Origin of the sequence: Corynebacterium sp. MSK044 (assembly GCF_030232825.1) — a bacterium.
Lineage (GTDB): Bacteria > Actinomycetota > Actinomycetes > Mycobacteriales > Mycobacteriaceae > Corynebacterium.
Genome location: NZ_JASPJJ010000001.1, coordinates 201796 through 316352, shown reverse-complemented (window position 1 = coordinate 316352; position 114557 = coordinate 201796). Strand labels below are relative to the sequence as shown.

General features: G+C 60.4%; 108 protein-coding genes, 4 tRNA genes and 2 pseudogenes (1 of these 114 running past the window's edge). 78 read left to right on the top strand and 36 right to left on the bottom strand.

What is annotated here, in order from left to right; translation table 11 throughout:
* Window positions 1-547, bottom strand: the 5' portion of a protein-coding gene (gene pepN, locus QP994_RS01490; RefSeq protein ID WP_284865107.1) for an aminopeptidase N. It extends 1865 nt beyond the left edge of the window; the window shows 547 of its 2412 coding nt (coding positions 1-547); the start codon lies at window positions 545-547; its stop codon lies off the left edge, out of view.
* A 24-nt stretch (window positions 548-571) separates the two neighbouring features.
* Here pepN and QP994_RS01485 point away from each other — a divergent pair, with 24 nt between their 5' ends.
* The 3 genes from QP994_RS01485 to QP994_RS01475 all read left to right on the top strand — a co-directional run bounded on the left by QP994_RS01485 (window position 572) and on the right by QP994_RS01475 (window position 3089).
* Window positions 572-1186, top strand: a complete 615-nt coding sequence (locus QP994_RS01485; RefSeq protein ID WP_284865106.1) for a mycothiol-dependent nitroreductase Rv2466c family protein — start codon at window positions 572-574, stop codon at window positions 1184-1186.
* A 52-nt stretch (window positions 1187-1238) separates the two neighbouring features.
* Complete coding sequence (locus QP994_RS01480) at window positions 1239-1727, top strand: ribose-5-phosphate isomerase (protein ID WP_076599626.1); 489 nt, start codon at window positions 1239-1241, stop codon at window positions 1725-1727.
* 552 nt (window positions 1728-2279) lie between these two features.
* Window positions 2280-3089 carry a hypothetical protein gene (locus QP994_RS01475; RefSeq protein ID WP_284865105.1) on the top strand — a complete coding sequence of 270 codons (810 nt, stop codon included), beginning with the start codon at window positions 2280-2282 and terminating at the stop codon, window positions 3087-3089.
* Here the strand turns inward: QP994_RS01475 and QP994_RS01470 are convergent, their stop codons facing one another.
* The 4 genes from QP994_RS01470 to QP994_RS01455 all read right to left on the bottom strand — a co-directional run bounded on the left by QP994_RS01470 (window position 3090) and on the right by QP994_RS01455 (window position 6768).
* Window positions 3090-4109: a dienelactone hydrolase family protein gene (locus QP994_RS01470; protein WP_284865104.1), complete on the bottom strand. Its 1020-nt coding sequence runs from the start codon at window positions 4107-4109 to the stop codon at window positions 3090-3092.
* A gap of 40 nt (window positions 4110-4149) precedes the next feature.
* Window positions 4150-4923: an enoyl-CoA hydratase/isomerase family protein gene (locus QP994_RS01465; protein ID WP_284865103.1), complete on the bottom strand. Its 774-nt coding sequence runs from the start codon at window positions 4921-4923 to the stop codon at window positions 4150-4152.
* Window positions 4924-4934: 11 nt separating this feature from the next.
* Window positions 4935-5918, bottom strand: a complete 984-nt coding sequence (locus tag QP994_RS01460) for an NAD(P)H-dependent flavin oxidoreductase (protein WP_284865102.1) — start codon at window positions 5916-5918, stop codon at window positions 4935-4937.
* 73 nt (window positions 5919-5991) lie between these two features.
* Window positions 5992-6768 (bottom strand): DUF1542 domain-containing protein, encoded by a 777-nt coding sequence (locus QP994_RS01455; RefSeq protein WP_284865101.1) that lies wholly within the window; start codon window positions 6766-6768, stop codon window positions 5992-5994.
* A 117-nt stretch (window positions 6769-6885) separates the two neighbouring features.
* Here QP994_RS01455 and QP994_RS01450 point away from each other — a divergent pair.
* From QP994_RS01450 to QP994_RS01430, 5 genes are all read left to right on the top strand, one after another.
* Window positions 6886-6960, top strand: a tRNA-Gly gene (locus QP994_RS01450).
* 172 nt (window positions 6961-7132) lie between these two features.
* A tRNA-Pro gene (locus tag QP994_RS01445) sits at window positions 7133-7206 on the top strand.
* Window positions 7207-7276: 70 nt separating this feature from the next.
* A complete protein-coding gene (gene tig / locus QP994_RS01440) occupies window positions 7277-8617 on the top strand; it encodes a trigger factor (protein ID WP_284865100.1) in 1341 nt (446 codons plus the stop codon).
* Between the two features lie 228 nt (window positions 8618-8845).
* Complete coding sequence (locus tag QP994_RS01435) at window positions 8846-9427, top strand: ATP-dependent Clp protease proteolytic subunit (protein WP_284856109.1); 582 nt, start codon at window positions 8846-8848, stop codon at window positions 9425-9427.
* Window positions 9428-9457: 30 nt separating this feature from the next.
* A complete protein-coding gene (locus QP994_RS01430) occupies window positions 9458-10078 on the top strand; it encodes an ATP-dependent Clp protease proteolytic subunit (RefSeq protein ID WP_284856108.1) in 621 nt (206 codons plus the stop codon).
* 72 nt (window positions 10079-10150) lie between these two features.
* On the opposite strand, the gene QP994_RS01425 is transcribed toward QP994_RS01430, so the two are convergent.
* Window positions 10151-10606: a hypothetical protein gene (locus QP994_RS01425; RefSeq protein ID WP_284856107.1), complete on the bottom strand. Its 456-nt coding sequence runs from the start codon at window positions 10604-10606 to the stop codon at window positions 10151-10153.
* Between the two features lie 213 nt (window positions 10607-10819).
* Here QP994_RS01425 and clpX point away from each other — a divergent pair, with 213 nt between their 5' ends.
* Window positions 10820-12091, top strand: a complete 1272-nt coding sequence (gene clpX / locus QP994_RS01420) for an ATP-dependent Clp protease ATP-binding subunit ClpX (protein ID WP_284865099.1) — start codon at window positions 10820-10822, stop codon at window positions 12089-12091.
* Between the two features lie 120 nt (window positions 12092-12211).
* Window positions 12212-13168: a hypothetical protein gene (locus QP994_RS01415; RefSeq protein WP_284865098.1), complete on the top strand. Its 957-nt coding sequence runs from the start codon at window positions 12212-12214 to the stop codon at window positions 13166-13168.
* 58 nt (window positions 13169-13226) lie between these two features.
* On the opposite strand, the gene QP994_RS01410 is transcribed toward QP994_RS01415, so the two are convergent.
* Window positions 13227-14081 carry a TetR/AcrR family transcriptional regulator gene (locus QP994_RS01410; RefSeq protein WP_284865097.1) on the bottom strand — a complete coding sequence of 285 codons (855 nt, stop codon included), beginning with the start codon at window positions 14079-14081 and terminating at the stop codon, window positions 13227-13229.
* Between the two features lie 286 nt (window positions 14082-14367).
* On the opposite strand from QP994_RS01410, the gene QP994_RS01405 reads away from it, so the two are divergent.
* From QP994_RS01405 to QP994_RS01365, 9 genes are all read left to right on the top strand, one after another.
* Window positions 14368-15351 carry a malate dehydrogenase gene (locus QP994_RS01405; protein ID WP_284856103.1) on the top strand — a complete coding sequence of 328 codons (984 nt, stop codon included), beginning with the start codon at window positions 14368-14370 and terminating at the stop codon, window positions 15349-15351.
* Window positions 15352-15407: 56 nt separating this feature from the next.
* Window positions 15408-18188, top strand: coding sequence for a valine--tRNA ligase (locus QP994_RS01400; RefSeq protein WP_284865096.1), 2781 nt, complete (start codon window positions 15408-15410; stop codon window positions 18186-18188).
* Entirely contained in the window at window positions 18188-19723 is a 1536-nt protein-coding gene (locus QP994_RS01395; protein ID WP_284865095.1) for a bifunctional folylpolyglutamate synthase/dihydrofolate synthase, read from the top strand. Before QP994_RS01400 ends, QP994_RS01395 begins: the two co-directional genes overlap by 1 nt.
* Window positions 19724-19734: 11 nt before the next feature.
* Window positions 19735-20334 (top strand): hypothetical protein, encoded by a 600-nt coding sequence (locus QP994_RS01390; RefSeq protein ID WP_284856100.1) that lies wholly within the window; start codon window positions 19735-19737, stop codon window positions 20332-20334.
* Entirely contained in the window at window positions 20331-21203 is an 873-nt protein-coding gene (locus QP994_RS01385) for an ATP-grasp domain-containing protein (protein WP_284865094.1), read from the top strand. Before QP994_RS01390 ends, QP994_RS01385 begins: the two co-directional genes overlap by 4 nt.
* The gene (locus tag QP994_RS01380) at window positions 21204-22502 is read left to right on the top strand and encodes a hypothetical protein (RefSeq protein ID WP_284856098.1); all 1299 of its coding nucleotides are present in this window, start codon (window positions 21204-21206) and stop codon (window positions 22500-22502) included.
* Window positions 22503-22534: 32 nt separating this feature from the next.
* Window positions 22535-22975 carry a DUF4233 domain-containing protein gene (locus QP994_RS01375; protein WP_284865093.1) on the top strand — a complete coding sequence of 147 codons (441 nt, stop codon included), beginning with the start codon at window positions 22535-22537 and terminating at the stop codon, window positions 22973-22975.
* Between the two features lie 115 nt (window positions 22976-23090).
* The gene (locus QP994_RS01370) at window positions 23091-24242 is read left to right on the top strand and encodes an acetyl-CoA C-acyltransferase (protein WP_284856096.1); all 1152 of its coding nucleotides are present in this window, start codon (window positions 23091-23093) and stop codon (window positions 24240-24242) included.
* A gap of 3 nt (window positions 24243-24245) precedes the next feature.
* The gene (locus tag QP994_RS01365; protein WP_284865092.1) at window positions 24246-26453 is read left to right on the top strand and encodes a 3-hydroxyacyl-CoA dehydrogenase/enoyl-CoA hydratase family protein; all 2208 of its coding nucleotides are present in this window, start codon (window positions 24246-24248) and stop codon (window positions 26451-26453) included.
* Window positions 26454-26659: 206 nt separating this feature from the next.
* On the opposite strand, the gene QP994_RS01360 is transcribed toward QP994_RS01365, so the two are convergent.
* The gene (locus QP994_RS01360; RefSeq protein ID WP_284854284.1) at window positions 26660-27862 is read right to left on the bottom strand and encodes an acyl-CoA dehydrogenase family protein; all 1203 of its coding nucleotides are present in this window, start codon (window positions 27860-27862) and stop codon (window positions 26660-26662) included.
* 5 nt (window positions 27863-27867) lie between these two features.
* Window positions 27868-29061, bottom strand: a complete 1194-nt coding sequence (locus QP994_RS01355; protein WP_284854285.1) for an acyl-CoA dehydrogenase family protein — start codon at window positions 29059-29061, stop codon at window positions 27868-27870.
* 263 nt (window positions 29062-29324) lie between these two features.
* Between QP994_RS01355 and QP994_RS01350 the strand changes: the two genes are divergently transcribed.
* The 21 genes from QP994_RS01350 to QP994_RS01250 all read left to right on the top strand — a co-directional run bounded on the left by QP994_RS01350 (window position 29325) and on the right by QP994_RS01250 (window position 47523).
* Entirely contained in the window at window positions 29325-29630 is a 306-nt protein-coding gene (locus QP994_RS01350) for a hypothetical protein (protein ID WP_284854286.1), read from the top strand.
* Between the two features lie 17 nt (window positions 29631-29647).
* Window positions 29648-30058, top strand: coding sequence for a nucleoside-diphosphate kinase (gene ndk, locus QP994_RS01345; protein WP_284854287.1), 411 nt, complete (start codon window positions 29648-29650; stop codon window positions 30056-30058).
* Between the two features lie 144 nt (window positions 30059-30202).
* On the top strand, window positions 30203-30586 hold the full coding sequence (locus QP994_RS01340) for a PhoD-like phosphatase N-terminal domain-containing protein (RefSeq protein WP_284865091.1): 384 nt from the start codon (window positions 30203-30205) through the stop codon (window positions 30584-30586).
* The gene (locus QP994_RS01335) at window positions 30556-30963 is read left to right on the top strand and encodes an alkaline phosphatase D family protein (RefSeq protein ID WP_284865090.1); all 408 of its coding nucleotides are present in this window, start codon (window positions 30556-30558) and stop codon (window positions 30961-30963) included. Before QP994_RS01340 ends, QP994_RS01335 begins: the two co-directional genes overlap by 31 nt.
* A 192-nt stretch (window positions 30964-31155) precedes the next feature.
* Window positions 31156-33996 (top strand): translation initiation factor IF-2 N-terminal domain-containing protein, encoded by a 2841-nt coding sequence (locus QP994_RS01330; protein ID WP_502869987.1) that lies wholly within the window; start codon window positions 31156-31158, stop codon window positions 33994-33996.
* A 210-nt stretch (window positions 33997-34206) separates the two neighbouring features.
* Window positions 34207-34512 (top strand): 50S ribosomal protein L21, encoded by a 306-nt coding sequence (gene rplU, locus QP994_RS01325; RefSeq protein WP_284854290.1) that lies wholly within the window; start codon window positions 34207-34209, stop codon window positions 34510-34512.
* A gap of 26 nt (window positions 34513-34538) precedes the next feature.
* Entirely contained in the window at window positions 34539-34883 is a 345-nt protein-coding gene (rpmA, locus tag QP994_RS01320) for a 50S ribosomal protein L27 (protein WP_102723117.1), read from the top strand.
* Window positions 34884-35180: 297 nt separating this feature from the next.
* Entirely contained in the window at window positions 35181-36695 is a 1515-nt protein-coding gene (gene obgE, locus QP994_RS01315; protein ID WP_284865089.1) for a GTPase ObgE, read from the top strand.
* 3 nt (window positions 36696-36698) lie between these two features.
* A complete protein-coding gene (gene proB / locus QP994_RS01310; protein WP_284854292.1) occupies window positions 36699-37811 on the top strand; it encodes a glutamate 5-kinase in 1113 nt (370 codons plus the stop codon).
* A 3-nt stretch (window positions 37812-37814) separates the two neighbouring features.
* Complete coding sequence (locus QP994_RS01305) at window positions 37815-38735, top strand: D-isomer specific 2-hydroxyacid dehydrogenase family protein (RefSeq protein ID WP_284865088.1); 921 nt, start codon at window positions 37815-37817, stop codon at window positions 38733-38735.
* Between the two features lie 18 nt (window positions 38736-38753).
* Complete coding sequence (locus QP994_RS01300) at window positions 38754-40046, top strand: glutamate-5-semialdehyde dehydrogenase (protein ID WP_284865087.1); 1293 nt, start codon at window positions 38754-38756, stop codon at window positions 40044-40046.
* 334 nt (window positions 40047-40380) lie between these two features.
* Window positions 40381-40641 (top strand): hypothetical protein, encoded by a 261-nt coding sequence (locus tag QP994_RS01295; protein WP_284865086.1) that lies wholly within the window; start codon window positions 40381-40383, stop codon window positions 40639-40641.
* A gap of 11 nt (window positions 40642-40652) precedes the next feature.
* Window positions 40653-41276: a nicotinate-nucleotide adenylyltransferase gene (nadD, locus tag QP994_RS01290; RefSeq protein WP_284865085.1), complete on the top strand. Its 624-nt coding sequence runs from the start codon at window positions 40653-40655 to the stop codon at window positions 41274-41276.
* A gap of 85 nt (window positions 41277-41361) precedes the next feature.
* Window positions 41362-41838, top strand: a complete 477-nt coding sequence (gene rsfS / locus QP994_RS01285) for a ribosome silencing factor (RefSeq protein ID WP_284854297.1) — start codon at window positions 41362-41364, stop codon at window positions 41836-41838.
* 25 nt (window positions 41839-41863) lie between these two features.
* A complete protein-coding gene (locus tag QP994_RS01280) occupies window positions 41864-42505 on the top strand; it encodes a histidine phosphatase family protein (RefSeq protein ID WP_284865121.1) in 642 nt (213 codons plus the stop codon).
* A complete protein-coding gene (locus QP994_RS01275) occupies window positions 42502-43326 on the top strand; it encodes a DegV family protein (RefSeq protein ID WP_284865084.1) in 825 nt (274 codons plus the stop codon). Before QP994_RS01280 ends, QP994_RS01275 begins: the two co-directional genes overlap by 4 nt.
* A gap of 139 nt (window positions 43327-43465) precedes the next feature.
* Window positions 43466-44137, top strand: a complete 672-nt coding sequence (locus QP994_RS01270; protein ID WP_284854300.1) for a ComEA family DNA-binding protein — start codon at window positions 43466-43468, stop codon at window positions 44135-44137.
* Window positions 44137-45504 carry a ComEC/Rec2 family competence protein gene (locus tag QP994_RS01265; RefSeq protein ID WP_284865083.1) on the top strand — a complete coding sequence of 456 codons (1368 nt, stop codon included), beginning with the start codon at window positions 44137-44139 and terminating at the stop codon, window positions 45502-45504. The genes QP994_RS01270 and QP994_RS01265 overlap by 1 nt, the downstream gene beginning before the upstream one ends.
* Window positions 45505-45509: 5 nt before the next feature.
* A complete protein-coding gene (holA, locus tag QP994_RS01260) occupies window positions 45510-46445 on the top strand; it encodes a DNA polymerase III subunit delta (protein ID WP_502869986.1) in 936 nt (311 codons plus the stop codon).
* A 44-nt stretch (window positions 46446-46489) separates the two neighbouring features.
* Window positions 46490-46879: an ankyrin repeat domain-containing protein gene (locus QP994_RS01255; RefSeq protein ID WP_284865081.1), complete on the top strand. Its 390-nt coding sequence runs from the start codon at window positions 46490-46492 to the stop codon at window positions 46877-46879.
* Window positions 46876-47523, top strand: a complete 648-nt coding sequence (locus QP994_RS01250; protein WP_284865080.1) for a LysE family translocator — start codon at window positions 46876-46878, stop codon at window positions 47521-47523. Before QP994_RS01255 ends, QP994_RS01250 begins: the two co-directional genes overlap by 4 nt.
* Before the next feature lie 121 nt (window positions 47524-47644).
* Here QP994_RS01250 and rpsT read toward each other — a convergent pair whose 3' ends face one another.
* Entirely contained in the window at window positions 47645-47911 is a 267-nt protein-coding gene (gene rpsT / locus QP994_RS01245) for a 30S ribosomal protein S20 (RefSeq protein ID WP_284854306.1), read from the bottom strand.
* A 195-nt stretch (window positions 47912-48106) separates the two neighbouring features.
* Entirely contained in the window at window positions 48107-48625 is a 519-nt protein-coding gene (locus QP994_RS01240) for a type II toxin-antitoxin system PemK/MazF family toxin (RefSeq protein WP_284865079.1), read from the bottom strand.
* A gap of 111 nt (window positions 48626-48736) precedes the next feature.
* Between QP994_RS01240 and lepA the strand changes: the two genes are divergently transcribed.
* From lepA to QP994_RS01225, 3 genes are read left to right on the top strand one after another with little or no spacing between them, the layout of a single operon-like run.
* Window positions 48737-50608, top strand: a complete 1872-nt coding sequence (gene lepA, locus QP994_RS01235) for a translation elongation factor 4 (RefSeq protein ID WP_284854308.1) — start codon at window positions 48737-48739, stop codon at window positions 50606-50608.
* 58 nt (window positions 50609-50666) lie between these two features.
* Window positions 50667-51965 (top strand): alpha/beta fold hydrolase, encoded by a 1299-nt coding sequence (locus QP994_RS01230; RefSeq protein ID WP_284865078.1) that lies wholly within the window; start codon window positions 50667-50669, stop codon window positions 51963-51965.
* 11 nt (window positions 51966-51976) lie between these two features.
* The gene (locus QP994_RS01225) at window positions 51977-52123 is read left to right on the top strand and encodes a hypothetical protein (RefSeq protein ID WP_284854310.1); all 147 of its coding nucleotides are present in this window, start codon (window positions 51977-51979) and stop codon (window positions 52121-52123) included.
* On the opposite strand, the gene QP994_RS01220 is transcribed toward QP994_RS01225, so the two are convergent.
* Complete coding sequence (locus tag QP994_RS01220; RefSeq protein ID WP_284865077.1) at window positions 52120-53010, bottom strand: ribokinase; 891 nt, start codon at window positions 53008-53010, stop codon at window positions 52120-52122. The two genes, QP994_RS01225 and QP994_RS01220, sit on opposite strands and share 4 nt — an antisense overlap.
* 102 nt (window positions 53011-53112) lie before the next feature.
* Between QP994_RS01220 and QP994_RS01215 the strand changes: the two genes are divergently transcribed.
* On the top strand, window positions 53113-54381 hold the full coding sequence (locus tag QP994_RS01215; RefSeq protein WP_284865076.1) for an acid phosphatase: 1269 nt from the start codon (window positions 53113-53115) through the stop codon (window positions 54379-54381).
* 5 nt (window positions 54382-54386) lie between these two features.
* Here QP994_RS01215 and QP994_RS01210 read toward each other — a convergent pair whose 3' ends face one another.
* The 12 genes and pseudogenes from QP994_RS01210 to QP994_RS01155 form a co-directional block, all read right to left on the bottom strand.
* The gene (locus QP994_RS01210; RefSeq protein WP_284865075.1) at window positions 54387-55769 is read right to left on the bottom strand and encodes an ATP-binding cassette domain-containing protein; all 1383 of its coding nucleotides are present in this window, start codon (window positions 55767-55769) and stop codon (window positions 54387-54389) included.
* The gene (locus tag QP994_RS01205; protein ID WP_284865074.1) at window positions 55766-56584 is read right to left on the bottom strand and encodes an ABC transporter permease; all 819 of its coding nucleotides are present in this window, start codon (window positions 56582-56584) and stop codon (window positions 55766-55768) included. The genes QP994_RS01210 and QP994_RS01205 overlap by 4 nt, the downstream gene beginning before the upstream one ends.
* A complete protein-coding gene (locus QP994_RS01200; RefSeq protein WP_284865073.1) occupies window positions 56581-57531 on the bottom strand; it encodes an ABC transporter permease in 951 nt (316 codons plus the stop codon). Before QP994_RS01200 ends, QP994_RS01205 begins: the two co-directional genes overlap by 4 nt.
* On the bottom strand, window positions 57528-59033 hold the full coding sequence (locus tag QP994_RS01195; protein WP_284865072.1) for an ABC transporter substrate-binding protein: 1506 nt from the start codon (window positions 59031-59033) through the stop codon (window positions 57528-57530). Before QP994_RS01195 ends, QP994_RS01200 begins: the two co-directional genes overlap by 4 nt.
* A gap of 47 nt (window positions 59034-59080) precedes the next feature.
* Window positions 59081-59809 (bottom strand): GntR family transcriptional regulator, encoded by a 729-nt coding sequence (locus tag QP994_RS01190; RefSeq protein WP_284854821.1) that lies wholly within the window; start codon window positions 59807-59809, stop codon window positions 59081-59083.
* 131 nt (window positions 59810-59940) lie between these two features.
* Window positions 59941-60936 (bottom strand): LLM class flavin-dependent oxidoreductase, encoded by a 996-nt coding sequence (locus QP994_RS01185; RefSeq protein WP_502869985.1) that lies wholly within the window; start codon window positions 60934-60936, stop codon window positions 59941-59943.
* Between the two features lie 206 nt (window positions 60937-61142).
* Window positions 61143-62237, bottom strand: coding sequence for an HNH endonuclease signature motif containing protein (locus QP994_RS01180; protein ID WP_284865071.1), 1095 nt, complete (start codon window positions 62235-62237; stop codon window positions 61143-61145).
* A gap of 276 nt (window positions 62238-62513) precedes the next feature.
* Window positions 62514-63929 carry a branched-chain amino acid transport system II carrier protein gene (gene brnQ, locus QP994_RS01175; protein ID WP_284865070.1) on the bottom strand — a complete coding sequence of 472 codons (1416 nt, stop codon included), beginning with the start codon at window positions 63927-63929 and terminating at the stop codon, window positions 62514-62516.
* 92 nt (window positions 63930-64021) lie between these two features.
* Window positions 64022-65104 carry a phosphotransferase gene (locus QP994_RS01170; RefSeq protein ID WP_284865069.1) on the bottom strand — a complete coding sequence of 361 codons (1083 nt, stop codon included), beginning with the start codon at window positions 65102-65104 and terminating at the stop codon, window positions 64022-64024.
* Window positions 65105-65113: 9 nt separating this feature from the next.
* On the bottom strand, window positions 65114-66856 hold the full coding sequence (gene treS / locus QP994_RS01165) for a maltose alpha-D-glucosyltransferase (protein WP_284865068.1): 1743 nt from the start codon (window positions 66854-66856) through the stop codon (window positions 65114-65116).
* A gap of 11 nt (window positions 66857-66867) precedes the next feature.
* On the bottom strand, window positions 66868-68013 hold the full coding sequence (locus tag QP994_RS01160) for a MalY/PatB family protein (RefSeq protein ID WP_284865067.1): 1146 nt from the start codon (window positions 68011-68013) through the stop codon (window positions 66868-66870).
* Window positions 68014-68055: 42 nt separating this feature from the next.
* Window positions 68056-69938, bottom strand: a pseudogene (locus QP994_RS01155) (ABC transporter ATP-binding protein).
* A gap of 56 nt (window positions 69939-69994) precedes the next feature.
* Between QP994_RS01155 and QP994_RS01150 the strand changes: the two are divergent.
* Both QP994_RS01150 and idi read left to right on the top strand, forming a co-directional pair.
* Entirely contained in the window at window positions 69995-70537 is a 543-nt protein-coding gene (locus tag QP994_RS01150) for a hypothetical protein (RefSeq protein ID WP_284865066.1), read from the top strand.
* A 20-nt stretch (window positions 70538-70557) separates the two neighbouring features.
* On the top strand, window positions 70558-71118 hold the full coding sequence (gene idi, locus QP994_RS01145; protein ID WP_284865065.1) for an isopentenyl-diphosphate Delta-isomerase: 561 nt from the start codon (window positions 70558-70560) through the stop codon (window positions 71116-71118).
* A gap of 22 nt (window positions 71119-71140) precedes the next feature.
* On the opposite strand, the gene QP994_RS01140 is transcribed toward idi, so the two are convergent.
* A complete protein-coding gene (locus QP994_RS01140) occupies window positions 71141-72415 on the bottom strand; it encodes a carboxylesterase family protein (protein WP_284865064.1) in 1275 nt (424 codons plus the stop codon).
* 33 nt (window positions 72416-72448) lie between these two features.
* Here QP994_RS01140 and QP994_RS01135 point away from each other — a divergent pair, with 33 nt between their 5' ends.
* Both QP994_RS01135 and QP994_RS01130 read left to right on the top strand, forming a co-directional pair.
* Window positions 72449-72616 carry a hypothetical protein gene (locus tag QP994_RS01135; protein ID WP_284854325.1) on the top strand — a complete coding sequence of 56 codons (168 nt, stop codon included), beginning with the start codon at window positions 72449-72451 and terminating at the stop codon, window positions 72614-72616.
* A gap of 6 nt (window positions 72617-72622) precedes the next feature.
* Window positions 72623-72763 carry a hypothetical protein gene (locus QP994_RS01130; protein WP_284854326.1) on the top strand — a complete coding sequence of 47 codons (141 nt, stop codon included), beginning with the start codon at window positions 72623-72625 and terminating at the stop codon, window positions 72761-72763.
* A 68-nt stretch (window positions 72764-72831) separates the two neighbouring features.
* Here QP994_RS01130 and malQ read toward each other — a convergent pair whose 3' ends face one another.
* Entirely contained in the window at window positions 72832-75003 is a 2172-nt protein-coding gene (gene malQ / locus QP994_RS01125; protein ID WP_284865063.1) for a 4-alpha-glucanotransferase, read from the bottom strand.
* Between the two features lie 172 nt (window positions 75004-75175).
* Between malQ and QP994_RS01120 the strand changes: the two genes are divergently transcribed.
* From QP994_RS01120 to QP994_RS01040, 17 genes are all read left to right on the top strand, one after another.
* Window positions 75176-77023 (top strand): AMP-dependent synthetase/ligase, encoded by a 1848-nt coding sequence (locus QP994_RS01120; protein ID WP_284854328.1) that lies wholly within the window; start codon window positions 75176-75178, stop codon window positions 77021-77023.
* Between the two features lie 99 nt (window positions 77024-77122).
* Window positions 77123-78925 carry an AMP-dependent synthetase/ligase gene (locus QP994_RS01115; RefSeq protein ID WP_284865062.1) on the top strand — a complete coding sequence of 601 codons (1803 nt, stop codon included), beginning with the start codon at window positions 77123-77125 and terminating at the stop codon, window positions 78923-78925.
* 172 nt (window positions 78926-79097) lie between these two features.
* On the top strand, window positions 79098-79766 hold the full coding sequence (locus QP994_RS01110) for a hypothetical protein (protein ID WP_284854330.1): 669 nt from the start codon (window positions 79098-79100) through the stop codon (window positions 79764-79766).
* 363 nt (window positions 79767-80129) lie between these two features.
* Window positions 80130-81041 (top strand): putative endonuclease domain-containing protein, encoded by a 912-nt coding sequence (locus QP994_RS01105; protein WP_284865061.1) that lies wholly within the window; start codon window positions 80130-80132, stop codon window positions 81039-81041.
* Between the two features lie 20 nt (window positions 81042-81061).
* Complete coding sequence (gene hemW / locus QP994_RS01100) at window positions 81062-82195, top strand: radical SAM family heme chaperone HemW (protein WP_284865060.1); 1134 nt, start codon at window positions 81062-81064, stop codon at window positions 82193-82195.
* Between the two features lie 68 nt (window positions 82196-82263).
* A complete protein-coding gene (gene hrcA, locus QP994_RS01095; protein ID WP_284854333.1) occupies window positions 82264-83289 on the top strand; it encodes a heat-inducible transcriptional repressor HrcA in 1026 nt (341 codons plus the stop codon).
* A 7-nt stretch (window positions 83290-83296) separates the two neighbouring features.
* Window positions 83297-84427, top strand: a complete 1131-nt coding sequence (gene dnaJ, locus QP994_RS01090) for a molecular chaperone DnaJ (protein WP_284854334.1) — start codon at window positions 83297-83299, stop codon at window positions 84425-84427.
* 4 nt (window positions 84428-84431) lie between these two features.
* Window positions 84432-85139: a 16S rRNA (uracil(1498)-N(3))-methyltransferase gene (locus QP994_RS01085; RefSeq protein WP_284865059.1), complete on the top strand. Its 708-nt coding sequence runs from the start codon at window positions 84432-84434 to the stop codon at window positions 85137-85139.
* Window positions 85140-85149: 10 nt separating this feature from the next.
* Window positions 85150-86184, top strand: a complete 1035-nt coding sequence (locus QP994_RS01080; protein ID WP_284865058.1) for a PhoH family protein — start codon at window positions 85150-85152, stop codon at window positions 86182-86184.
* Window positions 86181-86750: an rRNA maturation RNase YbeY gene (ybeY, locus tag QP994_RS01075; RefSeq protein ID WP_284865057.1), complete on the top strand. Its 570-nt coding sequence runs from the start codon at window positions 86181-86183 to the stop codon at window positions 86748-86750. The genes QP994_RS01080 and ybeY overlap by 4 nt, the downstream gene beginning before the upstream one ends.
* Window positions 86751-86755: 5 nt before the next feature.
* On the top strand, window positions 86756-88159 hold the full coding sequence (locus QP994_RS01070; RefSeq protein ID WP_284865056.1) for a hemolysin family protein: 1404 nt from the start codon (window positions 86756-86758) through the stop codon (window positions 88157-88159).
* Between the two features lie 215 nt (window positions 88160-88374).
* Entirely contained in the window at window positions 88375-89469 is a 1095-nt protein-coding gene (locus QP994_RS01065) for an HNH endonuclease signature motif containing protein (protein WP_284865055.1), read from the top strand.
* Between the two features lie 259 nt (window positions 89470-89728).
* A complete protein-coding gene (gene pdxY, locus QP994_RS01060) occupies window positions 89729-90610 on the top strand; it encodes a pyridoxal kinase PdxY (RefSeq protein ID WP_502869984.1) in 882 nt (293 codons plus the stop codon).
* A gap of 66 nt (window positions 90611-90676) precedes the next feature.
* On the top strand, window positions 90677-91687 hold the full coding sequence (gene era / locus QP994_RS01055) for a GTPase Era (protein WP_284854341.1): 1011 nt from the start codon (window positions 90677-90679) through the stop codon (window positions 91685-91687).
* 4 nt (window positions 91688-91691) lie between these two features.
* The gene (recO, locus tag QP994_RS01050; protein ID WP_284865053.1) at window positions 91692-92432 is read left to right on the top strand and encodes a DNA repair protein RecO; all 741 of its coding nucleotides are present in this window, start codon (window positions 91692-91694) and stop codon (window positions 92430-92432) included.
* 7 nt (window positions 92433-92439) lie between these two features.
* Complete coding sequence (locus QP994_RS01045) at window positions 92440-93174, top strand: isoprenyl transferase (protein ID WP_284854343.1); 735 nt, start codon at window positions 92440-92442, stop codon at window positions 93172-93174.
* Window positions 93171-94283, top strand: coding sequence for a VIT1/CCC1 transporter family protein (locus QP994_RS01040; RefSeq protein ID WP_284854344.1), 1113 nt, complete (start codon window positions 93171-93173; stop codon window positions 94281-94283). Before QP994_RS01045 ends, QP994_RS01040 begins: the two co-directional genes overlap by 4 nt.
* A gap of 46 nt (window positions 94284-94329) precedes the next feature.
* Here QP994_RS01040 and QP994_RS01035 read toward each other — a convergent pair whose 3' ends face one another.
* Window positions 94330-94767: a Fur family transcriptional regulator gene (locus QP994_RS01035; RefSeq protein ID WP_284854345.1), complete on the bottom strand. Its 438-nt coding sequence runs from the start codon at window positions 94765-94767 to the stop codon at window positions 94330-94332.
* A 221-nt stretch (window positions 94768-94988) separates the two neighbouring features.
* On the opposite strand from QP994_RS01035, the gene QP994_RS01030 reads away from it, so the two are divergent.
* The 3 genes from QP994_RS01030 to QP994_RS01020 are packed head-to-tail and all read left to right on the top strand — an operon-like array spanning window position 94989 to window position 97351.
* Window positions 94989-96371 carry a glycine--tRNA ligase gene (locus QP994_RS01030; protein WP_284854346.1) on the top strand — a complete coding sequence of 461 codons (1383 nt, stop codon included), beginning with the start codon at window positions 94989-94991 and terminating at the stop codon, window positions 96369-96371.
* Between the two features lie 15 nt (window positions 96372-96386).
* Entirely contained in the window at window positions 96387-96902 is a 516-nt protein-coding gene (locus QP994_RS01025) for a hypothetical protein (protein ID WP_284865052.1), read from the top strand.
* Window positions 96902-97351 carry a hypothetical protein gene (locus QP994_RS01020; protein WP_284865051.1) on the top strand — a complete coding sequence of 150 codons (450 nt, stop codon included), beginning with the start codon at window positions 96902-96904 and terminating at the stop codon, window positions 97349-97351. The genes QP994_RS01025 and QP994_RS01020 overlap by 1 nt, the downstream gene beginning before the upstream one ends.
* Window positions 97352-97358: 7 nt before the next feature.
* On the opposite strand, the gene QP994_RS01015 is transcribed toward QP994_RS01020, so the two are convergent.
* The gene (locus QP994_RS01015; RefSeq protein WP_284865050.1) at window positions 97359-99365 is read right to left on the bottom strand and encodes a TPM domain-containing protein; all 2007 of its coding nucleotides are present in this window, start codon (window positions 99363-99365) and stop codon (window positions 97359-97361) included.
* A 114-nt stretch (window positions 99366-99479) separates the two neighbouring features.
* On the opposite strand from QP994_RS01015, the gene QP994_RS01010 reads away from it, so the two are divergent.
* Window positions 99480-100745 (top strand): deoxyguanosinetriphosphate triphosphohydrolase, encoded by a 1266-nt coding sequence (locus QP994_RS01010; protein WP_284865049.1) that lies wholly within the window; start codon window positions 99480-99482, stop codon window positions 100743-100745.
* Window positions 100746-100783: 38 nt separating this feature from the next.
* Here the strand turns inward: QP994_RS01010 and QP994_RS01005 are convergent, their stop codons facing one another.
* The 5 genes from QP994_RS01005 to QP994_RS00985 form a co-directional block, all read right to left on the bottom strand.
* Window positions 100784-101044, bottom strand: a complete 261-nt coding sequence (locus QP994_RS01005; RefSeq protein ID WP_284865048.1) for a metal-sensitive transcriptional regulator — start codon at window positions 101042-101044, stop codon at window positions 100784-100786.
* Window positions 101041-102657, bottom strand: coding sequence for an FAD-dependent oxidoreductase (locus QP994_RS01000; protein WP_284865047.1), 1617 nt, complete (start codon window positions 102655-102657; stop codon window positions 101041-101043). Before QP994_RS01000 ends, QP994_RS01005 begins: the two co-directional genes overlap by 4 nt.
* Window positions 102658-102693: 36 nt before the next feature.
* Window positions 102694-102861 (bottom strand): DUF8730 family Cys-rich protein, encoded by a 168-nt coding sequence (locus QP994_RS00995; RefSeq protein WP_284854354.1) that lies wholly within the window; start codon window positions 102859-102861, stop codon window positions 102694-102696.
* 98 nt (window positions 102862-102959) lie between these two features.
* Window positions 102960-103925 (bottom strand): hypothetical protein, encoded by a 966-nt coding sequence (locus tag QP994_RS00990; RefSeq protein WP_284865046.1) that lies wholly within the window; start codon window positions 103923-103925, stop codon window positions 102960-102962.
* A 126-nt stretch (window positions 103926-104051) separates the two neighbouring features.
* On the bottom strand, window positions 104052-104495 hold the full coding sequence (locus QP994_RS00985) for a guanyl-specific ribonuclease (protein WP_284865045.1): 444 nt from the start codon (window positions 104493-104495) through the stop codon (window positions 104052-104054).
* 44 nt (window positions 104496-104539) lie between these two features.
* On the opposite strand from QP994_RS00985, the gene dnaG reads away from it, so the two are divergent.
* Entirely contained in the window at window positions 104540-106441 is a 1902-nt protein-coding gene (gene dnaG, locus QP994_RS00980; RefSeq protein ID WP_284854357.1) for a DNA primase, read from the top strand.
* Window positions 106442-106471: 30 nt separating this feature from the next.
* The gene (locus tag QP994_RS00975; protein WP_284865044.1) at window positions 106472-107086 is read left to right on the top strand and encodes a MazG nucleotide pyrophosphohydrolase domain-containing protein; all 615 of its coding nucleotides are present in this window, start codon (window positions 106472-106474) and stop codon (window positions 107084-107086) included.
* Window positions 107087-107104: 18 nt separating this feature from the next.
* Here the strand turns inward: QP994_RS00975 and QP994_RS00970 are convergent, their stop codons facing one another.
* Window positions 107105-107545 carry a hypothetical protein gene (locus QP994_RS00970; protein ID WP_284865043.1) on the bottom strand — a complete coding sequence of 147 codons (441 nt, stop codon included), beginning with the start codon at window positions 107543-107545 and terminating at the stop codon, window positions 107105-107107.
* Between the two features lie 267 nt (window positions 107546-107812).
* On the opposite strand from QP994_RS00970, the gene QP994_RS00965 reads away from it, so the two are divergent.
* The 5 genes from QP994_RS00965 to QP994_RS00945 all read left to right on the top strand — a co-directional run bounded on the left by QP994_RS00965 (window position 107813) and on the right by QP994_RS00945 (window position 112226).
* Window positions 107813-108556 (top strand): lytic transglycosylase domain-containing protein, encoded by a 744-nt coding sequence (locus QP994_RS00965; protein ID WP_284865119.1) that lies wholly within the window; start codon window positions 107813-107815, stop codon window positions 108554-108556.
* A 93-nt stretch (window positions 108557-108649) separates the two neighbouring features.
* Window positions 108650-109924: a phosphopyruvate hydratase gene (gene eno / locus QP994_RS00960; protein ID WP_284865042.1), complete on the top strand. Its 1275-nt coding sequence runs from the start codon at window positions 108650-108652 to the stop codon at window positions 109922-109924.
* A 153-nt stretch (window positions 109925-110077) separates the two neighbouring features.
* Window positions 110078-110686: an FtsB family cell division protein gene (locus QP994_RS00955; RefSeq protein WP_284865041.1), complete on the top strand. Its 609-nt coding sequence runs from the start codon at window positions 110078-110080 to the stop codon at window positions 110684-110686.
* Window positions 110687-110691: 5 nt separating this feature from the next.
* A complete protein-coding gene (locus QP994_RS00950; protein ID WP_284865040.1) occupies window positions 110692-111261 on the top strand; it encodes a DUF501 domain-containing protein in 570 nt (189 codons plus the stop codon).
* Entirely contained in the window at window positions 111261-112226 is a 966-nt protein-coding gene (locus QP994_RS00945) for a Ppx/GppA phosphatase family protein (RefSeq protein WP_284865039.1), read from the top strand. The genes QP994_RS00950 and QP994_RS00945 overlap by 1 nt, the downstream gene beginning before the upstream one ends.
* Here QP994_RS00945 and QP994_RS00940 read toward each other — a convergent pair.
* Both QP994_RS00940 and QP994_RS00935 read right to left on the bottom strand, forming a co-directional pair.
* Window positions 112223-112492 carry a hypothetical protein gene (locus QP994_RS00940; protein ID WP_284854364.1) on the bottom strand — a complete coding sequence of 90 codons (270 nt, stop codon included), beginning with the start codon at window positions 112490-112492 and terminating at the stop codon, window positions 112223-112225. The genes QP994_RS00945 and QP994_RS00940 overlap by 4 nt on opposite strands.
* Before the next feature lie 88 nt (window positions 112493-112580).
* Window positions 112581-112653: transfer RNA gene (locus QP994_RS00935), tRNA-Asn, on the bottom strand.
* A gap of 196 nt (window positions 112654-112849) precedes the next feature.
* Here QP994_RS00935 and QP994_RS00930 point away from each other — a divergent pair.
* A tRNA-Ile gene (locus QP994_RS00930) sits at window positions 112850-112923 on the top strand.
* A 196-nt stretch (window positions 112924-113119) separates the two neighbouring features.
* A pseudogene (locus QP994_RS00925) lies at window positions 113120-114557 on the top strand (hypothetical protein); the annotation flags it as partial.

Sequence of the window (114557 nt, the reverse complement as noted above, 5' to 3'; positions counted from 1 at the left end):
CACCAGCGCACACGCAAATGAGATAGGTCGACAGCGGGTAATCGAGCCTCGTGCGGGTGGTGGCCGTGCCGTCGCCATTGTCGGTGCGCTCCACCACTTCGTTGAGCACCACCACGTAGCGCTCCGGCGCGGTCACCGCAATCTCATAAGTAGCCTTGAGATCGGGCTGGTCAAAGCACGCGAAAGTACGCATTGCCATCGCCGGCTCGAACTGGGTGTACAGGTAATCCTTGCCGTCAGCCGGGTCTGTGAACTTATGCAGGCCCTCGCCTGTCCGGGAGTACGTGTGGGTCGCCTCCACGACGAGTTCGTGGGGGCCAGGCGAAAGCGCGAGCTTTCGCTCGTCGATAAGCGTGCCATCGAGCGTGGCCTCGAAGCTGTCCGCAATGAGATCAAAGAACGTCTCACCCGCTTTCGATTCAAACGTCACCTTCGTGCGCGACGTGAACGTGTCCGCGCCCGTAATGTCGAGGTCAACGGAATAATGAACATTGCTGATGAGCTCCGCGCGATGCTGCGCGTCGGACCGAAAAAGATTTGCCTTCATGCAAACCAACGTACCCTTGGCACCATGACTCAAAAAGTGACCTTCTGGTTCGACGTATCCTGCCCCTTCTGCTGGCTGACCTCCCGCTGGGTCAAAGAAGTAGAAAAAGTCCGCGACATCAGCGTCGACTGGGTGCCCATGTCGCTCTCCGTGCTTAACGACGGCCGCGACCTCCCCACCGACTACTCCTCCATGATGGAAGCCAACTGGGGCCCCGCCCGCGTCTTCGCCAAAGTGAAAGCCGAGGCGCCCGACAAAATCGACGAGCTCTACACCGCCATGGGCACCCTCATCCACCCCGGCGGCGAAGGTGGCAAAAAGGGCTTTGGTGCCTACGATGCTGTGATTGCCCAGGCCCTTGACCAGGTCGGCCTGGATGCTTCCTTCGCTTCTGTGGCCAACTCGGACTCCTTTGATTCCAAGCTGCGCGAGTACCACCAATCCGCCATGGACGAAGTCGGCGACGACGTAGGAACCCCCGTCATCAAACTCGGTGACAACGCCTTCTTCGGGCCCGTGATCACCCGCGTGCCTGAAGGCGAGGAGGCTGGCGCCATCTTCGACCACGCCGTCGGCCTCGCCTCCTACCCCTACTTCTTCGAGCTCAAGCGCTCCCGCACTGAGGACCCGCAGGTCTAACCAGGTTGGGCTCTGGTGTTTTGGCCGCTGGTTTTCCCGTAGGCTAGGCACCATGCGTATTTACCTTGGAGCAGACCACGCCGGATTCGAGCGGAAAAACCAGATCGCAGAGCACCTCAAGGCCAAGGGCTTCGAGGTCATCGACTGCGGCGCCCACGAGTACGACGCCGCCGACGACTACCCAGCCTTCTGCATCGCTGCAGCTGAGAAGACCGTCGCCGACCCAGAGTCCCTCGGCCTCGTCCTAGGCGGTTCCGGCAACGGTGAGCAGATCGCCGCGAACAAGGTGAAGGGCGCACGCTGCGCTCTCGCCTGGTCCGTTGAGACCGCGCAGCTCGCCCGCGAGCACAACAACGCCCAGCTCATCGGCATCGGTGGCCGCATGCACTCGCTGGAGGAGACCCTCGCTATTGTCGACGCCTTCGTCGGCATCGGCCCCGACCACCAGGTGGAGGAGCGCCACCAGCGCCGCATTGACATCCTCGCCCGCTACGAGGAGACCGGCGAGACCGAGGAAATCCCGGCGCCGAAGACGCTCTAGTTTCCTTCTGGCCTTCGCCTTTAATCCCAGCCCGCTCCTCCGAGCGGGTTTTTGCTTTTCTCGGGACGGGGTTGTCTGCCCGCCACTGCTTTCCCCACCGCCTTTTCGGGGCCTTTTCAGCGCTCTTTCAAGGCTGGGTTAGTCGCGGTTAGTCGCGTCCGGACCCCGTCCAATAGAAACCCAGGTCGACTGTGGCTGGTGTGGTGTGAAACGTCAGCGGGACTAACTTGCTCTGTGGGGAAGCCGCGGGGAGCGGCTTTTCGCTTTTCGACGGGCTCGTCCCCGCAGTCGTTCGGCAGCGGCGCTGCCCTTCAACCCTTGTTCTAAGGCCGGGTTAGTCCCGTCCGAAATCGCCGCGGCAAAAGTCCAGGTCGGCTGTGGCTGGTGTGGTGTGAAGCTGCGACGGGACTAACTCGCCCCGGAGGGTGGCGCGGAGGGGCGCGGGGAGGGGCGCGGTGAAGCGGCAGGGAGGGCGGTGTTTTCCGGCAATGCACACTAGAGTGGACAATTTTCCCTCGCGCAACCGCCGCGGATGAGGAACCATTGGAAGGCATGAGGGGGAACTACAGAAAGCAGCAGGGGTTGAGCTTGGGGGAGATCAGGGAAGTCGCAGCCAGGTTTCCTCGTGCGGCGGTGACGGGGCCAGCGGCCGCGATCGTGATGGGGCTGCCCACCCTGGGGTGGGTGGAGGCGGTGGACCTGCGGTATCTGTCGGGGGCGAAGCCGGGAAAGCAACCGAAGGACCCGCGGGTGGTGTATCGCGGTGGGAGCATGAGGCAGGACCTCGTGCAAGAGCGCAATGGCGTTCGAACTGCGCACCCGATCCAGGTGCTCTTCGACATTTACCGCTATTACGGCCGATTGGATGCACTGGTGCCGATCGAGCATCTGCGTTACCACTGCCAAGTCACTCAGGAGGCGCTGATGGATTCGGCCAAGAGCGTGCTGCCCAGGGCTAATGGGATTCGGGGGTTTGAGGGGTTGGTGGGGTGGAGTGCGGGGACGTCGCAAAGCGCGCTTGAGACGATTGGGCGCGACACGGTGCTGAGGGCGGAGATCCCGGAGGCACACACCTTTGAGTTTCAGGTGGAGGTCGTCTTCGAGGACATTTTTGCGCAGCAGCGTTTTGCGTCCGTGGACATGATGATTAATGGGTGGCTTGCCGTTGAGTTTGATGGGCGGATCAAGTCTGATGGCACTTACGGCGATGGGGTGACGGTGTTGCTTAACCAGCTTGATCGCCAGCATGAGATCCAGGCCCTCGGGTTTAGTGTGGTGCGCGCCGGGTGGCGTGATGTGGTGAGTGGGAAGCTCGTGAGAGATCTTCGCCGTATGCTCCGTGCGCGCCGCGAAGCTGCGTGATTACCCGTGCCATTCCGCGAGGCGCTCGTGCAGGGTTTTCTCTGAAGCCTCGTGGGCGGCGCGGTTTCCTTCCGCGGTTCCGCCGAGCATGATGTGCCAACCGTTCGGTAGCTTTTCGGCATCAGGGAAAAATACGTGCCCAGCGTCGGGGTAGACGTGCGCTTCAATGTTCGAGCCTTGCTCGGCGAGTGCACGCGCGGCAACGTCGGCTTGCCACATCTGGTCGGCGTCGCCAGCGAAGAGCAGGACGTTGCCGCGGTAATCGCTGAGGTCGATCCGCGCACCAGCGTCAGCGTTGGCCGCGGCGCTCTCATAGGTTGCGCGGTAGGAGACCGGGTAGCTCGTGGCCATGTCCCAGAACATCTTTGCCCCAGAACTTATCGACGCCTTCCTAAACGACGCATACTCCACCACCTCACCCTTATCTATGAACGAGGGGAAGTCCTTACCGCCGGTGAAGTCGAGGCCACTGTAGGAATAGTGGCCTGGCGTGAAGGCGACGACATTGTCCACGGGGTAGCCGTGTGCTGCGAGTAGTTCAGCGAATTCCGCGCCTTTGGAGGTGCCGATGACGGTCACGGGGGAGGCGTCTTCAACGTGTTCGTCGATGTAGGTGGTGACCTCGTCGAACTGTTCCAGTGGGACGTTGGCGAGGGTGGGTTTCTGGTTCGGTTGGCCGAAGAAGAAGAGGCTGAGGACTTCGTAGCCGGCGTCGAAAAGCTGCTTGGCGCGACTGTAATCCGGAGAGCCTTCCGAACCCCCGTAGATGACCACGACGCCGCTGTGCTTCTTGTCGGCTGGGCGGAAATGAAAGCCGTTCAAGTAGTCGCCCTCGATGGCGGTGATGTGCTCCGAGGTCTCGTAGGAGGATTTGTCGGAGCTCATTCCTCCGGGCATGGAATGCGTGATTGGGTACTTGTTCCCGTTGTAGGCGCGCAGAGCGATGACCACGAGCGCCAGTACGAGGATGGCTGCTAGTCCCCAGAGGAGGATCTTTCCGATGATCTTGAGGGCTTTCATGGGGGTGCTCCGTGCGGTCCTTAAAAATAGAATACTAGAACTACGGTGGGCGCCGCTCCAAGAATGCGGCCACACCTTCTTTGTGCTCCGCGCTTTGGGTGAGCAGCGTCTGCTCGCGGGCTTCCTCGGCTAGGCTGAGCGGCAGCTGGGGCAAAGCGACCCGGTTGACGGCGCGTTTAGTCTGGGCGACGGCGCCGCGCGGGGACAGTTGGAACTCCTCGGCCCAGTTGAGTGCGAGGTCGAGGGCGGGGCCTTCCGTGACCTCGGTCACGAGGCCCATCTGCGCTGCATCAACGGCAGGGATCCGCTCTTGTCGCAAGACCAGCTGCATGGCCCGGTGACGTCCAACGGATGCGGCCAGGGTGGCCACGACTCCGCCGTCCGGCATGAGGCCGATCCGGCCGAAGGGGAGAGTGATGAACGCGGACTGGCCGGCGACGATGAGGTCGCAGGCGCAGGCTAGTGAGGCGCCGATGCCGGCGATGGCGCCTTCAGCAGCGGCGATGACGGGAACGTCCGCGCGAGTGATGGCGTAGATAACGTGCTCGATACCGCCGAGGGAGTGCGAGGCAGCCTCTGCGGAATTCTCACTCAGGAAGGCCTGCAGGTCCATGCCGGAGCAGAACGCGGACTCGTCGCCGGTGATGATTACACAGCGGATGTCCGGGTTTGCGTTGGCAGCATTGACTGCGTCGCCGATCGCCCAGTAGGAGTCCGGCTCCAGGGCGTTGCGCTTGGCGGGGTTGGAAATGCGAACGATTTCCGTGGTGCCCCGCGTTTCGCTGGTGATATTGCCTTTGAGCTGGCGTGACATGGCAGGTGGCCTTACTTGGACACGAAGCCAGCGAGGCGGCCTTCGATGATTTCCACAGCGTCCGCCACGATCGTGTCGATGAGCTCCTGGCAGGACGGGATGTCGTTGATGATGCCCTGGACCGGACCCGCGGACCAGATACCAGCGTCCAAGTCGCCGGTCTCGTATACCTGCGCGCCACGCTTGCCAGCCACGAGGTCGCGGATCTCGGGGAAGGTTGCGCCAGCATTGAGCTTCTCGACGACCTCGTCACTCACCGCATTCTTCGCCACACGGGCGGTGTTGTTCAGGGTGCGCAGGATGAGGTTGGTGTCCAGCTCGGAGCGATCAACGATGGCCTGCTTGACGTTCTGGTGGACCGGGGCTTCCTGGGTGCAGAGGAAACGAGTGCCCATGTTGATGCCTTCGGCACCGAGGGAGAGGGCGGCGGCCATACCGCGGCCGTCTGCAATACCGCCGGAAGCGACGAACGGGATCTCCAGCTTGTCGGCTGCTGCCGGCAGGAGGATGAGGCCCGGGATGTCGTCCTCGCCGGGGTGGCCGGCGCACTCGAAGCCGTCGATGGAAAGGATGTCAACGCCCTTGCTCTGGGCGCTGATGGCGTGGCGGACAGAGGTGCACTTGTGGATGACAGTGACACCGGCGGCCTTTAGGCCCGGGACGAGCTGAGCCGGGTTCGCACCGGCAGTCTCTACAATCTTGATGCCCTTTTCGATGGCCACGCGGAGGTACTCCTCGTACGGCGGCGGCGTAATCGTCGGCAGAATGGTCAGGTTCACACCGAACGGCTTGTCCGTCATCTCACGGCAGCGATCGATCTCCTTACCCAGATCTTCCGGGGTCGGCTGGGTCAGGGAGGTGATGATACCCAGGCCACCTGCGTTGGATACTGCCGCCGCAAGCTCGGCCTTGCCAACCCACTGCATGCCACCCTGGATGATTGGGTGCTCAATGCCGAGCATCTCATTAATACGGGTATTGATCTTTGCTGCCATGTTGTGCACTCCTTCGATATGGCTTTGTAATGAGAGCTACATTACACATCGCGAGAAAGTGTTGCGTGCGTTACTAGAAAAAGTCGAAGCCATCGCCCCCGCCGAAGTCGCCGAAATCACCGACGCCGCCAAAGTCTTCGCCGCCGAAATCGCCGCCAACGTCACCGTCATCGAAGGCTTCGCCGCCGAAATCGCCGCCACCCGTGTCGCCGAGGTCGCCTGCCGCAAACTGGTCAGCGCTGGGAGTGCCCGCCATACCGGCGAACATGGCGGAGTAGAACATCATGGAACTCGCAGCCCACACGCCGGTCATGGCTGCCGGCGCCCACCAGGCGGTGGAGTACCAGCCGGCGGGAACAGGGCGGTCAGCGACGGCGCCGCCGGGGTAGTAGTGCGGAGTCTGGGCGCTGGCGTAAGGGGAAGCTTGGATGGTCTGGCCGTCGAACTCTGCGGTACGCGGTTCGGTGACGCGGCCGGCTTGGCGCTGGGCTTCAAGCTCGGGAAGCTGCGGGCCAGGGGTGAGGCCGAGAATCTCACGCGCAGCGTTGACGTAATAGAGGCCCTCGAGGGCGGATTCGCGGGCGAGCTGAGCCTGGCGGACAGTAGTCGCCTGAGTCAGGGCGGAATGCGCAGCGTTATAGCGTTCCGACGCATCCGCCATCGCCTGCGTTGACGCAGTATCCGTGCCGGAAATGGTGAGGACTTGGTGGCCGAGGCGGTCGATCCACCGTCGCGCGTCGGCAAGTTCATCGTCGAGGCTTGCGTGATCACCTTTCTTTTGGGCACTTCCGATGGCTTTGACCGCGCCGAATAGAAGGACGCCAACAGCTAGCAAGACTACGAGTTCCACATGCTCCCTTTTCTTTTGGATGTTCAACTACTTTTCCAACGAATCGTGAGTAAAAAGAGTTCCTTTTTGAAGCGCGCGGTGCAGTGAGATATGCTGTTGAGCGCGCTTTGCGCAGCTGGGAATGTCGTATAGTGGCTAATACCTCAGCCTTCCAAGCTGAAGACGCGGGTTCGATTCCCGTCATTCCCTCCAAGGGAGCCGGCCTTCAAATTAGAGAGTGGCCGGCTTTTCCTTGCTCTAGCAGCACCATTGGGAGCTGGTTACATGCAATTGGCCCCCAATGATGTGGCGTGTTTTTGGGGCACGCTAGAATCGTTTCCCGTGAGCGAGCCGGTGCTTCATCGGTAGGCTTGCGGTCACCTTACGGGGCGTGGCGCAGTTTGGTAGCGCACCTGCTTTGGGAGCAGGGGGTCGCAGGTTCAAATCCTGTCGCCCCGACAAAGGGACGCCATCCGCGTCCCTTTTAATTCTTAGAACGATTACGCAATCTAGCCAGGAGAGAATTTCCGTGAAGACTTCTGTGGACAAGCTCAGCGACACTCGCGTGAAGCTGAACGTGACCGTGCCGTTTGAGGAGCTCGGCCCGGAAATTGACCAGGCATACGCGGCAATTGCTCAGCAGGTCAATATTCCAGGTTTCCGTCGCGGCAAGGCTCCTCGCCAGCTTATCGACGCACGGTTTGGCCGCGGCCCCATCCTCGAGCAGGTGGTCAATGACATGCTGCCGATGCGTTATGAGGCTGCCGTGACCGAACATGACCTGAAGGTTATTGGTCAGCCGGAGATTGACATCACCAAGATTGAGGACAATGACGTTGTGGAGTTCACCGCTGAGGTGGATATCCGTCCGGAGATTGAGGTGCCGGACTTCTCCAAGATCTCCGTTACTGTCCCGGCTCTGAAGGTTGACGATGAGGCAGTGGATGCTGAGTTGGATAACCTGCGTGCGCGTTTCGGTGAGCTGAAGGACACTCGTCGTAAGTTGAAGAAGGGTGACTTCGCTGTTCTTGACCTTGAAGCCACGATTGATGGTGAGAAGGTTGAGGAGGCCTCGACTGAGGGCATTTCTTACGAGATTGGTCGCGATGATCTGATCGAGGGTCTGGACAAGGCTGTGAAGGGCCTCAAGACCGGTGAGGAAGCTGAGTTCACCTCTGAGATCCAGTACGGCGAGCACAAGGGCGAAGAGGCCACCATCAAGGTCACTGTCCAGCAGACCAAGGAGCGCAAGCTGCCGGAGCTGGATGAGGAATTCGTTCAGATGGCGTCTGAGTTCGACACTGTCGAGGAGCTGCGCGAGTCCACCAAGACTCAGCTTGAGGAGTCCAAGAAGGCGGAGCAGGCAGCAGCCATCCGTGATGAGGTGCTCAAGGCTGCGTTGGAGAATACCGAGTTCGAGCTGCCACAGGCAGTGGTGGATGAGCAGGTGCACAACCAGCTCCACCAGATCCTGGGCCAGCTGGCGCACGACGAGAACGCTTTCGCCCAGCTGCTTGAGGCGCAGGGCACTACTCGTGAGGAGTTTGAGAAGGAGTCCCGCGAGAACGCTGAGAGCTCCGTGCGCACCCAGCTGTTCCTCGACGCTGTCGCTGACCAGGAGGAGCCAGAGGTTTCCCAGCAGGAGCTGACGGACCACATCCTGTTCACCGCACAGTCTTACGGCATGGACCCGAACCAGTTCATCATGCAGCTGCAGCAGTCCGGCCAGGTTGCAAACCTGTTCGCCGACGTCCGTCGCGGCAAGGCTCTGGCCGCCGCTATTTCCCGTACCTCCGTCAAGGACGATGAGGGTAAGGACATTGACCCGAACGAGTACTTCGGTGAGCTCGATGAGGAAGACAACGCTTAAGGCAGCTGACGGGAGTTAGTCGCGTCAGCGCTTGCAAAATGCAACGACCCCGGATGGCCGGAGGAAACTCCCGCCCCGGGGTCGTATGCGTCAGTACAGGGGCTCGCGGTCTTTCGTGAGCCCCTGCACGCTGTCAGCGAACACGCACCACATGGCGGGAATCCGCGACTAGGGTGGGGCGTTATTAAAAGAACAACGCACATGCATTGAGGATAAGGAGTACACCGCATGACTACGCCAGCAGCCGGTATGAATTTGGGTGACTCGGTTTACGAGCGCCTGCTGCGCGAGCGCATTATCTTCCTGGGCCAGGAAGTGGACGATGAGATTGCTAACAAGCTCTGCGCACAGATCTTGCTGCTTTCCGCGGAGGATCCGACGCGGGATATCTCGCTGTACATTAACTCCCCGGGTGGTTCTGTCACGGCGGGTATGGCTATTTATGACACGATGAAGTACTCCCCGTGCGACATTGCTACCTACGGCATGGGTCTTGCTGCATCGATGGGTCAGTTCCTGCTTTCCGGCGGCACCAAGGGTAAGCGTTTCGCGTTGCCGCATGCGCGGATTATGATGCACCAGCCGTCGGCAGGCGTGGGCGGTACTGCAGCTGACATTGCTATTCAGGCTGAGCAGTTTGCGCAGACAAAGGAAGAAATGGCGCGTCTGATTGCGGAGCACACGGGCCAGACTTTTGAGCAGATCACCAAGGACTCTGACCGTGACCGCTGGTTCACGGCGGAGCAGGCACGTGAGTACGGCATCGTCGACCACGTGATCTCCAGCGCCCAGGGCAGCATCAGCAACTAACCGGCAGACACAGAATTTAAGGAGAAAATAATGTCTTTCCAGATGCCTCACTCCCGTTACGTGCTGCCGAGCTTCATTGAGCAGTCCTCGTACGGCACGAAGGAAACGAACCCGTACTCGAAGCTGTTTGAGGAGCGCATTATCTTCCTGGGTACCCAGGTGGATGACACGTCGGCAAATGACATCATGGCGCAGCTGCTTGTCCTCGAGTCCCAGGACCCGGACCGTGATATCACCATGTACATCAACTCCCCGGGTGGTTCCTTCACCTCGTTGATGGCTATCTACGACACGATGCAGTACGTCCGCCCAGATGTGCAGACGGTGTGCCTTGGTCAGGCGGCGTCTGCTGCCGCGGTGATTCTGGCTGCTGGTGCGCCCGGCAAGCGCGCTGCTCTGCCGAACTCTCGTGTGCTCATTCACCAGCCGGCAACGGAGGGTACCCGCGGCCAGGTCTCTGATCTGGAGATCCAGGCGAAAGAGATTGAGCGTATGCGTCGTCTCATGGAGGAGACTCTCGCCCGCCACTCCGGCCGTACCCCTGAGCAGGTGCGTATTGACACGGACCGTGACAAGATTCTCACCGCCGAAGAGGCCGTTGAGTACGGCATCATTGACCAGGTGTTTGATTACCGCAAGCTCAACGCATAAACGCTCGAGCTTTCACAAGAGAAAAGGCCAAGCTGGTTGTAGCTTGGCCTTCTTGCTATCCGGCTGTGCGCGCTAGTCGCACTCAATCATGCGTTCAATGATCTGCGCGGGGAATCCTTGGCGTTTGGCTTCGTCGGTGTCGTAGCAGGCGAAGCCGGTGTAGGTGGTGCCTGATTTTTCGAAGGGCACCCAGTCGGTGCCGTCCCAGGAGAGGTATTGGACGTGGTCAGAGGCGTAGGTGCCGATGGATGCGTGTGTACCGTCGCAGTACATGGACACGAGTTCGCCTGGTTGACCTTGTTCGGATGGTTTCCAGTCACATGGGCCGGTGGCGGGGGTTTCTGGTTCGGAGGATTCTTCCTCTGACACCGTTTCAACAATGGTGCTCACCGTGGTGGAGGATTGTTCAGAGGTGCTGGGGGCTTGTGCAGTCAGTTCCGGTTCGGCGATGGAATCGGGCTCAGAGCACGCCGCTAGTGCTAGGGGGAGGGCAGTGGCGAGTGCAGCGGCGCGTAAGGTGCGGTGCATGGTCAAGGTTGCTCCCTAAAACTCGTGGGCTTCGTTCGCGCCCACCTTAGTGGATGTGGGGTCGTGGGAGCGGATACAGTTCGGAGTGAGCATTTTTGCTTATCGACGAGCCCCGTTTGCCCCGCCCACCCGCCACTTAGCGGGAATCTCGCGTGGGTGGGGTAGCGTTTATACAGTTAGAAATCCAGCAAGCGAGGGTTGAAGAGACACATAATGGCGGTTACGCAAGATAGCTCCGATCTGCTCAAGTGCTCCTTTTGTGGCAAGAGCCAAAAACAGGTGCGCAAGCTCATCGCCGGTGGCGGGGTGTACATCTGTGATGAGTGCATTGAGCTGTGTAACGAGATTATCGAGGAAGAACTCGCTGGCAGCCAGGCGCAGGAGCAGCATGATGATGCGAAGCTGCCGCGTCCGTCGGAGATCACGGCGTTCTTGGACCAGTATGTGATTGGCCAGGATCAGGCTAAGCGCACGCTTGCTGTTGCTGTGTACAACCACTACAAACGTGTCCGTACGGAGCTGGACGGCATTCGGAAGAACGACGAGGACGTGGAGATTGCTAAGTCCAACATCCTCCTGCTGGGTCCGACGGGTTCCGGTAAGACTTACTTGGCGCAGACCTTGGCGCGCATGCTGAATGTGCCTTTTGCCATTGCGGATGCGACCTCGTTGACGGAGGCCGGCTACGTGGGTGAGGATGTGGAGAATATCCTGCTCAAGCTGCTCCAGGCGGCTGATTTTGATGTGAATCGTGCGCAGAACGGGATCATCTATGTCGACGAGGTGGACAAGATTTCCCGGAAGTCGGAGAACCCGTCGATCACGCGTGATGTCTCTGGTGAGGGTGTGCAGCAGGCGCTGCTGAAGATCCTGGAAGGGACCGTGGCTTCTGTTCCACCGCAGGGCGGGCGCAAACACCCGAACCAGGAATTCATTCAGCTAGACACCACCAACATCCTGTTTGTGGTTGCTGGCGCTTTTGATGGTCTGGATAAGGTCATTGCGGAGCGCGTGGGCAAGAAGGGCATTGGCTTCGGAGCGGAGATTGATTCAGCTTCGGAGCGTGATGCGGCGAACATGCTGTCGAAGGTGCAGCCGGAGGATCTGGTCAAGTTTGGTTTGATCCCAGAGTTCATTGGTCGTCTGCCGATTTTGGCGGCGGTGGAGAACCTGGATGAGGATTCCATGGTGAAGGTGCTCACGGAGCCGAAGAACTCTTTGGTGAAGCAGTACCAACGCCTGTTTGAGATGGATGGTGCGGAGCTCCGTTTCACGGATGCTGCGTTGCATGCGGTGGCGAAGAAGGCTGCTGAACGTGGAACTGGTGCCCGTGGTCTGCGGGCGATCATGGAAGAGACGCTCGTGCCCATCATGTATGACCTGCCGGACCGTGATGATGTCCGTGAAGTAGTCATTGGCAAGGCGGTTATTGATTCAGGGGCGAGCCCAGAATACGTTTTGCACGATACGAAGAAGTCGGCCTAGATCCTCTGGTGAGAGGCTCTCCCAGATTTTGTAGAAGCGCAGTTTGAGTCTGCGCTTCTTTTTTTAATTTTGGTGTGTTAACTTTCCGTTGAATGTTTTCCTGTGTCTGAAAGGACTCTCATGCCAACTATCAACACTCCTGGTGTCGGTGAGATCAGGCTCGAGCAGATTGCTGGTGCAGCCGTAGGCCTTCTTTCCATCCTTGCTCTCGTCCTCGGCCTCACCTTTGGGATGAAGGGCGGAAATGGTTCTTCGAACCTCGGCACCGAAGAGACCACGGAGCCCTCTACCTCCGAGACAGCCACCCCGGAGGCTCCGGAGCCGACTCCGACGAAGGACACCCCGACTTCCGCCCCTACCACTACGACGCCGAAGCCGACACCGAAGCCGACGCCAACGAAGGATCCGGAGCCGACCGAGATGCCCACGTTGCCGTCTGGTCCGGTGGAGACTGAGACGACCACGCCGACGACCACCATGGCGCCACGCCCGACTCTGACGGAGCCGACCACTCCGCCGGAGGGCCCGTCCCGCCAGGAGCAGCTTGGTCTGACGAAGGTTCGGATTGGTATCAAGGAGCAGCGCTTCAACACGGAGCTGGTGGGGCGCAGCATTCAGAACCATTCGGTTCGTTTCGCCGGTGGTGGCCTGCCGGCTATTGCAAAGCAGGAGCTTGAGGCGCGGGACACCCTGGACTTCAGCCAGGCAGTGAAGCCGAACAAGGACCTCGCAGGCGTGGATATGCTCGCATACCAGGCTGATGAGAAGACGGTGGTGTACTTCTACCGCGTTGACCTTGGTGTTGGTACGGAGCACAAGGGCAACATCTTCAACCCGGAGACCGGTATGGGCGGTGACTGGTTGAATAACGTCCGCTGGGATATGCGCACGGCTCATGATGAGAACTACTACTACGTTGCCATCGCAACTCAGCTGCGCCCAGCGCCGAACCCAGAGGCAGGAAAGACCGCTGCAGAGTTCTCCAAGGCGCTTGCTGCTGACGTGTTACGCAAACTGGGGCTGACCTCCCTGGCTGGCTTCATTGACAAGATCCCTGTCAAGGAGATTGAGGGCTAAACAGCTCGTTTAACTCACCGCCGTGGCACGCACCTTTGGGTGCACACCGCGGCGGTTTTTATTCGCCGGAGGGTTCGAGGTCGTCGTCGTAAATGTCGTCGATAAGCGGCTCGGCGATGGAGGTGCCTGAGAGGTAGTCCTTCGTGTGGCCATCATCATCGGAGTGAATGGCACGCGGGGTGCCAGTGGTGTGGGTGAGGTAGGACTCGTAGCCCGAGTCGGGGATGTTGGATGTGAGGAATGTCAGCACGGCATCAATGGTGAGGCGCCGCATGCCTTCGGTGTTGGCGGGGCTGAGCAAGTTGATGGAGCTGAACTCGTCCATCGTGATGTGATTGCTCGTGCGGAAGAAGGACAGGGAGGCGATGAGCACCACAACATCCGCAGCGCTGATGCCTGGGCGGAAGGCGCCAACGTCCTGCCCCATGAGCAGAAGGCGTTCCAGTTGAAGGATCACCTCGGACTCACTGCGTAGTGAGGTGGCTTCACCGGGAGTGAGCACCGGATCGAGGTTCTCCCGCAACAGCAGACGAATGGCTTCTGGGTTTTGCACCATGCCGTGATGAAGCGCATCGACGAAACGGCGGATGCCTTCCACGGGTGCGGCGTAGGAGCGCTCTAAGAAATCCTGTGGTGGGGAGAAGCTCCACGCGGCGTGGACGAGGCAACGGCGATAGAGCTCCTTCTTGTCCCCGAAGTGGTAGTGGAGCATGCGTTTAGACATGCCCACTTCCTTGGCTATCGCATCCAGCCTGGTGGCTGCATAGCCTTCCTGGGCAAAGTGAGACATGGCAACGGTGATAGCGCGATCGAGGTCAGCTTTGTTTGCGCCCTCGGCCGCGTCAGTGGGGGAGACTGGGCCCGTGGGTTCAATCCCGTCGGGGTGGCTGCCGCCTACACCAAGTTCCGTCACGTTCATGTCCTTTGTCCGTGCAATGTCCGGTGGCTTTTCGTTCCGTGGTTTTTTCTGTGGTCTTGTGCTCAACCAATTCCACTTCTGTTCATCGTGCCTAACAGTGGGCCTATTTGTCGCTTGTACCGCGCAAGGTGGGGCACTGGATGGGGAAAAGCCCTAGAGTTTCGGGGGTAGCATGGAGCATGCAGATGGTCCGGATGCGCCTATTCGGGGGTATGCGGCTACGCACGGTCTCCGAAACGGCACACCATCACCCAACATTGCCCAACCTCTAGGAGGAGATATGACCACCACACCCAACAAGGTCAAAGTAACTGTCACCGGTGCTGCCGGCAACATCGCTTATTCGTTGCTGTGGCGCATCGGCGCAGGCGAAGTCTTCGGCCCTAACACCATTGTTGACTTGGCGTTGCTGGAGGTGCCAGCCCATGTGGCTAGCACCGAAGGTGTTGCCATGGAGTTGTCTGATTCCGCGCTGGAGCGCGTGGGCAACATCACGGTGACAGATGATGCGGCGAAGGCTTTTGATGGCGCGAACGCAGCGTTTCTCGTAGGTGCGAAGCCACGCGGTAAGGGTGAGTCCCGCGCTGACATGTTGCAGGCCAACGGCAAGATCTTCATTGGTCAGGGCCGCGCAATCAATGACCATGCGGCGGATGATGTGCGTGTTCTCGTGGTGGGTAATCCGGCGAATACGAATGCGTACATTGCTAACAAAGCGGCACCGGATGTGGCGGCGGAGCACTTCAACGCGCTGATGCGTCTGGACCACAATCGTGCGATTTCGATGCTGTCGCAGAAGCTGGGCAAGCACTCTAGCGAGTTTGAGAACATCGCGGTGTGGGGGAATCACTCGGACACCCAGTTCCCGGATATCGCGTATGCCACGGTGGATGGCCAGCCGGTGAAGGATCTGGTGGATGAGGCGTGGTACGTCGATGAGTTCATCCCGCGTGTGGCTAAGCGTGGTGCGGAGATCATTGAGGTCCGTGGGCGTTCTTCCGCTGCATCCGCGGCGTCCGCAGCTGTTGATCACATGCGTGATTGGGTTGCTGGAACGGAAGGTAAGTGGGCGACGACGGCGGTGCCGTCGACAGGCAGCTACGGCGTCGACGAGGGCCTGGTCTTCGGCTTCCCGGCTATCGCCCGCGATGGTCGCTGGTCCGTTGTGGAAGGCCTGGAGCTGACTGATTTCCAGCGTGCACGCATCAACGCGAATGTGGAGGCCCTGCGCGAGGAGGCAGCGATCGCGGACCGCCTGTTCTAGGGCTTTTTGCTTATCGACGAGTCCCGGAAAACCAGCCCGCGTTAAACTATCTAACCGTGACTGACACTTCCGGGACTTTTAGCGCATTCAATGAGAGCCTCATCGGCGTCAACCGGGCAGATAGCCTGCCCAAGAGTTGGGAGCCGCAGGAGCTTGAACAGGGCATTTATGATGATTGGGTAGTCCGCGGTTACTTCACGGCGGACCCGTCGTCGGATAAGCCCGCGTACTCGATCGTGCTGCCGCCACCGAATGTGACCGGTCAGCTGCACATGGGCCATGCGCTGGACCACACCCTCATGGATTCGCTTGTGCGCCGTAAGCGCATGCAGGGCTATGAGGTCCTGTGGCTGCCGGGCATGGACCACGCCGGCATTGCCACGCAGACCAAGGTCGAGGCCATGCTCAAGGAGACTGAGGGCAAAGACCGTTACGACTACGGCCGTGAGGAATTCATTTCGCGCGTGTGGGAGTGGAAAGAAAAATACGGGGGCACGATCACGTCGCAGATGCGCGCGATTGGTGATTCCGTTGATTGGTCGCGGGAGCGTTTCACGCTCGATGATGGTCTGAACCGCGCTGTCGTGACCATCTTCAAGCAGCTTTTCGACGCGGGAATGATCTACCGCGATTACCGCCTGGTCAACTGGTCGCCAGTGTTGGAGACCGCGGTCTCCGACATCGAGGTCATGTACAAGGATGTGGAAGGCGAATTCGTCTCCATCCGCTACGGCTCGCTGAATGACGATGAGCCGCACCTGATCGTTGCCACCACCCGTGTGGAGACGATGCTTGGGGATGTGGCTATTGCCGTCCACCCGGATGATGAGCGCTACCAGCACCTCATCGGCGAGAAGTTCCCGCACCCCTTCCGTGATGATCTGATGCTTGAAGTCATCGCTGATGATTACGTGGATATGGAGCTGGGTACCGGCGCGGTGAAGATCACCCCAGCGCACGATCCGAATGACTATGAGATGGGCCTGCGCCACAACTTGGACATGCCGATCATCATGGACAAGACCGGCCACATTGCTAATACCGGTACCCAGTTTGATGGTCTGGATCGCTTCGAGGCCCGCGTGCGAGTTCGTGAGGCACTGGCGGAGCAAGGGCGCATTGTCAAGGAAGTGCGCCCGTACGTCCACTCCGTTGGCCACTCTGAGCGCACCGGCGAGCCGATCGAGCCGCGCTTGAGCCTGCAGTGGTTTGTCAAGGTGGATGAGCTTGCCCGCATGTCCGGTGACGCTGTCCGCAAGGGCGATACCGTTATCCACCCACAGTCCCTGGAAAAGCGCTACTTCGACTGGGTGGATAACATGCACGACTGGACCATTTCGCGCCAGCTGTGGTGGGGCCACCGGATTCCTATTTGGTACGGCCCGGAAGATGAAAACGGAGAGCGCGACATCATCTGTCTCGGCCCGGACGAGGAAGCACCGGCGGGCTACGAGCAGGACCCGGACGTTTTGGATACCTGGTTCTCCTCGGCCCTGTGGCCGTTCTCCACGATGGGCTGGCCAGACAAGACACCGGAGCTGGAGAAGTTCTACCCAACGACGGTGCTGGTCACCGCCTACGACATTCTCTTCTTCTGGGTTGCCCGCATGATGATGTTTGGCACCTTCGCCGGCACCCAGACGCCCGATGTCCTTGGTGCTGGCACAGATGGTGCGGACGGCCAGGGCCGTCCGCAGGTACCGTTTAAGAACATCTTCCTCCACGGCCTTGTCCGTGATGAGAAGGGGCGGAAGATGTCCAAGTCTTTGGGCAACGGCATCGACCCGATGGATTGGGTGCGTGACTATGGTGCGGACGCTTTGCGCTTCGCCCTGGCACGCGGTGCTAATCCTGGCATTGACCTGCCGATCGGCGATGACAACGCCGCATCTGCTCGTAACTTCGCCACCAAGCTGTACAACGCCACCAAGTTCGCGCTCATGAATGGTGCGGCGGTTGGGGCGTTGCCTGAGCGCAGCGCATTGACGGACGCGGACCGGTGGATTCTGGACAGGCTGGAGACGGTGCGGGGGCACGTCGATAAGCTTCTCGATGACTACCAGTTCTCCAAGGCCAACGAAGAGCTCTACCACTTCGCGTGGGATGAGCTGTGCGACTGGTACCTGGAGATTGCCAAGACCCAGATTCCGCGCGATGCCGCTGAAGCGACACCCGAGGAGCAGGAGCGTGGCCGTACCACCCAGATCGTGCTTGGACGCGTGCTTGATGTGGTCCTGCGCCTGCTCCACCCGACCATGCCGTTTGTCACCGAGGTGCTGTGGAAGGCGCTGACGGAGAAGGACTCCCTGTGCCTGGCGCCGTGGCCGACTGCTGAGGACACCAATGGTGGGGCAGATGTGGATGAGACAGCGCAGCGCCGCATCGAGGATGCCGTGAAGCTCATCACCGAGCTGCGTCGCTTCCGCTCTGACCAGGGTGTGAAGCCCTCCCAGAAGGTTCCGGCCCAGATTGATTTCGCTGCGGCTGATCTGGCTGGCCAGGAGGACATGGTTCGCTCCATCGCGAAGGTGGAGGCGCCGGGTGCTGACTTCACGGCGTTGGCAAGCGTCGAGATGCGTCTAAGTACCGTCACCCTGGACGTGGCGCTGGATACCTCCGGCACCGTAGACATTGCGGCGGAACGCAAGCGCCTGGAGAAGGAACTCGCGGCAGCCCAGAAGGAACTGGACACCACTGGCAAGCAGCTCGGCAACGAGAACTTCCTGGCCAATGCTCCTGCTGAAGTTGTGGAGAAGATCAAGGCCCGCCAGCAGATTGCGCAGGAGGAAGCGGAACGCCTCACCGCCCGCCTTGAAGGGCTGCCGGAGGCGAAGTAGTGGGTAACCTGCCTAATGAAGGCGAAGATCAGAGCCTCACCGAGTTCGGTCCTTTGGAGATGACCTCCTCCGGATTCACGTTGCATCTCGACGGAAGCGGCACGCCCACCAACGCTGAGGAGGATGGGGGCGAGGAACCCGCCGTAGCACCCGAGGAGGGGGCGCACCCAGACTTCGCCGATGTGGTCGCGTTGTTTGATGCGCGGGCTGGTGCCCGCGACCCCAACCCGAGCCTCGATCGGGTGGAAATGTTGCTTGATTACCTCGGTTCCCCTGAGGAATCATTCGCAGCCATCCACGTTGCAGGATCCAACGGTAAAACGTCCGTGGCACGCATGACGGAGTCCCTGCTTCGTTCCTTCAACCGGCGCACCGGCCTTTTCACTTCGCCGGAGCTTGAGCGGATCACGGAATGTATCGAGATCGATGGTGAGGAGATCTCCGAAACCCGCTTCGTAGAAACGTGGCGCGACATCGAACCGTATGTGGACATGGTGGACGCACATTTCGTGTCGCAGGGACAGGCCCCGATGAGCCGGTTCGAGCTGCTCGTGGGCATGGCATGCGCCGCGTTTGCCGACGCGCCGGTGGAGGTTGCCGTCTTCGAAGTGGGCATGGGTGGCACGTGGGATGCCACGAATGTGGTTGATGCTGAGGTGGCGGTGATCACCCCAATTGGTTTTGATCACACGGACTTCCTCGGGGACACGCTGCCGGAGATCGCTGGGCACAAAGCCGGCATCATCAAACCACGTGACCCGATGGGCTCTGGGCCCGCAGAGAATATTGCAATTGTGGCTGAGCAAGACCCAGAGGCGCTGCACGTCATTCTGGAACGCACGGTGGAAACAAACTCCGCTGTTGCCCGCCAAGGTACGGAATTCAACGTCGCTGAATCGCTTTTGGCAGTTGGTGGCCAACAGCTGCGATTGAAAGGGCTCAGCGGGGAGTACAGCGACATCTTCTTGCCGGTGTCCGGCCCCCACCAAGCAGCCAATGCGTCACTCGCGCTTGCTGCTGTCGAGGCGTTCTTCGGCGCAACGGCGGATTCCCAGTTGGATCACGCTGCTGTGCGCGCCGGGTTTGAGCAAGTGAGGATTCCAGGGCGCGTTGAGCGCGTGCATTCGGAGCCCACAGTGCTTATCGACGCCGCCCATAACCCCCATGGCGCCCGCAGCCTCGCCCACACCCTGAAGCGCGATTTCAACTTCGCCTCGGTTATCGCGGTGATCTCCGTGTTCGCCGACAAGGACATCCGGGCTTTCCTCACGGAATTAGAACCGGTGGTCAGCGAGGTCGTGCTCACTCGCAACAGCTCCTCGCGGGCAGCCGATCCGTTTGATGTTGTGGACATTGCCTATGAGATTTTTGGTGATGATCGGGTCAGGGTGGAAGAGCATTTCGGGGCCGCGATTGAGCTGGGTATGGAACTGGCAGAAGAACACAGTGAGGACGGCGCCGGAGTGGTTGTGACTGGTTCGGTGGCAACAGCTGGGCAAGCCCGCGCGTACTTCGCCACACACCACAAGAAGTAGGGGGATAAAGCATGGGTTCTCATCAGCTCATTGAGGGGCAGTTTCCGGTTCTCGTGACTGCACCGCACGCGGTTGCGCATGAACGTGACGGGAAGATGAGATTTGCTGAGCCAGCCACAGCATGGTTAGCGCAGCAGCTTGCCGAACGATGTGGTGCGACTGCTCTGATCAAGACGGATGAAGACACGGTGGATCCGAATGCTGATGAATCCAGTCCTTTCCGGGATCAGGCTGTTGCGCTGGTCGCTGAAACTGGCATTCGCGCCGGGATAGACCTGCACCAAATGAGCTCGGAGCGGGAAGATCAGATCATTCTGGGCACAGGTAGGGGGAGGAATATTCATCGCTTGTGGGGGTTCCGCGATATCGTCGTCACCGAATTCAATGCGGTGGGCATCCCCGTGCTTGTCGACGAAATCTTCCCCGCCATGGGCGAATACCGCGTCTCCTCGGACGTGTCTCGGCGGACTGGCATTCCATACGTGCAAATTGAGATCAACAGCGCTCTGGTGGGGGACTCCCAGCGCGAGGTCGTGTGCCAGGCCCTTGAAAAGATCGTGTCCCGCCTGCCCGCCGAGCTCCCACGCGAAGCGAACGAGGAGGAGCGGTGAAGCGGGGATGGCTGATCACCAACGAGTGGTTGGAGTGGGACAAGTTTGAGCTCCAGTTCGACGATCTCCTCGCCGCTGCGGAGGGGGTCCTCGATCTTTCCCGCGTTTCTACCGACTGGGTTGTGTCCCACCTTGACGGTGACGTCCCGGACGTCGCATTGGTGATGGACAAGGACGTCGCAGCCGTCGCACAACTGGAAGCGCTTGGTGTCCGGACTGTGAACACTGCGAAGGCGATTGCATTGTGCGATAACAAGGCGTACACCCATGCGGCCTTGACCCGCGCGGGTATCGCGCATCCGGCCACTATCACTGCGCCTTTGGCATACCGGGCGCTTTCGGCCCAAGAGTGGGAAAACAGTGACTTCGTTGCTGCTGTCGAGTCGCAGCTGGGGTATCCGGCAGTGGCGAAACACGCGGTTGGATCGTGGGGGAGTGGCGTTTTTGTGGTGCACAACCGCTCTGATCTCGTGCGCGTGGTGATGGAGGCGTATCCGGCACCGGTGATCGTCGAAAAGTTTATTGCGGAATCCGCGGGGCGCGACATGCGACTGTACATGGTGGAGCACGAGGCTGTCGCTGGGATGCGTCGCTTTGGTTCGGACGGGGACTTCCGTGCGAACATCACGGGAGGCGGGAAGGCGGAGCCGTGGGACCCTCCCGCCGAGCACGTGGATGTTGCCCGCCGAGCAATGGATGCACTGGGCCTGGATATCGCGGCTGTTGATTTCCTGGAGCCTGCGTCCGGGCAACCCCTCGTTGGGGAGGTCAATTCAAACGCGCAGTTTGTCACATTGGCTAAAGCGACGGGGGTTGATGTGGCAAGCCATGTCATCGACTACCTTGTGCGCGTGGCCGAGGAGAAGTAAATGTACCTGCCTGAACGCCACCTTCAACTCAGCTCCAAGAAATTAGAATTTGGGCGCTATCCACTTGATGCCATCGTCATTGAAGCGGACTGGGAAGGGTGGGAAGGTCTCAGGGACTATCACCCAGCGCTGTTGAACGATACGCAGGTAGTACGGCTGGTGAAGGGGCCAGTAGGCAGTGGTGCGCAGGCCGGAAAACGCGTGCGGGATGTGTCCCGTAGCTTGACTTCGGGGGAACTGGAGAAACTCACTCCACTACAAGCAGAGGTGTTCACGCGCTACGGGGTCCAGGGTGCAGACATTGTTCGTGGACGTACGGTGCAGATCGCACCGGAAGCGTTCGCCCGCCTCCCCAAAGCTGATCACTACCGGGTCACATGTCCCGCAACGAAATGCTCGTTCATTGTGTCGCGGAAGGAGATTTCAACCTATCCGGAAGGCAGTGAGCCTGAAGGGACCATCAAACTCTCCCGGTACCAGCGCATTCTTCTGCGGTTGTACCCGCCACTTGATTTTGAGGAGCTCCTTCATGGCACTCTGACGCCTGAGGCTGTAAAGGTCATCGACGGTTACTACACCGCTGAAGATGGTGGGTGGCCGCGCGTGCGGTCGGACGGTTTGCTCTACCCAGAGATGCAGACGATTATGCGGGCGTTGAAACAGGCTCATTTCTTCACCATTTGCATCACTCCACTTGTCCAGGAACCAGAGTCTTCGCTTTTTGCGGGAGCAAAGACTCGTGGCAAACGCTTTGCCAGGCTTCGTCGCATTTGGTACTGGGTGGCGCAAAAGTATGTGGGTTCACGGGACCACATGCTGCGGGTTGTTCGTCCGTATGACATCGATGAATCCCGCGCAGCGGTACGTCTGTCACCTGATTCGATGACATCGTTGGGGATTGAGGAGACGGACTTGGTGCGAATCCGCTACGGCAAACATTCAATCATTGCGCGGGCGATGGCGATTACGGACGAAGACAGATTTCGTATGAATTCCTATATCAGCCAGGCAGAAACCCTTGACGCAGTGATTGGCATACCGGTCGGATTACGCACAAAACTCGGGGTTCCCGGCATCAACGAGTCCGTGAGAGTGGACCGCGATGTGAATTACCTCCTGCAGAAGACTCTCAACATCTATGTCCTCTCAGCTTTAGCTTGGTTGCTCACGCTTTTGCAGGTGGTCCCGTCCATGGGGATCAGTATGTGGTGGACTGCGGTTGCCTTCATTCTTGCCCTCCCCCTGATCGTTTTTGCAGCGGCCGCCCCGAAACGGGCTCAGGTGAGAGATGCGGAGTGAACTTCAGCACCAACCCCGGATACGATGGCCCCATGTCAAGGGAAAAAAAGAAGCCTGGAGTTGAAATGGGCCCGCTGGGCCCCGGTGCCGCCCCCGTCAAAGATCCGATTAAGGGACTCAGTGGTGTCTTGGCGGGCACGTTGGTGATGGAATCCATCACCATCCTGCTGTGCCTCACCGTGATCTTGAAGATTAACGACGGCGAATTGTGGACCACCTTCAACTGGGTCTTCATCACCGTGATGGGGCTCGTGCACTTCTTCGTGGCTTTCATCCAGCGTCGCCCGTGGGCGCTATGGCTTGATCTTGCGCTGCAAGTCCCACTCATCATTCCGGGGTTCTTCATCCACTGGTCTGTCGGTGCAGTGGGCGTGATGTTCGGCATCGTGTGGTTCCTCATCGTGAAAATGCGCGCAGACATTTTGGAACGCCAGCGCCGTGGCCTGCTGGTCACGCAGCACTTGGGTGCGTAACTCGGAGCTGGGCAGGCACCTAGCTGAAGAAAAGTGATTGAGGTTCGATACTCCAGTGTGATCTTCCCTATAATTGTGGCGATGTGTAATCCAGCACAATTTATAAAGGAGATCCATGTCTGAGCCGATTTACATTACCCAGGCCAAGCGCACCCCGATTGGCACGTTCGGCGGTTCGCTGTCCCGCATGGCCACCATTGACCTTGGCACCCACCTTGCCAAGGCTGTCATCGAATCTTCCGGCGTTTCCGCCGACCAGTTTGATTCTGCTGTGTGGGCCAACGTTGTCACCACCATCCCGCGCGACAACTACACCTCCCGCGCTGTGTCGCTCGAGGCCGGTATGCCGCAGAGCTCCCACGCATACGGCGTGAACCGCCTGTGTGGCTCCGGTGTTCAGGCCATCATTTCCGCTGCACAGCAGCTGATCACGGGTGATGCGAAGCTCTCCATCGCTGGTGGCGTGGAGGTCATGTCTCAGGCGCCGTACTCCGTCGATGGCATGCGTCAGGGCCGCAAGATGGGAGACGGTCGTCTGATTGACTGGCTGACCGGTGCACTGACGGACCCAATGGGCAACGGCGGCATGGGCATCACCGCAGAGAACATCGCTGAGAAGTTCGGCATTTCCCGCGAGCGCCAGGACGAGTATGCGCTGCAGTCCCAGGAGCGTGCTGCTGCCGCGATTGCTAACGGCGAGTTCGCCGACCAGATTGTTCCGGTTGGCGAGTTCACCACCGATGAGCACCCGCGCCAGACCACGCTGGAGAAGCTCGCCGGCCTGCGCCCGACCTTTAAGAAGGACGGCACCGTCACCGCTGGTAACGCGTCCGGTATTAATGACGCGGCGGCGGCCACCGTCATGACCACTGAGTCCGGCTTGAAGGAGTTCGGCCTGGAGCCACTGGCCAAAGTTGTCTCTTGGGGCCTCGCTGGCTGCGACCCAGCAACGATGGGCCTTGGCCCGGTTGCCGCTGTGCCGAAGGCACTGGCAAAGGCTGGCCTGGACCTGAAGGACATCAAGCTGATTGAGTCCAATGAGGCGTTCGCTGCGCAGTGCATCGCTGTTGCTGACCAGCTCGGCTTCGATAATGAGAAGACCAACATCCAGGGTGGCGCTATCGCACTCGGCCATCCAATCGGCGCCACCGGCGTCATTTTGACCACCAAGCTCATCCACCAGCTGAAGAACGCTGGTGGTGGCTACGGCCTGGTCACCGCTTGCATCGGTGGCGGCCAGGGCATCGCACTCGTTCTGGAGGTTTAAAACATGGCAGTAAATGACATCAAGACCGCAGCTGTTCTCGGTGCTGGCTCCATGGGTGCTGGCATCGCCGCGCACATGGCCAACGCTGGCATCAAGGTTCACCTCCTTGACCTGCCGGTGGAGGGTGCTGAAGGCGATGAGCGTAATGCTCGCGCCCAGAACGGCATTGACACCCAGATCAAGCGCTACGGTTTCCAGCGCCCCGAGTACGCCAAGCTGGTCACCCCGGGTAACACCGAGGACCACCTGGATCGTCTCGGCGAGGTGGACTGGATCGTTGAAGCTGTCTTCGAGGACATCAACGTCAAGCGCGACACCTTTGCCAAGGTTGACGCACACCGCAAGCCGGGCACCCCAGTGTCGTCGAACACCTCCACCATCCCGCTCGAGGTTCTGCTCGGCGAGGCATCGGATGAGTTCAAGCGCGACTTCTCCATCACCCACTTCTTCAACCCGCCGCGCGTGATGCGCTTGGTGGAGTACGTTGAGGGCCCAGACACCTCCGCTGAGGTCAACGAGAAGATGCACCACGTGCTGGAGCGTCAGATGGGCAAGGTGGTGGTGGATTGCCGCGATACCCCGGGCTTCATTGCTAACCGCATTGGTAACTTCTGGATGGCCGCTGGTGCCAAGACCGCCTTTGATCAGGGCATCAAGCCAGAGCAGGCAGACGTCGCCTTCGGCCGCCCGTTCGGCGTTCCGCGCACCGGTATCTTCGGCCTCTTCGACTACGTGGGCATCCAGCTCGTCCCGGGCATTTGGGGCTCCCTGTTGAAGGCCCTGCCCCAGTCGGATGCGTACCACGACTACAACATCGTGGAGCGCGATGAGTTCAAGACCCTGCTGGACAAGGGCTTCACCGGCCGTACCGCCGAGTCCGGCTTCTACCGTGGTCGCGATGAGGTCTACGACTTTGCTGCAGGTGATTACCGCCCGAAGGAGTCCTTCACTGTGCCGAAGGACGCCAAGGAGCTCATGGAGTCCGGCACGCCTGAGGGCGACTACGCGAAGGAAGTCTTCAAGGTCTTCATCAAGTACTGCTGCGATACCGCACCGGAAATCGCAGACTCCGTCGACCAGATCGACATCGCCATGCAGCTCGGCTACGGCTGGAAGCAGGGCCCATTCCAGCTCGCGGATTCCATCGGGCTGGACTATGTTGCATCGCTTTTCGACGATGTCCCGGCCCTCCTCGCCTCCGCCCAGACCGCCGGTGGCTTCTATGCCGACGGCAAGGTGCTGGGTACCGACGGTAAACTGACTGACCTGCCGGCCCGCGAAGGCGTCATTCGCGTCGCTGACCTGGTCGCTGGTGCTGAGGAGATCGCTGGCAACGCTGACGTTTCGGTATACAAGCTCACCGATGGTGATTACGCCGGCTTCGGTGTCTTCGTGTACAAGACCCCGATGAACTCCAATTCCAACAATGTCACTGAGCTGCTCACTCACGCTGGTGAGTGGGACATCAAGGGCCTTGTCATTGCCAACGATGAGGAGCGTGCCTTCTCCGCCGGCGCTGACCTGGGCACCCTGGCCAAGCTCTCCGGCCCGGAGGGTGACAACGAGGAGCTGGCCCGCACCATCAAGCAGGGCATCGACGGTTTCCGCGCACTGCGCGGCGCCCCGTACCCAGTCGTTGGCGCTGTCCGTGGCGTTGCCCTCGGTGGCGGCATGGAGATCCTCCTGCACACCGACGCTTCCGTCATCCACGCGGAAACCCGCGTTGGCTTCCCGGAGCGCAACGTTGGCCTGTTCCCGGCATGGTCCGGCCCGGTGCGCCTGCTGGAGCGCCTGGTGGACCTGGGTGTGCCGAACCCGCACAAGGTTGCTTTCGACGCACTGCTGGGCACCGTGAAGCCGGTCCCGGCCATCAACATCGACTTCTGGCGCAAGGATGACCAGCTCATCCAGTCTCCGGACCACGTTGTTGAAGGCGCACTGGACCTGGTGAAGAAGCTCGCCGAGGGCTACTCCGCCCCCGCTGAGGCACAGCTGCCGCTGACCACTGAGACCCTCGAGTACACCGACGGCTCCGACACCGACAAGGCGATCGGCGAGGCTCTCGCCTCCGTCTACGCCGGTGAAGGCACTGCGGACGAGGACGAGCTTGGCCGCCGTCAGGTTGAGGCTGCAGCCAAGGTCCTGGCGCGTCAGGAAAACCACGACCGTGCAGTGGCCATGGCCACCACGCGTCGCCCGCTGAACAACTAACGTTCAACGCCTCAGGCCGGCCTCGAGTTTTCTTCGGGAGCCGGCCTTTTTACTTCCTCTGGTTCGAGAAATCTCGCATTGCAGGAATGGCGAGCTGGGGGAATCGAGGGTGAAAAATTCCAATTCGTCAGAAATATCGAACGGGACCCTACGGAAATGCCCCTGGCCTATTCAAAGTCCAGGGGCATTGTGCGCCGTAGGAACCGTTATGAGCGGTACGCGCTCACGCCGGTGATCGATTTGCCCACGATGAGGGACTGCATGGTGTCCGTGCCCTCGTAGGTGTGCAGGGATTCGATGTCGGCGTGGTGGCGTGCCACGTCGTTCTCCAGCAGGATGCCTACGCCGCCGAACATGTCGCGTGCGTCGGCGGACACCTTGCGGGCGCCGCGGGTGTTGTGCACCTTGGCTAGGGCTGCCTGCTTCTCGTTGAGTTCGCCGGCTTCCTCAAGTTCGAGAAGGCGACGGCAGTACAGCGCCATGGAGGTGACTTCCTGCAACATGTCAGCTAGGCGCTGCTGGATGATCTGGTTCTTCACCAGCGGGCGGCCGAACTGGACGCGGCGCTGGGCGTAGTCAAGCGCCTTCTCGTAGCAGTCAATCGCCATGCCGAGTGCCACCCACGCCACTGCGATGCGGGTGCCAGTGAGCACCTTCGCGGTGTCGCGGAAGGAGTGGGAGTTGGGAAGGCGGCGGTCGTCGGACACGCGGACGTCGTTAAGCTTGATGTGCGCTTGCGGGATGCCGCGCAGGGATGCCTTACCGACGATCGTTTCCGCCGAGTACCCCTCCTGGTCTTGGTCAACGATGAAGCCCTTGACTTCACCGTCTTCCTCATCACGTGCCCAGACGATGGTGATGTGGCCGACGGAACCGTGGCCGATCCACTTCTTCTCACCGTTGATGACCCACTCATCGCCTTCGCGGCGAGCCGAGGTTTCCAGGCCGATGGAATCGGAACCGTGATCTGGCTCGGTCAGCGCGAACGCACCGCGGATCTCCATGCGGGACATCGGGCCCAGGTACTTGGCCTTCTGCTCCTCAGAGCCGCACATGTCGATCGAGCGCATGGCCAGGCCAGACTGCACGATGTGTGCGGTGGCCGTCGACGCGTCCGTACGTGCGAACTCCATCTGGATCAGGCGGTTTGCACGAATGGAAATACCGGGCTGGCCATCGATGGAAATGCCGTCGGTGACAAGGCCACGGCGTGCTGCTTCCTCAACACCAGGGATGTTGTACTCGGCCTTCTCCCACGCCTCGTTGATAGAGGGGCGGGCGAATTCCATGAACTCGCGGGCCTTCTTCCACCACTCCAGGTCCTCACCGTCAACATCGGCGAAGACCTGGTAGTAGTCCGTCTTCGGGTTCAGCAGAGCTGCAACCCCATCTACATTCTGATCTGCCATGGCGACTAACCTGCGAATGCGCCGACGCCGGTGATGGACTTGCCCACGATGAGTGACTGCATGGTGTCCGTGCCTTCGTAGGTGTGCAGTGCCTCGATGTCGGCGTGGTGGCGTGCCACGTCGTTCTCCAGGAGGATGCCCACACCGCCGAACATGTCGCGTGCGTCAGCGGAGATCTTGCGTGCTGCACGGGTGCAGTGAACCTTCGCCAGGGCTGCCTGCTGCTCGGTGAGCTGGCCGGACTCCTCGAGCTCGAGGAGGCGACGGCAGTACAGGAAGATGGAGGTCAGGTCCTGCAGCATGTCAGCGAGACGCTGCTGGATGATCTGGTTCTTCACCAGCGGGCGACCGAACTGGACGCGGCGCTGTGCGTAGTCGAGCGCCTTCTCGTAGCAGTCGGTTGCAAGACCGAGGGATGCCCATGCGACGGACACGCGGGTGCCGGCCAGCACCTTTGCGCAGTCGCGGAAGGAGTTTGCGCCGGGCAGACGGCGGTCATCGGAAACGCGCACGTTGTTCAGCTTGATGTGTGCCTGCGGGATGCCACGCAGGGATGCCTTGCCGACGATCGTCTCCGCCTCATAGCCCTCCTGGTCCTGGTCCACGATGAAGCCCTTGACCTGACCGTCAGCGGTGTCGCGTGCCCAGACGATGGCGATGTGGCCGACGGAGCCGTGGCCGATCCACTTCTTCTCACCGTTGATGACCCATTCGTCGCCGTCCTTCTCAGCGGTGGTCTCCAGGGCGATGGAGTCAGAGCCGTGGTCCGGCTCGGTCAGCGCGAATGCGCCACGGATTTCCAGGTGACACATCGGCTTGAGGTACTTTGCCTTCTGCTCCTCGGAGCCACACATGGCAATGGATTGCATAGCCAGGCCAGCCTGAACGCCGAATGCGGTGCCCATGGAGGCATCCGTACGTGCGTACTCGAAAGCCATCAGGCGGGCAGCGCGCACGGACATGTGCGGCTCCCCCTCGATGTCGATGCCATCACGGAACAGGCCACGCTTACCCGCTTCTGCGACGACCGGGATCTGGTACTCGGCAGTCTCCCAACCCTTGTTGATGTAGGGGCGGGCGAATTCACCGAACTCGCGGGCCTTCTTCCACCACTCCAGGTCCTCACCTTCAACATCGGCGAATACCTGGTAGTAGTCGGTCTTCGGGTCGAGCAGTTCGTGGACTGGGTTGTCAGCCATGAGTTCCTCTTTCTTGGATTCCGGGGAGGTCTCACCCCGTGAATGTGGAGCAAAACCATAACGCCTTCAATTGTGACTTATGTCGCAGGTGTTTACAAATGAAAGCGAGGCGATTTTTGTGGGATTGCTCGCACTCTTTTCCCTGAACGTGCGCCCTGGGCTAAAGGCGCGGTCCTAGCTTAAGTTTCGGCTTAAGTTTCGCTCTGGAATTCACTGAGCAGGAGCTGTGAAGAATTTGGTCACCTCTACTAATGTGAGACAGCATGAAAGCCCTTTACCTCATCGTTGCGGCGCTTGGCTCGATCGTGGCTATCGCTGGTGTGTACCTGGATTTTCCTCGTGTGATCAACATTGCCGCGGTTGCCTTAGCTGCCGTGGGTTTGGTTCTGTGGCTGGCGAAGAATTATGCCTCGATGGAGAGCGCTCCCATTGAATTAGATGAGGAGCAGCGCGGGGTCATCGAAGAGATGAAAGCGGACGGTGACGTGGATAAGGCGGCGCGTCAGATCCAGTTGTGGTTCCGGAATGTGAGCTATGGCGAGGCCGCGACCGTCGTGAGGGAGCTCTAGGCGCTAAGGTTGGAAATATGACTGAACGTACACTGATTCTGATTAAGCCGGACGGCGTTAAGAACGGCCACGTGGGAGAGATCATTTCCCGCATCGAGCGCAAGGGCCTGAAGCTCGTTGAGATGGATCTGCGCACCGCTGATCGCGCAACCGCTGAGAAGCACTACGAGGAACACAAGGACAAGCCGTTCTTCGGTGAGCTCGTTGACTTCATCACCTCCGCACCGTTGGTGGCTGGCATCGTTGAGGGCGAGTCCGCTATCGCCGCGTGGCGTCAGCTGGCTGGTGGCACCCACCCGGTCGAGGCAGCAACGCCTGGCACCATTCGCGGTGACTTCGCTCTGAGCGTCGGCGAGAATGTCGTTCACGGTTCGGATTCCCCAGAGTCCGCTGAGCGTGAGATTGCCATCTGGTTCCCGAACCTCTAGGAGCACGCCATAACGCTTCAGTCCCCACCAACTGGTGGGGACATTTTTATTGTTCGGTTACGCAAACATGACATAAAAAAGAAATTTTGAACTAAAACTCATTTCCGGTTGCAGGGCCTGCTAGCAGGGCTAATACTTACGCGCATGTCTAAGAATCTCCCTCGCCGCCGTTCCCTCACCAGCTCCGCTGCTGTTGCTGCTGGGGCAGCAATCTCGCAGGCTGTCCCCGCGCGGGCGCAGCTGTCCTCTACTTCGTCGGCATTGTCTTCTGCGCGTTTGCCACAAGAGCCGGCACCGGCACCGTATGCCGCGTTTATGCACGGTGTGGCTTCGGGGGATCCGATTCCGAATTCGGTGATTATTTGGACTCGTGTCACCGTGTCGCCGGAGGCAGTGCCAGGTTCGGGGCTCGGGGCTGATGTGGATGTGCAGTGGGAAATTGCGACGGATAGGGAGTTCACCAACATCGTTAGCTCTGGCATGCAGCGTGCCACCGCGTGGAGCGTGCACGTTTGTCCAACCTGCTGAAGGGGACCACACCGCACACCCTGTTCTTGACGGGTGATATCCACTCCGAGTGGGCGCATTCCGTGCAGCACAACGGGGCGGAGATGGTGTGCACCTCCATCTCGGCGCCGAATGTGGACGAGATCGTGACCACCTATACCAAGACCTACGCCCCGGAGGACAACCCGATCTCGCACCTCGTCGAAGGTGTCATGTATTCGGCTAACCCGTGGGTCAACCACGTTGACTTTGATTCCCACGGTTTCGGTGTCGCACGCGTGCAGAAGGGCCGTGTGACCATGGATTTCTACCGTGTCTCGAACGTGGAGGATCCCGCCGCGCAGACGCGCCATGCGGTCTCCCGCACGTGGGTTGCTGGGCACGGTTTCCAGGCTTAAGCCCTCTTTGCTTATCGACGTTCCCACCGTCCCCGCACAAGCTATGCCACAATAGGTGTCAAGCTTTTACACACTCGTACTACCGTGCGGGCGTGGACACGCAGCTGTGCGGCGGCGGTGGTTTTCTTTTCACCAGCGCCCGGCTGGTCAACGTGGACGTATCCTGCACGGTCAATTGAATAGGAGATTTCCGTGTCGGATAAGGACGACATTGCAACCCCCGACAAGCCACGTCGTCGGGCTTCGAAGCAGTCCACTGCTGCGAAGAAAGCCGCGAAGAAAACTGCGAAGAAGACGGCCAAGAAGGCTGTAAAGAAATCTTTGAAGCAGCCTGCTGCTTCAAAGCAGTTGATGGACCGTTCCCAGATTCAGGACAAGACTCGCGTGTTCGCGTTGGCGAAGACTCTGGGGATGCAGTCGAAAGAACTGATCATTGCGCTGAGCGATCTGGGCCTGGTCAAGGTGGCGCAGTCCACGCTGACGCGTGCAGAAATCGAGCAACTTCTGGATGCACTGGAGCAGGCTCCTGCCACCCCCTCTGCACAGCAGGACAGCGCTGACACGAAGAGCGCTGAGAAGGAGGCGGATGAGAAGATCCGCCACCGCGTGCGCAAGGACGTGGAAAACGAGATCAATCAGATCACGGAAAAGGTCGAGGCGGATCTCGAGCAGACCATGGCTGAAGACTCTGAAGATGCACCCATCGACGTTGAGGATCTCGTCGAGGAGATCTCTGCTGAAGAAGCTGCCGAAGTTGAAGCTCACGCCGCGGAGGTAGAAGAAGCCACCGAGGTGTACGCGCCGGTCTTCAAGGCTCCGAGTGCATCCCGCAGGCGTGTGCGGCGGTCGGCCAGTGGGGCGAAGGAGAGCGTCGAAAAGCAAGAAGCAAAGCAAGAACCTGCTGAGGGGCAGATTCAGGAACCCAAGGCGATCAAGGGCTCTTCGCGCTTGGAGGCGCAGCGTCGCCGTCGCACGGAGCGGCGTGAGGAGGAACGCAAGCGTTCCCGCGTTGTCTCGCAGGCTGAGTTTTTGGCGCGACGCGAGTCCGTGGAACGCACTATGGTTGTGCGCGAACGTGCGCGCCATGATGGTCCGGGCAAGCTGACGCAGGTCGGCGTTCTAGAGGATGGCCTGCTGGTCGAGCACTTCGTGGATTCGGACGAGAGTGCCTCCATGATTGGCAACATCTACCTCGGCCGTGTGCAAAACGTGCTACCGAGCATGGAAGCCGCGTTCATTGACATCGGGCAGGGCCGTAATGGTGTGCTGTACGCCGGTGAGGTGGACTGGAAGTCTGCTGGCCTGGGCGGTCGTTCCCGCCGCATTGAGCAGGCGCTGAAGTCCGGCGACCAGGTGCTGGTTCAGGTGACCAAGGATCCGGTAGGACACAAGGGTGCCCGCCTGACCACCCAGATTTCGCTTGCGGGCCGCTTCCTCGTGTACGTCCCGGGTGGTCGCAGCGCTGGCATTTCTCGCAAGCTGCCCGCCCCGGAGCGCAAGCGCCTCAAGGACATCCTGGCCAAGGTGGTGCCGGGTAAGGGTGGCGCGATCATTCGTACCGCTGCGGAAGGCGCATCGGAGGAAGCCATCGGCGCCGATGTTGAGCGCTTGCACACCCAGTGGGAGGCCATCCAGGAGCAGGCGGAGAAGGAAAAGAACTCCCCGGGTGCGAAGCCAGTCACTCTGTATGAGGAGCCGAAGCTCCTGGTGAAGGTCGTGCGTGACTTGTTCAATGAGGACTTCGATGCCCTCGTTGTTGATGGCAAGAAGTCCTGGAACGTCGTGCATAATTACGTTCAGTCTGTCGCGCCGGACCTGCTGGACCGTGTGGAGAAGTTCGACCGCAGCGAGCACGACGGCAAGGACGCCTTCGAGGTTTACCGCATCGACGAGCAGATTCAGAAGGCCCTGTCCCGCACCGTCTGGCTGCCGTCTGGTGGCACTTTGGTCATCGACCGTACGGAAGCCATGACCGTCATTGACGTCAACACCGGCAAGTTCACGGGCTCTGGCGGTTCGCTGGAGGAGACGGTGACCTCCAACAACATGGAGGCCGCCGAAGAAATCGTGCGTCAACTGCGCCTGCGTGACATCGGCGGCATGATCATCATCGACTTCATCGACATGATCCTCCCCGAAAACCAGGAGCTCGTCCTCCGCCGCCTCAAGGAAGCCCTCGGTCGCGATCGCACCCGCCACCAGGTCTCCGAGGTCACCTCGCTCGGCCTCGTCCAGCTCACGCGCAAACGGTTGGGCACGGGGCTCGTGGAAACGTTCTCCACTAAGTGCGAGCACTGCGATGGTCGGGGCATCGTGCTTACCGACGACCCCGTCACCGACTCCACCCACCCCTCCGACTCTTCTGGCTCGGAACATGGCCGTAGCCGTTCCTCTCGTCGCCGTAAGCCGGCCCAGGATCCTGGCAGCCACCCAACCGCACTGGCAATGAATGCGCGCGAAGATTCGCACGATGAGGTTGAGGAGACCAAGGAATCCTCCAGCATCGAAGACCTCGCCGATGCAGTGGTGTCTGCTGAGGGCACTACCGACTCCGCGGTCGAGCAGCCCAAGCGCCGCTCCTCCCGCCGTCGTGGACGCCGTGGCAGCGGTCGTGGACGTGGTCGCGCTGAGGGGCAGCAGAAGGAGCAGCAGGCCTCCGTGCCGGAAGAAGCTGCCCAGACCACTTCTCAAACCTACGAAGAAGCACTGGAAGAATTCGAGAACTCCCCACGCCGCAAGCGCAAGACCCGCGGCAACTCCAAGTCTGACCACCGTCCGCGCCGGGAAGACTTCGATAAAACAACCCCCGCTGGTAAGCCCGAACCGGCGGAGAAGCCAATTGAGACCGCTCCGGAAGAGAAGACGCCCGTTGTCCGTAGTACTGGCAGTCGGGGGAGGAGGCGTGCGACGAGGAGGGCGTCGACAAGCGTGCAAAGAACACCTGAGCCCACGCAACAGCAAGAGGTGAAGGAGACCGCGCCACGCACCCCCGCCCGCGGACGACGACGCGCGACGCGAAGGCGCACCACCTAGAAACGGACACACGGCGCTCACGCATAAGAGCAGTTTGGTCTTTGCGGGGGTGCCGGTGTAATCTTTGACAGTCGCTGTTTTGGGGCGCGCCTTTCGTGATTAAGCATGCGGGCGAGGCTGCCGTTAACAACCCAAAACACAATCAAGAATGTAGACAGTGGTGCCGTGGCATGCCGGCGCCGTGCGAGAAGAAGAAAGGGGTAACCCGCTATGTACGCAATCGTCAAGACCGGCGGAAAGCAGTACAAGGTTGCCGAAGGCGACCTCGTTCGGGTCGAGAAGATCGAGGGTGAAGCTGGCGATTCTGTGGCGCTCACCCCTGTTCTGCTTGTCGACGGTGCCAAGGTAACCGCCACCTCCGACGACCTGGCCAAGGTCAACGTTTCCGCTGAGATCGTTGAGCACGGCAAGGGTCCGAAGATCAACATCATGAAGTACAAGAACAAGACCGGTTACAAGAAACGTCAGGGCCACCGTCAGCAGCTGACCACCATCAAGATCACCGGCATCAAGTAACCCGAGACGTTTAGAGAGGAACCACAATGGCAACCAAGAAGGGTGCATCCAGCACCTCGAACGGCCGCGACTCTGAGTCCAAGCGCCTCGGTGTGAAGCGCTTCGGCGGCCAGCAGGTCAAGGCAGGCGAGATCCTCGTTCGCCAGCGCGGCACCAAGTTCCACCCGGGCGACAACGTCGGCCGTGGCGGCGACGACACGCTCTTCGCGCTCGCAGCTGGCTCCGTCCAGTTCGGCATCAAGAAGAAGCGTCGCATTGTCAACATCGTCCCCGCTGACGGCGAGGGCGTCGCTTCCGAGGTCATCGAGGCTGCTAACGAGGCAGGCTTGGTCGATGACGCAGTGGTCGAGGAGAAGACCGCTACCGCGTAAGCCAGCGTGGGGCGCTTGAGTCCCACGGCCATGCTTGAAGAGCGCGCCGCGATCCCCGGGTGGGGGTTGCCGGCGCGTTTTTGCGTGGGTGGGGCGTGGGTGGCCCTTTGCCGGCTGGAAGCTGTGTAAAATTTTACATTTCCCCGGTAACTACCCTGAGATAGAAATCCCTGACCAGCAGGTTTATTTTCGGCCCGAGGACCGGGTGTCATTTTTTACACCGGCGCCGGTAGTTTCGTGTTTAAACCCCACCCGTTCGGATCCCGACCGCTGAACCCCTAGGAGAGGAGACCCACCATGGCTCAGTTCGTTGATCAGGCTGTCTTGCATTTGCAGGCCGGCGATGGTGGCCACGGCTGTGTCTCTGTGCACCGTGAAAAGTTCAAGCCGTTGGGCGGCCCTGATGGGGGAAACGGTGGGCACGGTGGAGACATCATCTTGGTGGTCTCACCCCAGGTGCACACGCTGTTGGACTTCCAGTACCGCCCGCACTTGAAGGCGAAGCGCGGCGGTAATGGTGAAGGTGACCACAGGAATGGTGCGCGCGGTGAGGACCTAGTGGTGGAGGTCCCCGTCGGCACAGTGGTGCGCAGTGCGGATGGGGAGATCCTGGCTGACCTGGTCGTACCTGGCACCCGTTTTATCGCGGCTGAGGGTGGCTTCGGTGGCCTCGGCAACGCGGCGCTGGCCACAGCGAAGCGCAAGGCCCCCGGCTTTGCGCTGAAGGGCGAGGCTGGTCAGGCGCATGACCTGATCCTTGAGCTGAAGTCCATGGCAGACGTGGGGTTGGTGGGCTTCCCGTCGGCGGGTAAGTCTTCGCTCATCTCGGTTCTCTCGGCAGCGAAGCCGAAGATTGCGGACTACCCGTTCACCACCCTGCAGCCGAACCTTGGTGTGGTGGACGTGGGCCATGACACGTTCACTATCGCTGATGTGCCGGGCCTGATCCCGGGCGCGAGCCAGGGCAAGGGTCTTGGCCTGGACTTTTTGCGGCATATTGAGCGCACCGCTGTGCTGGTCCACGTGGTGGATTGCGCGACGATGGAGCCGGGCCGCGACCCGCAGTCGGACATTGAGGCCTTGGAAGCGGAGCTGGATTCTTACGCGGAGCAGCTCGAGGCGGATGAGACCGGCTTGGGTGATCTGCGTGAGCGGCCCCGGATCATTGTGTTGAACAAGGTGGACGTTCCCGAGGCGAAGGAGCTGGCGGAGTTCCTCGAAGCTGACCTGAGGGAGCGCTTCGGTTGGCCGATTTTCATGATTTCTACCGCTACCCGTGCGGGCTTGGATGAGCTGAAGTGGGCGTTATGGGATGTGGTGAAGGCTGCTCGTAAGGCTCGCCCGAAGGTCAAGGAACAGACGGAGCGCCAGGTTATTCGGCCAAAGGCAGTGGATCGTGGGGATGATGTCAGTGTGATACCGGATCCGGAATACCCCGGCGGCTGGTTGGTCGTGGGAGAGAAGGCGGAGCGGTGGATCCGCCAGACGGACTTTGAAAATGATGAGGCGGTGGGTTATCTCTCCGACCGCCTCAATAAGGCTGGCGTGGAGGATCAGCTGCGTAAGCTGGGCGCGCATGAGGGCGATACCGTGACGATTGGGGAGATTTCGTTTGATTGGGAGCCGTCGATAGGCGGGGACCCGACGGCAGCGGGTCGCGGCCAGGATGCGCGTCTGGGGGGCACGGATCGTATGTCCGCGGCGGAGCGCAAGCGTGCGTCGCAAGCGCGCAGGGGGCTTATCGACGAATACGATTTCGGCGACGACCTCCTCAATCGCACGGAAGCCGACCGCGAACGTTGGCAGGGATAAGGCATGGATCTTCGGGAACAGATCGCGGGCGCGAAGCGGATTGTGGTCAAGCTGGGCACGAGTTCGTTGGTGGATGAATCCTCGGCGGTGTCGCAGGACAAGATTGACCGCATCGTGGATGCGTTGGAAGCGCGGATGGGGCGCGGCAGCGACGTGATCGTGGTGTCTTCCGGTGCTATTGCTGCGGGGATGGCGCCCTTGGGGCTTAAGGCCAGGCCAAAGGACTTGGCCACGAAGCAGGCGGCCGCCGCAGTCGGCCAGATTCACCTGGCGCAGTCCTGGGGGCAGTCTTTTGCCCGGTATGGGCGTGCGATTGGGCAGGTGTTGTTGACGCAGTCTGATGCGGGTGTGCGTGAGCGCGCCCGGAATGCACAGCGCACTATTGATCGGTTGCGGCAGATGGGCTCGGTCCCGATTGTCAATGAGAATGACACGGTGGCCACCACGGAGATGAGGTTTGGGGATAACGATAGGTTGTCGGCGATCGTCGCCACGCTTATTTCTGCTGATGCTCTGATTTTGCTGTCTGATGTGGATGGCTTGTACGACCGGAACCCGGCGGACCCGGGCGCACGCTTCGTGGATGAGGTGCGTAGTGGCAAGGACTTGGAGGGGGTCGTCGCGGGCGATGGCGGGCGCTTTGGCACCGGTGGTATGGCCTCGAAGGTGTCGGCGGCACGTTTGGCTACTCGTGGTGGTGTGCCGGTGTTGTTGACGTCGGCGGAGAAGATCGAGGACGCGCTGGGGGATGCCCAGGTGGGCACCGTCTTTCATACGCGCCCGGAGTCGAAGCTGTCGGCGTGGAAGTTCTGGGCGCTGTATGCGGCGGATGCAGAAGGCACGCTGTATCTCGACGAAGGTGCCGTGCAGGCTGTGACGCGCGGCGGGACCTCGCTTCTAGCGGTGGGCATCACGGATACTGAGGGCGACTTCCACGCCGGGGATATCGTGGAGATTCTGGGGCCGAATGGGCAAGCGATCGGCCGCGGAGAAACTGCCTACGGCTCAGCGGAATTGGCGGGCATGCTGGGCAAACATACGGACGAGCTGCCGGCTCATCAGCGTCGTTCGGTGGTGCACGCGGACTACTTGTCCAATTATGCCTCTAGGCTCTAAGGCATGAAGTTTGCAATTTTGCCAAGGCCCTGGACCCAGACCGTCGCTGAATTGGAAGCGGAAGGGCACGAACATGTGACCCTTGAGGGGAACCCGGATGTGCTCATCTATCACGGTGGGGCAGAGGACTTCCCGGAAGAGGTTCCGGAGTCAGTGCAGTTTGTCCAGTTCGCTTGGGCGGGCATTGATGCACTCGATGAGGCCGGAATTCTCAAGCGTTCAGGTCTGCGGTGGGCAAATGCTGCTGGGCTTTACGACGACAACGTGGCCGAGTCCACCCTCGCCCTCTTGTTGGGGGCGTTGCACCAGTACCGGCGTGTAACGCGGGATGGGTCGACGACGCGGGATATTGCGCATGAGACGCAGTACCTGGTGGAGGATAAGACGGTGGCGATTGTGGGGGCAGGGGGAATTGGGAAGAAACTGCTGTCCTATATGGCCCCGTTTGGCGTGCACACGATCGCGGTGAACCGTTCTGGCCGCCCAGTGGAGGGTGCGGATGAGACAGTCCCGATGGCGGACATCGAGTCCAAAAACGTCTGGGGCCGCGCGGACGTGGTGGTGCTGCTTGCCCCGCTGACAGAATCCACCCGCGGTTTGGTCAATGCGGATGTGCTTGCGCAGATGAAGGAGACCGCGGTACTGGTCAATGTGGCCCGCGGACCATTGGTGGTCACGGACGACCTGGTGGAGGCACTCAACAACGGCACGATTGCGGGTGCGGCGTTGGATGTGACCGACCCGGAGCCACTACCGGCCGATCACCCGTTGTGGGACTGTGACAGGTGTTTGATGACACCGCATACGGCCGGCACCCCGCGCTTTGGCAAGCAGCGCATCGGTGGATTGACCCTGCGAAATTGGGAGGCGTTGCAGCGCGGGGAAGCAATGCCCACCGAAGTTGATGTGGAGCAGGGGTATTAGGCGCTAGGATCGGGCCTCATGACTGACGCAACACGTGCCACTGACCGTGAGGAAGAGCGCGCTGAGGTTCTGGCCAAGGCGCACGTAGCCAAGGACGTGGCTCCGGTGGTGGCCACGCTGTCAACGTCGGCGAAGAATGAGGTGCTTCTCGCCGCCGCCAAGGAGCTGGTGGCGCGCACGGACGAAATCATCGCGGCGAACGAGCGCGATATTGCTGCTGGGCGTGAGGCGGGGCTGTCCGACTCCCTCATTGACCGGTTGGCGCTCGACGCTGGTCGCGTGGAGGGGATTGCTGGGGGGTTGCGTCAGGTGGCGTCGCTCGAGGACCCGGTGGGGGAGGTGCTGCGTGGTTCGGTGATGCCGAATGGCATCAAGATGAAGCAGGTCCGCGTCCCCTTGGGCGTGATGGGCATGGTCTATGAGGCGCGCCCGAATGTCACGGTTGATGCGTTTGGCCTCGCTCTGAAATCCGGCAACGTGGCGTTGCTGCGTGGCTCCAAGTCGGCGCGCCACTCGAATGCGCAGCTCGTGGAGATCCTCCAGGATGTGGTCGCGGCGCATGGTCTGCCACGTGAAGTTGTTCAGCTCTTGCCGTGTGAGACGCATGATTCCGTGCAGGATCTCATCACCGCGCGCGGTCTCGTCGACGTGGTCATCCCTCGTGGTTCTGCACGGCTTATCGACGCAGTCGTGACCGGCGCCACCGTCCCCGCCATCGAAACCGGCACGGGTAACTGCCACTTCTACATTGACCGGGATGCGGAGCTGGATTCCGCGATTGAGATGCTTCTCAATGGCAAGACCCGCCGCTGCTCGGTGTGCAATGCGACGGAGACTGCGCTTATCGACGCCGGATTGGACGTCGCAGATCAGCTCCGCGTGGTGGAGACGCTGCAGGGGGTTGGGGTGAGGGTGCACGGGGACGTCGATAAGCTTGCTGCGATTGGCGCGCAGAACGTGGAGGCCGCAACCGAAGCTGACTGGGCTGATGAGTATCTCTCCATGGACATCGCTGTAGACATCGTCGATGGCGTGGACGGGGCGATCGCGCACATCGCGCGCTACTCGTCGGGGCACACGGAGGCGATTGCCTCGCTCAATGCGTACACCTTGCAGGAGTTCGCGGACCGTGTGGATGCAGCGGCGGTGGTGCTCAATGCATCGACGGCATTCACCGATGGTGAGCAGTACGGGATGGGTGCGGAGATTGGTATTTCCACCCAGAAACTGCATGCACGTGGCCCGATGGCGCTGCCGGAATTGACCAGTACGAAGTGGATTCTTGAAGGTACGGGACAGACCCGTCCATGATGGTGTGTGCGTGGTCACTCAATGTGTCATACGTACATTGAGTGAGTATGATGAGCGGTAATTGAGGCATTAGTTGCAATGTCCACGACTTGCTGGAGTTGTGGGCTAATTACACCGCCAACTTGAACGTAAAGGAAAGGTCATGCGCCCTATAAAGACGGTTGCTGTTGCAGCAGTGGCATTCGCAACCACGCTTGGGCTTCTACCTGTGACACCTGTTGCCAGCGCGCAGACGGAAACTAAGATGAACGCAGAAAGCGATTGGAATGCTGTTGAGCGCCCGCCTGCGTTCGAAAAGGGTGGCGCGGTTTGGGTATTGATGAACGGTGTCTATGTGAGAGTAGACAAGATTCCGGATCTACCGGTTCCTCCCCCAGACCGTGGGGCAGAGGACCCGCAAAAGCCTGAGCCAGGATCAAACTCTAAGCCGGATGGCTCCTCAACGACGACCGCTGGGAACGTGATCGCCTGGGTCGCACCACTGCTGATCATTGCGGGAGCTGTAGCTGCCGCCGCTGCAGTCTTTCGCCACCAGTTCCCCACAGGCCGGTTGATGGTGTACTTCCAGCCGGGTGATCATCTGGGGAACCACTAGGGCTTGAACCTATGTCTGATCAACCTGCCATGTCTGACTACGCTCCCCGTCGCATTGGCATCATGGGTGGCACTTTTGATCCCATCCACAATGGTCACCTCGTTGCCGCGAGTGAAGTAGCGGATATTTTCCAGCTGGATGAAGTGGTTTTTGTTCCCACGGGCCAGCCGTGGCAGAAAGCGGGGAAGAAGGTCTCGGATGCGGAAGACCGCTATTTGATGACGGTGATTGCTACCGCCTCCAACCCCCGCTTCAATGTCTCCCGCGTAGACATTGACCGCCCGGGCGCCACCTACACCGTGGACACGCTCCGGGACATGCGGAAAAAATACCCGAAGGACGAGCTGTTCTTCATCACCGGTGCGGATGCACTGGCCTCCATCATGTCGTGGCATGACTGGGAAGCCATGTTTGAGCTGGCGGAGTTCGTGGGTGTCACCCGGCCGGGTTATGAACTCGCTGAAGACATGCTGCCCGTGGAGCACCAAGAACGTACCCACTTGATTGAGATTCCGGCGATGGCGATCTCCTCCACCAACTGCCGTGAGCGGGCCGCTGCCGGTCGCCCCGTGTGGTACCTGGTGCCGGATGGGGTGGTCCAGTACATCGCCAAAAACAACATGTACCGGCAATAAGTGGCATATTCCCTGTGTTTCATGGGAGTATAGGGCGGTTGAAACTCTTAAACCTTAAGTTTTTGAAGAAAAGGATTGCCCCAGTTTGACTGCTTCGGACACCGCCCGCGACCTCGCCGTCATCGCCGCTAAAGCTGCCGATGAGAAACTTGGCAGCAACATTGCCGTGATCGACGTCTCTGACGTCTTGGCTATCACCGACATCTTCGTGGTTGTCTCCGCTGATAATGAACGCCAGGTTGCCTCCATCGTTGAAGAGGTGGAAGACCAGTTGACCAAGGCCGGTGCTGAGCCAAAGCGCCGTGAGGGAAACCGTGAATTCCGCTGGGTCCTGTTGGACTACGGCCTGTTTGTCGTGCACATTCAGCGCGAGGCCGAGCGTGAATTTTACGGTCTAGACCGCCTCTACGCTGACTGCCCGCGCATTGAGGTGGAGGGCGTAGAGCCGTATGTTCTCCCCGGTGAATTTTCCACGAGTGCGGATGGTGCCAACGTACGCACGCTGGACAACATCGAGGACCTGCCTTTGGCGGGTGAAGGTCCCAGCAATGATGACGAATAGACACGACTAGCCACGGATGACCACTATGACGCGACGACTGATCATGCTGCGCCACGGCCAGACCACCTACAACGCTGGCCGTCGTATGCAAGGGCAGCTCGATACTGAGCTGTCGGAGACAGGGGTCGCGCAGGCACGCGCTGCTGCTCAATGGGCGAAAGATTACGGGATTATCCGCATCATCTCCTCTGATTTGGGGCGTGCCAGCCGGACCGCGGAGATCATTGCCGCTGAACTGCGTTTGGACGTGGAACTCGATCCGCGGTTGCGTGAAACCCATTTGGGTACGTGGCAGGGAATGACCCACCAGGAGGTGGACGCTGAGTTCCCAGGTGCGCGCGCGGCGTGGCGCCACAGTCCGGCGTGGGCGCCACCGGGTGGGGAATCGCGGTTGGATGTGGCGAAGAGGGCGAGGCCGGTCGTCGATAAGCTGATGCGCGATTTCGACGACTGGGATGACAACGCCGTGCTCTTCGTTGCGCACGGCGGCACGATTTCGGCATTGACCTCGAACTTGCTTGAGTTGGATGAGGCGCAATACCCGCTGCTCAAGGGCCTGCACAACACAAATACCTCGCAGCTTTTGGCGCGTCCCGCATTTGAAGGCACGCCGGGCAAAACCCAGTGGTACCTCGAGGCATGGAATCAGGGGCTGGGTGCGCCATGACCATTCGTATTGTCACCGACAGCTCCGCTGGAATCCCGCCGCACGTCGCAGAGGAACTGGACATTACTGTCCTGGACCTTCACGTCACACGCGATGACACTGATGAGGCGGATGGCAAGAAAAGCGAGGCCCAGGGGACCTCGGGGTTGAGTGCCATTGAGCTCGCCGCCGCGTACGCCCGCCAGCTGGAGCGCTGCAACGATGAGGGCATTGTTGTACTCCACTTGTCCAAGCGGTTGTCCGCCACATGGTCGGCTGCGGTGAGTGCTTCAGCAGTTTTCGACGACACCGTGCGCGTCGTAGACACCTCCGCCGTGGGTATGTCCCTGGGTTTCGCGGCCATCGTTGCCGCATCGTTTGCGCGCGCCGGTGCGGATGTGGATGGCTGCGTGAATGCTGCGAAAGGTGCGCTTGCCCTGTCGGAGACGTGGTTGTACCTTTCCCAACTCGATGACATCCGTAAATCCGGCCGTATCTCCGCTACGACCGCGGTGTTGTCCGCAGCCCTGCTAGCCACAAAGCCGATCCTGCGCGTGCACGACGGCAAACTGGAGCTGGCTATTAAGACGCGTACGCAGAAGAAGGCCTTTAGCAAACTCGTCGAGCATGTTGTTAAGCGTGCGGACGGAATGCCGGGCTATGCAGCCGTGCAGTACGCCGGGGACCGGGAAGGTGCTGAGACGCTCAAGAGCATGCTGGAAGAAGCTCTGCCGGAAGGTTCCACCGTGGGCATTTACCCCCTAGGTGAAGTGGTCACGGTGCACACGGGTGAGGGTGCGCTTGGTCTGTCCGTGTTCTTTGCTACCCCGACGGTGGAGTAGCCACGTCTGTCCACTTCAGTGGGCAGATTTTCCTGTTTCTGTGGATAAAACCGTGTTTAGATGACGTGTCACTACGGTTATCCACACCCCTGGCCGTGAGTCCTTTTCGCCGTTGTCGCTGCCTACTAGCGTGGCGGACATGGCACCACCAACCGCAGTTGACCGGCTCAAAGAGCTCACCCGCCCAACGGGTGAAGAGGAGCTCATGCGGGTCACCTACCCCACGCCGCGATTGCGCATTGCCCCGCGGACAGCGGCGGCTGCGGTTGGGTGCGTGGTTGCGGTGTGCCTCCTGGCTGTCGGCTGGTCCAGCCTGCGCAGCCCCGATGCAGCTACCGACGCCCCAGAACCGCTGTGGAGCACCGCCGCCGAAGCCAACGAACTACCGGGACAGGTTGTCGTTGCCGTGGTGGGGGCCGTGGAACAACCGGGCCTGGTCACCCTTGATCAGGGCGCTCGTGTGGCCGATGCGCTGGACAAAGCCCGACCGTTGCCCGATGCGGATTTGATCAGCGTGAACCTGGCTCAGCTCCTGGTTGATGGGCAGCAGATCCACGTTCTGACCCAGGGGGAGGTGCCCGCGTCGGGTGTGGTGCCGCAGCCAGGCCAGCCGGGTGGGGCGGGGATTTCACTCAACTCGGCCACGGCGGCGGAACTCACTGAGCTGCCCGGAGTGGGGGAGGCAACCGCAGCGGCGATTGTGGCGCACCGGGAATCTGCTGGGCCGTTCACCGCGGTCGAGCAGCTCATGGATGTGAAAGGGATTGGCCCTGCCAAGTTCGAGGCAGTGAAAGATCTGGTGACACTCTGATGAGTGAGCTCCGTCTGGTTCCGGCGGCGCTATGCGCATGGGGTGCGGCCCTTGCTGTGATCGTGGTGGGCCCGTGGGCAGGGCTCATTGTGGTCGGCGTTGTTGTGCTTGTGCTGTTCCTCATACGTGAGCCCGGCCAAGCGCTCTTGGCTGGTGGCATCGGGGCATGCTCGCTGGCATTGTCGTGGTGGCGCATGGCAGCGGCGCAGGCGTTCAACCCACATGCAGGCATCACCGGATGGATCAGCGGTATGCCCAAGGAATTGGACTCCGGGAGTTGGTTGGTGCGCGTGCGGGTGGAGGGGTATCCCACACCCGTGCCGGTGTTTGCCGAGTCCTTGCCGGAAGGGACAGTGCCTGGTGCAATGGTGGCGGCCTCGGGGCAGGTGACAGATCCTACGCGGCCGGGGATCGCGGCGTTTGTGATCAATGGCGAGGTGGCACTGCTGCACCCGCCTGAGGGGTTTGCTGCTTTTGCTGCTGGCGTGCGGGAGCGTTTTTCCGCTGCGGTAGCGGAGCATGTTGGGCCGCACGCCCAGGGCATCATTCCGGGGATGGTGCTGGGGGATGTGTCCTTTCAGTCGGCGGAGGAGCAGCAGGCGTACATCGATACGGGGCTGAGCCACTTGAGCGCGGTCAGTGGTGCGAACTGTATGTACGTGGCCACAGCGGCGCTCCTCGTGGCGCGACTGGCGCGTGGTGGGTTGCGGGTGCAACTGGCGGCGGCTGGGGTGGCTCTGCTGGTGTATGCCGGACTCATCGGCCCAGAGCCAAGCGTGCTGAGAGCAACCGTGTCCGGACTCGTTGGATTGGTAGCGGTGATTAGCTCCAGCCGCGCGGAGCCGATCCATGCGCTGAGCTTGGCCATCATCGGGCTCATCTTGGTGGATTCGGATCTGGCGGTGAACTACGCCTTCGCGTTATCGGTGGTGGCTACGGGCAGCATCGTTGCGTTGTCACCGCTGATCTATCAGGCGTTGGGGCGCACTGGGTGGCCAGACATTTTCGTCCGAGTGTTGTCCGTGGCCATTGCTGCGGACATGGCCACGGCACCCCTCATCGCCGCCATGGTGGGCCAAGTGCCAGTGGCGTCCGTGTTGGCCAATGTGGCGGTGAGCCCCGTGACGGGGATTGTCACAGTGCTGGGTATGGCCGCCGCGATCTTGTCGCAGATCAGCCATGTCCTGGCGGCCCCGTTGTTGTGGGTGATTGCGCCCTTAGGTGGCTGGGTGCGCACGGTAGCGGAGGTGGTATCGCGTAACCCGCATGCCACGGTGGAGGTGGGCCCGGCGCTCGTGATGGTGTGTTATGGCTGGATCTTCGCTGCTTTCATCGTTGCACGCGGGAGAAGCCGGAGAATACAATGAGCCGCATGTCCAGCCACAGTCCCGTGCATTTTGTGGTTGGCGAGGATGAATTTCTCGCCGAACGCGCAACGCAGGCCATCATCGACCAAGCAAGCCCCGAGGCTGAGGTCACTGTTTTGCGCGCCGGGGATGTGACGGAGGGCGAGCTGCTGCAGGCCACAAGCCCGTCGCTGTTTGCGCAGGAGCGCGTGGTGGTGATCAAGGACACTGAACTCGCCGGTAAGGAGCCCACGGAGCTGCTCCTGCAAGCCGCGGTTGATCCCGCGCCGGGCATGACGTTGGTGATTGTGCACAGTGGCAAGGGCCGGAACAAGGCGTATGTACCGAAGTTCCGTAAGACCGCGGAGGTGCATGAGGTGGGCACGCTCAATCAGCGTGAACGCCAGACGTGGGTGCAAAATGAATTCCGCCGTCGCGGGGTACGCCCCACACCAGATGTTGTTGGGGCATTGTTGGAATCCGTCGGTTCGGATTTGCGCGAGTTGGCGTCCGCGATCGAGCAGCTTATCGACGACACCTCGGGCGACCTCACCGTCTCCGACGTCCGCGCCTACTACACCGGCGTGGCGGAGGTCTCCGGCTTTGATATCGCGGACCAAGCGGTGACGGGCCGGGTTGATCGCGCCTTGGCCAGCACGCGCCGGGCACTGCAGTTGGGTATTAGCCCGGTGGCCATCACGGCGGCATTGGCCAACAAGATCGGTGATATTGCGAAGCTCTACCAAACCCGAGGTCACCCGGACCAGATTGCGCGGGAGATTGGAATGCACCCCTTTGTGGCAAAGAAAACTATGCAGATTGCCCGGAACTGGTCGGGTGATGCGGTGAGCCGTGCGGTGATCATCGTTGCCCGGCTTGATGCGGAGGTCAAAGGGCAAGGCGGGGACCCAGAGTTCGCCGTGGAGGACGCCGTGAGGCGGATCGCCACCCTGGCGCGCTAGCCACACAGGTGTCTTATGTCCAACGCGTGATAGGGTGCCTCTCCGTGACCGACCACAACATTCCGGATGACGTCCGGGACTTTGCCACGCGCCTTTTCACCATGGCGCGCGAAGGCGACCTCACGCTGTTGGACTACATCGACCACGGTGTGGATGTGAACCTGTCTAACCAGGACGGCAACACGTTGCTCATGCTCGCGGCGTACGCCGGACAGGAGGAGTTGGTGAGGGGACTGGTGGGGCGTGGGGCGGACGTCGATAAGCAAAATATGCGTGGACAGTCGCCTTTGGCTGGAGTGGTGTTCAAGAAAGAGGATGCCATCGTGGACATTCTTCTGGCGGCCGGAGCGGACCCACACGCGGGTACACCTGATGCGATTGCGACGGCACAGATGTTTGACCGCGCGGACCTCGTGGAAAAGATGCAGCAGTGAACCCCGCCGACCTTGCGGCGATCGTCGCTGTGAATGTGGTGGGCGCTGCCTCCCCCGGGCCGGACGTGGTGCTGCTTACCCGGATGGCCACGCGCTCACGCAAGCACGCCATGGCCGCGAACCTGGGCATCCACGTTGGGGTGCTCATGTGGACATCCCTCACGGTTTTTGGTGCGGCCGCGCTGCTCACCGCGTTCCCATGGCTGCTGGAACTCATTCAGGTGCTTGGCGGCAGCTGGATCGTATACATGGGCATTTCCGCTGTGCGTCAAGGGTGGCGTGACCGCCTCAACCCACCTCTGGATCTTGAGGAGGCCGTGCAGCGGCTAGGCTCTGTCCGCTCCGCCTTTACAACAGGTGTGGCCACGAATCTGTCCAACCCGAAGATCGTTCTCTTCCTCGCCGCGCTCGTTGCACCGCTGCTGCCGATGTCCCCAACAGTGGGGGTCGCGCTCACGGTCATTGCTGCGCTGTGGCTGTCTTCTTTCCTGCTGTTTGTCGGGTACTGCACCCTCGTGTCCACCGACCGGGTGAGACGTAAACTCTTCCATGCCGGCCCCTACATTGACATGGGTGCCGGCACCTTCTTCATCATTGCCGGCACCCTGCTCATTGTCCGCGGGCTGCTTGGTTTGGCTGGGTAGCCGCCCTTTAGTCCAGGAAGAACGAAACTACCCAGTTGGTCGCCTGCGCCTGTCCACCTGCCACCCAAACAACAAAACCCTGCCCCGCGATGATGCGGAACAGGGTAGGAGCTAAGAAGTTTTACTTGCCCAGCTTGTTGAAGGCCTTGGCCATGTTGGACTTCTTGTTAGCCGCGTTGTTGCGGTGGAAGACACCCTTGCTCACAGCCTTGTCCAGCTTGCGGGAAGCAACGCGCAGCTGTGCTTCGGCTGCGGTAGCGTCGCCAGCCTCGATCGCTGCGTTGAACTTACGGATCTCGGTGCGCACTGCGGAGCGGATGCTCTTGTTGCGCACACGGCGCTTCTCGTTGGTGATAACGCGCTTCTGCTGCTGCTTGATGTTTGCCATGATGTACCTCTTGACGTATCTGAAGTTCGAAAAAATTACTGCATCCGCCCGTTTATGCGCCACAACTTGTTGCAGGGCCACAAACCCAAGGTCCTGTCTGTGGCGTGTGACGCACCAGCACGAAGGCCGGAGCGAATAACGGGTAAACCCTAGCAGGTGGTGCGCGCGCGGAGCAAAACTGCGCGGGCCAAAAGGTTAGGCCCAATCGAAGTGCTTCCGTAAGTGATCCGCAATCCGGTCGAAGCGTCGTGGCGGGAACAGTGCACCGCGGCGACGAAGGTCGGTTTCGGGGATAGCCAGTGTTTTGTCCAGGCGTACCCAGCAAGGTTCGCCGGTGGTTTTCCATTCGCCGCTGCCGATGGGGAGCCATGCGTCATCGTCAGCGTGGTCGTCATTAGAGGAGATGAGCAGGCCAAGGACGTCTTGGCGGTCACGGCCGACAACCAGCATGGAGCGTTCCCGCAGGGGGGTGGCAGGCACGTAGAACCACACCACCTCGCCGGGTTCAGCCTGCCCGTCCATGTCAGGTGCATAGAAGATACTGCGCGGAATGTCAGCGGTGGGGAACACTTTGGTGCGTGCGGGGCGGCGGTGGTGCTGGGTGGGGGAATTGCCCAGGCGCTCATTGAGCAGCTTCAGGCCTTCTTCCAGCGGGGTCCGTTGCCGCCGGAGTGTGCCCTTTCCCGCCCATTTGGGGCGCCGCCACATAGCCATGGTTCTCAGCCTAGATCGTTCGCCGAATGTGTGACAGTTATTGGGGGTATTTGGTGGGGCGTCGTGAAGCATTTTCCTGCTTATGCCAAGGCCACGGTAGAGTGAGGCGCGATGGCCAAGAACACCAATTTTGCATTGCAGACCTTCACGGATCCAGCGAGGATCCGGAATTTCTGCATCATCGCGCACATTGATCACGGTAAGTCGACGTTGGCGGACCGCATTTTGCAGCTGTCCAATGTGGTGGATGAGCGTGAGATGCGCGACCAGTACCTCGACAGCATGGATATTGAGCGTGAGCGCGGTATCACCATTAAGGCGCAGAACGTGCGTCTGCCGTGGGTGCCCAAGACCGGCGCGCATGCAGGTGAAGAGATGGTCCTGCAGATGATTGATACGCCCGGTCACGTGGACTTCTCCTACGAGGTCTCGCGTTCGCTCGATGCGTGTGAGGGCGCGATTTTGCTTGTCGACGCCGCCCAGGGCATCGAAGCCCAAACCCTGGCCAACCTGTACATGGCCATGGAGAATGACCTGGAGATCATCCCGGTTCTGAACAAGATTGACTTGCCGGCGGCGGATCCGGATAAGTATGCCGAGGAGATCGCCCACATCATTGGCTGCGAGGTTGAAGATGTGTTGCGCGTGTCCGGTAAGACCGGCCAGGGTGTGCCGGAGCTGCTGGATCGCGTGGTAGAGCTCATCCCGTCGCCGACCGCCCCGGGTGCTGCCGATGGTGGCGTTGGTGCGGATCTTCCGGCACGTGCGCTGGTTTTTGACTCGGTCTATGACACCTACCGTGGCGTGGTCACCTACATCCGCATGATGGACGGCAAGCTGGAGTCCGGCCAAAAGGTTCAGATGATGAACACGGGCGTGACCCACGAGATCCTGGAAATCGGCATTGTGTCCCCGACGATGCAGAAGACCAAGGGCCTCGGTCCGGGTGAGGTGGGCTACCTCATTACCGGCGTGAAGGACGTCCGTGAGACGCGTGTGGGCGATACGGTGACGTGGGCGTCGAAAGGCGCGGAGGAACCTCTCGCGGGCTTTGAGGAAGTCAAGCCGATGGTCTATTCGGGCCTGTTCCCTGTGTCCCAGGAGGATTTCCCGGCGCTGCGCGAGAGCTTGGAGAAGCTCCAGCTTAACGACGCCTCCTTGACCTGGGAGCCCGAAACCTCCGTCGCCTTGGGCTTCGGTTTCCGCTGTGGCTTCCTGGGCCTGCTGCACATGGAGATCACCCGCGACCGCCTAGAGCGCGAGTTCGACCTGGATCTGATTTCCACCGCACCGAGCGTGACCTACCGCGTCATCGCGGAAGATGGCACGGAGTCGATGGTGCACAACCCGTCTGACTGGCCAGGCGGAAAGATCCCCGAGGTCTATGAGCCGACGGTGAACATGACCATCATCGTGCCACAGGAATTCGTGGGTACGACGATGGAGCTGTGCCAGTCCAAGCGCGGCCAGATGAAGAACATGGAGTACCTCTCCGAGGACCGCGTGGAGCTGCGCTACATCATGCCGCTCGGTGAGATCATCTTTGATTTCTTTGACATGCTGAAGTCCCGCACCAAGGGGTATGCCTCCCTCAACTACGAGGAAGCGGGCGAGCAGGAAGCAGACCTGGTCAAGGTGGACATCCTCCTCCAGGGTGAGCCGGTGGATGCGTTCTCCGCGATCGTGCACCGTGACTCGGCTCAGTGGTACGGCAACAAGATGACCAAGAAGCTCAAGGAGCTCATCCCCCGCCAGCAGTTCGAGGTGCCCGTCCAGGCTGCGATCGGTTCGAAGATCATCGCGCGTGAGAACATCCGCGCCCTGCGCAAAGACGTTCTGTCCAAGTGCTACGGCGGCGATATTTCCCGCAAGCGCAAGCTGCTGGAGAAGCAGAAAGCCGGTAAGAAGCGCATGAAGTCCATCGGTTCTGTCACCGTGCCGCAGGAAGCATTTGTGGCAGCGCTGTCCACGGACGAGGAGTAGGCGGGACGAAAAGCTGCCCCGCCAAGGGGGTAAAGCGTGGGGCGTTATGCTCGGGGACATGGTCTCTACGATTATTCCGCCCGGAGTTCGCGTTACTGAGCACGTTCTGGACGTGCCGTGGGACCGCGAAAAACCTGAACTAGGCACGTTTGAGCTCTTCGCCCGTGAGCTTTCGTCACTTGAAGGTGACGAAAGGAGTGGAAAGGGTGCGAAGCCGAAGCCACCGTTGCTGTTTCTCCAGGGTGGCCCGGGGAATGCGGCGCCACGGGTCATGCAGGGGTGGATCCCGGAGGCGTTGAAGCATTACACGGTGTACCTCCTGGATGAGCGGGGTACTGGCCGTTCCGGGAAGATCGATCGGACAACGCCGGAATTGATCCGCACGGACATTATTTCCAAGCTGCGGTGCCCCGATGTGGTGGCGGACGCAGAGGCATTGCGTGAACACTTGGGGTTTGAACAGTGGGATGTGTTGGGTAATTCTTTCGGGGCGCTGTGCACGGCCAGCTACCTGTCGTACTACCCGGAGGCAATTGGGCAGGCGTACCTCACGGGCGCTGTGCCCCAGATTGGTTGGACACCGGTGGAGTACAACACAGTTAGCCTGGACTTGCTGGAAAAGCGCGTACAGGAGTTCTACGCCGCGGTGCCGTACGCGGAGCGGACCGTGCGGGAGGTCTGCCACCACCTGGACAACACAGAAGAGATCCTGCCCACGGGGGAGCGGCTGAGTTCCCAGCGCTTCCGTTTCATTGGTGTGGCGCTGGGGGAGGAGCTGGGTTTCCACAATCTCGCCGTGCTGTTGGAAGAACCTTTCATCCGTCGCGGTGGGGAGAAGCATTTGCGCGGGGACTTCCTGGGCTGGATGAGCCAGTACGTGGGCCTTCAGGGCAACCCATTGTGGGCGGTGCTGCACGAAACGCTCTTCGGTGCCCCGGGAGTGAGCACGAACTGGGCGGCGCACCGGGCGGTGGAAGGCCGCGCCGGGTTCGCGCTGGATGCGGATCCAACAGATGAGAAAGAGCCGTTCTACCTGCTGGGCAACCACTTCTTCCAGCATCACTTTGAGGAAGATCCGGCGCTACGCCCGTTCCGCGATGTGGTGCATGAGATGCATGCGAAGACGGACTGGTCGCGCGTGTTCAATGAGGAACAGTTGCGGGCAAACACGGTGCCGGCGGTTGTTGCCCTCTATGAACGTGACATGTTCATCCACTTTGACCGCGCCGTGAATGTGGCGAAGCAGATCGGCGGGATGAAGGTGTGGTCCCACCCCACCTGGGACCATGATGCGATTTATCTCCACGGGCAGGAGCTGTTTCAGGGGGTCTTCGACACGGCTCGTCGCGTGCCGTAGATCAGGGGCCTATGATCATGCCTATGGATGCGTTCCCCCACGAGCAGATCCAGCTGAGCACGGCTGAGCTCGAAGTGTTTCAGGGGCTCACGGAGATTTTCGAGGTGCGCCAGGAGCACGTTCTTGACCCCGCACTGATGCTGTACATCACGCGTTAAAGCTCCGGCAGTTCGTCCTCCGGCCAGGGGTAGGACGGCTGTGCGCCGGGGCGGGTGACGGCGAAGGCGGCGACGCGGGAGGCGTGCTGGGAGGCGTCGATAAGCGATGCTCCCTCGCGCAGTTTGTGGCACAGCGCGCCGGTGAACGCATCGCCTGCACCCACTGTGTCAACGGGGGTCACGAGGGCTGCGGGGATGTGGGTGGAACCGTGCGCATCCGCGATGGTTGCGCCGTCCGCGCCGTACGTGATCACCACGGAAGGCACACCCGCACGGACAAGATCAGATGCGGTGACCGGCGCCTCAAGGCCCAGCTGGCCTGCGACAAGCGTGGCCTCATGCTCATTGAGCACCAGCGGATCTGCAGCAAACAGCACCGCGGGGTCCACGGGGATCACCGGCGCAAGATTGACCACGACCCGCGCGCCGGCGGCCTGGGCGATCTCCACGGCACGCTCGCAGCCTTCCGCGGGGATCTCGCCCTGCAGCAGAAGGATCTCCGCACGCGCAATAAGGTCTGCATGCTTATCGACGATCCCCCTTCCCACCCTCGCATTCGCCCCCGAAATGACCATCACGGTATTTTCCCCGTCGGCTGCCACGGTGATGACGGCTAAACCAGTGACATCGTCGAGGGTTTCTACCGCGGTGAGGTCCACCCCAGCGTCCGTGAGCAGCGCGGTTGCTGCGGCCGCATTCGCATCACGGCCTACAGCGCCAACGAACGCAACGGGGGAGCCCAACCGGGCTGCGGCGACGGCTTGGTTGGCGCCTTTACCGCCGGCCGTGATGCCCCCGCCACTGCCCAAAAGTGTCTCCCCGGGGTGCGGGTGACGTGGGACATTGACGGTGAGGTCAGTGTTGATGGATCCGACAACCACAATCATGCGCACAAGAGTAGCGGGGTAGTGGCGTACGGGTTAGTCTGATCGAGAAATTTCCCGTACCTCACGTCATGCGACGCGTGCTCATTAGGTCTTGGAGTTCCCATGAAACGCGCCCTTCTCACCGCTGTCGTTGCAGCAACCACTGCGATGAGCGCACTGTTCGGTGTGGCGGCAGCCCCCGCCGCAACCGCGCAGGATCTGCCGTTTACCATCCCGCAGCTGCGTGACCCGGCTACTGGGTGGTACAGCGGTCAGGTGCCTACGCACATCCACGGAGCACCGGTGCCAGTCCCGTTTAGCCCGGACTACCTGGTGGGCTACATCTCCGATAGGTCGGCCTACGAGCATGGCATTTATGCGGAAGTCAACCGTTTGTTCCCGGAGCTGCGCGATAGGCGCCCAGATGTGATGGACTCCAACCGTGCGCAGGTTGTGGCTATCAATAATGCGGCCGAGTCGGACCCGGCACGGATCCACAATGCTCAGATTGACGCATCCGCGTCCTCCGAGGAGCTGCTCTTCGCGTTGTCGGACGCACTCGGTGAGGAATTTGGCACGCACTTCCGCACCGCGCTGACAGAGGGACGTCTACCTAAGACGCAGTTCCTGCTGGGCAATGGCTACCTGGCCCGCACCGGTGGTGTTGCTAGCTCCACCTTCGTTGAGAAGGAAATGTTCAAGTACCCGCGTCCGCATGTGGTGATGCCGGACAAGATCAAGCGCTACAACCCGCCGGGGAAGGAGCTGTACCTGACGTCCAAGTCCTTCCCATCCGGCCACACCAACCAGGCGACGTTGATGACATCGCTGCTGGCCTACATGGTTCCTGAGGTTGCCCCGCAGCTGCACTACCGTGGCGCACTGGCTGGCAACAGTCGTGTTGTTCTGGGCGTGCACTACCCGTTGGATGTCATCGGTGGTCGTATGTCTGGCCAGGCCGCAGCAGCGGATCGTCTCAACGACCCAAGGATGCGCGACGCACTGAACCAGGCGGCTGCTGAGCTCCGCGCGGAGATTGAGTGGCGTGCCGGCAAGCCGATCAAGGACCTGGTGGCATCCGACAAGCCTTTCGTACCCACCGCAACCGCAGTGTCACAGGCAACCGCGTGGAACAACTACGAGTTCGAGCCGATCTACCACCGTGACGCTCCGATGATCGTGCCACAGGCAGCACCGACCCTGATCGCGGCTTCCTTCCCAGAGCTGAACCACCACCAGCGCGCGCAGATCATCGCGCAGACCGCTACCGCAGCGGGCAACCCACTGGACTGGCAGGGTCCTGGTGGATCCTGGCAGCGCGTGAACCTCGCGGCAGCATCCGCAGCGAAGATCAGTGTTGCGCCGGACGGTTCCGTCACCGTCCTGAATTAAAAACGCTAGAGCGTCGGAATAGCCCGCAGCAGCGAGCGAGTGTACTCGTGCTGCGGGTTTTCCCATACCTCTTCTGTGGGGCCGGTTTCCACCAGGCGTCCCTCGTGCAAGACAGCGATGGTGGGGCAGACCTGTCGCACCACGGAGAGGTCGTGGGAGACGAAGATGAGGGTGAGGTCGTCGTTGATGACGAGGTCGTCGATAAGCTCGAGCACTTGCGCGCGCACGGAAACATCGAGCGCGGAGACCGGCTCATCCGCAATGAGAATCTCTGGGCGCGGTGCGGCTGCGCGTGCGATGGAGATGCGTTGACGCTGGCCACCAGAGAATTCGTGTGGGAAGCGCGCGCCGACACCCTCAAGGCCGACCTGGGCGAGTGCCTCGTCCGCACGAGTACGTGACACACCCGCCTCCCGGATGGAATCGGCCACGCGGCGGCGCGGATTGAGGGAGGAGTAGGGGTCCTGGAACACCATCTGAATGCCGCCATCGACCGTGACGGTGCCCGAATCAGGCTCGTTGAGGCCCGCGATGAGGCGCAGCATAGAGGTCTTGCCGGAACCCGAACCGCCCACGAGGCCGATGCGTTCACCACGCCGAACAGTGAGGGAGACATCATCGAGCGCCAACGTATCGCCGCGCTGCCACGAGACATTCTCAAGGCGAATGATGGGCTCCCCAACGGGGCGAACGGCGGCGGGTGCGCCGGGCAGTGAGGCGGCAACGAGTTGCGCGGTGTAGTCCGTGGCCGGTGCGTCCAAGTTCGCGTCCGGGTCCACGATTTCGCCCTTGCGCAACACGAGGATGCGGTCCGTCATCTGGCGGATCACACCGAGATCATGGGTGATGAACAGCAGCGCCATGCCGCGCTCGCGCACGAGCCGGTCGAGCAGCTCCAGAATCTGGCGTTGCACCGTGACGTCGAGGGCGGTGGTCGGTTCATCGCAAATAAGCAGGTCCGGGTCACCCGCGATGGCCAGCGCAATGAGCACGCGCTGCCGCTGCCCGCCGGACAGTTCATGCGGGTACGCGCCGGTGCGCGTGATGCCCACTTCGTGGAGGAGCTCCCTCGCGCGCTCCAGGCCACACGCTTGCGCCACTTGCTTCTCGACGCTCATCAGCGGATCCAACGCCGTCATCGGCTCCTGGAAGATCATGGCTACCGTATTGCCTCGCAGCGCGCGCGAAGGCTCCTGGCCTTTGACCAGGACCGTGCCCTGCACTTCCAGGGAAGGGTGGAGCAGCCCCATGATGGTCATGGCTGTCATGGACTTCCCGGAGCCGGATTCACCGATGAGTCCCACGCGCTCACCGGGAGCGATGTCAAAGCTGATGTTGTTCAGGATGCCGGGGATGGTCAGGTTATCCACGGTGACAAGGTTGCTCATCGTGCCCTCCTTGGGTTGAGCGCATCACGTAATGCGTCGCCGAGCAGGTTGAAGCCGAGTACGGCGGCGGCGATAGCCAGGCCCGGCCACAACGCCAAATGTGGGGCGGTGGCTAGATATGCCTGGGAGGACTGGAGCATTCGACCCCAGGAGGCGTACGGCGCTGGGGTGCCCAGCCCTAGGAAGGACAAGCCAGCTTCCGCGAGGATGGCTAGAGCTAGTGCCACGGAGACCTGCACGGTGAGAGTGGCAGTGATATTCGGCAGCACATGCCGCCACGCGATCACAGGCCCTGGCACTTGGGAGACACGCGCGGACAAAATGTAGTCCTGCGACATCACCTGCAAGGCACCCACCCGGGACACACGGGCAAAACCAGGGATACCGGCGATACCGATGGCTAAAACCACGATCCACATGGAGGCGCCAAACACAGCGGTGAACACGATGGCTAGCAGCAGGGCGGGGAAGGCCAGCAACAGGTCGTTGCTGCGCATGATTACCTGATCCACCCAGCCACGTGACATGCCGGCCCATATTCCCAAGGGCACACCAATGAGGGCGGAGAGCGCGACTGACGCCACCGCGACGAGCAGAGAGATACGCGCACCATCCATGATGCGACTGAGCATGTCACGCCCATACTGGTCCGTGCCCAACCAGTGCTGTGCGCTGACCCCTTCCAAGCGGTGCTCCGGGATTGCGTGAACGGGATCGTAGGGGGTCCACACGAAGGCGAGCACCGCCATGATGGCGACAATCCCAACGAGCACCGCACCAACTCCAAACTGCGCCCGCAGACGAGCCTTTTTCATGCCTGCCTCCTCAACCGCGGATCAATGATGCGGTACAGCACATCCACCAGCAAGGTCACCGCCAAGGTGAACACCACGAGCAACATCATGAGGGTTTGTACGGTAGTCAGGTCACGCGTGGCCACCGCATCGAGCAGCATCGAACCAATACCGGGGATAGCAAAGACACGCTCAATCACCACCGCGCCCACAATGAGGGACGTCAACTGCAAACCGGTGACGGTGAGAACCGGCAGGGCAGCATTGCGCAGCGCGTGCCGGTACAGCACCTTGCGGGTGGACAGCCCCACCGCTCGGGCAGTGCGCACGTAATCCTTACCCATTTCTTCCAGCAGGGCGGAGCGCACGTACCTGGTCAAAATCGCCGCCTGGACCAAGGTGAGTGCCACCACTGGCAGAACCAAGTGAGCAACGAACCCACCAAAATCTGCATTCGGCGGAACCCACCCGTTGGCAGGTAGCCAGCCCAGCCACACAGAAAACACCGCGACAGCCAGGATGCCCACGAGGAAGCTCGGCACCGCGATGCCCACCTGAGTCAGTGCGGAGACAACGGCAACATCAGCCTTACGGTTCCTGCGCGCCAAGTACGTGCCCACCGGAATAGCGATGAGCAGGGACAGGACCATGGCGCTGACCGTCAAGATGAGGGAGACCTGCACACGGTCCCACACCAATGGCGTGATGTCCTGCTTACTGGCCAAAGACACACCAAAATCACCGGTGAGAAGCCCGCGCATCCAGTCCAAGTACTGCACAACCAAAGGACGATCGGTACCCAATTGTGCGGCGAGCTTAGCCACATCCTCGTCGGATGCCGTCACCCCCAGCGCGATGCGCGCCGGGTCACCGGGCACCGCACGCAACAGAACGAAGATGAGGATGCTAGCGGCGCCCAGCATGACTAGGAAGCGGAGGAGAGAACGCGCAATATTCATAATTGTCATGGCGTCCCTTCCTTCCGCACACCGGAAAGCACAAGCCCGTCGGTGATTACATTCGGGTCAACACCGCTCACCCCTGGTGCAGTGACCACGATGTTGGGCATATTCACTAACGTGAGTGCACCCGCATCCGCCATGATCGTGTCCACGGCGGCGCGCATGTGGGTGATTTGTTGTTCGGGGGTGCCTTCGTCGGCAAGCGAAAAGCTTTCCCTCACGCTCGCGGAGTCATACCCCAGGTAATAATCGGGGCTCCCAAACAACGTTTGCATGTCACGCGGTTCCACATGCGCGATGAGGGAAGCCTGGTAATCCCCCTGTTTGAGTACTTGGCTCAACCACACAGCGGGGAATTCCACCGTTTCAAGCTTTACTTTGAAGCCAACGTCCTTGAGCTGGGAATAGATGAGCTCAGCCGCGTCCTGGGCATAAGGCAAGGATGGGATAGTCAGGGTGACTTCAGGTTCACGCCCGGCCAAAAGATCGCGGGCTTTGTCGGGGTCGAAGGGATAGTAATCCTTCTCCTCCGCCCACGGGTCCGTTGGTGGGACGGGTGCACCGCCGGTATCCGTAGCCAGGCCGGACCAAACAACATCATCGAGAGAGGCGCGGTCGATGGCGTAGGCGACGGCTTGGCGCACCTTCGGGTCGTCGAAAGGCGCGCGCTTGTTGTTCAAGCTGAGCAGGACCTCACCGTTGGTGGTGCCCACCTGCACGTTGAACGTCTCCGGCAAGGTGCGCAACAGTTCCGGTGCTTGGAGCGCCCACACCATGTCCACATCCCCAACGCGCAAAGCGTTGACACTCGATACCGCATCAGCGAAGTAGCGGATTGCCGCGTCTTGGGCAGCGGGAGTGCCCCAGTAATCCTCGCGGGCATCAAAGGAGATCGACTCCCCGACAGCGAAATGCTTCACCGTGAAAGGGCCTGTGCCCACCGGGTTCGTGGCCAGGGTGTCTATCCCACCCGGCGTCATCATCGCGCCAGTCAGAGTGCCCATGGACCACAGCCAGCTATTCGACGGCGCCTTCAACCTCACCTTCAACGTCAGCGGATCCAGGACCTCCACATGCTCAACGGGGGTCATCTGCTTGGATAGGCCATTCGTCCAAGAGTCCAACACGTACTGAATGGAAAAAGCCGCTGTTTCAGCAGTGAATGCATCCCCGTTGGAGAAAGTCACACCATCTTTGAGATGGAATATGTACTCCAGCCGGTCATCGCTTACATCCCAGCTTTCGGCGAGGAAGGGTTGGGGCTGCCCGGTGTCGCTGATACGCACGAGCGTTTCGTACACATTACCCATGAGCGCCTGCGGGATCGCGGCACCGGAGGTAGTGGTGAAATCCAGGGAGGCGGGTGCAGCAGTGGTGGCAACGATCACGCTGCCCGGCGCAATCCGGCCGACATTCGTGGACGTACTACCAGCTGAACAACTGGCTAAAAGCCCTGCGCTTAAAATTGCGCCAATGCGCACGCCCACTGTCGTGCCGTGATGCTTCATGGGAATTCAGGCTAGCCGGTGAAGTGGGGGCGAACCAATTAATATGCTTAGTTTTGTGGGTTTTTCAGCCCGAGTTTGACGGGCACGGAGCCGCCGCGCACGTTGGACTGGTTGATGGTGATCACGTCACCGCGTACGGCATACTCGGCGTATTCAACGGGCTCGCCCTGGTACGTGGAGGCACGCAGCGTGACATGGAACAAGGGTGCGCCTTCGGCGATTTCCAGCAACGCGGCTTGATCAGAATCGGCTTGCGCGATGTGCGCTGTGCGAACAATGTTGTCCACGTGCGCGCCCATCTCCTCCAACTGCTTGTGCACGGGCAGGCTTTGCGGCGTCAACGTCATTAACGGTTCGCCCCACTTGGTGGGGAAGACGAGCTTTTCCACCATCACGGGAACATCATCCGCCGTGCGAACGCGCATAATTTCAACGACCGATTCATCCTTGTCAATGTCTAAGGCATCCGCGACGGCTTCAGAGGCGCGTTCACGCGCGATGCGGATGATCTTGGCGCCAGCTTTACGGCCTTCCTCTTCGATGAAGGCCGTGGCGGACAGGAGTGCCTCGAAGCTGTTAGACAGCTGCGTGGACAGGACCATTGACCGACGCCCACGACCGGAGGACACAAGTCCCTCAGCGCGCAAGGTGGCTACCGCTTGGCGGACAGGGCCACGCGAAGAGCCGAACTTTTCACACAACTCCGCTTCGGAAGGAAGCTGATCACCAGGAGCGAGATCGCCGGAATGGATTAACTCTTGCAAGTATTCCGCGATCTCAACATGCTGCTGGCGGGTCTGTGACGTTGAAATGTCTCATCCTCCTCAAAGCGGTGTTTGATTTCTTGTGTGAGACTAACACGAACCTGAGTATTAAGTATGGAAGTACAGTCACAGCGAGGAATTTGCTAAGCGTTAGCCAGGATTTCCATAGATCGCATTGCCTCCTCATGGGTGGGGGCCTGCAAGGAAATCATCAATTCATCCGCCTGGGCGAGCTCCTTGAACTGCTCAAGGTAGGCCACGACTGCTGGCCCTTCACCTTGAGCGGTGTAGCGCAACATGCTGATGATCTGACGGCCTTGCGGAGCAGCCAGAATAGCCTCGAGCTGCTCATCATTGATCCTTCGTCCTTGCTGGCCAAGGAAAGCGCGCACACGCTGGCGGTGGACCAATTCAGTTTGGCGCTGTGCATCTTCCTCGGAATCCGCTGCGGTCACATTCACGGCCGCGATGACGTACGGCTCCTCGCAGTACTGCGAGGGCTGGAAGTTCGCGCGGTAATACGCCGTGGCTTCCTCCAAGTGGGCGGGTGCAAAGTGCGAGGCAAAAGAGTAGGGCAGACCCAACTTTGCCGCCAGAGATGCGCCAAACATGGAGGACCCCAGAATATGAATAGGCACATTCGTCCCCGCACCGGGAACTGCTGTCACCCCGGGGATGATTGGATCGCCCGCAAGATAAGCCTGGAGCTCCAAAACATCATTGGGGAAGTTTTCTGCCGAACGCGGATCACGCCGTAACGCGCGCCCCAACGTCTGCTGGTCCGTACCCGGGGCCCGCCCAACACCGAGGTCAATGCGGCCCGGATACAGCTCCGCCAAAGTGCCAAACTGTTCCGCGATGACATAGGGCGCGTGGTTGGGCAACATCACGCCGCCAGCCCCTAGCTTGATCTTCTCCGTCTTTGCGCCAATGTGGGCAATGAGAACAGCGGGGGAGGAAGACGCAATGGTGGACATATTGTGGTGCTCGGAGTACCAGATGCGGTCAAAGCCGAGCCTCTCCGCCTTCTGCGCCAATTCCACAGAGCGCTCCATGGACTGACCGGGAGTTTCGCCTTTGCGGACAAGGCAGAAATCCAACAATGACAACGGTGTGCGTGACATGAGTGTGGAAGCCATATTCCTTACAACGCTAATGCTTCGTAGTCATTCCGCGTTGAAAAATGCCGGGGTGTGGTGGTGATGGGGCGCCACGACTACCCGGTTTGACTATCGCGCGGCGCAGCGATCCTCGACCTGCGGTTATGCCGTGCGTGATTTGCCATCGTCAAACCAACTCTTTTTGGGCACACCAAATGGCCGGCGCATGCCGGCTACTTGGTGGGTTACCGCCCGTACAGGAGTGCCATTGCTCCGTAGGGGTGGACGGTATTCGGGACGAGGTGTCCGCGGGGTGATCTCCATATGGGTGCGCCGCGGATGTTGTCCACCCGGCCGTGGTAGCTGCGTTCGGGGTCATCATCATTGGTGCGGTTGTGATACCGGCACAACATGGCCAGGTTATCCATGTTGGTTAACCCACCCTGTGACCAGGCTTTGATGTGGTGGACCTGACAGTTATCCGCCGCATGCCGACAATCCGGTACTGGACACGTTGGTGACAACGCTCTGGCTAGGTCGCGTTGTTTCTGGTTAGCAAACCGTTGCGTGTCATACAGGTTGACAGCACCTTGTTGTGGGTGGAACACCGCTACTTCTAGTACGTCCCCAAAATTCTGGGCCAAGTATTCCGCACCAGTCATGGTGGTGCCATCCGTTAGCCCTAGGATGACATCGTCGCCGGCGCCACTGATGATCTTGATGTGCTCTTCCAACGGGATGAGGATCAGCGGGCGGGGGACAGCAGGAGCAATACTCTGGGTTGGTGTGTCCTCAGTGTCGGGGCGAAGACCCAGGATGGTCATGAATGCTTCATACATCTGTGGCCCGGCCGGCCCATCACCAGTGACTTTTTGGCGTAGCGCGTACTCGATGGCTGCCATGTCTCGGTCTGGACCCATGACGTTCATAGGGCGGGACGCTTTACGCGAGCGACCAAACCGGATTGTTGGCTCCGGGGCAGGTTTATCCACCTCCGGGACGATGTCCTGAGCGCGACGCTGCAGCGTCTTGTAGTTTCCCTTGACCGACAACAGGGCAAGGCGTAACTCCCATTTCTTGCCGGGGTCGGTGATCCCGGCAAGACGACTCTCGATGTAGGCAAGCTGATCCAAGGACTTCTTCGTCGAGCGTGCCACTGTAATCGCGTTGGCTTGTTTGCGGGTGAACTTGGTGGGCCCGTAGTAGACCTTGTGGACCTTGGTCCATTCGCGCACAAGGGCGGGTTTGCAGCCAGCGTCGAGGAGCACCTGGGCATCAAAAGATGCCAGGGTCTCGATCGGGTTGGTTAAACCCGTAACTAGTGCTGCAAAAGTGTTCATGCCACGCACACTAAACCGAAAACCAGAAACGTGCAGCTAAGGGCCAAAAAAGCCTGTGGATAACCCAAAAACTATCCACAGGGGGTGCGCGCGGTAGCGCGCACCGGAGAGTACGGAACATAGCCCTCACCAGCGGGAACAGAACGAGTTCCCAAAACAGCAAAAAAGTTTTTGGTTACTTGGGGCGGAAGCAAACCGGATGGGCAAGTTGTCCTTGTGGCGGACGTAAAAAACGGGCCCCCGGAGGGACCCGAATTTTTTCAACCGAGGTGGTGCTTAGAGCTTCGCCTCAGCGGTGTCAGCATCTGCGCTGTCAGCATCTGCGCTGTCAACCGGGCGGTGTGTAGAGAGGTCCATTGGTGGGACGGGGCGGGCTACGTCGATAAGCGCGCCAATGATGAAGGCAACACCGGTAGGCAGGAGCCAGCCAAGGCCTTCTGCTTCCATCGGGGACCAGTTCACCAGCGGGGAGAGGGCGTCTGCGCCCCAGCCGAGGGAGATGAAGGTGCCGATTGCGGACCACACGACTGCAACCCAGATGGGCAGGAAGAAGCCGTAGCGCATGCGGGTGCGGCTGCGGAAGAGCGGTTCGATGATGGTGACGAAGATCAGGGCGATGGCCGGCGGGTACAGGAAGCCGATGACCGGAGCGGCGATGGCCATAACGAAGGACAGGCCCTGCGTTGCGATGATCGCGGAAGCGACTGCGAAGATCACTGCCCAGGTGCGGTAGGAACCGGCGAACTGCTCAGAGAAGTACTCCGCAGTAGAGGTGATCAGGCCGATCGCGGTGGTCAGGCAGGCGAGGAGGACGATCAGGGCGAAGATGATCTGGCCGGGTTTGCCCATCATGTTCAAGGCGGCGTCGGCAAGCAACGGTGCGCCAGACTCGTACTGGTCTGCGCCCGGCATGGAGCGGCCGATGAGGCCCAGGCCAACGTAGATGAGGGCCAGCATGATGCCAGCGCCGAGGCCGGCGAGAATGGTGGCGCGAACCAGGGGCTTGCCTTCGCTAATGCCCTTGTAGCGCAGGGAGGAGATGATCACGATGGAGAATGCCAGGGCGGCGATGGAGTCCATGGTGAGGTAGCCCTCCAGAACACCGGAGGAGTACGCGTTGGTTGCGTAGGTTTCCGTCGGGGTGAAGTTCTGGTTGCTCAGGGTGAAAATGGCCAGGGTGATCATGATGACCAGCAGCAGGACGAGCGCGGGGGTGAGGAAGCGCCCCAGGGTGTCGGTGATGGTGGTCGGGTTCCAGGACAGTGTCAGGGCGATGCCGAAGAAGACGATGTTGAAGATCGCTGCGGGGACGAGGCCTTCCCAGCTGAAGACCGGGGTCATAGCAACTTCGAAGGACACAGCACCAGTACGTGGCAGAGCGTAGAAGGCGCCGATGGACAGGTAGGCCAAGATCGGGAAGATCACGCCGAAGATGGTGCCTGCGCGCTGCGCGAGGTCACGGACGTTGGAGCCGGACAGCGCAATGGCAATCACGGCCAGGACCGGCAGGAGGGCGCCAGTGGTGAGGAAGCCCAGGATTGCGGGCCAGAAGTTGTCGCCGGCTTGGACAGCCAACATGGGCGGGAAGATCAGGTTGCCGGCGCCGAAGAACATCGAGAACAGTGCAAGACCTGTGAACAGGATTGCGGTCCGCGAGCTCCCCTTGCCAGTGCCTTGAGACGCTGTAGACATCGTTCCTCCAGGGAAATGACGGGGTCGAACAATTAGTAGGTGACACCCTAGCATCTCACTGCGCGAGATCAATATCCTATCGGGTGAAAAGTTTAAGCTAGGTCACTCACAAGGCTCTTCAGCGCGCCCAGGGGGATCTCCAACCAGTCGGGCCGGTTATTTGCTTCGTACACCACCTCATAGGCAGCTTTATCCGCGATCAAGGAGCTGAGAATCGGGTTGTCGGTAGTGCCGTATCCCGCAAGAAGAGCGCTCACATTGGCATGCCCGCCCATTGCTTCCGCGTAGCCGAATGAGCGGACCATGCCCGCAACATCGCGCAATGGGTGGTCAGGAAGCCGGCGTTGTTCAAGTGGTCGCGCGGGTTCGCCTTCAAAATCAATGAGGTACCACCAGCGCGGCTCCTCAGTGAGCAAGGTTTGCCCCAAGTGCAGGTCACCGTGAATGCGCTGAATGGCCACCGTGTCATCGGGGATGGTGTCGTACAAAGCGCGCAGAGCATCCTCATAATCGCGGAGGACCTCAGCGCGTTTCACCAGTTCACTGAGACGCGAGTGCAGCATGTCGCGGATGCGCGCGCCCGGGACATCTTCGTGCCCGAAAGCGTCTGCGAGTGCGTCGTGAACTGTGCGAATAGCGGCACCGAGCGCAAAGCAATCATCATCGGACAGGCCCTTATCCAGCGCGTATTGGAAGCCATCGTGGCCGCCAGCAATGAAATCTTGCAGCATGGCCAACGTGCGCCCATCACGCACTACGTATCCCCGCACACCAGCAACATGCGGGCAGTCCGCGATACCGCTGAGCAGTTCCACGTCCGGATTGAGGCCTTCCTCCAATTTACGGAAGACCTTCAGAATGTACTTGTTATCCACCACCAGCGAGGTATTCGACTGGTCCGCGCGCAACGGCCGTGCGTTCGCTGCAGGGAACTGCCCATGCACCTCACCAAAAGCAGCCAGGTTGTCCAGGTAGGCTTGCGCGCCGGCCTCAGTGTCCAGGATGTCTTCGTCGAGATGCTTATCGACGACAACCTGGTACACATCCCGCACACCCCCATGCAGAACCTCCATCAACTGCCAGGCGTAGTTGCCGGCGGCCACCTCCGCCGTGACAGAGGCGGAATCAATGGGCTCAGATTTAGCGCCATAAAAGCGTGTGGAATGCAGATCCATGAGGGGGTCCTAGTTGTCGGAGATGTCGAACCAGAAGTGGCCGTGAGGAGCGAGGGTGACCAGCCACGGTAGTTCACCAATGGCGGGGAATTCCACGTTGCCGGACAGTTCACGTGGGGTGACGCCGGCGAGGTGGCTTAAGTTCATCTCCACCGGTTGGGGGAGGGAGCTCATGTTATTCACGCATAGGATACGTTCGCCTTCGAACTCACGGATGAAGGCCAGCACCTGCGGGTTCGGGTGATCCACCTCCTGGTAGTCACCACGGCCGAAGGCCTTGTACTGCTTGCGAATATGCACGCGTTCACGCACCCAGTGCAGTAGGGAATTTTCACGTTCCATTTGGGATTCCACGTTCACGGCCTGGTAGCCGTACGTGTCATTGCGGATGGCAGGTAGGTAAAGCTGCTCCGGTTGGGCACGGGAGAAACCACCATTGCGGTCCGCGCTCCACTGCATCGGCGTGCGTACACCGTCCCGGTCCGGCAGCCAGATGTTGTCACCCATGCCAATCTCATCGCCGTAGTAGAGGAATGGTGAACCAGGCAGGGAAAGCAACAAAGCGTGTGCCAATTCAAGGCGGTCACGGTGACCACCCAGCAACGGTGCTAAGCGACGGCGGATGCCCACGTTTGCGCGCATCCGTGGTTCTGAGGCAAAGGTGGCGTACATGAAGTCACGCTCCTCCTCAGTCACCATTTCCAGAGTCAGCTCATCATGGTTGCGCAGGAAAATGCCCCACTGGGCGGTGTCTGGAATATCCGGGGTCTCCCGCAAAATGTCGATAATCGGCTGCGCCTTTTCCTGGCTAATGCCCATGAAGATGCGTGGCATGACGGGGAAGTGGAAGGCCATCTGGCACTCATCGCCCGAGCCGTCCTCACCGGAACCGAAGTACTGCACCACTTCATGGGGCATCTGGTTGGCTTCGGCGAGGAGGAAGCGGCCGGGATACTCTTCGTCGAAAAGCGTGCGTACACGTTTGATGAATTCGTGGGTTTCCGGCAGGTTCTCGCAATTCGTGCCTTCGCGCTCGAAAAGATACGGGATCGCGTCGAGGCGAATGCCATCCATGCCCAAGTCAAGCCAGAAACGAATGACATCAATGATGGCGTCCTGCACTGCCGGATTGTCATAGTTCAGATCCGGCTGGTGGGAGAAGAAACGGTGCCAAAAGTACTGCTTACGCACCGGATCATATGTCCAGTTGGATTCCTCGGTGTCAATGAAGATGATGCGTGCTTCGCTGTACTCCGATGGATCATTCGTCCACACATAGAAGTCCCCGTATGGGCCCTCCGGATCGCGGCGTGATTCCTGGAACCACGGGTGCGCATCGGAGGTGTGGTTGATGGGAAAGTCCGTGATGATGCGGATGCCTCGCTTGTGCGCCGCGTCCACCAACGAGATGAAATCCTCAACCGTGCCAAATTCTGGCAGGACCTTCCGGAAATCGCGGATGTCATAGCCACCATCCCGCAGCGGTGAATCATAAAAAGGTGGTAGCCAGAGGCAATCCACACCGAGCCACTGCAGGTAATCCAGCTTCTCCTCAACACCCTTCAGTGTGCCGGAACCCGTACCGTCCGGGTCATAAAAGGCGCGCACGAGCACCTCGTAAAAGACAGCATCCTTGTACCACTCCGGGTCAGGGCGCTGCCAAGGCTCACTGCCGGGAGCAGGAGCCGGGGTTGCATACTCGCTGGCATCAGCCTCGATGATGAATCCTTGCGCGTCAGTGTGCTCCTTCATGCACACCGAGGTTACCCAGCTGTGCGAATAGCTGCAGACATCCGCTCCACTGCCTCCGCCAAGATTTCCGGGCTCGTGGCAAAGTTCAAGCGCACATGATGTTCACCACCGGCACCAAAGGTTGCGCCCTCATTGAGTGCGACCTTTGCGTTGCGGCGCAGCCACTGTGCTGGCAACGGATCACTGCCAATCGCCGTGCCTTGGAAGTTCAGGAACATCAGGTAGGTGGCATCCGGTCGAGTGAACTCAATTCCGGGGATGGCATCGGGAAGCTTATCGACGAGCCAGTCGCGGTTCTTCTGCAAAGCCACCAACTGAGCATCAAGGGCTTCGGTGCCGTGGCGGTAGCAGGCCTGTGCACCCACGATGCCCAAAGTGCCCGTGCCATCCTTGGCCACACCAGTGAGTCCATCCCAGAGCTTCACATCCTCTGCGTTGGAAAAGACCATCTGCGCGCACTTCAAACCAGCGATGTTCCACGCCTTTGATGTGGCCGTCACCGTGATACACACGTTGGCAGCCGTGTCGCTCACACTCGCGGCGCAGACGTGGCGGTTGCCGCCGGTGGGGTAGACGATGGGCGCGTGGATTTCATCCACGAGCACCCGTGCACCGTACTTATCCGCAATGGCGCACAGCTGCGCGAGCTCCTCTTCATCAAAGAGGTAGCCCCAGGGGTTATTCGGTGCGGCGAGCAAGATGGAACCAGCACCGTTTTTGAATGCCGCTTCCACCTCCATGAGGTCAAGCCCGTTCTTTGCACCCACTTCCACCATCTCACGGCCGGCGGTCGCCGGGATTTCCAGGAAGGGTGGGTAGGAGGGCACCGGCACAACAACAGCGGAATCGGGTTTAGTGAAGTACTCGACGCCTAAGAGCATTCCGCGTACAACATCCGCAACCGGGAATACCCACTCCGGGTTCGGGCGCCAGCCGTAGCGCTGAGCGTAGAAATCACTCAGTGCCGGCCCTAGGTCATGATGCGCCGGGGTGTAGCCGAACATCTCTCGGTCTACCGCATCCTGGATCGCGCGTTTCACCGGCTCAGCGGTGGGGAAATCGCTTTCGGCCACCCACAATGGCAATACGTCGTCGCTGTATTGGGTCCATTTGCGGGTGCCGCGGGCACGGAGGGTTTCGAGACTAGGGAACTGCATGGGGGCCACTGTACAACCCAGTCGGGGGCGGGCCTCCGAATACTATTCAGACTCTTCTTCTGTTTCTTCGTCCTCCAAGGCTCCATCCCGCAGGCCGAAGGCCTTGAGTCGCTTGCGGTCAGCTGCGGAAGAGGATGCGGTGAGGGCCAACAGTTCGGAATAGATACCGCCGGAGACAGCCAGTTTAGCCGGGGAACCAATCTCATCGATGTGGCCGTCTTTGAGGGTGATGATGGTGTCGGCATCGGCAATCGTCGATAAGCGGTGCGCGATCATGATGGTGGTGCGATCCTTCATCAGCTCCTCCAAGCCGGCTTGGACCGCACGTTCTGACTTCGTATCCAACGCCGATGTTGCCTCATCGAGCACCAAGATCGGCGCGTTCTTGAGCATCGCGCGGGCCACGGCAACACGCTGCTTCTGCCCACCCGACAAACGCAGACCGCGCTCACCGATGACCGTGTCATATCCTTCTTTGAACGAGGTGATGAAGCCGTGCGCGTTCGCGCGCTTGGCCACAGCGATGACCTCCTCATCCGTGGCATCCGGCTTGCCGTAAGCGATGTTTTCTCGGATCGTGCCGGAGAACAATGCTGGTTCCTGGAAAACCACGCCGACGGATGCACGCACCTGCTCAATATCGGCGGAATCAATGTCCGTGCCGCAGACTGACAGCGTGCCTTCATTGATGGGGTACAGGCCCATAAGCAGGTTGACCAGCGTGGACTTACCGCCACCAGACTCACCGACGAGCGCGATCTTCTCCCCGTGCTGCGCAGTGAAACTGATGTCATCCAACACCGGCTCACCAGCGTTGTAAGCAAAGGACACCTGATCAAAGCGCACCATCGGCTCCTGCTCCGGCAAAGCTGGCACCGCGGTTGTATCCAGCACCGGCACATCCGATGCTGCCGTCGCGGCAACCACCTGAGTGTTGGCAGATTCCTCCACCTCTTCATCCATCACCTTGAAATAATCGCGCGAACCGGCAATAGCGCGCTGCGCGGAATCCACCAGCCAGCTCATCATCTGCACCGGGTGCTGCGCCATGGCAACCAACTGGACCAACATCACCATGTCGCCGATGGTGAAACGGCCGTTCAAGGTTTCTTTGAACAGAAGCAGATAAATGCCAAAGAAGATGACGTTCATGGCCATGCCACGGGCAATATCCATGGAGTGCCACCAGCGTGACTGCGGTTTAGTCAGCGCAATGGTCTCACCATAATGGCCACCAAACTTATCTAGTTCCCGTGTCTCCGCCACGAAGGACTTGGTCACCTTCACCTGGCCAACAACCTCAGCGAAACGGCCATTAGCAAGGTCGATCTGTTCGTTCTTGCCTTTCTCATACTTCTGCCAGCGCTTTGAGGTCAACGCGGTGAGGCCTAGGTAAATAGGGAAGAGCAGCAGAAGCAGAATGGTCAGTGGCCAATAGAAATAGGCGGTGATACCTAATACTGCAATCACCTGCAGGAGCATCGGGAGCAACGTGTTGGAAAAGCTCTGCACCGTCTGCGTGATGTTCATGATGGAACGGTCCAACCGGGCAATGATCGTTCCGGTGACCTGGCCGTCGAAGTACCGCTGGGGGAGAGACAACAACTTGGCAAAATACCGGGTGGACAGCACCTGACGGATGCGGGCTGCCACCACATCACCCAGGTATCCCCCACGTTGCGCATGAGAGTGTCCACCGACTGCGCTGTAAACAGAGCGACGGCCAGCAACAGGATCGTGGTTATCGCTGCACCGGCTGCATCCGGGCCTTCCTGGAAGGCATCGACGATAGTATTCGTCGCCTCACGCAGAATAAATGGTGAGACCAAAGCCAAACCGGCGGTCACTGAAGAGATAAGAATAATGCCCAAGTAGTAGGGCCACAGGGCGGAAGCACTACGAAGAACACGGAATAAAGGTTGCACGGCCTTCAACCTACACGCGTGCAACAGAGGTGCTGTTGGGCTGTAGAGTAATGGCCATGTCTGCTCACACACTCCGGGTCGCTGCCGCTGGTGCCGTGGCCTGCTTGGCTTTCACGTTGTCCGGCTGCGTTAGCGATGATGGTGTGGAAGGCCAGGATGGCACAATCACACCAACCACGGGCGTGGCCACCGAAACGGAAGGCCCCGAACCTTTTGAGGTTGAGAAGGTCAGCCCGAAAGAAACCACCGAGATTTCCGGTGAGTCTGTGGAGGACCCGGCCATGCCCGTGTCCTACAAGTGGCAGGGCACACGTGCTGCTTCGGGTGGCACAGTGGTGACCGTTGCGGTGCACAACACCTCTGATTCGCCAATGCCCGTGGACGCGCTTGAATCCCCCACGTTGACCTACAACGGCAACCAGTCCGCGCGGAGCATGAGCGCCGAGTCCGCGGGGCTTGAATTCGAGGGGTTGGATCTGCCTTTGGGTGCTGGCGCCACAATGAACGTGCAATATGCCTTTGATGTGAGTCCGGGGAGTCTCTCCCAGGCAGAGTTCCACATTGGCAACGTTGTCTTCACCGGCAACCTCAACAACTAATCAACGGCTAGGGAACACGAATGACAGGATCTTCAGAGCATATAGAGCAGGTTGTTCTGCTGGATAAGGCCGGTCAGCCGATCGGTGCCGAAGCGAAAGCGATTGTTCACACCGACGCAACGCCACTGCACCTCGCGTTTTCTACCTGGCTTTTCAGTGACTCTGGGCAGCTCCTTCTCACCCGCCGTGCTGTGAGCAAGAAAACCTGGCCGGGTGTGTGGACCAACAGTTTCTGCGGTCACCCCGGCCCCGGTGAATCGGTGGAAGACGCAATTGTCCGCCGCTCTATTGAGGAGCTGGGACTCAATCCCGGTGACATTGCGGACCTGCGCCCGGTGTTGCCGGACTTTCGCTACCGCGCAGAGGATGCGTCCGGCGTGGTGGAAAATGAAATCTGCCCGGTGTATGCCGCGCGTTTGGTTGCTGGCGCGCAACTGAATCCGAACCGGGATGAGGTTGAGGAGTTCACGTGGGTCGACCCCAAGGACCTTGTTGCCGCGGTTGAACTCACACCATTCGTCTTTTCGCCGTGGCTCGTGGAGGAGATTGCGGACGCACGCTTGCGCTCTGTCTGGCGCTAGCACCCCGGCCTTCGCCGGGCAGCTAGGACTTACGTGTAAACACCCCACGTAGGTACCCCAGTGGATCAGTGACAATCTCGGCATTATTGCCGGAGAGGTCCACGCGCAGCACATTCTTCTCGGCGCCATACGGTGTCCAGCCCGGTTCACCGGTGGTGACGTAGTGGATGAGGCAGGCGTTGAGTCCAGCGCCAGCTGGGTAGGGGGCGGCGCCGAAGATGGGGGCGAGTTCGGCGCAGTGCCGTGCACGCGTGGTTGAGTCGGAGACAAGTTCCGCCTGCCAGACGGTGCCAGGTGCGCGTTGCGCAACATCATCGACCCAGCGGCGGATGAGATTTGCGGAGAAGAACTCACCGGCAACATGCTTGGGGTTGCGTGCTTTAAGGCGTTTCAAAAACGGCCGGTACATGCCGGGTTTCAGTCCGATGAGGAAACCAGGCAGCACCATGGTGAACCACCCGGCCCTGACCTTGTCTTGTATGACGGTGCTGTCAAACATCTCCTCCTCAACGGTGGTGATCACCAGATCCACGTCCGCCATTTCTTCCGGTTCCAGTGGAGTAGGGCCCAACGCCATGTCGGTGAAATAGCGTGCGCGCGCCGTGCGGTAGGCACGTTCCAGGACCTTCGGTTTAGCGCGGTTCAGAGCACGGCGGGTCAGTGGGATACCGGCACCGGCACGGATGGCGGACTTGCGCTGGGCATAACTCATCCGCGGGAATGCGGGGGAGAGGGCCACCGCACGGCGGAAAGCACCGCGGTAGTGGTCTTTGCGCATGAGCCACAACACGATGGCTGCGCCAGCCGAGTGGCCCGACAAGGTTACGTTCGTGGGATCCCCGCCAAAGGCCTCAATGTTCTTTTGCACCCACTCGAGGCCCAGCGCCACATCATCCACAGCACGGAAGTGGTGCGGCTGATCATCGTGGAAAACAGCCAGGCCAGGTAATTTCATCCGGTAACCAATGCGTACGAGGATCACGCCGTTCGTGGCGAGTGCTTCGCCGGGGGAGGCCTCATCCGTATGGTCGCCCATTTCAAAGCGCCCACCGTGGATGTGTACCAGCACCGGCAGATCGTCTGCGTCGGTGGCGCCAGCGGGAGCGACGATGGACAGGGCGATGGCGTCGGGGCGCTCCCGGGTGGCGTCGATAAGCAATCCCTTCTCCGCGGGAACCGCATCGTCGAAGGGCGCGGGAATGTGTGAGTACTCAATCGAATGAAAATAGGCGGTGGAGCCACGGGCAACCCCCACTACCGTCCCAGCTGGGCACGTCACTTCAACGGGTGAGTTCATGGCATCACAGTTTAACCGGGTAGTTTAGGGTGCGTGATCGACATTGGATTCAGCCTGACTCAGGCAAGCCCCTGGGTGCAGCTGCCCCTCGTTCTCCTCTTCGCGCTGCCCGCGGCTGTCGTCGCCGCCGCTGGTCTGATGCGTGGGGTGGACTGGCTCGCTGCAGTTTTGGGGGATTCCACACAAGGCGACGTAGAGTAGGTTTTTATGGCTAACCCCGAAGACCTGCGCAGGGAAGATCAGAAGCTTCCCAAGGCACGCAGGAAGTACCCGCGTTCGCGCGTCACCCAGGCACTGTGGGTGCTCATTGCGCTCGTGCTCATCGCGGGTGTTGTCAGCATGCTGTAGATGCTCACGATGCCAACAGGGCATCTCAAGGGATTCAGGCAGCTAGAGCACGTACAGGATTAAGGCATCTAGCTTCGTAGCGGACGGGCAGATGCTTCCGCCATTGTGCGGAAGAGCTCGATGTTCTCCAGATCCTCAATGAGCACGGCTTTGCCTTCCTTGTCGCACAACGGCACGCACCAGTTCTTGTACTGCTCTGCGTTGGTGCCAGGCAGGTTCTGAACCCGTTTGTCACCCACCATGTCCACCAGGTTGGTGCAGGTGAGAGCGGAATTTGTGCCGGCGATGAAACGGGTCAGGCCTAAGACGAGTTCATCCACATCGCCACGTTCATCGCGGTCCAATCCGGCGAAGTGTTGATCCGCCAGATCTGTTCCGGCGAAGGCTCCGGATTCACGCGCTGTGTCCAAGACGTCGCACTGCCATGCCACATCGGTGGCGTCGATGTCCTCAAACGCGTCGCTCATAAGCCCCAGCTCATTGCGCAACGCATTGTGGGCGCCGGACAGGTAGCCTGCGGTGGGTGGCAGATCGTGCGTGCCAATGGAGGATAGTGCCAGGTGGCGGTACTCCTGCTGGCCCAGCGGACGGCCGTCAGTGGGGGAGCTTTCAAACCAGATGACGGATGTGCCCAGCACGCCACGATCACGCAGAACATCCTGGACCCACGGCTCGAAGGTACCCAAATCCTCACCCACAACAACCGCGCCGGCGCGCTGCGCCTCCAACGCGAGGATGCCCAGCATCGCTTCATGGTCGTAGTTCATATACGCGCCATTGGCGGGTGTGGACATGCGCGGGATCCAGAACAGGCGGAACAGGCCCAAGATGTGGTCCACGCGGATGCCGCCGGAGTGGGAGAGCACGGTGCGCAAAAGATCACGCCACGGCTTGTAGCCGACTTCAGCCAGCTTGTATGGGTTCCATGGTGGCTGGGACCAGTCCTGGCCTTGCTGGGAGTAGCCGTCCGGCGGGGCGCCGACCGAAGCGTCCGGTACCAGGACCTTGCGCAGCGTGTGTGCATCTGCCCCGCCCGGGTGAACGCCGACCGCCAGGTCCGTCATGATGCCAATGCGCATCCCGGCTTGCGTGGCTTTTTCCTGGGCGGCAGCGCGTTGCCGGTCGGCGACAAACTGTAGCCACATGTAGAAGCGGGCGAGCTCTTCTTGCTGTTCAACAGGTACAACGATGCGGTGCTTATCGCCGGCGGCGCGCGTATCCCGGTCAATCTCTGCCTGTGCGCACCACTGAGCAAAGGTCACCAGGCCCTCGCCCTGATCCGCAATGAACGCGTCAAAAGCGTCATGGTCGCCGGATTCCTCGAAGAGGAAGTACAGCTCCTGCAAGGCGGCCAGCTTGGTGTCAAAGATCGTGTTGCGTTCAATGCAGTCCGCGGAGCGGTTACGCGCTTTCAGTTCAGTGGACAGTTCGTTGATCTCGCTGCGCGTCTCTTCGTCGAGAAGCGCAAATTCCGGCACATCTTCCACCGCAATATAAATGGGGTTCACGAACCTGCGCGACGTGGGCAGATACGGTGAGTCTTCCACGGGAGGGAAAGGTTGCGCCGCATGAACCGGATTGATCAGCAGGTAATCAGCGCCGTGACGTGCAGCCACCACGGCGAGTTCGCCCAGGTCGTGGAAGTCGCCGATGCCCCAGGACTGCTCCGAGCGAACGGAATACAGCTGCGCCATCATGCCCCACGCGGGATTCTGCACAAGCTCAAGATTCGTGTTCAGCACCCGCGGCGTCACCACAAGAGTGCACTCTTGTGCGATGTCAGCTTGCTCGCTTGTCGACGCCAAATGGATCCTATGCCACCCCACCGGCAGATCCCCGCGGGTGTGGAAGGATGCTTCGCCCCATTCGATGCCATCACGCCATGTGGGCGGATTCCAGTTTTCATCCTGGTAGACGGGGGAGGTGGAACCATCCTCGAGCGTGATCCACACGTCGGCGGGGGCACCCTCTGGGACGTGGATGGCGAAGGATTTTTCCTCCCCCTCACGTGCCACCACAACTGGTGGTAGGGGACGAGTTGCCCAGTGACGCTGCCATGCGTCGAGTGCCTCAGTGAGTTCTTCTTTTGAGGGGTCGTCCGACAAAGGGACGTCGAGAGCCTGAAGTAGCGTGACCAGGGATTCACGCGGTGACGCTACGGTCTCACTGGTCAGCCCACGGTACGTGAGGGAGAAGCCATAGGCGGTTGCAAGATTCTCGAGGAGGTCGGTGTCAGCCACACTGTCGCATTCTGCCAAAGAACGCCGGCGATCGCTTCATCTTAGTGAGACTCAGACTAATTTTTCCCACAAAAGTGGCTGGCCAAGTGTGCGTTACCCGCCACACACAAGGTACGGTTTTGTATTGTTCGACACACCGCGAAGGTCGCGAAAAGTAGCGAAAGGTAGGTCCGTGACTACTCCCAGCAAGACGTATTCCACCCCAGCAGGCTTTACGCTCGCGCCCGACGAGAACTGCCTGACGCTCGTAATTAAGCAGTGCACGGAGAATCCCGACAAGGTGATGTTCTCCCGCCCTGATGGCCATGACTGGGTAGAAGTGACCGGCCGTGAGTTCATGGAGCAGTTCCGTGCCGTAGCTAAGGGGCTGGTGGCTAATGGCATTGAGTTCGGTGACCGCGTGGCGCTCATGGCGGATTCCAGCTACGGCTGGGCCGTCATGGACTTTGCTATTTGGGCTGCCGGTGCATCGAGCGTGCCGGTCTACCCCTCTTCGTCAGAGCACCAGGTCCAGTGGATCGTGGAGGACTCTGGTGCTCGCATCGCGGTCACGGATACAGAGGCGAACCGTCAGCTCTACAACAACCTGTTGTTGGGTGAAGATGGCACGCCACGACTGAAGGATTCACCGTCCCAGCTGCTGCGCACGCTATCCTTTGCGGAGGATGCGCTTGAGGTTCTCGCTGAGGATGGCAAGGACGTTGAGGATGCAGTTATTGACGATCGCATTTCCCGCATCCAGCACGACGACCTAGCCTCGCTGGTGTACACCTCCGGCACGACCGGCCGCCCCAAGGGCTGCATCCTGACCCACCTGGTGTGGGCGCATGAGGCAGTAGCGCTGTTGACCCACCCGATTGGTCACACCATTGCTACCCGCCCGGACGTCCGCTACGTCACCATCCTGCCCCTGGCCCACGTTCTAGCTCGTGCCGTTGCCTTGGCTTCCACCATTGCTGGTGCGCACCAGATTCACTGGTCTGACACCCGCACCATCGTCATGGGGCTCCAGCGTTTCCAGCCGCACATGCTGCTGGGTGTGCCGCGCATCTTTGAGAAGGTGCGCGATGGCGCCTACAACAAGGCTGCCGATAGCTCCGACTTTGCGGCGCGCACCTTCCTTCAGGCGGAGAAGGCCGCGGTGGCCTACTCCAAGGCGCTGGATACCCCGGAGGGGCCGTCGCTGTTCCTGAAGGCGAGGCGCGCCATCTTTGACCGCCTTGTGTACAAGAAGCTGCGCGATGCGGTTGGTGGGGAAGCCGAATTTGCTATCTCCGGTGGCTCTGCACTGTCCAAGCACCTCAACCACTTCTTCCGCGGTGCGCGTTTGCCAATCTGTGAAGGCTACGGGCTGACCGAAACCGCTGCTGCTGCAGCCGTGAACTTTGGTGAGGAAACCAAGATCGGTACCGTGGGCAAGCCTCTCAACGGTTACTCCGCAATGATCAATGAAGACGGTGAGATCTGCTTCAAGGGCGACGGTGTGTTCAAGGGCTACTGGAACAACCCGGAAGCCACCGCTGAGGCGATCAAGGATGGCTGGTTCTGCACCGGCGACTTGGGTGAGATTGATGAGGACGGCTACATCACCATCACCGGCCGCAAGAAGGACCTCATTGTCACCGCCGGCGGCAAGAACGTCTCGCCTGGTCCGATGGAGGACATTCTGCGCGGTGATCCGCTGATTTCCCAGGCGCTGATCGTCGGCGATGGTAAGCCCTACGTTGGTGTGCTAGTCACCCTCGACGAGGACGAGCTGCGCCGCTGGAAGGAGCGCAACAACGTTCCGGAGTCCACCCCGCTGCGTCAGTTGGTGAAGACGCCGGAGCTGCGCGCTTACGTCCAGGATGCTGTGAATGAGGTCAACCGCACGGTCAGCCACGCGGAGCAGATTAAGAAGTTCCGTATTCTGACCAGGGATCTTTCGGAGGATTCCGGCGAGATGACCCCGACTATGAAGATCAAGCGCAACGTGGTCTTTGAGCGCTACAAGAAGGACATCGATCGCTTGTACCGCTAATTGTGGCGTAGTTAACAAAAAGTTTCTGAAACCGCCACGAACACACTCCCTTCACGGTATTTTTACTTTGCAAAGTACCTCGAAGGGAGTTTTACTGTCATGGCCCTGTCCACCTATACCACTCCGGCACCATTCACCGTCGCGCCGGATGAAAACTGCTACTCGGCTCTCGTGGCTAATGCTGAGGCCCGCCCGGACACAGTGTTGTTCACCAAACCCGAAGCTCACGAGTGGCGAGATGTCACTGCGGCTGAGTTCGTCGCCGAGGTGCGCGAAGTGGCCAAGGGGCTCATCGCTTTGGGCGCGCAGAAGGGCGATCGTGTTGCCCTTCTTTCTGGTGCGCGCTACGAGTGGGCAGTGGTGGACTTTGCCATCATGGCCGCCGGCCTGACCACCGCCGCGATCTACCCCACGAGCTCCCTGGACCAGGTGCAGTGGATCGTCGAAGATTCCGGCGCCGTCATCGCGATCGGGGAGCGCCCAGAGCACGGCAGCATGTTCTCCTCGGTCATCGATTCGGATCTCCGCGAGATTATGCTTTTCGACGATGAACCCGGCGCCATCGCCACCCTCAAGGAAGCCGGCCAGTCTGTTACTGACGCTGAGCTGGATGAGCGCATCGCCGGAATCCACCACGATGACATTGCCTCCTTGGTGTACACCTCCGGCACCACCGGCCGTGCCAAGGGCTGCATGATCACCCACCTGAACTGGATCTTCCAGATTCGTGGTCTTTTGGCTCACCCGGCTGGCCAGGTGGCTCACCGTGGCAACAAGGTGGTCACCTACCTGCCCCTGGCTCACGTCATGGCGCGCTCCGTGCACCTGGCCGCCACGATCGGTGAAACCACCCAAACCCACTGGCAGGACGTGTCCACCATTGCTGCTGAGTTCCAGCGCGTGAAGCCGGATCTCGTGCTTGGTGTGCCGCGTGTGTATGAGAAGGTGCGTGACGCTGCGCGCAGAAAAGCATCCGATGGCTCCGCGATCGGCGCGAAGATCTTCGCTGACGCGGAAAAGACCGCCATCGCCTACTCCGAGTCGCTGGACAAGGGCGGCCCTTCGCTAGTGTTGCGCGCGAAGCGAGCGCTCTTTGACAAGCTCGTCTACTCCAAGATCCGCGAGGCCCTCGGAGGCAAGATGTCTTACGGTATCTCCGGCGGCTCCGCACTGGGCATCCCACTAGGCCACTTCTACCGCGGTGCCGGCCTGCCGGTCTATGAGGGATACGGTCTCACCGAAACGTCCTCCGCCGCCGCACTCAGCTTCGGCGATGACCGCAAGATCGGCAGCGTGGGCAAGCCCATGATGGGCTACACCGTCAAACTCACAGAGGAAGGCGAGATCTGCTTCTCCGGCCCCGGCGTTTTCACCGGGTACTGGAAGAACGAGGAAGCTACCAAGGAAGCGCTTATCGACGGCTTCTTCCACACCGGCGACCTCGGCCACCTCGACGATGACGGGAACATCTTCATCACCGGCCGCAAGAAGGACATCCTGGTCACCTCCGGCGGCAAGAACGTTGCCCCGCAGCCACTCGAGGAGCTGCTCCGCCAGGATCCGCTCATCTCCCAGGCGGTCGTGGTTGGTGACGGCAAGCCGTTCATCGGTGCCCTCATCGCCCTTGATGAGGACGCGCTTTCGACGTGGAAAGCGGAGCGTGGCATCGATCCGGACGAGCCCACCTACCGTCTGGCCAAGCGCAATGACCTGCGCATGGAAATGCAGGACGCCATCAACCGCACCAACCAGGCAGTGAGTAATGCGGAAGCGATTAAGAAGTTCCGCATTCTCCCGCGCGACCTCACCGAAGCGGACGGCGAACTGACCCCGTCCCTGAAGGTGAAGCGTCCGGCGGTGCTGAAGAGCTTCGACCACCAGATGCGCAAGCTCTACCCGTAGAACTACTCACCCCGCTATGGTCCCCGGCCTTGTTGCCGGGGACCATTCTCCTTTTGGCACGAGTTTTAGTCTCTGTTTGATGCTCTTCCGGCGCGCCGTACAGGAACCTGTGAATTTCTGGCTTAATGTTGGCCACCGAACCCACTAACCCGGTCAACCCAAGGAGGCGAGTGTGCACCGGACCGCTGCGACGCTGCGCCACCGCGAGCTGACCCAAGAGGTCTACAACATCGGCGACGAAGTTGCCGAATACATCGAGCACATCGCCGAAGCTATCGCCGATTACGATGGCGAACTTACCGACGATTGCCTCGCAGAATTCGCCGAGATTGTCGATGACGCACGCATTGATGCCCGTCGCGTCGTTGGTGAACTGATCGGCCTACGCCAAGCGCTCGTATCTGGGGTCCGCGCTGGGTCTATCTCCGCGGCGTTGCCCGCCGAAGAGCGCATTCCCGAACCTGAGCGCCTCGACGCCTCCGGGCTTTTCGAGCTTTTCCCTCTTCCTTCCCCCTCCCCGGTGAAGGACATGACGGAAGCGTGCGTCCAGCGCACCGACCTTATCGTCCAGCATCTCGGTGAAGTGGTGGACTACACCCTCGAACAAACTGACATGGTCGCGCAGAACCTCGCCGCTGTGTCCCTGCCACACCTCTACGCTCGTGTTGGTGAACTGGTGGAATCTGCCGTTGACGGCTGGCTCGATGCCGTTGCTGCTGAGCACCCCGGCTTCACCCGCGCTATGCGTGGCTCTAACCCACCGAAGTTCCTGGAGGAACGCGCGCGTGTGGATGCGATCGTGGCCAAGGTCGCTGCGAAGCGCTCCCGCCGCGGCGCCTAGTGTGTTCTTGGCCCGTTTCGGTTCCTGACCACCTCGGTTCCTGACCACCTCGGTTCCTGACCACCTCGGTTCCAGCTGACGCCCCCCTAGCCGCCCCAAACCGCAAACCCCAATAAATGTTTTCAAATAAACCAGGATGGGCCGCCAGATTTTTGCGGAGACTGATGCTGCCACTTGGTTTATTTGAGTTCATTTATTGCAGTTGATTTATTGCAATTCATTCATCACGGTTTGGAAGACAATGAACCGGTGGGCAACAGCGGAAAGGCACCAGCTTGTGGATAACCAAGCGAATTCCACAGGGGTTAATTGGTAAAGCTCGACAAACGGAGCGTCATCACCGAAGCTGTGTTCATGGGGGACATGAGACGAGCGGAATTGGCTGCTTTGATTATTAACTTGCGGACCATGGCGGGGCACAACCGCGAGGTGTTGGCGGGTATCCAGGACGGGTCGGTGACTCTGCTGAGTAGGGACAAGGCAATTCGTACAGAGTGCTACCAGGATCTGCCGGACTACGAGAAGGCGTTTGTGCGGGCTTACGCGGTGGGATTGGGTGCGCATCGGGCGGTGCTGACGGGGTATTCGGCGGCGCGCATACACGGAATGTGGGTGGCGGGCAGTGCTCGCGAGCCAGTTGAGTTGGCGCTGGCGGAGATTCCGCCGCGGGCGCAGTGGCAGTCCGGGACCCTGTACCGGCGGCTGGCATTGGCAGAGGAGGAAATTCTGCACGTGGGTGGGGTGCGGACACCGCGGTTGTTTCGGGTGTTTGTGGAGATTGCTCGGCATCACGGGTTTATCGCCGGCCTGGTGGCGGCGGATTGGTTGAGAGGGATGGGGATGGATCTCGAAGAAATGCGCAGGCAGGTTGCGTTGCTGGGGCCGGTGCGAGGAGTGCGGAATGTGCGTGACGCGGTGGAGTTCTCCGTGGCCTGTTCAGAGTCGCCGTTCGAGCCATACGCGCGGGGTTTGCTCATCCGCGCTGGGTTGAATGTGCAAGCACAAGCATTGCTTTGCGACGGCAAATACCGCGCCGATCTCCTCGTCGAAAGCTGGACGGTCGTGGAGATCGACGGGGATGTGAAGTACTCGGGTGAGTATGGGGAGACGGGACAGGTGTTGTTGGAGGAGAAGAAGCGGGAGAACCGGATCCGGAACGAGGGGATGTCGGTGTTGAGGTACTCTCCAGCGGAGTTGTTGCGGGACCCAGCGAAGTTTGTGCGGGAGGTGCAGGCGGAGGTTGAGCGGAACCGGGCTAAAGTTGCGGTGGCGTGAGTCTGCTTAGACTGGCACGTATGAGTTCTGACGCTTTTGGCGTGTACGTGCACGTCCCGTTTTGTTCGACGCGGTGCGGGTACTGCGACTTCAACACGTATACCCCGTCGGAGACAGAGACGAGCTATGCGGCGTACTTGGATGCGTTAGAGCAAGAGCTGGAGCTGGCCGCGCGAGAATACGGGCAGGAGGGCCAGCCGGCGGACACGGTATTCATTGGTGGGGGAACACCATCGCTATTGGGGGCGGACGGTTTGGGCAGGATCCTCGCACGGATCCGGAACACATTTGGCCTCGTCGAGGGGGCGGAGGTGACCACGGAGTCGAATCCGGAGTCGACCAGTCCGGAGTACTTCGAGAGGCTCAAGACGCATGGGTTCACGCGGGTGTCGTTGGGGATGCAGTCCGCGTCCACGCCGATTTTGAAGGTGTTGGACCGGCAGCACACGCCGGGCCGGGCGGTGGCAGCAGCGAAGGAAGCGCAGGCAGCGGGGTTTGCGCACGTGAATTTGGACCTCATCTACGGCACGCCGACGGAGACGGAAGATGACGTGAAGCGCAGCCTGGAGGCAGTACTGGAAGCGGGGGTGGATCACGTGTCGGCGTATTCGCTGATTGTGGAGGATGGCACGGCGATGTCCCGGAAGATCCGCAAGGGCGAGCTGCCGGCGCCGCAGGAAGATACGTATGCGGACCGCTATGAGCTCATCGCGGACACACTGGCGCAGGCCGGCTACGGCTGGTACGAAGTATCCAATTGGGCGAAGGAAGGTGGAGAGTGCCGGCACAACCTCATCTACTGGCGTGGCGGTCACTGGTGGGGTGCGGGGCCCGGGGCACATGGCTATGTCAACCGGACGCGGTACATGAACGTGAAGCGCCCAGAGCGCTACAACCAGATGCTTGCCGGGCATGAGCTGCCCATCCACAGCACGGAGACCATCACCGACGAGGAGCACCACTTTGAGCAGATCATGCTGGGTCTGCGGCTCAAGGAGGGGATCCCTGCGGGGTGGGTGGGGGAGGGGGCGCGGGGTGTCGTCGATAAGCATGTGCGCGCTGGGCTGCTTGAGGTGGATGAGCGGATTCGGGTGACGGATGCGGGCAGGCTTTTGGCGGACGGGATCATCACGGACATCTTGGCGGCGGAGTGATCCGACGCTAGACTGGCTTAGCAGTCGACGCTTTAGAGTGCTAAATGAGTGCTAAGGAGGGCGCGAACATGGCTAGTCCTGCACGCGAACGTAGGCAGGCGGTTCTGCGCGCGATCGTGGCGGACTACATCGCGATGCAGGAGCCGGTCGGATCCAAAACCCTGGTGGAGAAGCACAAGCTCCAGGTCAGTTCCGCAACGATCCGCAACGATATGGCGGTGCTTGAGACGGAGGGCTACATCGCGCAGCCACACGCGAGCTCGGGGCGCGTACCCACGGAGAAGGGCTACCGCGCCTTCGTCGATGCGATCAATGAGGTCAAACCGCTGTCGCTGCCGGAGCGTCGCGCTATTTCGGATTTCTTGGAATCCGGCGTTGACCTAGAAGACGTGATGCGGCGTTCGGCGCACTTGTTGGCGCAGCTCACACGCCAAGCAGCAGTGGTGCAGCTGCCCACGTTGTCGGTCTCACGCATCAAGCATTGTGAGGTTGTGGCGCTAACGTCGCGTCGCCTGTTGATCGTGGTCATCACGGATAACGGCCGCGTGGATCAGCGCAATGTTGAGCTCAGTTCGCTTATCGACGAATCCGGCGTCACCTACCTCCGCGACCTCCTCAACGGAGCCCTGGCCGGCAAGACGATGTCGGATGCGTCGAGTTCCCTGGCGCTCTTGGCAGCTGATCCGCCACCGGCGGTTGCGGACCACGTGACGCGGGCGATCGCGGTGATCATGGACACCTTGGTGGATACTCCATCGGACCGCGTGTTGATCGCGGGGGCGGCGAACCTGGTGCCAAAGACGACGGATTTGCTGAGCGTCGTGGAGGCACTGGAGGAGCAGGTGGTGGTGCTCAAGCTGCTGGCTAATCTGCCGGAGCTGGGTAATGTCTCCGTGGTTATCGGCAAAGAAAATGAGGATGAGGATCTAGCGAAGGCCAGTATCGTGACCACCAGTTATGGCGCCGCGGGGGAGACGTTTGGTGGTTTGGGTGTCCTCGGCCCGACGTACATGGACTACCCCGGTACGATTCAAAAGGTTGCGGCGGTGGCAAACTACATCAGCCTGATTCTCGCCGGCGAAGAAAGGACTTAACTCAACTGTGGCACGCGATTACTACGGCATCTTGGGTGTGGATAAGAACGCCACGGATACGGAGATTAAGAAGGCGTACCGGCGTTTGGCACGCAAGTATCACCCGGATGTGAACGACACGGATGAGGCGGCGGAGAAGTTCCGCGAAATCTCCTTGGCGCAGGAAGTACTGCTCGACCCGGATAAACGGCACATCGTGGATCGTGGGGGCGACCCGATGGAGCAGGCTGCCGGCGGTGCCGGCGGCGGTGGATTCGGGTTCGGCGATATCTTCGAGGCTTTCTTCGGTGACAGCGCCGGTGGCGGAGGCCGTGGGCCACGTTCCCGCGTGCAGCCAGGTAGTGACGCGTTGTTGCGCACCACGATCACGTTGGCGGAGGCCTACACCGGCACTCGCCAGGAAGTGACCGTGGATACCGCTGTGCTGTGTGAGCACTGCCATGGCACGGGCTCAGAATCTGAGTCCAAGCCTGTGATGTGTGATGGTTGTGATGGTCACGGCCAGGTGCAGCAGGTGCAGCAGTCTTTCTTGGGCAACATCATGACCACGACGACGTGCCCGAAGTGTTCCGGTTTCGGTGAGATCATCACCGATCCGTGCCAGAAGTGCGGTAGTCAGGGTCGTGTGCGTTCGCGTCGGGACATCACGGTGAATATCCCTGCCGGTATTTCCTCCGGTATGCGCATCCGTATGGCTGGTCAGGGTGAGGTCGGCCACGGTGGTGGCGCAGCGGGTGACCTGTACGTGGAGGTCACCACGGATAACCACCCGGTGTTTGTCCGTGATGGGGACAACCTGCACCTGAAGGTCTCCGTGCCCATGTTCGATGCAGCGCTGGGCACGGACGTGACGGTGGAGAACCTGGCGGGGGAGACCACCACGATTGAGATCCCGGCTGGTACGCAGCCGAATGAGGAGATCGTGCTGGAAGGCGAAGGCATGCCGCGCCTGCGTGCGGAAGGCGCTGGCAACATGGTGGCCCACGTCCAGGTTGTTGTGCCGACGGAGCTGACCAAGGACCAGCGTGCAGCCCTCGAGGACCTGCGTGCCGGCCATGACGCTGAGGCCTTCGTGGAGGAAGAACATCCGGAAGGTGGCAGCTTCTTCGGTCGCATGCGCAACCGTTTCCGCCGCTAGAATCATGAGTCTGCCGTATTTCATCACCAAGGATCCCGTATCCGGTCGCCTTAGCGGACCCGAGGGGCGCCACGCCGTCACTGTCAAAAGGATTCAGCCCGGAGAGCACGTCATGCTTATCGACGGCACCGGTACCACCGCCGAAGTCCGCGTCACCGCGGTGGAGGGGAAGGATGGGCTGGTGGGGGAGGTCGTCGATAAGCAAAAAGTGCCTTTACCTACGCCGAGGGTGACGATTGTGCAGGCCATCCCGAAATCTGAGCGTGCGGAGTTGGCCGTGGACCTGGCAACGCAAGGTGGCGCGGATGCGATCGTGCCATGGATTTCGCACCGCACGATCGCGCGATGGCAGGGCCCGAAGGTGGCCAAGAATGTGGAGAAATGGCAGGCCACCGCGCGTGAAGCGGCGAAACAATCGCGCCGGGCGTGGATCCCGCAGGTGCATGATCCGGTGACCACGAACCAGCTGGCGGAGATGCTGCGCGGCAAGGTGGCGTACGTACTGCATGAGGATGCGACCGTGAGCATCAAGGATGTGGATTTGAGTGCGGATGAGATCTTCCTCATCATCGGCCCGGAAGGTGGCATCGGTGAAGACGAACTGGAGCTGCTCGGCGCGCAGGCGATCACGCTTGGCCCGGAAGTTCTGCGCACGGCGAGTGCCGGGCTGGCTGCTCTTTGCGCCGTCGGGGCGTTGACGGGGCGCTGGTAGGGTAAACCGCATGGCAGAACTGGTCACAAGCTCCTACGAGCTCGACCCCGATTACGCCCAAGCTGTATTGGGCATCAATGACGCGACGCTGCATACACTCAATCAGCTGCTCGGCGCCGATCTTTTCGCTCGCGGCACCACCGTAACCATGCGTGGTCCGGTTGACGCCGTGGCGTACGCCGCGCGGGTGGTGGATGAGATTCAGGCGATGGCGCGCCGCGGCATTGTGATCACCCCGGATGCGGTGAAGCACGCGGTGGACATCATGGCCACGGACATGCCGGAATCCGCCGCGGAGATCCTCGGCCGTGAGATCATCGCGCGTCGCGGCAAGGTCATCCGCCCGAAGACGGCTGGCCAGCGGGAATATGTCGATGCGATTGATGAGAACACGATTGTCTTCGGCATCGGCCCCGCCGGCTCCGGTAAGACTTACCTGGCAGTGGCCAAGGCGGTGCAGGCGCTGCAGGCCAAAGAGGTCAAGCGCATCATTCTCACCCGCCCCGCAGTGGAAGCAGGGGAGAAGCTGGGCTTTCTGCCCGGCACGCTGAATGACAAGATTGACCCCTATTTGCGCCCGCTTTACGACGCATTGCGGGACATGCTCGACCCCGACATGATCCCCAAACTCATGGAGGCCGGCATCATCGAAGTGGCGCCGTTGGCCTACATGCGTGGCCGCACGCTTAACGACGCGTTTGTCATTCTAGATGAGGCGCAGAACACCACCCCTTCGCAGATGAAGATGTTCCTCACCCGCCTCGGTTTTGGTTCCAAGATGGTGGTCACTGGCGATATTTCTCAGGTGGACCTGCCACGCGGTGTGGTCTCTGGCCTGCGAATCGTGCGCAAGATCCTGCGCGACGTCCCCGGGATTCACTTCCAGGAGTTCGGAGCCAATGATGTGGTGCGCCACCAATTGGTCAGCCGTATTGTGGCCGCATATGACAAGTATGACGCCGACCGCGCCGCACGGTGGGATGCGGAGGCGGAGCATCAGGCGCATCCGGAGGACACTCCAGCGGACACTAAGGAGCAAGCATGAGCATTGAAGTCCTGAACGAGTCAGGGGAGACGGACGTCAACGAAGAAATGCTCGTTGACGTTGCTTCCTTTGCGTTGCGCGCCATGGACGTTCACCCGGATACAGATCTGACCATCACGTGCGTGGACACACCCACTATGGCGGACCTGCACATGCGGTGGATGGACCTGCCGGGCCCGACGGACGTGATGAGCTTCCCCATGGATGAACTCACCCCTGGTTCCGGCCGCCCGGATGCGCCGGCACCAGGCCCGGCTATGCTGGGCGACATCATCTTGTGCCCGGAGTATGACCGAAAGCAAGCGGACGCCGCCGGCCACCCGCTCGGCCATGAAATGGCGCTGTTGACCGTCCACGGGTGCCTGCACCTGCTGGGTTATGACCACGCCACCCCGGCCGATGAGCGTGAGATGTTCGCACTCCAGAACGAGATCCTGGCGGATTGGTACGACGACTTGGCAGCCCGCGGCGTCACCTACCAGCCCAAACCGGAAGGCAAGCACGCGTTCCCGTCGGCGGCGGATCGGGTGGAGCTTGACGGGATCGTCGATAAGCGAGGCGAGTAACCACCGTGACTTTGTGGGCAACCTACCTGCTCGTAGCACTCGTCTCCTTGGCGGCGGCGGGCGTGATCAAGATGATCGAGTCCGCGCTCATCCCCATTTCCAAAGCGCGCGTGGAAGCCATGGCCAAAGACGAGGTCAGCGGCGCGCGCGCCTTGCTGCGCGTGGTGGATTCCAAAACCAACCACCTCAGCATGCTGGCGCTCGTGCAAATGGTGCTGGACACACTCGCGGCAGTCTTCGCACTGCTCACCGCGCTGGAGCTCATCGAATCCCGCGTGTGGGCGATCACGGCCGCGATCCTGGCTGTGGCGTTGCTGCGTTTTGGCCTCATCGGCATAAATGCGCGCCGGGCCGGCAAGCTGAACCCGTACACGATCTCCCTGCGTGCGGCGCAGATCCTCACCGTCGTGTACACGGTGCTGGGACCGCTGTCCAAGCTGCTCATTCGGGCCAGCAACCTGGTGACCCCTGGTGAAGAGGACCTGGAAAACCCCTACGCCACGGACGTGGAACTACGCGAAGCGGTGGACATCGCGCAAGAGCAGGGCGTGGTGGAAACCACCGAACGCCGCATGATCCAAAACATTTTTGACCTGGCAGACACACAGGCGCGTCAGGTGATGGTGCCCCGCACGGAGATGGTGTGGATTGAACACGAAAAATCCGCCGGCCAGGCAGCCAACCTGATGATCCGCTCCGGACACTCCCGCGTCCCCGTCATCGGGGAAAGCGTTGATGACGTGCTGGGCATCGCGTACCTCAAAGACGTGGTGGCCAAAACCTACAACCGCACTGACGGCGGCACCGGTGTGCGCATCACGGAACTTATGCGCGAACCGATGTACGTCCCCGATTCCAAGCCGCTTGATGATCTGTTGCAGGAAATGCAGCGGGACCAAACCCACATTGCCATCCTGGTGGATGAATACGGTGGCATCGCCGGGCTCATGACCATGGAGGACATTCTCGAAGAGATCGTCGGTGAGATCGCCGATGAGTATGACGCGGACGAGGAAGCCCCGATCGAACCGGTGGACAGTGAGGATTCCGCCCCGGACACCCGCCTTTTCCGCGCCCAGGCACGCTTGCCATTGGATGATCTGGTGGATTACTTCTCCGACGAGCAGGGCTTCACCTTCGAATTCGACGAGGAAATCACGGACAACGTTGAAACCGTCGCGGGCCTACTGTCCTACGGCCTGGGCCGCGTGCCCTTGCCAGGCTCCGATGTGGAAGTAGGCGGCATCCGCTTCACCGCCGAAGGTGGCCGCGATCGCCGCGGACGCATCAAAGTGCGCACCGTACTCATTGAAGTCCCCGAATCGCTTATCGACGCCCCCACCTCCGACACCCCCGAACCCAGCACCTCCGGATCCTCCCGCACCTACCGCCCCGCCCCCAGCGAGTAACGGGTTGAAGGACACCGTGTGTGTCCGAACGTTTTTCGCGGTCCTTAACTTTTTTGCTGGTTCGGGAACTCGGCCTGTTCACGCAGGTCGGCGGCATGTTCCGCACTCTTTTATGCGCGCGGTAGCCTGCCTGGCCTGTGGATAGTTTTTGAGTTATCCACAGGCTTTTCGGCCCCTATCTGCACGTTTTTGTGTTTGCGTTTAGTGTGCGTGGCATGAACACTTTTGCAGCACTCGTGGCGGGTTTAACCAACCCGATGGAGACCCTGGCATCCTTTGATGCCCAGGTCCTCCTCGACGCTGGCTGCAAACCCGCCCTGATTCGCCAATGGACCAACGTCCACAAGGTCTACTACGGGAAAACAAAGTTCACCCGCAAACAAGCCAACGCGATCAAAGTGGCGAAGTCCACGAAGAAGTCCTTGGATCAGCTCGCCTACATCGAATCCCGCCTTGCCGGGATCACCGACCCCGGCAAGACATGGGAGTTACGGCTCGCGTTGCTGTCTGTTCCAGGCAATTATGAGACGTTGCAGCGTCGGGCCAAAGACATCGTCCCCGAAGTAGACAAACCTGCCCCGGAACCAACAATCCGGTTTGGTCGCTCACGCAAACAGTCCCGCCCTATGAACGTTATCGGCTCAGAACACGACATGGCAGCCATCGAGTACGCACTACGCCAAAAAGTCACCGGCGATGGGCCCGCCGGCCCCCAGATGTACGAAGCATTCATGACCATCCTTGGCCTTCGCCCTGACACTGAAGGCGAGACCCCAGCTCGTATTGCTCCTGCTGTGCCCCGCCCGTTGATCCTGATCCCACTAGAAGAACACACCAAAATCATCAGCGGTGTAGGCGATGACATCATCCTGGGGCTAACTGATGGCACCACCATGACCGGTGCTGAACTTCTCGCGCGGGATTATGCCGACGTTCTAGAAGTAGCGGTATTCCACCCACAACAAGGTGCGGTCAACCTGTATGACACGCAACGGTTTGCCAACCAGAAACAACGCGACCTAGCCAGAGCGTTGTCACCAACCTGCCCAGTACCGGATTGTCGGCATGCGGCGGATAACTGTCAGGTCCACCACATCAAAGCCTGGTCGAAGGGTGGGCTAACCAACATGGATAACCTGGCGATGTTGTGCCGGTATCACAACCGCACCAACGATGATGACCCCGAACGCAGCTACCACGGCCGGGTAGGCAACATCCGGGGCGCACCAATGTGGAGATCACCCCGCGGACACCTCGTCCCGAATACCGTCCACCCCTACGGAGCAATGACACTCCTCTACGGTAGATAACCCCACCAACACATGCCGAAAGCCAGCAACAGCTGGTCTTTCGGCATGCCCAAATTCGGTTGGTTTGACTATCGCAAATCACGCACTGCAAAAACGCAGGTCGCGAAGCGCTGCGCCGCGCGATAGTCAAACCGGGTAGTCGTGGCGCCCCATCACCACCAAACCCAACGAAGCGGGTTACTAAAACTAGACACACGTTGTGCCGGTTAGCTCCGAGTAGCCGGGGGTGAATGCGTACCGCCTAAGGGGAGGGAGCACAATGGGGCGCATGAAGAACATCCTCTCCATCCAGTCCGCGGTGGCGTATGGCCACGTGGGCAACTCCGCTGCTGTGTTCCCGCTCCAGCGCATCGGCCATGAGGTGTGGCCGGTGTACACCGTGAACTTTTCCAACCACACCGGCTACGGTGCGTGGGAAGGGCCGCTGATTCCCGCGGAACAGGTACGCAAGATCATTCAGGGGATTGAGGATCGCGGTGCGTTGGCGCGGGTGGATGCGGTGCTGTCGGGCTACCAGGGTGGAGATGATATTGCGGATGTCATCGTGGATACCGTGGCCCGCGTCAAAGAGCTCAACCCGAATGCGGTGTATGCCTGCGACCCGGTGATGGGCAACGCCAAGTCGGGCTGCTTCGTGTCGGACAATATTCCGCCACTGCTGCGGGACAAGGTGGTGCCGGTGGCGGACATCATCACCCCTAACCAGTTTGAGTTGGGCTACCTCACCGGCAAGGAAGCAACGGATTTGGATTCCACGCTGGAAGCCGTAGAAGCTGCACGCGCGATGGGCCCGGACACGGTGTTGGTAACCTCCGTCACACGCTCGGACCAGCCGGAGGACACGGTGGAAATGCTCGTGGTGGACTCCCACGGGCGTTGGTTGGTGCAAACACCACGCTTGGCCTTCAAGCGCAACGGTTCCGGTGACGTGGCGTGTGCACTGTTCACCGGCCACTACATTGAGGCCATCGGCGGGACCGATGCTGCCACCGCTGCTAAGGATGCACTGGCCAAGACTGCATCGAGTGTGTTCGACCTCATTGAGAATACCCACAACGCGAACGCGCCGGAGCTGCTCCTGGTGGAATCCCAGGAGGCATACGCCCACCCGCGGATGCAGTTTGAGGTCACTGAAATCTAACTCCAGCCCCACGCCAGACGCGCCTGACACCAATATCTGGCGGTTGGGGCCGTAGCATGGGACAGCATGAGCGATACTTCTCGTGAGCCAGATTTTCCTGACTTCCCGGATGACGTGCCCGTGGACGCTTTCGCGGGATCGTCGATAAGCGGGTCTGGCTTTGGCGATGTTCCGGAAGGTTTCCGTTCCGGCTTTGTCAGCTTTGTGGGCCGCCCGAATACGGGTAAGTCGACGCTGACGAATGCGCTGGTGGGGGAGAAGATCGCGATCATGGCGGATCAGCCGGAGACGACGCGCCATCCGATCCGTGGGATTGTGAATAGGGAGGATGTGCAGATTGTGCTCGTCGATACGCCTGGTCTGCACCGCCCGCGCACGCTGCTGGGTGAGCGCCTCAATGAGGTGGTTAAGGACACCTTCGCTGACGTGGACGTGATCGGCTTGACCGTGCCCGCGAATGAGAAGATCGGCCCGGGCGACCGGTGGATTCTGGATGCGGTGCGCACAACCAAGCCGAATGCGCCGATCGTGGGCATTGTGACCAAGCTGGACCGGGCCAGCAAAGATCAGGTGGGTGAGCAGTTGATGCGCTTGCACGAGCTGCTGGTGGAGGCCACCGGGCGAGAAGACGTAGATGTTGTGCCGGTGTCCGCCACGGAGGGCGTGCAGCTGGACGTGCTTGTGGATGTACTGAAGAAGCACCTGCCGGAGGGCCCCCGTTTCTACCCCGAGGATCATGTCACGGACGAGGACACGGAGACACGTATCAGCGAACTCATCCGCGAGGAAGCGCTCAAGGGCCTGCGTGAGGAGTTGCCACACTCCGTTGCGGTACAGGTGGACGAGATCATCAACGAAGGTGACCGTGCCAAGATCTACGCCGTGATCTACTTGGAGCGCCCGGGCCAGAAGACGATCCTGGAGGGCCGCGATGGGCGCCGCCTCAACGGGATTGTTCAGCGCGCACGCAAGCAGATCATCGATCTGCTCGGACGCAATGTCTACCTTGACCTGCGCATCAAGGTGTTGAAGAACTGGCAGTCGGACCCCAAGCACTTGGGTAGGTTGGGCTTCTAAGATCATGGCAACCCGGCCTAGTTTCCGCGATCGTGCCTTCGTCGTGCGCACGTACGACTTCGGTGAGGCTGATCGCGTCGTTGTGCTGCTCACCCGCAATCACGGGCTGGTGCGCGCGGTGGCCAAGGGCGTGCGCAAGGCAAAAAGTCGTTTTGGTTCGCGGGTGCAGATGTTCGTGGAGCTCGACGTGCAGCTGTATCCTGCCCGCAATCAGGGGCGCGGCCTGGCTACCATCACGCAGGCTGACACGGTTGCGTATTACGGTCGCGGGATCATCGATAACTTTGATCGTTACACCGCCGGGTGCGCGATCTTGGAGTCGGCGGAAAGGTTGAGCTATGCGGATGGAACGCTTTTCGACGACATCTCCCACTCCCTCCGCCTCCTCCAAGACGCCACCAATCCCACTTTGGTGCTGGATGCCTTCATTCTGCAGGCCACCGCCCATGCTGGCTGGGGTTTGAGCCTGTTCAAGTGTGCCCAATGCGGCCGTCCGGGACCACACCATGCTTTTCACCCACAGATCGGTGGTGCTGCGTGCCTGCACTGCCGCCCACCAGGATCGCGGGAAGTGGAGGAAGCTACCTTGCACATCATGTGGTTGCTGGCCGGTGGGCACTATGCCGCCGCGCAGGAACGTTTGACGGAAACAACCGCAGCGCAAGTGCATCGTTTGACCACGCAGCACCTGCAGTATCACCTTGAGTCGGCGGTGAGCTCACTCAAAATCATGGAGCAGGCATAATGAAGCGGTGACTACTACCCCGCAGGATATCCCCAAAGATCTCATCCCACGCCACATCGCGTTGGTGATGGACGGCAATGGACGCTGGGCACAGGAACGCGGCATGCCACGTACTGAGGGCCACCGTGTGGGCAAGTCAGTGCTCATGGACATGGTGGATGCCTGTATTGAACTCGGTGGGGTGGAGTGGCTGTCCGCCTATACCTTTTCCACGGAGAATTGGCGGCGCAGCCCGGAGGAAGTGCGCTTCCTCATGGGCTTTTCCCGCGAAGTGATGCGTGAGGAGCGTGACCAGCTGCACGCCAAAAACGTGCGCATCGTGTGGGTGGGGCGCCGTCCTCGCCTATGGCGTTCGGTGATCAAGGAACTGGAAATCGCCGAGGAGATGACCAAGGACAACACGGGACTCACCTTGGCCATGTGCATTAACTATGGTGGCCGTGCGGAATTGGTGGATGCTACCCGCGCGATCGCGGAGGCTGCCCGCCGTGGTGAGCTGAAGCCAGGGGAGCTGACAGAAGAAACCCTGAGTAAGTGGCTGTACCGCCCCGATATGCCGGATGTTGATTTGTTCCTCCGCCCCTCGGGTGAACAGCGCACGTCTAACTTCTTGTTGTGGCAGTCGGCCTATGCAGAGATGGTGTACAGGGATATACTTTTCCCCGATTTCACAGCGGAAGACCTTTACAGTGCGGTGTATGAGTATGCGCAGAGAGACCGCAGATTCGGAGGCACTAAATGACGGACGCGGACAAGGGCACGGAGCGACAAGCCCCGTCGCGTGAGCAGATCCGCAGATGGCGCCAGTACCTTGCCAATGAGCGTGCGGAGGCAGCCACCTACCGTGAGCTGGCCAAGAAGCGTGAGGGGGATGAGCGCGAGATCCTCGAGAAGATCGCGGAGGCTGAGTCCCGCCATGAGAAGTACTGGCACGACAAACTCGGCCCGGAAGTGGGCATGCCTCTCAAACCGGATCTGCGCACACGCTTCATGTCTTTCATGGCGCGCAATTTCTCACCGGTTTTTGCGCTGGCTTTGATGCAAACCGCGGAACAGGGGTCACCGTATCTGAAGGACACTGACGCATCCGATGAGATCACCGCGGATGAAGCGATGCACGCGGAGGTTGTCCGCGCGCTAGCCACCCAGGGGCGGGAGAAACTCTCCGGCTCTTTCCGCGCCGCAGTCTTCGGTGCGAATGATGGCCTCGTGTCCAACGTTGCGCTGGTCCTCGGCGTCATGGGTTCGGGTGTGTCGTCCAATTACATCCTGCTCACAGGCATCTCGGGGTTGCTCGCAGGTGCGTTATCTATGGCGGCAGGGGAGTACATCAGCGTGAAAAGCCAGGCCGAGCTTCTTGACGCCTCCACTCCCGACCCCGAAGCCCGCGAACTCTTGCCCAAGCTGGATGTGAACGAAAATGAGCTGGCCTTGGTCTACCGCGCACGCGGTATGAGCGCTGAGGAAGCCGAAACACATGCGAATAACGTGTTCTGGGCAATGATGACGGGCCACCAGCACCACCACTATGACGGGCTGGACGTCAGCAAAGAGGATGCTGACGAGGGTGATAGCTCCGGCGCATGGGCAGCAGCAAGCGCGTCCTTCGTGTGCTTCGCTGCCGGCGCATTCATCCCCATCATCCCGTTTATCTTCGGCCTCGACCCACGCCCGGGCGCTATCGCCGCCCTGGTTCTGGTGTCCTTTGCACTGCTGATCACCGGCGGTATTACCGGCTTGTTGTCCGGCAAGAAGCCAGCGGCACGTGCATTCCGTCAGCTCGCCATCGGGCTTGGTGCCGCCGTGGTCACCTACGCGCTCGGTGTGCTCTTCGGCACGATCATCGGCTAGTGAGTCCAAGGACCCACTAGGAGGTCTGAAAGGCCTCCTAGGCCTCCTAGGATTTCTGTTGGCAGGTGGCGCAGGTGCCGAAGATCTCTGCGTCATGGCCTGACAAGGTATAGCCGTGGCTGGCTGCCATATCTTTGGCCCACTGTTCCACGGGCCCGCCTTCGATCTCCTCACTACGGCCGCAAGAGGTGCACACGAGGTGATGGTGGTGCCGGTCGCTCAAACAGTGGCGGTACAGCGTCTCACCAGTATCAGAATTCAGTGCATCCACTGCACCGATTTCCGTCAAGGTTTGTAGGGTGCGGTACACGGTGGTCAAACCCACCCTCTGGCCACGCTGCGTCAGCTCCTGGTGGATGGATTGGGCAGAGGCAAAACGATCAATCTCCTGCAGAACCTCAACAACAGCGGCGCGCTGCCGAGTATTACGCGCACCAATCTTCGGGGCAGCTGCCTGCCTGTGGGAGTGGGCGTTCCGGGACATGAAATCGACCTACTGTGTTCGTGGGGTGCAGGGGAGACGTCGATAAGCTCCCCGCGAATCTGACCGTGAGTTTAGTCTAGCCACCTGCTAACTTGAAAAGGCTACCTCCACGACATGTGTGCGGGGGTTGGCGAAGAAATGCTACAGGCTAGACTTGGGGGCGTTAATTTGCGCAAACCCCGCGAATGAATCTGAAACCAACGAGGAGAGTTGAACTGCCCATGGCCACGAGTGCTATTGATACCGTCGTTAACCTCTGCAAACGCCGCGGACTTGTGTACCCGGCCGGAGAAATTTACGGCGGCACGCGCTCCGCGTGGGACTACGGCCCGCTCGGCGTGGAGCTGAAGGAAAACATCAAGCGCCAATGGTGGAAGACCATGGTGCAGTCCCGCGCTGACGTGGTGGGTGTGGATACCTCCATCATCCTCCCGCCGCAGGTGTGGGTGGCTTCCGGCCACGTTGAGGTGTTCACCGACCCGCTGGTGGAATCCCTGTACACCCACAAGCGCTACCGTGCAGACCACCTGCTGGAGGCCTACGAAGAGAAGCATGGCCACCCGCCGGCAAACGGCCTGGCAGACATCAACGATCCGGAGACCGGTCAGCCGGGCAACTGGACCGAGCCGCGTGAGTTCTCCGGTTTGATGAAGACATACCTGGGCCCTGTCGATGACAAGGAAGGCCTGCACTACATGCGCCCGGAAACGGCGCAGGGCATCTTTGTGAACTTCAAGAATGTGATGACCTCGGCGCGCATGAAGCCACCGTTTGGTATTGCCAACGTGGGTAAGTCTTTCCGCAACGAGATCACGCCGGGCAACTTCATCTTCCGCACTCGCGAGTTTGAGCAGATGGAGATGGAATTCTTTGTCAAGCCTGGTGAGGATGAGCAGTGGCACCAGTACTGGATTGATGCCCGCCACCAGTGGTACCTCGACCTGGGCATCAACCCGGACAACCTGCGCCTCTACGAGCACCCGCAGGAGAAGCTGTCCCACTACTCCAAGCGCACCGTGGACCTGGAGTACGCCTACAACTTCCAGGGCTCCAAGTGGGGCGAGCTTGAAGGTGTGGCTAACCGCACCGACTACGACCTGAAGACGCACTCCGAGAAGTCCGGTGAGGACTTGAGCTTCTTCGACCAGGAAACCGGCGAGCGTTGGATCCCGTACTGCATCGAGCCGGCCGCCGGCCTGGGCCGCGCGATGATGGCCTTCCTCATCGACGCCTACCACGAGGATGAGGCACCGAACGCCAAGGGTGGCGTGGACACCCGCGTAGTGCTCAAGCTGGACCGCCGTCTGGCACCGGTCAAGGTTGCTGTTTTGCCGCTGTCCAAGAAGCCGGAGCTCGCTGGTCCGGCACAGGAGTTGGCACAGACCCTGCGCCAGCACTGGAACGTTGACTACGACACCTCTGGTGCCATCGGCCGCCGTTACCGCCGCCAGGATGAGATTGGTACCCCGTTCTGCGTCACCTATGACTTTGACTCCCTCGAGGATGGTGCCGTCACCGTGCGTGAGCGCGACACGATGGAGCAGGAGCGCGTGCCTCTCACTGAGCTGGAGTCCTACCTGGCTGCACGCCTGATTGGTTGCTAAGAGAGGTCTCGCACAATGCACTACGTGAGCTGGGATCGCACCAACCGGGATGAGCCGAAGCTTCTGGCGGAGGCTGGTCCGGAGGTGCTGGCCACCTTCACCCATGACTCAGCGCAGGTGGAAGGGGATACGTGGGCGCTCATCACTACCCCCGAATCCGGCGCTGTGGCCAAGGACGGCTCCGGCCGTGAAATTGTGCGCGCCGACGGTTCCCTGAAGCGGGACAAGCAGCTCACCGTACACGTGGACGGCGCGCAGTACGTCATCGTGGGTGAAACGTCGAAGAATTTCATCATCGATGACGCCGCCGGGCAGAAAGTTGCCCAGTTCACCAGCGATCACAATGGTGTGCGCAAAGCCATCCTCGAATTCGAGGGCGAAACCACTCTGCCGTACACCCATATCGTGGCCCTGGCCTGGGTCTCGCGCCTGATGCTGGAAGCCCGCAAGATGCTCAACAGCACCGCGTTGATTGGTTTCTTGGTGTTCTTGAGTGTCTTCATCATCCTCGTCTGGATGATCGGCCCCTAATGCTCGCCGCAACATGGCGCGGGCCTCAGCTTATCGACGCCGCCGGCGTCTCCCTCGCCACCTTCTCCCTCCCCGATTCCGCCTTGAAGATCGCCGGTGGCCCGCCGATCACCGTTGAACACACCGCCGGCGCCATGCGCTGGGAAGTCACCGGCACCACCGCGGAGGGGGAAACGTGGACTGTGCGCACCCACGGTTTTGGCGTACGCGTCCTCACCGCCCGCTGTGGTTCGCGCTCCTACCGGTTGGAACGCTCGGGTCGGATGTCGAAGAAACGGACAGTGACCAACGCCGCCGGGGCTGTCATTGCTGAAACGTCCCCGCGGGGATTGCAGGATCTCGCCGTCACGCCAACGGCAGCAGCATCCGCTGTGCCGCTGGCGGACATCGCGTTTATGTCGTGGGCGCTTACGCTCATCGATACGCCTGCACGGCGCACGATGATCTAGTCAGGCTTTAGAAGCTTCCGCCGCGGCCGTAGCCTCCGCCCCCGCCCCCGCCGCCGCCGAAGCCTCCGCCTCCACCGCGACTGCTTCCGCCTCCGCCGCCGAAGCCACCGCCGCCACCACTGAGGATTGAGCCCCACAGGATCGCATTCGCCATGGATTCGAAGGTCTGTGAAGTACGCTCGCGACGGTACTGGTTCACATCATCCTCGGCAGCGCGGATAGCGCGCCGGGCGGTGTCCGCAGCAGTACGAGCGAACTCGATGGCGCCCTTCGTGTCCGAGATGCGGCGATTGCGTGCTTCCGCATCCTGGCGCTGCGCCTCCGCGAGGAGGGTGCGGGCGTGGGAGCCGATGATGCGACCACGGGACTGGATGAGGTCCTGGGCGCTTTGAATCTGCGCGGCTGTGGCCTGCAGCTGCTGGTCAAGGAGCTGCAGCTGGCGCTGCTGGTTGGTGGCGGCGCCGCGGGCACGGTCAATCTGTTCATCAATATCCGCATCCAGCTCAGTGAGTTCGGTGTACAGCGCCAGCGGATCGTTCTCGGGGCGGTTGCCCATCGCGTTGAGTTCCTCGTGAGCACGGGTAGAAATCGCATCGAGGGCTGAAACATCAATGCGGGCGCCTTGCTGCGTCTGCTGCTTCAGCTGTTCAATCTCACGGAGTTCATCGCGGATCTCCTGGATCAGCGCGGGCAGGTTCGTGCGGGCAGTGGTGATGTTGGTATCAGCGTGCTCGATGGAGCTCAGGTTGGTGTCGGCGACTTCGACGGCGTGTTGGGCGGACCGGAGGACGTCGATAAGCGCACCCTGCTGACCAGCTGGCTGAGCGGCGATGCCACGGGCTTGCTCGAGCTGCCGCTCCGCCTCATTGATGGAGCCCACAGCGATATCCACGTTGTGAGCGATGGACTCAAGCAGGGTGTCCGCATACCGCTCCTGGAGGCCCTGCAAGGTGCTGCGAGCAGGCTCGATGCGTGCGCGCAGGTCCACGGTGCGCTGGAAAATCGTGTTGATTTCATCGCCGGCTTTCATCAACACGCCACGCAGCTCCTGGAATTCTTCAGAGCGATCCTTCAGGGCCTGGTCTGCCGTGCCGCAGGAAGAAATGATGTCAATGAGCATGGCGCGCTTCTCCGGCTCGGTTTCCGGGATCGCGTCATAGAGCCGTTGGTGGATCCCAAACGCACGCTGCAAAGCAGAGGTGGCCTGGTTCATAGCGGCCGTGAACGGGCGCACACGGTCGGCGCCGAATTCTGCAGAGGCCACCGTGAGTTCTTCCTTGCCCAGGCGGATGGATTCATCCGTGTGCACGAGTGCATCCCGTGCGAGTTCCTCCAACGTCGGGGTGGGCAGACTACCAAGTGAATCAGTATCGCCCGGGTTGAGCTCGCGGGCAGCGTCAAGCTGCTTCTTCGAGGTCTTCTTGTTCTTGTTGCGGCCGTACAACCAGAAACCGCCACCGGCAGCAGCGGCAGCACCCACACCACCGGCAACAAGGCCAAGGTCAGAACCATCACTGGCCCCGTTCACTGCGGTGATGGCATCCACACCTGCCTGGCCGAAATTGTCCTGAGTGAGCTGGTTGAAGGCGCTGTCATACATCTTGTCAATGTCGCCGGTGGGCCAATCCGAGCCGCCGTAGACGTAGAAATCACGGTGCTCAGGGGAGATAGCGATCACTGCGGTGTTTGGGCCCTTGGCGTCCACCGCTTCCACAGCCCAGCCTTCCGCACCCTCTGGGCCGAAGTTGTCGGAGTACACAACATAGGCGTTGCGGCCCTTGCTCTGCTGCAGTTCCTGGATAGCGTTCTCGATGGCAGTGACCTCGTCGCTGGATAGCACTCCGGCTTCATCGAGGACCTTGTCGCGCAGATCGCTCGGTGACAGCACCGTCGCGGCTGGTGCTTGTGCCTGAACGGAGTCCATGACCGCCAGGGCCAGGGGAGCAGCAGATAAAGCAATCCCGCCAGCCAGAACTGGGGTGGCGAGGGCAATACGGATATAGCGCGAAGTCATGGCCACGAGACTACCAGCGTGAGCCTAGGGCGAGACCTGAAAACCGGCGTGCGTGGACTCGCCACGATGCCTTCGTGCGTTTAGTGCGAAATCCGGTCTAGGCTCGATAGTGCTATGACTTACCAGTATGGATCGGCGGATTTTGCCCGCCGTGCGCCGGAGGGGGAGAAGGGGTCGCAGCTCGCCGGCGTTGACGAGCTCCGCGATGCGTTCGCGCGTGATCGTGCGCGGGTGTTGCACTCAGCTGCTTTACGACGCCTCGCCGACAAAACCCAGGTCGTCGGCCCCCGCGATGGCGATACCCCACGCACCCGTCTGACGCATTCGCTGGAGGTCGCCCAAATTTCACGCAGCATCGGCGCTGGTCTGGGCCTCAATCCCGACCTATGTGAGATGGCGGGACTCACGCACGACATCGGTCACCCGCCGTATGGCCATAACGGGGAGGTTGCGCTCAACGAGCTCGCCGCGGGGTGCGGGGGCTTCGAAGGCAATGCGCAAACACTGCGCATTCTCACCCGCCTTGAGCCGAAAGTGCTTGTACGCGGATCATCCTTCGGCCTCAATCTCACCCGCGCCGCCCTTGACGCGGCCTGTAAGTACCCGCGCACCCGCACGAACGCGGACGGTACAGTCAACCGCAAGTACGGGGCCTACGACGAGGATGCGACGATTCTCGCCTGGCTGCGCGAAGGCCACACCGATGACAAGCCGCCAATGGAAGCGCAGGTCATGGACTGTTCCGATGACATTGCGTACAGCGTTCATGATGTCGAGGACGGCATCGTCTCCGGCCGCGTTGATCTGAAGGTGCTGTGGGATCTCGTGGAACTCGCCGCCCTCGCGGAGAAAGGGGCAGCCGCATTCGGTGGCACCGCCGATGAGCTTATCGACGCCGCAGCCCGCCTCCGCGCCCTCCCCATCGTCTCAGCCGCCGCCGACTTCGACTTCTCCCTCACCGGATACGTGACCTTGAAGAAGATGACGTCCGAGCTGGTTGGCCGCTATGTTGGTGCCGTTGTCGCTGCAACGTTGGAAGCCAACGATGGTCCCATCGGCCGCATGCACGGCGACCTTGTCATCCCGCCGGAAGCTGATGCGGAGGTCCGCCTCCTCAAAACCGTGGCCGTCCTCTACGTCATGGACATGCCAGCCCACATCGCACGCCAAGACCGGCAGCGTGACCGGATCCGCCGCGTCTACTACTACTTGACTGCCGGCGCGCCGGGCACCCTGGACACCATGTTTGCCGCCTGGTGGAACGAGGCTGAAACTGATGCCGAGCGCCAGCGTGTGATCATCGACCAGATCGCCTCCATGACCGAGTCACGCCTGGAACGCACGGCGAAGAAGATCGCCTCCTTCGAGGGCTACTTCTAGGGCATGTTCACGAACATGCCCTAGAAGAGAGACATGACCTAGGAGAGGGAGAGGAAAAGCTTCTCCAGCTTCTCCGCGTCCACTGCCTCGGGTCCCTCATCGCGGTAGCACTGCTTTAGGCCGGTGGCGATGATGGAGTATCCCGCACGGTCAAGCGCCTTCGATGCAGCAGCGAGCTGCGTCACCGCGTCCTCGCATTCCTCGCCGGCCTCGAGCATGCGGATCACCGCATCGATCTGCCCACGCGCACGCTTCAACCGCGTGATGGACGGTTTGATGTCTGCGGGGTCGAGCTTCATGCGCTTGCCTTTCCGTGCTTCCAAGTGAGGTAACCGCCATCTAGGTTAGCCACGCTGTATCCCAGATTCGTGAGCAAGCAGGCCGCATTGTGCCCACGCAAACCAACCTGGCAGTGAACAATGACATCCTCATGGCCAGCGATTTCCGTGTGGCGCTCACGCAACTCATCGAGTGGGATGTTCACCGAACCCGGAATGCCGCCGGAAGCGAATTCGCCAGGGGAGCGCACATCAACTAACAGTGCGCCCGCCGCCATCCGCTCATCCAGCTCGTGCCACTGCACGCTGTGTTCCCCGCGGCGCAGGTTGTCATTAATGAAGCCCGCGAAGTTCACCGGATCCTTGGCTGAGCCGAATTGCGGTGCGTAGGCCAGCTCCAGATCAGCAAGACCCGTTGCGGTCAAGCCGGCGCGCATGGCCGTGGCAATGACGTCGATGCGCTTATCTGCGCCTTCCTCGCCCACGGCCTGGGCGCCGAGAATCGCATCGGTCTTTGCATCCACCACGAGCTTCATATGCAACTGCGACGCACCCGGGTAGTACCCGGCGTGATTCAGCGGGTGCAGGTGGATGACGCGCACCTGCTTGCCGGCGGCGCGTGCGCGACGTTCGTTCCAACCTGTCGACGCAGCCGCCAACCCAAAGACACCCACGATCGCGGTACCCAACACCGGCACCGAAGCGGAATCCCGGCCCGTGATGACATCCGCAACGATGCGCCCGTGACGGTTCGCGGTCTGCGCGAGCGGGACCAATGTTGCGTCTCCGGTGTGGAAGTCTTCCTTCGTAGCGGCATCACCGAGTGCGAAGATGTGCGGATCAGAAGTACGCAGCTGGTTATCCACCAGGATGCCGCCGTTTTCCGCCACCTCCAGCCCGGCGTCTCGGGCCAGCTCACTCGCCGGACGAACACCCACAGCGGCGACGACAACCTCGGCCGCGATCTCTTCACCCGAAGACAGAACGACGCCCGCCTCCGTCACCTTCTGCGCCTGCGCATTCCTGCGGACTTCCACACCGTTCGCTTCCATGCGTTCGCGCACAAGCTGCGCCATCTCGAGATCCAGTGGACCCAAGATCTGTGGGCCGGCCTCCACCACGGTGGTGTTCATACCGCGGTGGCGGAGGTTTTCCGCCAGTTCAAGGCCAATGAAACCACCGCCGATGATCGCGGCGGACTTCTTGCCCGCGATCACCTCAACGATGCGGTCCACATCTTCCACAGTGCGCAGCGTTAACGCCCGATCAATGCCTTCAATCGGCGGCACGAACGGAGTCGCGCCGGGGGAGAGCACCAGCTCGTCATATTCAATGACGTCCCCAGCATCGGTGGTCACTGTCTTCGCCTCGCGATCAATGGCCACCGCCCGTGTTTTCGCCCGGACATCAATGTTGAAGCGCTGCTTCAGTGCCTCCGGCGTTTGTAACAGAAGCGCGTCCCGCTCCTTGATCACGCCGCCGGCGTAATAGGGCAGGCCACAGTTGGCAAAGGACACGTACTCGGAGGCTTCCAGCACGATGATGTAGCGGTTCTCATCGTTGCGGCGTAGACGAGTCGCCGTGGACATGCCACCGGCAACGCCACCGATGATCACGGTCGTGGGGGTGTTCATGTTTATCGAGTCTCCTGTGATGAAACGGCGGATGGGTTAGCCAAAGAGTCGGCTGAGAAAGCCCTGCTTCTTCGGGGCGGAAGCATTGCGGGGGCAGGTGCACCACTGGCCCGGCGCCACGCCAGCCTTCACCTCATCGACGTGGTTTCCACAACCAGCCCACGTGGTCTTACCGCAAGATTTGCAGGGAACGGGACGGCACATTGCTTCTCCTTGTTGTTCAATTGGACTCGGATACCCCTCCGGGTATGTTCAAACATTATACCCCTAGGGGTATGTAGCGCAATGGGGAGCTTGGAGCGCTAAGCAAGATTTCGGCGGCGTAGATGTCGTGCGGCCTTCACTTCATGTACGAAAGCGTCAGGGTTCGCCTCTATCTCCTCGGTGGTGAAGTAGAGCTTGCGATATCCGCGGGAGGCCATCCATCGTTCCCGCTTCCGAAGCCTCGCGGCCATTGACTGCAGTTTCGGCTCCGATTCCATCGCGAGCCACAAAGGATCCTTGTCAATTTCAATGATCACGTCATTGCCAACGAGAAGCGTCGCCCGCCCCATCCCCTCAATTTCATGCTGCACCCGCACATCCACTCCAGCCTCAACGAGCAGCGAGTACGCGAGCAAGTATGAAAATGACCCCAGCTCCGCCGTGTACTGAGGTAAACGAACCGCCAAGGTCTTCCAATGCGGATGAATCGGGCCATCAAAATTCTCGGCGTACGAAGAAATCGTGTCCGCGCTGAGCCCGTGCTCGCGCAACCAGCCCACGGCAAGCCGCGCATTCGTGGCGTCCCCCAATCGGCACAGATCAAGATAGGTCCGCAGCGGATGCGTGACACGCACCCCATCAAGCTCCACGATCTCATCCACCCGGAGCTTCACAGACTTGAATCGGGTCTTTTCGGGAAGCCTGCTTTTCGACGGCTGATGCCCCGACGGCAACGCCATCACCACAAACCCGTCATCGGGCCGAAGAAACCACATTCCCCATTGCGCCGCAGCCCATATGCCGATGAGCACAGCTTTCCTTGTGTCCCCCACCGCAGCAGCTCCGCGCACGACGATTTTCTGCTTCGAAGAAAGACTGAGCCACCACTCCGCCTGAAGAGCGCTCGTTCGTGCCACGTAGCGGAGCTGGGGTGAAGGGTGTGCGGGATCCTCTGGTGAAACCTGAATTCGCTCCCGCATGAAGCGTTGGCGTAACTCTCGCGCTGTCTGGATCTCTTCAACGTCCTGACCAGCGAACTCTAACCATTCTTGCGCATCTTTCATGTCCCCGATGTCCCCCTGATTTACGTGATCTCCCCTGAATTCACGGCGATGAATTCAGGTTTCATCATAGGCTTCCGCGGAGGAAGAAGGGAGAGGAAGAAGAGGAGGGAATGAGGGGTGGGTGGGTTATTCCACGTCGGCTTCGGGGATTTCGCAGAAGGTCCCGTAGTGGTCCCAGGTGTAGTAGTACACATCCGGGTCTTGTGGGGTACCGCCGCCGGTGACGAGGCGGCGTTCGCCGCGACCGGTTCGTCCTGGTGTGGGCACGGTGTATTCGCGGTAGTAGTTCGAGTGCTCTTCTGGGAGGATGCTCTCGTAATTGCCAAAGTGTCCGCCGTCGGTGGCGGGGTATGTGAGGGGGGAGTTGGAGTGGATGTCGTCGATAAGCGAAAAAGCTTCTTCAGGCACTTGGCTGGGGCCGCATTCGCTGACTTCGTCGTGGAGGAATGAGTAGCCGATCGCCAGCATGGTCATCAGTGTGATGGCGAGGAGCAGGGGGAATGCCGGCGATTGCCGGTTGGTACTGTCGCCGTCGTTCGATGCAGAGCGACCCGTAGAGCCAAGAGACATGGCCACCATATTAAAGCCTTGGCCAGCGCGGTACTATAAGCGCCATGGCTAGGGGCAGGATTCCGGATAGTGACATCGAGGCGATCCGTGAGCGTGCCAACATCGCGGACATTGTGGGGGAGTATGTCCAACTGAAACCCGCGGGACACGATTCCTTGAAAGGTCTCTCGCCTTTCAAGGATGAGAAAACACCGTCATTCCACGTGCGTCCTGCACGAGGGTACTACCACTGCTTTTCCACGGGGAAGGGCGGCGATGTCTTTTCCTTCATGATGGAAATGGAGCAGCTCAGCTTCCCGGAAGCGGTTGAGGCTGTGGCTGAGGAGATCGGCTATCACATCAACTACCAGGGCGGATCCACTGGTGCGCGCGATGTGAAGCCTGGGACTCGTGCGCGTTTGCTTGCTGCGAATAAGGCTGCGCATGAGTTCTACCGTGAGCAGCTGGAAAAACCGGAAGCTGAAGTGGGGCGTCGGTTCTTGCTTGATCGCGGTTTTGACCGTGAGACTATCCACCACTTTGAGTGTGGCTACGCACCGGACGGATGGGACACATTGACCAAGCACCTGCTGCGTAAAGGTTTTGGTGCGCAGGAGCTGCAAGAAGCGGGGCTGTCCACGATGGGGAGGCGGGGGCCGATTGATAAGTTCCGGCGTCGTTTGTTGTGGCCGATCAAGGATGTTGCTGGCAACGTTATTGGTTTTGGCGCTCGCAAGCTTTTCGACGATGACCAAATGGGCAAGTACATGAACACCCAGGACACAATGCTGTACCACAAGTCCAAAGTGTTGTTCGGTCTGGATTTGGCCAAGAAGCACATTGCGCAGGGGCACCAGTGCGTTGTGGTCGAAGGCTATACCGACGTTATGGCCATGCATGCCGCCGGTATTAAAACCGCTGTGGCTGCTTGTGGCACCGCTTTTGGCAAGGACCACATGAGCATCATTCGCCGTCTCATGTTGGATGACAATTACTTCCGGGGTGAGCTGATCTACACCTTCGACGGTGATGAGGCTGGCCAAAAGGCGGCGATGCGTGCTTTTGAGGGAGACCAGCAGTTCACGGGACAATCCTTCGTGGCTGTCGCGCCGGAGGGGATGGATCCGTGCGATCTGCGGATGGCTAAGGGTGATTCCGCGGTGCGGGATTTGGTGGCAAGCCGCATTCCCATGTTTGAGTTTGTCATCGAGTCTTTGTTGAAGGATTATTCCCTCGACACGGCTGAGGGCCGTTTGCAGGCGTTGCGTCGCACGGTGCCGGTGGTGGCGCAGATTCGCGACACCCCGTTGCAGACTGAATACGCTCGCCAGCTCGCTGGCTGGGTTGGGTGGCCGGACCCGAATGAAGTGATCCGCCAGGTGCGCGCGGAGGCGAAGAACCCGAAGGCGCCGAAGCGTCGGTCGTGGGAGCCGGCTGCCCCGCAACAGCAGCAGCCCGCGCCGGGGCAGGAAGCATTCGTTCTACCTAATCCGGAAGATCCACGGTTGTGGGCGCAGCGCGAAGCACTCAAGGTGGCGTTGCAGTATCCGGGTGCTGTGGGGAGCTACTTCGACGGGATTAATCCGGACGCGTTCACCCACCCGGCGTATCGTGCGGTGCGCGACGCGATGGGCAAAGCCGGCGGCACTTCCAATGTGGCCACCGAAGCGTCGGGTAGGCAGTGGATTACGCGTGTCTCCGAGGAGATGCTGAACGACGCTGGGCGCAACTTCGTTTCGGAGCTAGCGGTGGAGGATATCCGTGCGGAGGATCCTGTGGCGTATGCGGACTCGGTGCTGTCCCGCCTGCAGGAGGTGCGGGTGGGCAACCAGATTGCTCAACTGAAATCCCAGTTGCAGCGCATGCGCCCGAGTGATGATGAGATGGCGTATAACGCGCTGTTCTCCGATCTCATCGCGCTTGAGCAGGCGCGGCGAGAGCTGAATGAGCGGGCCTTCCGGGGATAAAGAAGCAGGACTGACTCTAAGATCTAGTCCATGACCATCCTCGTCCTTGATTCTCGTTGGCCTGATCTGATTCCTTTGGCTGTTGCTACTGGCCTTGAAGGTCCAATTGCATACACGGATGAGGTGCCAGATTCGGTTCGGTGGAACTTGGGGGACATTGCGGTCACCGACTCGGTTGAGGGAACCCTGATCACCACTGATGTCTCTGATCCGGCGGTGCAGGAGCGCATTAAGGCGGGGGAGAGGCTCATCGAGGCTTCGTCGCTTGTGGATCCGGTCCAGGAGGCTCAACGCGTTATGCACGTTGCTCGCGCTCGTGGGGAGTGGGAGCAGACCCAAACACACACGAGCTTGCTTGAGTACCTCGAGCAGGAAACGCAAGAACTCATTGAGGCAGTGAGGGACAACCACAGTGAGGAAGATCTGAAGAAGGAACTGTCCGATCTCCTTCTTCAGGTCTTGTTCCATGCGGAGCTCGCTGCGGAGCGCGGTGCGTTTACGTTCGCGGATGTGGCGGAAGCCTTCGTGAACAAGATGAAAGTTCGTGCGCCTTATCTTTTCGACGGTTCTGTGGGGACGGTTTCCGTCGATAAGCAAGACCGCCTGTGGGAAGAAGGCAAGCGCAAAGAGAAGTCCGCGGAATAGGCAGCTGAAACCGTTGGGCTAGAGGCTGCTGCCGGCGGGGAGGATGGCCGGGAGGACGTCGCGAAGCTCTGGCACACCTGCGTCTGCGGAGAGCTTGGAGGCGAATTCGATGGCCTGACTTTGCGGGGTGGCCGGGTCTGCCTTGACTACACCGCATGCGAGTGCGCGGTCGGCGACGGCGTTGATCGTCGGGGTGGTGAGGAGCTTGGTGGTGGCGTCAGCGCCGAAGGCCGTGTTCAGGTTGTTGACCAGCTGGCTGCGGGTGGTGTCGCCCTTGGCCATATCGGTGGCGCGGAGGATAGAGCCGACGGCGCCACAATCGAGGGTGGCGATGTTGCCGTTGAAAGCCTTGAGCAGCTCAAAGGTGTTGTTCTGAGCGTCGGCCTTGGTGGCAGTCAGGGCGCCACCGGCGACGGTAGCGGCGAGAACAGCGGTGATGGCGGCGGTACGGATGCGCATGGGGAAGGGGGTCCTTTCGGGCAGGCAAATGAGTTGTTTTACAGACGAACATTGATACTACAGTGACGCAAGTGAAATTTGTTACTTAATTTTGGAATGGGGACCCCCTATCGATCCCGAGCTGATGCAGGTTGGTCAGAATGTCGCGCCGGGACTGTAGAGTGAGCCACCGTGACAGCACCCAGATTTCAGCCACGACGCCGCCGCAGAAGGCGCGCAGGTAATCCTGTGCGCGGTTGCGGTTGTGGCGCGGTGCTTGCTGTGCTCATGGTGATGGTCTTGGTCATCGCACTGACCTTCTGGGTGATCAGCTTGCTCGATATTGATGCCCCGGGATCCCGGCGCCAGCCAGTGCCGACGGATGTGCCGCCGGCAGCAGCAGCGTCACCGCCAGCCGTGGATATTCATGGCCCCGGTCGCACTGCTGATTTGCTCACGGAGTGGGCGCAACCTATCGCGGAGGCCACCAAGATCGATCCGCAGGCGGTGCGCGCCTACGGCAACGCCGAACTCATCGCGGCTGAAGCTTGGCCGAATTGCAATCTGCGCTGGAACACGCTTGCCGGAATTGGGTGGGTGGAAACTCGCCATGGCACATATTCAGGGAAGCTTTTCGACGGAGCCGAGCTCGACAACACCGGCGTCGTCGTCCCGCCAATCGTCGGTCCTGCCCTTGACGGCACCCAAGGGTTTGCCCGAATCTTGGACACGGACAACGGGCACTATGACAATGACACGGAATTTGATCGTGCCGTTGGCCCGATGCAGTTCATCCCTGAATCCTGGAACCGCTTTGGGCGTGATGCCAACGGCGATGGCTATGCCGACCCGCAGCAGATTGATGATGCTGCCTTAGGGGCGGCAAACCTCCTGTGTAGTGGCGGAAGGGACCTGAGTGCAGCGGAAGATTGGCAATCAGCGATCTTGGGTTACAACCATTCTTATGACTATCTTGCCCGCGTCCGAGATGCCGCCGCGAACTATGCGTTGGGGCAAGCAGCACATAGATAGCTAACAGATAGGCATTAGCGTTACGTAGCTGCCTAATCCTCCGTACAATTAGGGGTGGCCAATCCACCACTGATGTAAAAGGAGACATTCCAAGTGGCTGACATCATGCTGACGTTCGCCCGCGAGATCATGGACTCTCGCGGTAACCCCACGGTTGAGGTCGAGGTCTTCCTCGAAGACGGTTCCCACGGTATCGCTGCGGTTCCGTCCGGTGCCTCCACTGGCGAGCATGAGGCGCACGAGCTGCGCGACGGCGATGACCGCTACGGCGGCAAGGGTGTGCAGAAGGCTGTCACCAACGTTAATGAGACTATTGCGGACGCTATCGCTGGGATCGAAGCCGATGATCAGCGTGTGCTGGACCTGACCATGATTGAGGTTGACGGCACGGACAACAAGAGCAACTTGGGCGCTAACGCCATTTTGGGTGTGTCCATGGCTGCGGCCAAGGCAGCTGCGGATTCCGCTGGTCTCCCGCTGTACCGCTACATCGGTGGCCCGAATGCCCACATCCTCCCAGTGCCGATGATGAACATTCTTAACGGTGGTGCTCACGCTGACTCCGGTGTGGATGTTCAGGAGTTCATGATCGCCCCGATTGGTGCGGAAACCTTCACCGAGGCACTCCGTCAGGGTGCTGAGGTCTACCACGCGCTGAAGTCCGTGATTAAGTCCAAGGGTCTGTCCACCGGTCTGGGCGATGAGGGGGGCTTTGCACCGTCGGTCGGCTCCACCAAGGAAGCACTGGACCTGATTGTTGAGGCTATTGAGAAGGCCGGCTACAAGCTGGGCGAAGAGATCGCTCTGGCGCTCGACGTCGCTTCCTCCGAGTTCTTCGAAAACGGCACCTACAACTTCGAAGGCGGTCAGCACACGGCCGAGGAGATGGCCAAGGTCTACGCCGACCTGGTGGAAAACTACCCGATCGTGTCTATCGAGGATCCGTTGGATGAGAACGATTGGGAGGGCTACGTCAAGCTCACCGCTGAGATCGGTGACAAGGTGCAGATTGTTGGCGATGACTTCTTTGTCACCAACCCGGAGCGCCTCGCCCGCGGTATCGAGCAGAACGCAGCGAACGCTCTGCTGGTGAAGGTGAACCAGATTGGTACCCTCACCGAGACCTTCGATGCTGTTGAGCTGGCACACCGCAATGGTTACCGCACCATGATGTCCCACCGTTCCGGTGAGACTGAGGACACCACCATTGCGGATCTGGCAGTGGCCCTGTCCTGTGGCCAGATCAAGACTGGTGCGCCGGCACGTTCTGAGCGTGTTGCTAAGTACAACCGCCTCATCCGCATCGAGGAGGAGCTCGGCTCGGCTGCTGTGTACGCCGGCCGCGACGCGTTCCCGCGTTTTAACTAGGCACGAGTGAAGGATGTGGCATCCCGGCTGACTTTGGCACACCTAAAGTGCCAGGTCGCGGAAATGCGGGGTGCTAGATCCTTCACTCTTCTCATCTATGCGCACGTCGTGCCGGGGTGGAGCCCCTGACGGCGGGTAAAGTACTCAGTCACTATGGCCACATCACGCACACCAGGCACGCGTCGCCCGCGCAGCAGCAAGCCACGCATCAAGGTGCCCACCACCGTCCCCGTGGCCAGCCGTGATGCTGCTGCCCGACGGGCTACCGCAGCACCGAAGCGGAAACGCGTAGAGATGCTCAAGGGCGATATTTTGGGTGTGGCCGTCCTGATCACCGTTGTTCTGATCGTGCTCATCGCAATTGCGGTTCCTTTGCGCAACTACTACTCCGGACGTACTGAGATCGCGCGGCTCGAGGCCTCCATTGAGAACAAGAAAGAACACAAGGCTGACCTGCAGGAGCAGCTGGACCGCTACAACGATCCGGAGTACGCGAAGCAAGAGGCACGCCGTCGCCTGGGGATGATGGAACCCGGTGAAACCGCTTGGCGCATCATTGACCCCCGCATGGACGTGGATCACCTCACCACCGGGCGCATGGACGACATTGATCCGGACACTCCCTGGACCACCATCCTGTGGGACTCCCTGCGCGAAGTGCCAGAAGTGCCGGTAGCGCCGGAAGCACCTCAAGAACCACCAGCCGACGCACCCGTTGACCCGCCAGTAGAGGAGCACGCACCGGAGCCTGTGGAACAATAGCGGGCATGGATGCACGTGGGTGTGATTTGGAAAGGGACCTGGGGGTCGTCGAGAAGCAATTAGGGCGTAGGCCACGTGGTGTGATTGAGATTTCCTACCACACGCCTGACGGGCAGCCCGCTGTGGTGATGACGGAGCCGAAGCTTGAGGATGGCACGCCTTTTCCCACGCTGTACTACCTCACTGATCCGCGTTTGACGGCGGAGGCCTCCCGGCTGGAGGTGGCGCAGGTGATGAAGTGGATGGAAGCCCGCTTGAACGCGGATGCGGAGTTGAAGGCGGATTATGAGGCCGCGCACCGCCACTACTTAGACAAGCGCAATGCGATCCATGATCTGGGCACGGATTTCTCTGGTGGCGGCATGCCTGACCGCGTGAAGTGCCTGCATGTTCTCATCGCGTATGCCTTGGCTGAGGGACCTGAGCGTCTGCGTCTGGGGACGGAGGCCGTGGCGCTGGCAGCAGATCGCGGCAACTTGCGCGGCACGGCGATTCCGGCGGACTGGCCGACTCTCACAGACCTGGGTATTGAGGATGCCTTGGAGCAAGCCGCCGCATACCAGGGGGAGAAATAATGTCCGTCGTTGCTGGCGTTGACTGTGGCACGAACTCGATCCGCCTGCTCATCTGCGAGGTTTCCGCGGATGGCACGTTGCGTGAAATCACGCGTGAGAACACCATCGTCCGCCTGGGCCAGGGTGTGGACGCCACGGGGCGCTTGCATCCTGACGCCATCGCGAGGACACGGGAGGCGCTCGCTAGCTACGTGGAGCGGATGGCCGCCGAAGGTGTGAGCGCCGTGCGGATGGTGGCAACATCCGCCACACGTGACGCCAGCAACCGGGACGAATTTTTCTCCATGACCGCGGAACTCCTCGGCCGCATCCAGCCGGGTGCTGTCGCGGAAGTGATCAGCGGGGAAGAGGAAGCAGCTTTGTCCTTCGCTGGTGCGACGGTGGATATTGATCCAGCTCGTGGCCCCTTTTGCGTGATTGATCTGGGTGGTGGGTCGACGGAGTTTATCGTCGGCAAGAATGCGCGTGAAATTTCTGGCGCATTCTCTACGCAGATGGGTTGCGTCCGCGTGACGGAGCGCATCATGGTCAGCGATCCCGCCGCACCCGAAGAGATTCACAACGCGCGCCTGCTTATCGACGAAAAAATCACCCAAGCAGCCTCCCACGTCCCACTGGGTGAGGCAGCCACTTTGGTCGGGTGTGCCGGAACCTTCACCACGCTGTCCGCGTTGGCTCAGAGCTTGGATGCGTACGACCCGGAGGCGATCCACATGTCTGAGATCAGCTTTGGTCGGATGCGGGACACCACCGCGACGCTGGTGGCCCACACCGCCGCGCAGCGCAAAGAGAACCCGGTCATGCACCCGGGTCGCGCAGATGTCATTGGTGCTGGCGCAGTTATTGTTGAGCAGCTCATGGCCGCTTTTGAAGAACTTTCTGGTGGCCGGATTCAGTCCTTCATTATCAGCGAGAAAGACATCCTCGACGGCATTGTGGCCGGACTGGTGAAGCTGAGGGACTAATCCTCGTCCGGTTCGTAGATCTGCGGCTCATTATTGTCGATAGTCTTGCCTCGGCCCTTGCCCTTGCGCAGATCCTTCACCTCACGCATACGCGGATCCGGGTCGAGTGAGTTCGCAATAGCCTTACGCGTCGAACGAAGTGCCTGCTGTGTCACAGGGGAATTGACCACCTTCTGCGTGGTGTTCACGATCTGGTGGTAGCGCTTACGCCCCGCCTTCGTTCCAAAGACATATCCGGCTGCTGCTCCGACGACAAACTGGATCATGGCCACGAGCCTACCGGTTCTCCAACGTCATGCCAGTGGCGGGGGAGGAAAGACAAAACCCAGCGCGGTGGGGCGCTGGGTGACTGTGCTCCCGCAACTGGGCTCGAACCAGTGACCCTTCGATTAACAGTCGAATGCTCTGCCAACTGAGCTATGCGGGATTAACTTTTCGCTTCACAGCTTTGGATGTAGACCTTGTGCTGTGCAACGAAGTGATACTCTAGCGTCTTTCTTCATAAGGTGACAAATCGCCAGCGTGTGAACAATATTCGGGTCGCCATTGGGAGATGAAAGAGCCACGGTTATACTCATTCTTCGCAACGTCTGGCGGGGAGCTACTCCCTGCCTGGCAGCGAAGGGGCTATAGCTCAGTCGGTTAGAGCCGCGGACTCATAATCCGTTGGTCGCGGGTTCGAGCCCCGCTGGCCCCACAAACTTGTATTCGCACGCACGCATTCCCTGACGTGCTGATCACTTGCTGCTTTGGCTGGGGACTACCCGATGGTAGTGCTGGAGCGGAGTTGGTTTACACTGGAACTATTCGTGCTGAGCGTTCTCGTCGCAGCAAAAGAGAGATGCGCTGTCACAGCTGTGGCGGTGCTTTATGTTGTTTCCCTGGAGTTATAAGTGAAGAAGTTTTTCCGCAATACAGTTGCGGGCCTGGCCGCCAGTGCCCTTGTCGCCGGTGTGCTCACCGCACCGCAAGCAGCGGCAGAAGCACCCAAAACAACTGACGTCAACCTTCCGCTGGCGTGCTACGTGTACCCGAAGGGGCGTGCAGCCGGGCTTAGAAGGGCTCTTGACATGGGCAATGATTTTGCATTGTCGATGAAGGCGACTGCCCCTGAGACCGTCGAGGCTGGTGACGAATTTGAGTACGTCATCGATCCCGGAACCGTTGTGCTTCCAACCGAGATGAAGGCGCAGGGGCAGACAGTGGAAGCCAAGTACATCTCCCAGGCGAACCTGTGGATCGATCTGCCTGAAAACGTTGAGCTGGTTTCCTTTGAGTACGACAAGACAACCCCGCTGAAGTTCAACGTGCTGCAGGATGGCAACCGCCTCCGTTTCGTCGGTGAGAACCGACGCGACGATTCCCATACCGTTGGACCAGTAGGGTTCACGGGAAAACCCGTCGGCGACAACCCCGCAGAATGGGCGGGTAAGCCAGGCAGTCGCTGGTTCTACGGTGGTGCCCATTTCAATGCTGGAGATGCTAAGAGGGGTAAGTTGCCAAAAGTGACTTTGAAGCTCAAAGCCACCGGCTCTCCTGGTAGCACCGCTCAAGCGACAATCCGGAATGCTGATGCGAAGAACAATCCTCCAGAAGCATTTGTCCAAGGGCTTCTGAACGGCAAGATTGCTGGGAGGACATTTAACGGTTTGGCTCGCTGTGGGTTGTCTGAGGACTACACGGGTCGCGGCGCTAGAAAGGCGCCGGCTACGCCTTTCCCAGCAGTGACAATCGTGGAAAAGCCGGAACCAACCCCAGAGCCGGAGCCAAGTCCGGAACCGTCCGAAGAACCAACCCCGGAACCACCGAGTTCGGAGCCAACTTCTCCTGAATCCGAGACACCGCAGGAATCAGAGCCGACGAAGAGTTCTGAGTCTTCGACGACGGAGAAGAAGCCTTCCGAGGATCCGAAGCCGTCGTCTACGAAGACTGAGCCGACTAAGGAGCCGGAACCGTCGCCGACGAAGCCGTCGACCTCTAAGTCCGAGCCGACCAAGGATCCTGAGACGCCGAAGGAATCCACGACGTCGACTATTTCTACGACAACGACCTCGCGGGCAGAGTCCTCGACGCCTACCAAGGATCCGGAGCCGTCGAAGAGTTCTGAGTCGTCGACGACGGAGACGAAGCCTTCCGAGGATCCGAAGCCGTCGACCTCTAAGTCCGAGCCGACTAAGGAGCCGGAACCGACGAAGGAGTCGGAGACTCCGAAGGAATCCACGACGTCGATTACTTCTACGACAACGACGTCGCAGGCAGAGTCCTCGACGCCTACCAAGGATCCGGAGCCGTCGAAGAGTTCTGAGTCGTCGACGACGGAGACGAAGCCTT

What these genes read in the sequence shown, in the direction of transcription:
- QP994_RS01485 (WP_284865106.1), top strand. Translation starts at nt 572, where the DNA reads ATGACTCAAAAAGTGACCTTCTGGTTCGACGTATCCTGCCCCTTCTGC.
- QP994_RS01480 (WP_076599626.1), top strand. Translation starts at nt 1,239, where the DNA reads ATGCGTATTTACCTTGGAGCAGACCACGCCGGATTCGAGCGGAAAAAC.
- QP994_RS01475 (WP_284865105.1), top strand. Translation starts at nt 2,280, where the DNA reads ATGAGGGGGAACTACAGAAAGCAGCAGGGGTTGAGCTTGGGGGAGATC.
- QP994_RS01470 (WP_284865104.1), bottom strand. Translation starts at nt 4,109, where the DNA reads ATGAAAGCCCTCAAGATCATCGGAAAGATCCTCCTCTGGGGACTAGCA.
- QP994_RS01465 (WP_284865103.1), bottom strand. Translation starts at nt 4,923, where the DNA reads ATGTCACGCCAGCTCAAAGGCAATATCACCAGCGAAACGCGGGGCACC.
- QP994_RS01460 (WP_284865102.1), bottom strand. Translation starts at nt 5,918, where the DNA reads ATGGCAGCAAAGATCAATACCCGTATTAATGAGATGCTCGGCATTGAG.
- QP994_RS01435 (WP_284856109.1), top strand. Translation starts at nt 8,846, where the DNA reads ATGACTACGCCAGCAGCCGGTATGAATTTGGGTGACTCGGTTTACGAG.
- QP994_RS01430 (WP_284856108.1), top strand. Translation starts at nt 9,458, where the DNA reads ATGTCTTTCCAGATGCCTCACTCCCGTTACGTGCTGCCGAGCTTCATT.
- QP994_RS01425 (WP_284856107.1), bottom strand. Translation starts at nt 10,606, where the DNA reads ATGCACCGCACCTTACGCGCCGCTGCACTCGCCACTGCCCTCCCCCTA.
- clpX (WP_284865099.1), top strand. Translation starts at nt 10,820, where the DNA reads ATGGCGGTTACGCAAGATAGCTCCGATCTGCTCAAGTGCTCCTTTTGT.
- QP994_RS01415 (WP_284865098.1), top strand. Translation starts at nt 12,212, where the DNA reads ATGCCAACTATCAACACTCCTGGTGTCGGTGAGATCAGGCTCGAGCAG.
- QP994_RS01405 (WP_284856103.1), top strand. Translation starts at nt 14,368, where the DNA reads ATGACCACCACACCCAACAAGGTCAAAGTAACTGTCACCGGTGCTGCC.
- QP994_RS01390 (WP_284856100.1), top strand. Translation starts at nt 19,735, where the DNA reads ATGGGTTCTCATCAGCTCATTGAGGGGCAGTTTCCGGTTCTCGTGACT.
- QP994_RS01380 (WP_284856098.1), top strand. Translation starts at nt 21,204, where the DNA reads ATGTACCTGCCTGAACGCCACCTTCAACTCAGCTCCAAGAAATTAGAA.
- QP994_RS01375 (WP_284865093.1), top strand. Translation starts at nt 22,535, where the DNA reads ATGTCAAGGGAAAAAAAGAAGCCTGGAGTTGAAATGGGCCCGCTGGGC.
- QP994_RS01370 (WP_284856096.1), top strand. Translation starts at nt 23,091, where the DNA reads ATGTCTGAGCCGATTTACATTACCCAGGCCAAGCGCACCCCGATTGGC.
- QP994_RS01365 (WP_284865092.1), top strand. Translation starts at nt 24,246, where the DNA reads ATGGCAGTAAATGACATCAAGACCGCAGCTGTTCTCGGTGCTGGCTCC.
- QP994_RS01360 (WP_284854284.1), bottom strand. Translation starts at nt 27,862, where the DNA reads ATGGCAGATCAGAATGTAGATGGGGTTGCAGCTCTGCTGAACCCGAAG.
- QP994_RS01355 (WP_284854285.1), bottom strand. Translation starts at nt 29,061, where the DNA reads ATGGCTGACAACCCAGTCCACGAACTGCTCGACCCGAAGACCGACTAC.
- QP994_RS01350 (WP_284854286.1), top strand. Translation starts at nt 29,325, where the DNA reads ATGAAAGCCCTTTACCTCATCGTTGCGGCGCTTGGCTCGATCGTGGCT.
- ndk (WP_284854287.1), top strand. Translation starts at nt 29,648, where the DNA reads ATGACTGAACGTACACTGATTCTGATTAAGCCGGACGGCGTTAAGAAC.
- QP994_RS01340 (WP_284865091.1), top strand. Translation starts at nt 30,203, where the DNA reads ATGTCTAAGAATCTCCCTCGCCGCCGTTCCCTCACCAGCTCCGCTGCT.
- rplU (WP_284854290.1), top strand. Translation starts at nt 34,207, where the DNA reads ATGTACGCAATCGTCAAGACCGGCGGAAAGCAGTACAAGGTTGCCGAA.
- rpmA (WP_102723117.1), top strand. Translation starts at nt 34,539, where the DNA reads ATGGCAACCAAGAAGGGTGCATCCAGCACCTCGAACGGCCGCGACTCT.
- obgE (WP_284865089.1), top strand. Translation starts at nt 35,181, where the DNA reads ATGGCTCAGTTCGTTGATCAGGCTGTCTTGCATTTGCAGGCCGGCGAT.
- proB (WP_284854292.1), top strand. Translation starts at nt 36,699, where the DNA reads ATGGATCTTCGGGAACAGATCGCGGGCGCGAAGCGGATTGTGGTCAAG.
- QP994_RS01305 (WP_284865088.1), top strand. Translation starts at nt 37,815, where the DNA reads ATGAAGTTTGCAATTTTGCCAAGGCCCTGGACCCAGACCGTCGCTGAA.
- QP994_RS01300 (WP_284865087.1), top strand. Translation starts at nt 38,754, where the DNA reads ATGACTGACGCAACACGTGCCACTGACCGTGAGGAAGAGCGCGCTGAG.
- nadD (WP_284865085.1), top strand. Translation starts at nt 40,653, where the DNA reads ATGTCTGATCAACCTGCCATGTCTGACTACGCTCCCCGTCGCATTGGC.
- QP994_RS01280 (WP_284865121.1), top strand. Translation starts at nt 41,864, where the DNA reads ATGACGCGACGACTGATCATGCTGCGCCACGGCCAGACCACCTACAAC.
- QP994_RS01275 (WP_284865084.1), top strand. Translation starts at nt 42,502, where the DNA reads ATGACCATTCGTATTGTCACCGACAGCTCCGCTGGAATCCCGCCGCAC.
- QP994_RS01270 (WP_284854300.1), top strand. Translation starts at nt 43,466, where the DNA reads ATGGCACCACCAACCGCAGTTGACCGGCTCAAAGAGCTCACCCGCCCA.
- QP994_RS01265 (WP_284865083.1), top strand. Translation starts at nt 44,137, where the DNA reads ATGAGTGAGCTCCGTCTGGTTCCGGCGGCGCTATGCGCATGGGGTGCG.
- holA (WP_502869986.1), top strand. Translation starts at nt 45,510, where the DNA reads ATGTCCAGCCACAGTCCCGTGCATTTTGTGGTTGGCGAGGATGAATTT.
- rpsT (WP_284854306.1), bottom strand. Translation starts at nt 47,911, where the DNA reads ATGGCAAACATCAAGCAGCAGCAGAAGCGCGTTATCACCAACGAGAAG.
- QP994_RS01240 (WP_284865079.1), bottom strand. Translation starts at nt 48,625, where the DNA reads ATGGCTATGTGGCGGCGCCCCAAATGGGCGGGAAAGGGCACACTCCGG.
- lepA (WP_284854308.1), top strand. Translation starts at nt 48,737, where the DNA reads ATGGCCAAGAACACCAATTTTGCATTGCAGACCTTCACGGATCCAGCG.
- QP994_RS01230 (WP_284865078.1), top strand. Translation starts at nt 50,667, where the DNA reads ATGGTCTCTACGATTATTCCGCCCGGAGTTCGCGTTACTGAGCACGTT.
- QP994_RS01225 (WP_284854310.1), top strand. Translation starts at nt 51,977, where the DNA reads ATGATCATGCCTATGGATGCGTTCCCCCACGAGCAGATCCAGCTGAGC.
- QP994_RS01220 (WP_284865077.1), bottom strand. Translation starts at nt 53,010, where the DNA reads ATGATTGTGGTTGTCGGATCCATCAACACTGACCTCACCGTCAATGTC.
- QP994_RS01215 (WP_284865076.1), top strand. Translation starts at nt 53,113, where the DNA reads ATGAAACGCGCCCTTCTCACCGCTGTCGTTGCAGCAACCACTGCGATG.
- QP994_RS01210 (WP_284865075.1), bottom strand. Translation starts at nt 55,769, where the DNA reads ATGAGCAACCTTGTCACCGTGGATAACCTGACCATCCCCGGCATCCTG.
- QP994_RS01205 (WP_284865074.1), bottom strand. Translation starts at nt 56,584, where the DNA reads ATGAAAAAGGCTCGTCTGCGGGCGCAGTTTGGAGTTGGTGCGGTGCTC.
- QP994_RS01200 (WP_284865073.1), bottom strand. Translation starts at nt 57,531, where the DNA reads ATGACAATTATGAATATTGCGCGTTCTCTCCTCCGCTTCCTAGTCATG.
- QP994_RS01195 (WP_284865072.1), bottom strand. Translation starts at nt 59,033, where the DNA reads ATGAAGCATCACGGCACGACAGTGGGCGTGCGCATTGGCGCAATTTTA.
- QP994_RS01185 (WP_502869985.1), bottom strand. Translation starts at nt 60,936, where the DNA reads ATGGCTTCCACACTCATGTCACGCACACCGTTGTCATTGTTGGATTTC.
- QP994_RS01180 (WP_284865071.1), bottom strand. Translation starts at nt 62,237, where the DNA reads ATGAACACTTTTGCAGCACTAGTTACGGGTTTAACCAACCCGATCGAG.
- brnQ (WP_284865070.1), bottom strand. Translation starts at nt 63,929, where the DNA reads ATGTCTACAGCGTCTCAAGGCACTGGCAAGGGGAGCTCGCGGACCGCA.
- QP994_RS01170 (WP_284865069.1), bottom strand. Translation starts at nt 65,104, where the DNA reads ATGGATCTGCATTCCACACGCTTTTATGGCGCTAAATCTGAGCCCATT.
- treS (WP_284865068.1), bottom strand. Translation starts at nt 66,856, where the DNA reads ATGAAGGAGCACACTGACGCGCAAGGATTCATCATCGAGGCTGATGCC.
- QP994_RS01160 (WP_284865067.1), bottom strand. Translation starts at nt 68,013, where the DNA reads ATGCAGTTCCCTAGTCTCGAAACCCTCCGTGCCCGCGGCACCCGCAAA.
- QP994_RS01150 (WP_284865066.1), top strand. Translation starts at nt 69,995, where the DNA reads ATGTCTGCTCACACACTCCGGGTCGCTGCCGCTGGTGCCGTGGCCTGC.
- idi (WP_284865065.1), top strand. Translation starts at nt 70,558, where the DNA reads ATGACAGGATCTTCAGAGCATATAGAGCAGGTTGTTCTGCTGGATAAG.
- QP994_RS01140 (WP_284865064.1), bottom strand. Translation starts at nt 72,415, where the DNA reads ATGAACTCACCCGTTGAAGTGACGTGCCCAGCTGGGACGGTAGTGGGG.
- QP994_RS01130 (WP_284854326.1), top strand. Translation starts at nt 72,623, where the DNA reads ATGGCTAACCCCGAAGACCTGCGCAGGGAAGATCAGAAGCTTCCCAAG.
- QP994_RS01115 (WP_284865062.1), top strand. Translation starts at nt 77,123, where the DNA reads ATGGCCCTGTCCACCTATACCACTCCGGCACCATTCACCGTCGCGCCG.
- QP994_RS01105 (WP_284865061.1), top strand. Translation starts at nt 80,130, where the DNA reads ATGAGACGAGCGGAATTGGCTGCTTTGATTATTAACTTGCGGACCATG.
- hemW (WP_284865060.1), top strand. Translation starts at nt 81,062, where the DNA reads ATGAGTTCTGACGCTTTTGGCGTGTACGTGCACGTCCCGTTTTGTTCG.
- hrcA (WP_284854333.1), top strand. Translation starts at nt 82,264, where the DNA reads ATGGCTAGTCCTGCACGCGAACGTAGGCAGGCGGTTCTGCGCGCGATC.
- QP994_RS01085 (WP_284865059.1), top strand. Translation starts at nt 84,432, where the DNA reads ATGAGTCTGCCGTATTTCATCACCAAGGATCCCGTATCCGGTCGCCTT.
- QP994_RS01080 (WP_284865058.1), top strand. Translation starts at nt 85,150, where the DNA reads ATGGCAGAACTGGTCACAAGCTCCTACGAGCTCGACCCCGATTACGCC.
- ybeY (WP_284865057.1), top strand. Translation starts at nt 86,181, where the DNA reads ATGAGCATTGAAGTCCTGAACGAGTCAGGGGAGACGGACGTCAACGAA.
- QP994_RS01065 (WP_284865055.1), top strand. Translation starts at nt 88,375, where the DNA reads ATGAACACTTTTGCAGCACTCGTGGCGGGTTTAACCAACCCGATGGAG.
- pdxY (WP_502869984.1), top strand. Translation starts at nt 89,729, where the DNA reads ATGGGGCGCATGAAGAACATCCTCTCCATCCAGTCCGCGGTGGCGTAT.
- era (WP_284854341.1), top strand. Translation starts at nt 90,677, where the DNA reads ATGAGCGATACTTCTCGTGAGCCAGATTTTCCTGACTTCCCGGATGAC.
- recO (WP_284865053.1), top strand. Translation starts at nt 91,692, where the DNA reads ATGGCAACCCGGCCTAGTTTCCGCGATCGTGCCTTCGTCGTGCGCACG.
- QP994_RS01040 (WP_284854344.1), top strand. Translation starts at nt 93,171, where the DNA reads ATGACGGACGCGGACAAGGGCACGGAGCGACAAGCCCCGTCGCGTGAG.
- QP994_RS01035 (WP_284854345.1), bottom strand. Translation starts at nt 94,767, where the DNA reads ATGTCCCGGAACGCCCACTCCCACAGGCAGGCAGCTGCCCCGAAGATT.
- QP994_RS01030 (WP_284854346.1), top strand. Translation starts at nt 94,989, where the DNA reads ATGGCCACGAGTGCTATTGATACCGTCGTTAACCTCTGCAAACGCCGC.
- QP994_RS01025 (WP_284865052.1), top strand. Translation starts at nt 96,387, where the DNA reads ATGCACTACGTGAGCTGGGATCGCACCAACCGGGATGAGCCGAAGCTT.
- QP994_RS01020 (WP_284865051.1), top strand. Translation starts at nt 96,902, where the DNA reads ATGCTCGCCGCAACATGGCGCGGGCCTCAGCTTATCGACGCCGCCGGC.
- QP994_RS01015 (WP_284865050.1), bottom strand. Translation starts at nt 99,365, where the DNA reads ATGACTTCGCGCTATATCCGTATTGCCCTCGCCACCCCAGTTCTGGCT.
- QP994_RS01010 (WP_284865049.1), top strand. Translation starts at nt 99,480, where the DNA reads ATGACTTACCAGTATGGATCGGCGGATTTTGCCCGCCGTGCGCCGGAG.
- QP994_RS01005 (WP_284865048.1), bottom strand. Translation starts at nt 101,044, where the DNA reads ATGAAGCTCGACCCCGCAGACATCAAACCGTCCATCACGCGGTTGAAG.
- QP994_RS01000 (WP_284865047.1), bottom strand. Translation starts at nt 102,657, where the DNA reads ATGAACACCCCCACGACCGTGATCATCGGTGGCGTTGCCGGTGGCATG.
- QP994_RS00995 (WP_284854354.1), bottom strand. Translation starts at nt 102,861, where the DNA reads ATGTGCCGTCCCGTTCCCTGCAAATCTTGCGGTAAGACCACGTGGGCT.
- QP994_RS00990 (WP_284865046.1), bottom strand. Translation starts at nt 103,925, where the DNA reads ATGAAAGATGCGCAAGAATGGTTAGAGTTCGCTGGTCAGGACGTTGAA.
- QP994_RS00985 (WP_284865045.1), bottom strand. Translation starts at nt 104,495, where the DNA reads ATGTCTCTTGGCTCTACGGGTCGCTCTGCATCGAACGACGGCGACAGT.
- dnaG (WP_284854357.1), top strand. Translation starts at nt 104,540, where the DNA reads ATGGCTAGGGGCAGGATTCCGGATAGTGACATCGAGGCGATCCGTGAG.
- QP994_RS00975 (WP_284865044.1), top strand. Translation starts at nt 106,472, where the DNA reads ATGACCATCCTCGTCCTTGATTCTCGTTGGCCTGATCTGATTCCTTTG.
- QP994_RS00970 (WP_284865043.1), bottom strand. Translation starts at nt 107,545, where the DNA reads ATGCGCATCCGTACCGCCGCCATCACCGCTGTTCTCGCCGCTACCGTC.
- QP994_RS00965 (WP_284865119.1), top strand. Translation starts at nt 107,813, where the DNA reads ATGGTGATGGTCTTGGTCATCGCACTGACCTTCTGGGTGATCAGCTTG.
- QP994_RS00955 (WP_284865041.1), top strand. Translation starts at nt 110,078, where the DNA reads ATGGCCACATCACGCACACCAGGCACGCGTCGCCCGCGCAGCAGCAAG.
- QP994_RS00950 (WP_284865040.1), top strand. Translation starts at nt 110,692, where the DNA reads ATGGATGCACGTGGGTGTGATTTGGAAAGGGACCTGGGGGTCGTCGAG.
- QP994_RS00945 (WP_284865039.1), top strand. Translation starts at nt 111,261, where the DNA reads ATGTCCGTCGTTGCTGGCGTTGACTGTGGCACGAACTCGATCCGCCTG.
- QP994_RS00940 (WP_284854364.1), bottom strand. Translation starts at nt 112,492, where the DNA reads ATGATCCAGTTTGTCGTCGGAGCAGCAGCCGGATATGTCTTTGGAACG.